The following is a 112524-nucleotide window of genomic DNA, read 5'->3' as shown; positions in this document are numbered from 1 at the left end:
CCCTACCTGCTGTTCGCGATCGGCCCGCCCGTCCTGGTCGCGGCAGCGGTGGTGTTCCTCGCCGGCACAGGATTCGCCGCCACTCTGCCCCTGCAGGAACAGCTGCTCGCGCTGACCCCTGATCCCGTCCGCGGCCAGGTCCAGGGCGTTGAATCCGCCGGGCGGATGACGTGGCAGGGCATCGGTGCGGCGATCGCCGGTGGCGTCGCCCAGCACCTCGCCGCCGGCCCCACGATCGCCGCCATCGCCGCGGTCTCCGTTGTCGTCACCGTTGTCTCCCGGCCGTTCATGGTTGGTGACCGCAGTCGCGGCCGCAAGCACGGCGAGGCGTCGTGCGAGCCGCGTCCCTCGAACGGCTGAGCGGACGCAAGCCGGGCCCTGGGCCCGGTCGGCCCTCCCGGGCTGCGGAGAAGCCTCCGGAGAGGAAGGATGGAGGTCCCGCCGCCAGGAGACGTCATGGGACGCACCACCATCCGACGATCCGGCCTCCGTGCGCCCGGGCCACCTCCCCCGCCCGAACCGGGGCTCGCGGGCCCGGTTCCCCGGGGGCCGGGAGCGCCATGAGTTCTCCCCGGAGCGGCGTGGACGTCGTCACCGAGGCCCTGGCGGAGCTGCACGGCCGCTACGGGTCCCTGTCCGACGGCCGGGTCGCCGACTACATCCCGCAGCTGGCCTTCGCGGACCGTGACTGTTTCGGGCTGGCGCTGATGAGCATGGAAGGCCACGGCTACCGCGCCGGACGGTGCGGCGTGTCGTTCACGCTCCAGTCCTTGACGAAGCCCTTCGTCCTCGCCCTCGCGCTGGCAGAGCTGGGTCCCGACGATGTGGGGCGCAGTGTCGGAGCCGAGCCCAGTGGTGAGGCGTTCAACGCCATCAGCCTCGACGCGGTGACGGGCCGGCCCGCGAACCCGATGATCAATGCCGGTGCCATCGCGGTCACGGCCCTGGTCCCGGCCACCGGCCCCGCCGAGCGGTTCTCGCGGATCCTGGAGTGTCTCGGACGGTTCGCCGGCCGCACCCTGTACGTGGACGAGGACGTCTACCGTTCCGAGGTCGAGACGGGTCACCGCAATCGGGCGCTGGCGTATCTGATGCGCGGTACCGGCGTGCTGCGGGGTGATCCGGTCCAGGCGGTCGACACCTACTTCCGGCAGTGCTCGGTCCGGGCCACGGTGACCGACCTGGCGGTGATGGGAGCCACGCTGGCCAACGGGGGCACGAACCCGGTGACGGGAGAGCGTGTCGTTCCTGAGCCGGTGGCCCTTCAGGTGTTGTCGGTGATGGCCATGTGCGGGATGTACGACGCCGCCGGGAGCTGGATGCTGCACGTGGGACTACCGGCCAAGAGCGGAGTCTCCGGAGGGCTGGTCGCCGTCAGTCCGGCCCGCTTCGGGATCGCCCTCCACAGCCCGCCGCTGGACGCTTCCGGCAATCCCGTCCGGGGCGTCGCGGCGCTCCGGGAGCTGTCCGAGCGCTTCGGGCTCCACCTGATGCACAACGCCGCGCCGGGCGCCCCGACCGTGATGCTCTCGACGACCACGAGCGGCGGGCGGATCGCCCTGATCGCGGCTCAGGGCAAGCTGGACTTCACCGCGGCCGAGCGGGTGCTGTTCGCCCTGGAGCAGCGGAGGGTGGGCGCGCCGGGCGGGGTCGTCCTCGACCTCGAACGCGTCACCGGCATGGACACCACGGCCAAGGCGATGCTGGAGCGCGCGCTGACACTGCTCATCGAGGGTGGGCACGATGTGACCGTGGTCGGGGACCTACCCTTCAGGGCCCGGGGTACCTGGAGGCGGTCGACGGACCGCGCACAGGCCCTCGCGGACGCCGAGCACGCACTGACCGCTGCCCACGACCCGAACCCGGACCCCGGCCGGCACACCGGCTAGAACGCCGGCACATGCACGGACACCCGTCCCGGGCTCTGCCGCCCACGGACACCCAGCAAGGAAGAGGCCGATGACGACAACGGCTCACGCGACCGTGCAGCACGAGGACCAGCGGGTACGCGTCACCCGCTGGGACTTCGAGCCGGGCACCCGCACCGGGCACCACGTCCACGCGTACGACTACGTCGTCGTCCCGGTGGTCGACGGCCGGATCAGCGCGCTGTCACCCGACGGATCGGCGATCGAGTCACAGCTGCGGGCGGGAGAGTCGTACGCCCGCCCCGCCGGCACCGAGCACGATGTCGTCAACACCGGCGGCGCATGGCTGGCCTTCGTCGAGATCGAACTCAAGGACCCCGCCCGGCCCACTCCGCCGCCGGCGCCCTGACTTCTGCCGAGCGGCGTGCCTCGGTCGTCCGGCGGGGGTGTGAGGGGGTGAGGAACTGACGGTCAGCGCAATGGGGCGAGAGAGCGTGCGAGGTCCAGCCAGCGCTCCAATGTCCCGGCGGCCGCGCCGGAGTCGATCGCCTGGCGGGCCTCCTGCAAACCGGCGGCGAACGCGTCGTGCAGGCCGAGTTCTGTCATGTTCCGGTGGGCGGCCAGAGCGGTCGGGGTCGGTCACGGGGCTCCCCTTGATACGGGCGCGGCCGGGAGCGTCGGTCCGCGCGTTGTCCCCCGGCACACTGGCTCTGACGTCCTCGGTGTGTTCATTCGGCCCGTCGTGGCCATGGCCTGCCGTGGCCCGCGATCTCAGACCACCTCACAGGCTCGGTCGAAGTCGGCCGACACGGTCGTAGCGTGGTCGGACGTAGCGGGCCACGCCTGGGACGAGCAGTCGACGACCCGGTCGGGGCGGGTCACGGTGTGCCCCAGGCGCGCCACGAGTTCGCTGCCCACCTTCGGCCGCGGGACGTCCTGCGGCACGAAGAGGACGGAGACCTGCAGGTGCGGCGGCTCCGCGAACCAGCGCCGCCTGCCCGCCCAGACGAAGGGCGAGAGGTGGTGATTGGCGGTGGCCAGACCGAGGCGGGCCACGTTCTTGGCCCGGGGCACCACACCGTGCAGGTCCTTCGGGGCTTCCAGGCCCACCCCGTGCGAGGTACCGCCCGTGACGACCACCAGACAGCCGTCGGAGGGCACCTTGCCCTGCAGGAAACCGAAGCGCTCTCCCTTCACGACCGGCCTGACCTCCAGGACCGACGCGCGGAATTGAGTGGCCTCCTGGTCGCCCAGCCACAGCTGGGTCCCGATGCGGGCGCGGATGCGCGTGTGGGGGAACTGCCTCTGCACCTGGTCGAGTTCCCCGGCCTCCAGATGGCTGACGAACATGGTGTGCAAGGGCAGGCCCGCGGCGCGGAGTTGCTCCATGCACGCCATGACCTCCCCGGCGGCGTCCGGGCCGCCGATCCGGTTCAGCGGCAGGTGGATGGCGAACCCCTCCAGAATGACGTCCTCGAGAGCGGACCGCAGCAGGTGCAGGTCGTGCACACTGACGCCCGGCGACTTCATGCTGCTCACCACCTCGACGACGACACGGGCTCCCCTCAGACCGCGCAGGCTCTCGACGCAGGACACCGACCTGATCACCCGCCCCGGCAGCGCGGGAGCCTGCTCACCGCGCCAGTACGGCGACAGGACCAGAACCCGTCCGCTGTAGACGTCCTTCATCCGGGTTGCCTCGTAGGTCGTACCGACGGCGATGACGTCCGCTTTCAGGCGCATGGCCTCCTCGGCCAGCGCCTCGTGGCCGAAGCCGAATCCGTTGCCCCTGACGACCGGGACCATCCCGGGGAACTGCCGGGTCACCACATCCTGATGCGCCCTCCAGCGCACGGGGTCGACGTAGAGCGTGAGCGCCATGACCGGTGACCTCCCTCTCCCGACTGCGCGACGCGCAGCAGTGAAACTGTCGGCAAGTACGGGCACCGTCCGACGTCCGTTCAGAACCGGCCGGAATGCAGCGAGAAACGGCCCGCCGTGCCTGCGGTGGACTCCCCTGCCGCTACGAGGCGATGGGACGATCGGAGAGGTGGGCGAGCTCGGTGAAGAAGGCGCGGTAGAGGGGCTCGTCGGTGGTGGGGAGCTCGACGGTGATCAGCAGACGCCGGGAACTCGTCGTGCTGGCGTAGATCGGTTCGTCGAGCTGCTCGACATTGCCGAAATGCAGCCGGGTCACGCCGCCCTTGCGCGCCTCGGCACGCACCTTCACCCAGCTCAGCGGGGACCGGTACGACCCGATGATGTGATTGCGCCGGAACACCTCGAAGATGCCGTGGTCGACCCGCAGATGCACGTCACCGTGCTCGAAGACCCTTGATTCCATGTCAGCCCATCCGTCGGTCGGCGAGCGTGGCCACGTCGGTGAAGTACGTGCGGAACAACATCTCGTCGGCGGGCGGCACCTGGACCGCCGGCGAACTGGCGAACCTGAAGGCGAGCCGGTCGGTGCCGTAGAGCGCAGCGCTCGGATCGCGGACGACACCGAAGAACAACTGACCGGGTTTGTCCGGCTTCTTGTAGTGGACCAGGGCCCCGAGCCAGCGCAGCGGAACCCGGAACGTGTGCTCGGCGGAGGCCAGGTTGAAGAGCTCGAACACCCCCCGGTCCACGCGCAGGTGCAAATCCCCGTAGTCGAACGTGAGCGGATCCATGCCGGAGAAGGTATCGCGGGGCCCTGCGGTTGCGCGCAGCGGACCGAACGGGCGTCTCCTGCCGGTGTGGCACGGCACTGCGCGGCACGGCGCGGAGGCGGCCGCCGCGGCCTGGGCGCCGCTCCGGGTGCACCGGCCCTCTGGCCGGACGCCCACACGGGCTCGAATCTGCTGGACGCTGCCCACCGTCCCGGCCCTGCCACCAGAAGCTCTCTTCGGGCGGCAGGGCCGAGACCGGTGGGAATCCGGTCGTCCGGTCAGTACTGCTCGGTCTCCTGGAACCCGGTGTTCCCGTCCTCGTCGGCGCTGAAAGCGTCGGCGGCGGCGGTCGGGTCGAACCCGGGCGGGCTGTCCCTCAGGGTCAGACCCATACCGGCCAGCTTCATCTTGACCTCGACGATCGACTTCCCGCCGAAGTTGCGGATGTCGAGCAGGTCCGCCTCGGAACGCGCCGTGAGCTCGCCCACCGAGTGGACGCCCTCACGCTTGAGACAGTTGTACGAGCGGACGGTGAGATCCAGCTCCTCGATCGGCAGCGCCAGATCGGCGGCCAGGGCCGCAACCGTCGGGGACGGGCCCATGTCGATGCCCTCGGCATCGGCATTGAGCTCGCTGGCCAGGCCGAACAGCTCGACCAGGGTCTTGCCGGCCGACGCCAGGGCGTCACGCGGCAGCACCGCCTGCTTGGTCTCGATGTCGACGATCAGCTTGTCGAAGTCGGTGCGCTGCTCGACACGGGTCGCCTCCACCGTGCAGGTGGCCTTGAGCACCGGGCTGTAGATGGAGTCGACCGGGATACGGCCGATCTCCTGGCCCTGCTGCTTGTTCTGGACGGCGGAGACGTAGCCGCGACCACGCTCGACGGTCAGCTCCACCTCCAGCTTGCCCTGGGCGTTCAGGGTGGCCAGCACCAGGTCGGGATTGTGCACCGTGACACCGGCCGGAGGCGTGATGTCGGCGGCGGTCACGACACCCGGGCCCTGCTTGCGCAGGTACATCACCACCGGCTCGTCCTCCTCCGAGGACACCACGAGCTGCTTGATGTTCAGGACGATGTCGGTCACGTCCTCCTTGACGCCCGGCACGGTGGTGAACTCATGGAGAACGCCATCGATGCGGATACTGGTGACAGCGGCACCGGGGATCGACGACAACAGCGCCCGGCGCAGCGAGTTCCCCAGGGTGTAGCCGAATCCCGGCTCCAGCGGTTCGATGACGAACCGTGAACGCCACACCTCGACGACCTCTTCGGTCAACGACGGACGCTGAGCGATCAGCACAGGAAAAATCCTCCATACTCCGGCGCCCCGACGCGGCGCCACCACCCGTGACTTTACTGGCGTCAGCGCTCCGCCGAGCCGCGCCGTGCTGGCGTCGGCGGCTCCGGAAGGTTTATCCCTCTTCTTCCGGCTTCTTCCGGCCAGGCGCTCGGGACGGCCGCCAGGCTCCGGACCGGCCATGTAAGGGCCGCCAGGGCTCGAATGTCGGTGCGATACGGCAGGGTGGTCGCCATGGGAACACGACGTGGGACGGTGGCGATCACCGGTGCTGCCGGTCGGATCGGTTCGGCAGTGCGCGCCGGACTGCGCGACGAGGTGACGCGGCTGGTGCTCATCGATCGCGTCGAGCTCACCGCGTCGTCGACGACGGAGGACGTCCACCAGCTCGACCTGCGCGACGCCGAAGCGGTGACAGCAGTTCTCGAAGGCGTGGATGCGGTGGTCCACCTGGGCGGGATCCCGGACGAAGCGCCGTTGCCGGACCTGCTGGACGCGAACGTCCTCGGAACCCACAACGTGCTGGAGGGGGCGCGCCGGCAGGGAGTGCGGCGGGTGGTACTCGCCAGCAGCAACCGTCTCGGCGGCTTCCATCCGGTCGCGGAAACCGTGACACCCGACCTTCCCGCACGTCCGGACGGCCTCTACGGGGTGAGCAAGGTCGCCATGGAGGCGCTCGGGCGCCTGTACGCGGACAAGTTCGGCCTGTCGGTGGTGTGTCTGCGCATCGGAAGCTACGAGGACACCCCGACCGAACGACGCCACCTGTCCACCTGGTTGAGCCCCCGCGACTGCCTCGGCTTCGTCCACGCGGCCCTCACCGCACCCGACGTGCACTTCACGACCGCGTACGCGGTCTCCGCCAACACCGCCCGCTTCTGGGACATCGCAGCCGGCGCCGAGCTGGGATACATACCCGTGGACGATGCCGAGGCCTTCGCCTCGGACCTTCCGACGGCCGGAGACTCGACCGGGAGCGAGCTGCAGGGCGGGGCCTACACCAGCGAGGAGTACACGCTCCGTCACATCTGAGAACAGCTCGAGCACGGGGGTGGCCGCGGGTGACGCGACCGTCGTGGTCCCCTTCGAGGCTCATTGGAACCCGTCCGAACCCGGGCTCGGTCCGGCAGGGCCGGCGCGAAAGACCGTTCCGACGACAAGATCGCCCGCTTCCTGGAGGTCGGCATGGGGGGCCTCTAGGATGGCGGTATGGCGGATCCTCGACCCACTTCGGCGTTTCATGTGACCAACATCGGCGTCACGCCCACGGATCGACTGATCGGTGCGCTGGATGCGCAGGCCGACAGCGACGGTGTCCGCAGACTGCGGCAGTGGGCTCATGCCGCCGTGGCCGCACGGCCCGGGGAGCGGGCCGTGGATGTCGGGGCGGGGACCGGGTCGGAGACGCAGGTGCTGGCGGCCGCTGTCGGGCCGGGCGGTGAGGCGGTCGGGGTCGAACCGCATGACGGGCTGAGGGAGGCCGCGGAACTCCGCGCGGCCGCGGCCGGCTACGCCGCCCGGTTCGTCGCGGGTGACGCGGTGGCGCTGCCGCTCGACGATGCCGGCACCGATGTGGTGTGGTGCGAGCGCGTCTTCCAGCACCTCACCGAGCCCGCGAAGGCGGTCGGGGAGATCGTCCGCGTCCTGCGGCCGGGCGGGCGCGTCGTCCTGCTCGACACGGACTGGGCGACCGCGCTCCTGCACCCCGGCGACCCCGAGGTCGTCGCCGCGCTGATGCGCCGCGCGCTGACGGCCTCCGCGAATCCGCACGCCGGACGGCAACTCGTCGGCCAACTGGCCACGGCGGGGCTGGAGATCACCGACGTCGGCTCCCAGGCACTGATCCAGAGCAACAGCAAGGTCAACTGGCAGCTCATCCGCATGCTCGGCGAGTCCGCGCTGCGCGAGGAGCTGATCTCCGAGCAGCAGCGGGACGCGCTGTACGCCGATCTCACCGCAGCTGCCGATGAGGGCGCGCTGCACATGTCCGTGACCATGTTCGGAGTGGCCGCGCGGCTTCCGTCCTCGTGATCCGAACCCGGCGGGCCGACGGGCCCGCCGGTGATCCCGCCGGCCGCTCTCCGGATCAACGGCGCCATCAACCGTCGCTCCTGTCGGCCACCCCGCTCCTACCGCGGCCCTTGCGAAGCCGCGCCATTTTCTTGACCTTCAGCATTGCCAGCCCGGCCGCGCCGATGATCAGCGCGGTCGGCAACTGCGTAAGGATTCCCTGCACCACGTAGTTCATTTTCCGGCCGCGTGCAGGCAACCCTGTTGAGCCTCTCGGACGAGTCCAGCCAGGTGAATGAACGGCGCGCGGACTGCGGCAACGAGTGGGCCCGTACGGAGGAGTACCGGGCCATCGTCCTCGGCCGCCAACTCAGCGGTGAACGGGCGCACCGAGAAGCATTGGAGCGCCGGCTGCGGCAGTACGAAGGCGGCCGGTAACCACCTGGCGCCCAATACGCCCGCCAGGCCCGCGTCCTCGTCAGGCGGCCGCCGGCCGGGCGTCGAGGACGTGCTCGGCGAGCCGGCGGGCGGAGGCCGCGGGATGCGTTGCGGGGCGGGTGGCCCCCGCCGCCAGTGCGCCGTCGATGAGCAGCAGAAGCTCGCCGGCCGCGGCCACGGGCCGCGGGTGTCCGAGCGCGAGGAGCTCGTGCTCCAGGAGCTGCTGCACCCGCATGCGGTACGCACGGGTGATGGCGTGTCCCGGGTGGTCGGGGTCGGTCAGGGCGAGATCGGCGGCGAGATAGCGGCAGCCGCGGAAGTCGGGCCGGTCAATGGCGGCGGCGATGCCGTCGAAGACGCCCAGCAGACGGGTACGAGGGTCATCGCCCGCCGCCTCGATGGCCTGGTGGTAGGCGGCCTCGTCCTCGGCGGTGCTCCGCCGCAGGACCTCGGCGATCAGTCCGTCCTTGCCGCCGAAGTGCTCGTAGAGGGAGCGCCGGGCCACGTTTGCCTCCTTCAGCAGTGCGTCGACGCCCACGCCCATGCCTTGGCTGTAGGTCAGCCGCTGGGCGGCTTCCAGGAGGCGTTCGCGAGGTCCCGGTGCGGTGCGAGTCGTCATAAGTGCCAGCCTGCCACCCATTGACGAGTAGATCAACCGGTCTATATGGTCCGGGTAGATCAATCGTTCTACTTCTGAGGGGTTACGGCATGTCGTTCCGCACCACCGCCGAAGTCATCGACCGCTTCAACCACTCCTTCATCCACCACGACGGGTCCGTACTCGCCGACCTGATCGACGACCACTGCGTGATGGAGGCCAACCAGCCGGCCCCCGACGGCGCCCGCTACGAAGGCCGCGCCGCATGCCTGGAGTTCTGGCAGACCGTCGCCGAGGACCGCACCACCCAGTTCGAGCCCGAAGACGTCGTCATCGCCGGTGAACGGGCGACGATCCGCTGGCGCTACCGCTTCGGCGACGGACCGGCCGACTCCGTCCGCGGCGTCAACCTCATGCACGTACGGAACGGCCTGATCGTCGAGGCTCTCGGCTACAGCAAGACCACCGGCGACGTACCACTCGCCGTCGACGGGCTCGACGGGCCCGCCGCACTCGAGCGGCTCGCCGGCTGAGCCCCACCTGCCGACGATCGGGACCGACAGACCGAGACCGACAGCTGAGCTCCGCAAGCCACAGAACGAATGGATGGATGGAGAACACCATGCGCAGTTACCACGTGAACAGCGGGGCCGGCATAGAAGGCCTGTCGATCAAGGAGCACGCGGACCCGGTCCCCGGCACCGGACAGGTCCTGGTGGCCGTCAAAGCCGTCTCGCTGAGCAACCGCGAGCTGATGGTGTTGCGAGGCAACTACGTCCTACCGGTGAAACCGGACGTGATCCCGGTGTCGGACGGTGCCGGCGAAGTCGTGGCGCTCGGTCCGGGAGTACACGGAGTGAAGATCGGCGACCGCGTCGCAGCGACGCTCTTCCCGAGCTGGCAGGACGGCCCGTTCGGCCTTCAGCATCTGCCACAGCGCGGCGGCTCCCTCGACGGCATGCTCACCGAGCTCGCGCTGATCAGTGAGGAATCACTCGTCCCGGTCCCCGATCACCTCTCCTACCAGGAAGCGGCGGCACTCCCCTGTGTCGGGGTCACCGCCTGGAACGCGCTGACAGGTGACGGCATCGGCCTGCGGGCGGGCGAGACCCTGGTGACCCAGGGGTCGGGCGGCGTGTCGCTGTTCGCGCTCCAGTTCGCCAAGGCACTCGGAGCCCGCGTGATCGCGACGACGAGCAGCCCGGACAAGGCGCGGCGCCTCATCGAACTCGGCGCGGACGAGGTCATCGACTACCGGTCCACGCCCGACTGGGCCTCCAAGGTCGTGGAGCTGACCGGCGGCCGGGGCGCCGACCGCGTGGTCGACGTGGCGGGCCTGTTGGAGCAGTCGCTCAAGGCGGTGGCGGTGGCGGGTCACGTCGCCTGCGTGGGCTTCGTCTCCGGCACGGCACAACCCCTGGACCCCGGCGTACTGTTCGCCTCCGGCGCCGTCCTGCGGACCGTGGCCGTCGGCAGCCGCAACCAGTTCCTCGCGATGAACCGCGCACTGCAGGTCAACCGGATCCATCCGGTCATCGACCGGGAGTTCACCTTCGAGGAAGCCCCCGACGCCTACCGGTTCTACGCCTCGGGCAAGGCCTTCGGCAAGGTCGTCATCACTCTTTGAGACAACCCGCGACAACCTGACGCAACCGCACTCACCTCCCTGGCAACGGGAGGTGAGTGCGGTGCGTCCGCGTGTGCGTCCGGGTGCTCGAAATTCTTCTCATGAGGAGGTAGAACAAGGCCTCTTGGGGCAGGCGACGCACACAACACCGATCGAGGAGGCCCCCGTGCCCATCACCTTCCGCAAGTCGTTCCGGATCTTCCCCGGCGTCCGCCTCAACGTGAACCGCAAGTCGCTCTCCCTGACCCTCGGTTCGAAGGGCGGCCATCGCACCTGGTCGACCACCGGCAGAAGGACCACGTCCACGGACCTCCCGGGTCCCTTCGGCTACCGCCACACCGACACGCGCGACTGAACCAAGCGGCGCGGCGGCGTTCGCCGGCGCGGTGACCACGCAGGGTCAGAGCTCGTGAGCTCGTTCGTGCCGGGGTTCGTACAGCCCGACCTCGCCACCTCCGGGCAGTTGCAGAATGCTCATCAGACCCCAGCCCTGGTCGGTCACCGGCTGGATGAACGTGACGCCCTTCGCCGTCAGTTCCTCCACGCTGGCGGTGACGTCGTCGCACATCAGGAAGAGCTCGTGGCGCTCCGGGCCGTCGGTGGGGTGCACGGCGATTTCGGCGGGCGGCAGCTTGAAGATGAGCCATCCGCCGCCCGCATCCACGTGCGGATAACCCAGCACATCGCGGAAGAACACGCGATCGGCTTCTGCATCCCGGCTGTAGATCACCACATGAACACCATTGATCATGATCAGATCCTCACTTGGCGGCCTTGGCTGCCGCCTTCATTTCCTGCTTGTGTGCCCGTACTTTCGCCAGTGACTCCGGTCCGGTGATGTCGGCGGCGGACCGGTAGACCCCGGCGGGCCCGTACTGGCCCGCCGCCTCCCGCCACCCCTTCGGCCGTACGCCCAGCCGCTTGCCCAGCAGTGCCAGGAAGATCTGCGCTTTCTGCTCCCCGAAGCCGGGCAGCGCCTTCAGCCGCCCCACCAGCTCCGCGCCCGTATCCGCGCCCGTCCACACGGACGAGGCGTCCCCGTCGTAGTGCTCGACCAGGTACGCGCACAGCTGCTGGACCCGCTTCGCCATCGATCCCGGATAACGGTGCACGGCCGGCTTCTCCGACAGCAGCGCCGCGAAGGCGTCCGGGTCGTACGCGGCAATCGCGTGCGCGTCCAGGTCATCGGCCCCCAGCCGCTGGGCGATGGTGTACGGCCCCGAGAAGGCCCACTCCATCGGCACCTGCTGGTCCAGCAGCATGCCGACCAGCGCCGCCAGCGGACTGCGGCCGAGCAGCTCGTCGGCCTCCGGCTGCTGGGCCAGCCGCATCGTGATCTCCATATCTCCAGCTTCGCCCCCACCCGGGCATTCCGCACGGTCGGCGCACCGGGCAAGCCCAGGGGCGGCGGCAGGCGGGGACTGTTTTCCCCCGGGGCCGGCCGGTGTCAGGGCCGGCCGGCCCCGGAGTACGTGCGCCGGACACCGTCGGGCGCGCCGGGTCCGGTGGTCGGTGTCAGTTCTTCGACAGCCGCAGGAAGCGGATTCCCGGCATCCGGAGCATGACGGTGACCGTGCCGGTCCCGTACTCGGATGCGGTCAGTCCGGCCAGTTTCTCGGTGGTCAGCTCGTCCGCGGCGCGCAGCGTCCGCCACTGGGCCTCGTCCGGCCATTCACCGCCGCCGGGGCCGTCCCAGACCTTGCGGATGTTCGCGTGGTTCTCGTCCAGTCGGCGGGAATCGGCGGTGTAGCGGGCGCCCGGCGTCAGTCCGGCAGACCCGCAGCATCCCTGCCCGCAGAACCGGCGGGATAAGGTTCCGGGCATGAGAAACACACGTTCAACAGGGCCGGCGGGCTTCAAGTAGCCCGCCAGGAGATACCTGGCGGTTGCTGCGAACGGAGCCCCGTGGCACGCACCGCCCACCACCACGTTCCCCTGCACCACAGCGGGAAGTCACCCGACTACCGGCCTGAACACCCGTGGCGTTCCGTGGTTCTCCATGACCTCAGGTACAGCGCCCGCACCTTCAGCGATGCGACGCATGAGTCCAGAAGGCCCCACCCGCGCATGGTCCGGCGCACGGTGGAGGTCTACTCGTGGGCTCGAAGCTGTCGGGACCCTTCCGTCGCTCGGTGGTCCGCGGAGGAGGAACGCCGGGCACGACAGCGGCTGCGAGCCCAAGTAGGGACTCTCCTGGGACTGGTGAACTCCACCACCGGCGAACTCGCACTCGACGCCGCGGATGCGGTGGACATACCGCCGGCGCGTCACCGGCGCAGCTCTCTCTGGCTCGCGTAGCCGGCAGTCCATGTGCCCTTTTCGGCCCGACCAGTTGGGTGCTCTCCCAGGAACACGCCTGGGAGAGGCCGGCGACGACCGGTTCGGGCCGGCCTCGGCCGAGTGGGCCGAGGGGGCTGGTGATCTGGTGGAGCTGGGTGAGCTGGGTTGATCAGTACGCGGAGTTCACGTTGTCGATCGAACCGTAGCGGTGCGCCGCGTAGTTGGCGGCGGCGGTGATGTTGGCGACCGGGTCGGTGAGGCGATTGGCGGTGCCGGCGACGTGGTAGGTGTCGAAGGTCGGCTGGATCACCTGGAGCAGGCCCTTGGACGGGATGCCGTTGATCGCGTTGATGTCCCAGTCGTTGACCGCGTTCGGGTTGCCGCTGGACTCGCGCATGATGTTGCGGTGCAGGCCGGAGTAGCTACCCGGGATGCCCTTGGACTTCATGATGGCCAGCGACTCGCGGATCCAACCGTCCAGGTTGTTCGAGTACTTCGGGGCAGACACGGCAACCGGCTTGCGCACGGTCGACCGGTTCGCGGCCGGCTTGGCCTTGTGCTGGGCGGCGGCGACCGGCTTGGCCTTCGCGGGTCCCTTGGTGAGGTCGCGCGAGGCGTCCTTCGCAGCGGCGGGCTTGCCGACGTAGGCCGGGTAGGAGCTGACAGCCGCTCCCTTGGTGAGCGCCTGGACCTTGGTGCCGGCCTGGCCGTCGGCGGAGACCTTCGCGACGTTGATGGCGGGGAGCGCGGAGGTGCTCTGGGTGGCGGTGCCGGCGAGGGCGAGGGCCGTGGTGCAGCCGGCGGCGGTGAGCGCGACAGCGGAGATCTTGAAGCGCTTGGACGGGCGGAAGGTGCGCAGGGAGGAGAGCTGAGTGGGTGCGGGCATGCGGTATGAACCTCTTCCAGACGGGATCAGGGGACGGCCGGCCGTAGCGGCGGCGTGCGGAGCAGGTGGCGGGCCCGGTCTCGCTGATGTGTCGAGAGGGCGCTGCGCTCATGTTCGTGCTGCTCGAACCATGGTTAACGCGGCCCGCCGGCGATGGCAAAGACCTCGCTTACTACCCGTCTTAGTAAGCAGAGCCGAAAGGCACCCGTCGGGGCTGTGCGCGGCCCGAAAGGGAAGGGAAATACGTCCACTAAGCGGCTTCGGACGTGACGTAGGTCCTGTGCCCGGGCTCACTCGATGCGGGGTTTCCAGGCCACCGAAACAGCCTCTATTCGGCGATGGCCTGCCCTCGCCCGCCCATCCCGATCCCCTTTGATCCCGGCATTGCGTACGCCGGGCGCGAAAGATCCGGCCGGCTCAAGGCCGGCCCCTTCTGTTTTCCGGGACCGGACAGCCGGCCAGCCGGTCGGACCGAACAAAGACGAGTAATAAGAGGAGCGATAACGGGACGGCGTGACTTTCGGTGCCCACTGGCTCACTCATGCGGACGGGCTGTCCCCGGCGCGGTGGGCGCACTCCGGGAAACAGCCCGCGATCAGGGAAGGTCTCTCACCAGGGAAGAGTCCCCTCGGCGTCGAAATACCCGCCGGTCGGGCCGTCAGGGCTCAGCTGGGCCATGCGCACGATGATCTCGGCGCCCTGTTCAACGCTCTGCATGCCGCTGTGCGCATTCAGGTCGGTCTTGGTGAAGCCCGGCTCCACTGCATTGATCCGCATGTCCGGGAACGCCTTCGCGTACTGCACCGTGATCATGTTGACCGTGGCTTTCGACGCCGGATAGGCCACGCCCGGGTAGGCGTGCGTCGGGGTTCCCGGGGTGGTGACCAGGGAAAGCGAGGCCAGGCCGCTGCTGACGTTGACCATGACCGGGGCGGCGGAACGCTGCAGCAGCGGGAGAAAAGCGTGGATGACGCGCACCGTGCCGAAGACGTTCGTTTCGAATGTCTTCCGCATCACGTCCGCGGTCAGACCCAATGCATCGATCACGACGGTGCCGTCCCGCATTTCCTCCTGGATACCGGCGTTGTTGATCAGTACGTCCAGTCCTCCGTCGGCCTCGACGGCCTTCACCGCGGCCTGCACGGACGCGTCGTCGGTGACGTCGAGCTGCATCGCGCGCGCACCGAGCTGCTCGGCGGCCCGGCGGCCACGTTCGGCGTCCCGGCTGCCGAGGTAGACGGTGTGTCCCGCGGCGATGAGCCGACGGGCGGCCTCGAAGCCGAGACCCTTGTTCGCTCCGGTGATCAGTGTTGTTGTCATGCCTCCACGCTGCGGCAGAGCCGCACGGGTCAGCCAGGAGTCCCGTTTTCCTGGGACTCCCAGTACCAGGACGATCCGGGCCGGGCGGTGCACAGTGGTGTCATGGCGACCACGGAGTTCGGGCACACGTTGCGGCGCTGGCGCGACCGGGTCTCCCCGGAGGCGGCAGGGCTGGCGGCCGGCGGCCATCGGCGCGCGGCCGGGCTGCGCCGGGAGGAGCTCGCCCTGCTGGCCGGGATCTCGGTCGACTACGTCACCCGCCTCGAACAGGGCCGGGCGGCCAACCCTTCGGAACAGGTCGTCGAGGCCCTGGGCCGGGCGCTGCGCCTGTCCGTGGCCGAGCGCGAGCATCTGTTCCACGCCGCCGGGCTGGTGCCACCGGGCCAGGGCACGGTGCCCGCCTACATCACACCCAGCGTCCAGCGGATGCTGGACCGGCTGACCGGGACGCCCGTCGCGGTCTCGGACGCGGCGTGGACCCTGCTGCTCGCCAACCCTCTGTACGTGGCCTTGATGGGCGAGCTGCACGGCAACGGGCGCAACGCGGTGTGGCGCACCTTCCTCGGCCCGCCCGGCCGCGTCCGCCACACACCGCAGTCCCAGCGCGCACTCGAAATCGCGCAGGTCACGGCATTGCGGGCGACCGCGGGCCGGTATCCGGCGGACCTGCGGGTACGGCGGCTGGTCGCGGACCTGCGCGCGAAGAGTGACCGGTTCGCCGAGCTGTGGGACGGCGGAGCCGTCGGCCGGCACGAGGCCGCGCGCAAGACCATCGATCACCCGCAGGTGGGTGCCCTGACGCTCGACTGCGACATCCTCAGCGTCGCGGGAAGCGATCTGCGCATCATGATCTACACCGCCGAGCCCGGCACCCCGGACGCCGAACGCCTTGCCCTCCTCGCCGTGCTCGGTACCCAGACACTCACCGGATAGCGGCTCCGCACCGGTCCTCACCCGCCCCCACCGGGCCTTTCGGCGGACGCGGCCTCAGAAACGTATGTCCGGCGCCTGGAGGACGATACGCAGGAGCTCGTCGGCACGCTCGGCGTCGACTTCGTGGCGTAGCCAGACGTTCTGCTTGGGGTCGGCGGCCGGATCCTCGCTGACCGTCACCCAGAGCAGCAGGCCCCACAGCACCGTGAGGGAATGCCCGGCCATTTGAGCGCCGAAGCCCACCGGGACGGCGACGCCGATGCGCGGCGGCGGGGTGCCGTCGAAGTCGGGCGGGGCGAAGTCCGAGACGTCGTGGCCGGCGAGGACCAGCGGTGTCCCGGTGACCTGGAGCCAGTGCACCTCGATGCCCTCGCCGATCCGGTCGACCGCGACCGACAGCCAGCCGCGCACCGTCGCCTCCGGGTCGGGGAGCCAGCTCAGCGGGCCGTCGGGGTCGGTCGCGCGGCGCAGGTCGTTCTGCGGGGGCCCGAAGTTCTCGTTCTCCACGGGCCCTTCGAGCTCGTTACCGTCACGGTCCACCCGCCACCAGCGGCGGATCGACTCCCGTGGCGCCCAGGTCTCCGACGAGTACTCCCCCGCGACCTCGTAGATCCAGCGGGACCCGTCGTCGTCATCACCGCCGGGCATGGGTGCGTCCTGCGGCCCGACCGGCCGCAGCGCCCCCTGGGGCCGGGTGTCCTGCGACATCGGCTGAGGGCGTGCGTCCTGGGGCCCGTCCTGCGGTGTGTCCCGTGGTGCCTCCTGCGGTGCGTCCAGCGGCCGTGTGTCCGCAGGCCGTCCCTTGCGCCCGAAGATCCCCATTCTCCGTCCTCCCCCTCGACCCGTGCGGTTGTGCGACATCCTTCCCCGGGCGGGGGGCGGTCAGGCGGGAAACGAGACTTTCCGCCTGGCGCCGTCGAGATCAACTCCGGCTACGCGTACCCCGGTTGCCGACGTATCAGCGACGGTAGGCGTCGATCAGCGCGAAGGTGGCCGCCGGCTGCTCCAGCTGCGGCAGGTGACCTGCTTCGGGGATGATCTGGAGCCGGCCGTTGCCGAAGGCTTCGGCGTACGCCTCGCCGTAGGCAGGGGTGACGACGCGGTCGCTCTCTCCCCAGAGCAGTAGCGTGGGGACGTCGACGCGCCGCAGGCGGCGGAGCAGTTTGGGGTCGTGCATGTAGGGGTCGCCCGCGAGTTCGCGCATGGTGGCCATGTTGGCCTGCTGAAGCGCGAGTCGCTCGGCTGGGACGTCGGCGGGGTCGACGTAGAAGCGGTCCGAGTCGTGCCAGGCGTATTCGGCGACGCCGGCGGCGTCGAGCGCGAAGAAGTCGACTATCGGCTCGGCTTCGACGTGCACTCCGGCGGCGTCGATCAGGACCAGTCCGGTGATGAGTCCCGCGGTGTCGCGCACGGCCATTTCGGCGGCGGTCCAGCCGCCGAGCGAGGAGCCGATGACGAGCACGTCGCGGAGCTTGAGGTCCTGGAGGCAGTGCAGGTAGGCGAGGGCGAGATCGTCGATACCGGTCAGCCACGCGGGGCGAGGGGCACCGTTCCAGCCGGGGTGGGTGGGCGTGATGGTGTGCATGGTCGGTGCGAGGTGGTCCGCGAGTCCGGCGACCGTGGCCGGCCCCCCGCCGCCGTGCAGGATCAGGCAGGGGCGGCCGGAGCCGGCCTCGGCGAGGGTGATGGACAGGTCGGGGTACACGGCAACCGTGTGGTTCGTTGGCATGCCCTCACTCTAACTAAGGATGTTTATATAAACAAGCTTGGTCATGCTCTAGACTGAGTCCATGCCCGATGAACTGCAGGTCCTTGGAAGAGCGGTGAAGCAGGCCCAGTACAAGCAGCACCGGGCACTCGAGAGCCGGCTCGCCGCCGCCGGTACGACGCTGGCCCAGTGGGACGCCCTCCGCGCGATCAGCCGCACGCCCGGAGCCGCGGCCCGGCCACTGGCCGCGGCGACGTTCCAGAGCGAGCAGGCGTTCGGGACGCTCGCCGGCCGGCTGGCGGCCCTCGGCCTGATCGAGCGCAGGCCGGGCCACGGCCGGCGCATCGAGCACTACCTCACCCCCGCCGGCGAAGAGACCCTGGCGGCAGGGCATCGGATCGCCGACGAAGTCCTCGCCACCTGCTTCGCCGCCCTGTCCCCCACCGACCGCACCACCCTGCTCGACCTGCTGGGGCGCATCGACAGCGATCCGGGCGCGTAGCCCCAGCCGCTCCACGGACGCCGGACGGCCGACGCCTCGAACCGACGCCTCGACCGGTCACTGCCGATCAGCCGTCCTGGTCCGGCAGTTCGAGGTTGGCGACGGCTCCGTGCGGGTCGGCGTTGGCCAGGGTGAGGCGGGCACCGATGACGCGCGCCTGGCCGAGGGCGATGGTGAGGCCGAGCCCGTGGCCGTGCCCGCGCTCCGCGGCTCCTGTACGGAAGCGCTGTGGTCCGTGGGCGATGAGCTCCGGGGGGAAGCCGGGACCCTGGTCGCGTACGACGATCGTCGTGCCGTCGACCGTGACCTCGACCGGCGGTCCACCGTGCCGGTGCGCGTCGAGGATCAGGTTGGTGACGATCCGGTCGAGGCGGCGCGGATCGGTCGCGGTGACCGGATCACCCGTCACCGAGACCCGCGTCTCCAAACCCGTACGTCGCACGGAATCGGTCACCAGCTCGCCGAGCGGCACCGGTTGGGCGTCCGCCCGCTCCGCTCCCGCGTCCAGCCGGGAGATCTCCAGGAGGTCGTCCACCAGGGCGCGGAGCACCTGGACGCGGTCGCGCACCAGGTCGGTGGGCTCGCTCTCCGGGAGGAGGGAGGCGGAGGTGACGAGGCCGGTGAGCGGGGTGCGCAGTTCATGGGCGACGTCCGCGGTGAAGCGCTGTTCGCCACGCAGCCGTTCCTGCAGGGCATCCGCCATGAGGTCGACGGCCGAGGAGATCTCGCTGATCTCGTCATGACCGCGGCCCGCGGTCCGCGCGTCGAGGTCGCCGCGCTTGATGCGGCGGGCGGTGCCGGCGATGCGGCGCAGCCGGCGCAGCAGCAGTTCGGCGGCGAGGAGTGTGAGGGGCACGACGACGGCGAGCATGGCCAGGGCCGCGTACCGCATGTGCCGGTCGAGTGCCTCCAGGCTGCGCTGCTCGGCGCCCATGTCCACGCTGACGGCCAGCAGCGTGCCGTTGACGCGGCTTCCGGCCCACATCGCGTACCCCCGGAGCGGGTGCCGGGTGTCGTACCAGGTGACCGGGCCTGCACCGGAACCGATCCGGTCCCGCAGCTCGTCCGGTACTTCGTCACCCATCCGGTAGTAGGCGCCCGTCGCCGGATGGCTCTGTGGGGGCTGCCCGGCCCGGAACGCGGTCTCGGCCTTGCCCAGGTCCTCCACGGCGCCGGCGCGCGCGATGCTCAGGGAGCGGTTCTGGGTTGTCTGGTGCACCAGGATCCCGATGCCCAGCGCCATCGCGCAGGCCGCCGCGGTGACCCCCGCGGCGACCTTCCAGCGCAGGGATCGCGGATCGGCGAAGCGTCGCAGCGCACTGCGAACGGGGGCGGGGTCGGAAAGTGTGTCGGGGGCGGCGGGGTCCGTCGTCTGTCTCATGTCAGCGCCGGAACTTGTAGCCGAAGCCGCGGACGGTCTCGATGTGATCGGCGCCGATCTTCTTGCGCAGCCGCTGTACCGCGAGGTCGACCACCCGGATGTCGCCGTCCCAGCCGTAGTCCCACACCTCGCGCAGCAGGGTCTGCCGTTGCAGAGCGACGCCCGGCGCGGCCACGAACTCCAGGAGCAGCCGCAGTTCGGTCGGCGTGAGGGCGAGCGGACGGCCGTCGACGTGCACGTCCAGGCCGCGGGTGTTCACGGTGAGATTCCGGAAGGTGAGGACGCTGTCGTCGACGGACCGGTCGTCGCTCGTGGGGTGACCGGTGAACGTGGCCCGGCGCAGCAGAGTGCGGATCCGCGCCACCAGGACGGTGGTGTCGACGGGTTTGACGATGTAGTCGTCGGCGCCCGCCTCCAGTCCCGCCACCACGTCCATCGAGTCGCCGCGGGCGGACATCATCAGGATGGGCGCCTGGCTCGTCTCGCGGATCCTGCGGCACAGTCCGATGCCGTCGAGGTGCGGCAGCATGATGTCGAGGAGCAACAGGTCGTGCTCCCCGTCCCGGAACATCTCCAGGCCCGTCAGGCCGTCAGGAGCCGCCGACACCTCGTATCCGTAGCGGTCCAGCGCCATACCGACGGACCTGCGGATCGATTCGTCGTCCTCCACCAGCAGAACACGCACCGTGGCAGGGGAGCCGCCGTGGTGTCCCGCCGGTGTGCTGTCGCGCTGTCGCATCACGTCACCTGAAGATCGATTCGTGCCGGGCGGCCTGCCCGCGCGCTCATCCAGCCGGTCAAGGCTTTGCGTCCGGCACCGCGCGGATTTGTGTCAGCCACGTATCAGAGGTGGTTCCGCCCCCCTGGCCGCTCCGCTCGTCGCCCCGGAGGAGCCGGCTGCCCGCACTTCCGGCGGCCGGCACGGCGTCGTGTCACATCAGCGTTATTCGAAAGGTCGTTCCCTTACCCGGTCTGTCCGGGTTACTGTGCTTCTCTCACCATGATCACCAGCGAGGGAGGGCGCGCGGACCATGGACAACCGCAAGACAGCAGGGCGCCCCGGCCGACCGCCGGGCGCCCCGGGCAACTACGACGGACTCACCACCCGGCAGGCCGACATCGTCGCCACCATCCGCGACTTCATCGACAGCACCGGCTACCCGCCGTCGATGCGGGAGATCGGCCAGGCCGTGGGCCTGTCGAGTACCTCTTCGGTCGCCCATCAGCTGATGGTGCTGGAGCGCAAAGGCGCCCTGCGCAGAGACCCCCACACACCACGCGCCTACGTGCTCCCGGAGGACTCCCGCAGCACGCGGCCGGCCGGCCGCACGGCGACCGCACGCGTGCCGCTCATCGGCAGGATCGCGGCCGGGATTCCGATCACCGCGCAGGAGGACATCCAGGACGTGCTCGATCTGCCCCGGCTCCTGGTGGGCGAGGGGGAGCTGTTCGCCCTGGAAGTCGTCGGCGACTCCATGATCGACGCGGCCATCGTCACCGGGGACTGGGTCACCGTCCGCCGTCAGAGCTCGGCCGCCAGCGGCGACATCGTCGCCGCGATGATCGACGGCGAAGCCACCGTCAAGCGGTTCAAGCGCGACGAGGCCGGGCATGCGTGGCTCCATCCCCACAACGACGCCTACTCCCCCATCGCGGGCGACGACGCGACGATCCTCGGCCGCGTGGTGGCCGTGATGCGCCGTATGTAGTGCCGCAGTTGCGCCTGCACCCGCGCCGCGTCGATCGTCCGCCGAGCTGGACGCGGTCTGTCCGGTCTCCGGCTGTCGGTGCCCTCCCCTAGGGTCGTCCCCGTGACCGAATCCTCCTACCTCGCCGCGGTCCGGGAGTCGTACGACACCGTCGCCGCCGACTACGCGGAGATCGTCAAGACCCCGGCGGAGCTCGATCCGTTGTCCCGCGCCATGCTGACCGCGTTCGCCGAAGTCGCGCGGGCGGCCGGCCTCGGGCCGGTCGCGGACCTCGGATGCGGCCCGGGCAAGGTCACGGCGCATCTGGCGGAGCTGGGAGTGCCCGCCTTCGGTCTCGACCTCTCCCCGAAGATGATCGAGCTCGCCCGGCAGGCATACCCGAGGCTGCAGTTCACGGTGGGGTCGATGACCGCGCTGCCCGTCCGGGATCACGAGCTCGGCGGCATCCTGGCCTACTACTCCACCCATCACACACCACCGGCGTTGCTGCCCGTCGTGTTCGCCGAGTTCCGGCGCACACTCGCGCCCGGCGGCCGGCTGATGGTGGCCGGCTATGCGGGAGAGGACGAGGAGCTACGGCCGACGCGGGCGTACGGAGGCCATCCGGTGTCCTACGCCTCCCACTTGCTGCCGCCGGATCGGATCGCCGCGCTGCTGGGCCGGGCCGGACTCGACGTCACCGCACGCCTGGTGCAGGAGCCTGATGCAGGGGCGAAGCGGACGATCGCGACCTTCATGGCCAAAAGACCCGAATGATCGAGGGCGGCGCCTTCGGTCTCCGACCTGCGGACGCCGCCCACCGTTGGCGCAAACCCCGCGGGAGGCGGCCCGTGTCACGTGCCGTTGGTGCGGGCCTCGTACGCGGTGATCATGTCCTGAACGGCAGCGGGGCCGGGGGCGATGCCGACCCAGGCTCCGGCGTCGGTCCACATCTGGACCGGGTCGGCGCCGGTGCTGTGAGTGCTGCCGCTGACGATGACGTACGGGCCGTAACGGTCGACCGTGTCGGGCTCGATCTCGCGTATCGGGGCGGGCGACAGCACCTCAAGAGCTTCCACCCGCAGCCGCAGCACGCCGTCGGGACTCACGCCGGGCAGCATCAGCACGCCCTCGACCCGCAGCAGGTCGCCCTCTTCCAGATCCTCCAGGGCGGTCCTGACCAGGGCGGGATCCGTCACCAGGCACGGGAGCACCATCTCGTCCGCCGCGTGGTCGGTGGGCGAGTGGATCAGCCGGAACGCCGCCGTCGCCCCGTACTCGTCACCGGGCGCCGGGACGGGGGCGTCTTCGATATAGCCGTCGAGCACCAGGGCGACGGGTTCCAGCGCGCCCATCAGCGGCCGGTGGTGGTAGCGGCGACCGGGGTCGGGGTCGTCATGGTCTCTCCGATGGATCAGTGGCCCGGTGCTGGGTCGACGGTCAGGCAGCGCGCGAGTACGAGGCTGTCAGCCCCCATTATCCCAGCGCCACCGGTGTACCTCTGCCAGCCCTGCCCCACGCAGCTGTTGGCGGCGATCTTCAACGGGCGCGGATGGTGCCGCGAGGTCGGCGAGGGAGGCCGGATACGACGGGATAGTCGCTGGTGGCAGCCGTGCCGATGGGTCGGCGTGGGCCGGTCGCCGTCCATGACATCGGCGGCGGAATCCGGCGACCCGGCCTGCGCTCCCGGCCGTCAGGGGCTCGGCGGGGCGGCGTTGATGGTGCGGAGGTAATGGATGACGTGACGGCGGCGGGCTGCGACGAGGCGCTCCCGCAGCTCGGCGTCCAGGCGCTGCCGGGCGGCCGGGTCCGCCGACCACCACAGGTCAGCGGGGTCCGGGCGGGCACCCAGCCGGGCGCGAACGCACCGGCACGGGTTGATGAACTCACGGAAGGCGTCCTGTGGATCAGGGAGCCAGCGCGCCACCCAGTCACCGACCGCGGCATCGTGGTGTTCTTCGGCCAATTCTCTCACGCGTTCGGCCTGTTCGAGCAGGCGCAGTTCCCAGAGCATCGCGCAGTGCGAGCAGCCCGGCACCGGTTCCGCATCGGCTTGTACGAGATCGTCGACGGCCTCCCGCAACGGCGCGGGCAGGGTGCGGCCGTCGCCAGGACCGGCGAGCGGGCTGGCACCGGCGGGAGCGGGATCCGTCCAGGTGACCGCGATCCGCCCGTGCTCCAGGACCTGGGTGTCGCCCTGGCGGTCCTCGGCGAGGAGGCGGACGAGGAAGAGCACCCGTTCCTCCGGCGCGTCTCCGACCACCGGTCCCGCCGGATCCTGTGCCCAGGTGAGGTGGTACTCCAGCGCACCCGCGGTGGGCCACGGGGGCAGCAGGTAGCGGTGCTCGCGCGGTTCGTCCGGCAGCGCCACGGCTTGAACGTCTTCGAGGGGATGTTCCACCGAGGACGTGCGGAGCCGCATCGAGGTGAGAGGGCAGGCGTAGCGGCGCACCTGCAGGATGTAGGCCGGTGCGGGGGCGGAGAGGAGATCGGCCGGAGGGGTCACGGCGATCACAGCGTGCCCTTCACGGACCCCTGCGGTCAGCTCGGCCTCGTAGTGCAGCGTGAGTTGGCCGGTGGAGTTGAACACGATCACTGCTGGCACGCCCCCTCGAACGACGCGGTCCGCGAACTGCCTCTGCCCGCACCCCTGCCGACACACCGCAGATCGATTCTGCCCTCTACAGAGCCCTCGTGGGGCCGGGTGGACGCGCACGCCGGCTGTCGTCGCCGACGAGGGTCCGGGCCGGCGCGTGACGGTCGGACGCGCCGGCCCGGCGGGGTGGGCTCAGACGCGCCGGGTCCGCGGTGCGCCCGTCACCGACATCACCAGCGAGTACAACGTCGTGGTCGCGGTGATGAACAGCCGGTTGTTCTTGGGGCCGCCGAAGGCGATGTTGGAGACCGCCTCGGGGACCGCGATCCTGCCGATCAGCGTCCCGTCCGGGTCGTAGCAGTGCACTCCGCCGTCCATGGCCGCGGCCCACAGACGGCCCTCGTCGTCGAAGCGGATGTTGTCGAAGCGGCTGATGCCGTCGGTCGCCTCGGCGAAGACCTTGCCGTCCGAGAGGGTGCCGTTCTCGCGGACGTCGAACACGCGGATCTGGCCCGCGCGGGTGTCGGAGACGTACAGCTGCCGTTCGTCGAGCGAGAAGACGAGACCGTTCGGGCCGCCGAAGCCGTCGGCGACCAGGCGGACCTCCCCGGTCACCGGGTCCACCCGGTAGACGTTGCACGCACCGATCTCGCTGTCCGCCCGGTGGCCCTCGTAGTCGCTGGTGATGCCGAAGTCGGGGTCGGAGAACCATATCGAGTCGTCGGATTTCACGGTCGCGTCGTTCGGGCTGTTCAGCCGCTTGCCCTCGAAGCGCTCCGCGAGGACGGTCAGCGTCCCGTCCGGCTCGGTCCGGCTGACACGGCGGTTGCCTTGCTCACAGCTGATCAGGCGGCCCTGGCGGTCGAGCGTGTTGCCGTTGCTGTGGCCGGCCGGCGAGCGGAAGAGGCCGATCGCGCCCGTCGCCTCGTCCCAGCGCAGCATGCGGTCGTTGGGGATGTCGCTCCAGATCAGCTGCCGCCAGGCGGGCAGATAGAGCGGGCCCTCGGCCCAACGGCAGTCCTCGTACAGCTTCTCGAGCCGTTCGTCGCCGTTCGCACAGCGTCCGGTGCGGAAGCAATCATCCAGAATCTCGTATATCGACGGGCGGGCGATAGAAGACATGATCACACCTTTGAGACTTGAGACTGAACTACATCCTGTCTCGTATGAATATCGCAGAATGAGGTATGGTGGCAAGCGTGGATGACATTGATCGTGAACTCGTCGCACTGCTCCAGCAGGACGCCACGCAGGCCTATGCCGCCCTCGGCAAGGCCGTCGGCCTGTCGGCCGGCGCCGCGCACGAGCGGGTGCGGAAACTGCGCGAGCGCGGCATCATCCGGCGGACGACGGTGGACGTGGACCCGGCGGCCCTCGGGCAGGGTGTGCTCGCCTTCGTCATGGTCGAGTCGTCGGCCTGGATGGGCGAGTCGGGCGCGGCGTTCGCCGCCATCGCCGAGATCCAGGAGGCGCACATCATCGCGGGCAGCGCCTCGGTGCTGGTGAAGGTGCGCACCGCCACCACGGTGCACCTCCAGGACGTGCTCCGACGGCTCTACGCCATCGAAGGCGTCAGCGGCACCCAGGCCACGGTCTCACTGGAGACCTTCTTCGAGCGGCCGGTCTCACCGCTGGTGAACTGACAGCCGCCGAAGGGCCTCAGACGTGTTCGGGAACGATCTCAGGCGTGTTCGGGAACGATGCGGTGCAGGCCCTTGCGGTCGTAGTAGCCGGTCATGGCGAACCCGAAGGCCAGGGCCGCGATCGAGCCGACCGCGATCATGATCCACGCACGCGTGAGTCCGGCGTCGGCCTGGGCGCCGAAATACATGATCGCCCTTACACCGTCGGCGAGTTGCCGCATGGGTTCGAACTCGGACAGCACGCGGTAGAAGCTGGGGAGCGCCTGCAGTGGAATGGTCGCGCCCGAGGACGGCAGGGCCAGCGCGATGAACACGAACATGCTGACCAGCTGTCCGATCCCACCGAAGGCGGCAAGCAGGGCCTGGACCCCGAGCCCCACCGCGGCGGTCGCGCAGAACGAGAAGACCCACAGCAGCGGCAGATGGGACGCGTCCATACCCAGGATCACCACCGTCGCCAGCATGATCAGACTCGACGTCAGCGCGGAGAGCCCCAGCGACATCACACACGTGACGATGAACGTCCGGGTCCGGGTGATCGGCACGGTGGGCCGCTGGGTGCGCACCGGCCCGAGCTCGCTGGCCGCGTAACCGAGGGCGACGTCGACACTGTTGCTGATCACGCTCGCCCCGAGGAACCCGGACAGGACCAGGAGCAGGGTGTAGTAGAAGGCGGTCAGGCCCAGCCCGCTGTGCGAGCCGATGGCATGCCCGACCGAGACCTTGACCGTCACGGGGTCCTGCAGGAGAAGCCGTTCGGCGTTGGTCATCGCGCCGCCCCCGGGGCGCGGCCGCTCGATGAGCGACGCGCCGAGCTGCGCCGATGCCGCGTGCGCCGTCTGCTGGGAGATGGAACTCGCCAGTGAGGAGGCCAGACTGCCTGCCCCTGGGTTGGTCAGCACCGACATCGTCGGCCGGGCCGGCTGCTGCCCGGTCGGTGCCCCCAGCGCGCCGACGGCCGCGGTGAAGCCGTCCGGCACTTCGAGGACGCCGTAGAGCTTCCCGGAGGCGAGTCCGTCCCGGGCGCCCGCCGCGTCGAGCTGCCGCCACGACGCCTGCTGCTGCGACTTGGCCGCTTCGGCGATCCCGTCGGTGACCTGCCGGCCCAGGTTCATCGGCTGCCCCGCCACCACGGCGCCCCGGTCGGCGTTGACCAGGCCGATGGGCATGTGGTGCAGATTGCCGCTGGGGTCGAGGATGCCGCCCATGTAGACCAGGGAGAGCAGCAGGGCGACGAGCCCGATGATGGTCGCCGGGAAGGCCCAGATCTTGGGATTCCCCACGACCTGCCGCACGGTCGCGCCGGTGGTGCGCTGGTTCGCTGGCATCGCTCTCCATCGGTAGCAGTCCTGGTGCCATCCGAGGGGAGAGTATCCCTTTATAGGGTGCTTTGGTCCGCTTCTGACGTCCCGTCGATCAAGTTCCGTGACACGACGTCGGAGGAGCACCCCGCCCGGGTGAGGCGGGGTCCGTCACAACCTGATCGTCACAAGCTGGTCGTCACCGCCTCGAGACCGCCCTCCTGAAGCAGTTGCCACATATGACGGCGGCGCAGCTTGCCGCTGGTGGTGCGCTTGAGCAGCCCGCGGCGGCCGGCGACGAGGGTGAGGGCGGGCTCGGGACCGAGTTCGGCCCGCAGCATCTCGGCCACCTTCTCCGTCCAGGGGCCGGGGGCGGCTTCCACGAAGACCGCGACCCCGGCCCGGCCGCGATCGTTGAGGGCCACCACCGCCGCGCGGTCCCGGCCCAGCCCGGCGGCCGCCGCGACCTTCGCGTCGAGGTCGTCGACGTAGACGCTGCGCCCGCGGAGTTTCAGGCTGTCGCCCATCCGGCCCAGGACGAAGAGCTGGCCGTCGTGCAGGAAACCGGCGTCCGCGGTGCGGAGTTCCCCCTCGACGAAGCGGGTGGAATCCGGACCGCCCTCCCGTCCCGCGTGATAACCCGGCGCCACCGAGGCGCCGGACACGGCGATCTCCCCGAGATGGCCTGCCGGGACCGGGGCGCCGTCCTCGTCGAGGATCCGGACGGCGACGCCGTCCCCGTCCTGAGGGAAGCCGTGGCCGACCAGCCAGCCGGAGCCCGGCTCGACCTCCCCGTCACCCAAGCGGGCGGTGTCCTCGACGGTCACCGCCCGGCCCATCCGCAGCGCGGCCCAGTCGGGACGCACGATCAGGAGCGGTGCCGCGGCGCCCGTCACCGCGAGCGTGTTCTCGGCCAGGCCGTAGGACGGCACATACGCGTCCGGGGAGAACCCGGCCGGTGCGGCGAACCGGGCGAAGGCGGAGAGCGCCGCCGGGTCGACCGCCTCGGCGCCGACGCAGACGCTGCGCCAGCCGGACAGGTCCAGTTCGTCCAGCCGCCGCGGCCGGACGCGCCGGGCCGCGTAGGCGAACGCGAACGACGGCGCCGCCGAGTGCGCCGCCCGGCCGGGCGCGAAGCAGTCCAGCCAGCGGGCCGGGTCGCGGATGAACTGGTCCGGGCGCATCAGCCACAGGTCGCTCTGCGAGGCGACCGGGAAGAGGCAGCAGCCGATCAGGCCCATGTCGTGGTGGAGCGGCAGCCAGGAGGCGAATCCGTCGCCGTCCTTCCATCCGATCAGACGGCTCTGCAGGGCACGGTTCGCCGTGAGGTTCCGCCAGGAGACCCGCACCCCGCGTGGCCGGCCGGTGGAGCCCGAGGTGAACTGGAGCAGGGCGATGGACTCGGCGGGCGGAGCCACCGGCCGGTGCGCCTCGGATCCGGGCCCTTCGGGTGCGACCCCATCGGGTACGGCCTCGGCTGTGATCTCCTGCGGCGTCCACGGCCGGCCGGGAAGCCCCGCCCGGGTCATCGCGCGGGCGGCCAGATCACCGAACTCCCCGCTCGCGATCACCAGGGCGGGTGCGGCCTGTTCCAGGACGGCGACGATGTGCTCGACGTACGCGTCATCGGTCTGGAACGAGGGCGGTGGCAGCGGGGAGATCGTCGCGCCGACCGCCCAGACGCCGAAGAGCGCCGCCAGGCAGGGCAGGCCGGTGGGCATCAGCAGGCACACGACGTCACCGGGGCGGACGCCGGCCGACCGCATCCCGGCGGCGGCCCGGCGGGCGGCGGCCGCGAGCTCCGGATAGGGGACGTAGGTCCAGCCGCCCGAGTCGTCGGCCAAGCGCACACCCCGCCCGGCGTGAGGATCGGTCAGCCAGGCGGTGAGCGGCGGGAGGACGGCCACGGCTAGCCCCCGACCCGGCCGGTCTCCGCCGGCGCGGACCTGCCCGGACGAGGCACGAAGCGCCCCGTCATCGCGACGTACCTCCGGTACTCCGGCCCGAACTCCGACCCGCTGAGCCGTTGTTCCTCCTGAGCGGCCGTCGCATTGAGCGCGGCGAACCCGTAGCAGAACAGCGCCAGAGTGATCACGTGCGGGAAGAGCACGGCCCCGCTGAGGAACGCCAGGAGGAACGCGGCGTAGAACGGGTGCCGGATCATGCCGTAGGCACCGTGGGTGACGATGTGGCGCGGGTCGTCGTTCTCCTGGTGCCACAGCGCGACGGGGATCCGGTGGGTGCCCAGGGTCAGGAAGATCAGGGCGATCGAGACGGCGTTCAGCGCCACCGCCACAAGAGTCAGCCCCGTGCGCCAGGAGTCCGGGGTGATCGGTTCCCAGCCGAGAGCCGTGGACCCGGCGACGAACAACGGGCTGAGGCCGAAGGGCAGCGCTGTCAGCCACCACTTCAGGTTGAAGCGGCCGTCGGACCGGAAGAAGACTCTGGGGAGCGCTCCGATGACGGCGAAGTTCAGCAGGAGGAGGAAGAGGGCGGGTTGGTCCACGGGTTAGGTGTCCTTTCGAAGAACAGCACAGGGGCACAAGGGCAGATAGGGATCGGGTTCACGCGCGGCCCGACGGCTCCGAGGCGTCCGAGGGTTCGGGCGCTCTTGCGGATGCGGATGCGGATGCGGTGGCCCGGGTCGGGCGCCGGCCCGGCAGCCACCAGTTCCACCGGCCCATCAGCCGCATGGCGGCGGGCACGACGATGAGCCGGATGACGGTGGCGTCCAGGGCGATCGCCAGTGCGAGACCGAGGCCGAGCTGCTGGATCGGCATGATGCCGGTCAGCGCGAAGGCCCCGAACACCGCGACCATCAGCAGTGCGGCCCCGGAGATCAGAGGCGCGGTGCGGGCCATTCCGGTGGCCACGGCAGTCGTGTTGTCCGCGCCCGCGTCGTGCTCCTCGCGGATGCGGCGGAGCAGGAAGACCTCGTAGTCGGTACTGAGACTGAACAGGATCGCCAGCAGCAGGATCGGGACGAAGTTCTGGAGATGGTCCGACTGGTCGAAGCCGAAGAGGGCGGCGCCCAGGCCACGTTGGAAGACCAGGACCAGCACACCGTAGGTTGCGCCGAGCGACAGCATGTTGATCGCGATGGCCTTCACCGGGAGCAGCAGGGACCGGAAGGTGACCAGCAGCATCAGGTAGAGGACCGCCAGCATCACCGCGACGACCTCGGGCAGGGCGTCCCCGATCGCCGTGTTGGCGTCGGCGCCTTCGGCGGTCTCGCCGCCGACCACCGCATGCAGGCCGGGGGCATTGGTCCCGGCCGCGGCCGAGCGGACGGCAGCCAGCAGCGCGCGGGACCGGTCGGCGGAGGCGTAGTCGTCCCCGACGACCTCCAGCACGATCGTCCGGCGGTCGGCGGAGACGTAGTGGTCGACGGTGCCGCGGGCGTCGCCGGGCAGCCGCGAGAACACCGCCGGGTTCAGCCCCGCCAGCGGGCGCTGGGGACTGACGGTGCGCAGGACGTCCAGCGGGGAGCTGACCGCGGTGACGTGGGGCAGCCGGAGAAGCTGCTCCTGGAGCGCGGTGACCCTCCCGGCGTCGGGTGACGCGGACAGCGCGGTCCGCGAGGTGATGACGATCTGGTGGGGTGAGGCCGTGCCCGGCCCGAACTGCTCCCGCACGGTGTCGAACCCCTGGCGGACGGGGGACGAGGCGGGCGCGATCCGCGCGTCGGGGGTGAAGGTGTGCAGGTCCATCGAGGGGACGGCCAGTGCCAGCAGGGCGGCGCTCGCCAGCGTCAGGAACAGCACGGGGCGGCGCATGATCTGGCGCGCCACACTCCCCCAGCGGTACCCCCGTTCCCCCGCCGTCCGGCGATGCTCCCCCGTCGACCGGCCCTTCTCCCCTGATGTGCGCCGCTGCATGGGCAGCCGCCCCCACAGGATGCGGTCGCCGATCAGGTGCAGGACGACGGGCAGGACCACGACGCTCGCCAGGGTGGCGAAGGCGACCACGACGACGATGCCCAGCGCGATGGACCGTATGACGTTGAGGTCCACCAGGAAGAGGCTGGACATGGCGAGAACGACGATCAGCCCCGAGAAGAGGACGGTTCGTCCGCTGGTGCGCAGGGCTGTCGCCAGCGCTGTGGTGCGATCGCGTCCCGCGGTCAGCTCGTCGACGTACCGGGAGATGATGAAGAGCGAGTAGTCGACACTGACCCCGAGGCCAATCATGGTCGCCGCGTTCTGGACGAAGATCGACAGTTCGATGTGCGCGGCGAGTACGGACATCACCCCGAAGGTCAGGACGATGGCGGTCACCGAGACCACGAACGAGACCACGGCCGCGACGACACCGCGATAGAGCAGCAGCAGGATGAGCAGCACCAGCGGGAAGGTGATGAGCTCGGCCTTCTGCAGACCTTCCGCGCTCAGCTTGTTGATCTCGCCCCAGAACGTTCCGGCGCTGACCATCGACACCCGCAGCCCTTGGGGCGCGTAGCGGTGGTCGATCTCCTGCTGCACATCCGGCAGGACGCGACGGGCCGTCCCGTCGTCCAGCGCCAGCCCGACCATGGTGACGGCGGTCCGGCGGTCCTTGCCCACGAACTCCTGCCGGGAGTGTCCGGACAGGGTGAGCCAGCCGTAACCGCCCGTCGTCTCCAGCCGCTTGTCAGCGGTGACCTCGCGCATGACCTGGCTCATCCGACGGTCGAACTCCGGGCTGCCGGCGACGTTCCGTTCGTCCGTCACGACCAGCGTGAGGTTGCTGGCGCCGCGGTCGGCGAATCCCGACCGCATCGACTGCACCGCCTTCGACGAGTCCGATCCGGGTACGTACCACCCGCCGCCGCTCAGCCGGTCGGCCAGCGGCAGCGCCGCGATGGCGGCGGCGACGAGCGCCACCAGCCAGAGGGCCAGCAGGGGTCCGCGGAACCGGTGGAGGGCTTGGCTCAGACGCTGCGACATGGCGCACTCCGGTGGGTCGGTGGTCAGGAGGGTTCGGGCGGGTGGGACGGGCGAGCGGGGGCCGCCTGCGTGCCGGCCGGAGAAGTACGCGGTTGCTCCGGGTCAGGGCTGCGCGCCCACGAGCCCCGCCAGTTGCCCCAGGGTGGTCACCTCCCGCAGGTCGGCCTGGGTGAACAGCGCGTCGAACTCCTCCTGCAGGTCGACGGCCATCTCGACGAGCAGGAAGCTGTCGGCGGCGAGGTCCCGCAGGTTCGTCTCGGGCGTCAGGGTGTCGACGGGAACGGAAAGCGTCGCGCTGATGCGGTGGGCGACGTCGTCGAAGGTGACGGAGGGCACGGTTGAGGTCCTTACGGAGGTGATCGGGGGACGGTGGAAGGCCGCGGCCACGGACAGCCGGGCATCACCGAACCGGGCGGCGGTGTAGCCGAAGACGGTGTCGTGCGGCGGACGCCGCCGGGCACGGCCGGAGCCGGCCGCGGGGTCGTCGGTGGTGTAGTCGAGAAGGACGGTGTGCCGGTTGGCCGGATCTGCCTTGTACAGCGCCTCCTTGACCGTCCACAGCCGTACGTGTTCTGCGGCGCGGGCGCTCTCGGGAACGGTGTCGAGCCAGGAGCGTTCGCGTTCGTCGAGAAAGAAGCGCGCGGTCTCCCGGCGCGCATCGCGGGCTGTTTCGAGATCGACCCCGACCCCCACCACACCCCCGGCCGGAACCGCCAGACCCGCGGCCACGGCTGCTCCCCCGATGTGGGAGAGCGACAGACGGCGGTGCGGAAAGGCGTAGGCGGTCGTGTCGGCCGGCAGCCCCAGTACCCCGAGCAGGGTGCGCAGGGCATGCCGGGAGATCAGCCACTGCTCCCGCTGCACCCGGCCGGTGAGTGCGGCGAACCGCGCGCTCTCCGGCCCGGTCAGCGCGGCGGGAGCCAGCGGTCGCCGGGTCCATACGGCAAGCACCGTCGTTCCGCCTCGGACCGGGGTCGCCGCGGGGCTGGTCACGGCGTGCCCTCGGCGAAGGGCGGATCTTCGAAGGGCAGCTCGGGGCCGCCCAGGAACGAGATGCGTTCGCCGTACTCCGCGAGGGTCTTCGCGTAGACCTCCTCGTCGGCCGCGGTGAAGCGAGCCAGGGTGGAGTCGATGTACTCCTGGCCGTACCGGCCCGCCATCTCCTCCAGGGCGTCCCTGACGTACTTCACGTGCCAGCGCTCGTCCTCCATGATCGTCTCGATGGTCCGCCGGACCCGCGGATGGGTGTCCCCGGCCCGCAGATGGCGGCGGTACTGGGCGATCACCCGCTTCTCGAAGACCTGGGTGACCGCCATGACCTCCATGAGGTTGGCGGGCAGGCCGACGGCCTCCAGATACTGGTCCTGGTAACTGCCGGACAACTTCGTCGCCGGGTGACCGAGGTCCTCGATGCAACGGGTCCAGTACTTCGCGTGGTTGGCCTCGTCGGCGAAGTGGTGGGTCACGTTCGCCTGGAGCGGGCCGCCGCGCAGGGTGCGGGCGACCCGGCCGAAGAACAGGGCACCGTTGATCTCGGACGAGCGGTAGTAGCTCAGCAGCCACAGGTCGTTCTCGGAAAGGGTCACGATGTCTCCTCGGGCCGGCGGCCCCACTTCGAGGTGACCAGCCGGGTGCAGGTGGCCTCGGTCAGCGCGTACGGATCGGGGGCCGCGTACGCGGGCCAGGCCGCGCGCAGCGCTTCGTTGCGGAACGTCTTCGGCAGATAGAGCTGGGCGGCGAAGGGTGAGACCGACGCGAGTGACTGGTGGAGCGGCCCGGCGCGCAGCCCGGTGGCGGCGTGCAGCAGGTCGTCGAAGCTCTCCCGGTCGCAGGGGACGGGCCGGATCAGGCCCCGCCGCCGGAATCCCGGGTCTCGTTCGAAGACGCTGAAGGCGAGGTCGACGAGCTCCCCGAGGGTCGGCGTCCGCGCCGGGTCGGGGCAGACGTGGTAGACACCGTCGGCGACCGCGGGATCGAGCAGGCGGGTGACCGCGGAGACGGTGAAGGCGGCCGTCGCGAGGGAGAGCGGGGTCTTCTCGTCCCCCGGCAGCAGCGACAGCAGCCCGTAGTGGAAGAGCTTGAGCGTGTTGTGGAAGACGTTGTACTGCGTGACGTGCCCGCTGTCGTCGTCGGCGATGACCGTGGGCAGCCGCAGTACGGAGACCGGCATCTCCCCGGCCGCGCCCAGGAGTTGTTCCTCGGCCGCCCACTTCGACCACTCGTAGTGGTTGACGAAGCCGGCGTCCGGAAGCCGCTCCTCCGCGATGTCGCCCTCATGGCTGCCTGCGGCGTACAGCGTGGACAGCAGGGCGAACCGCTGCAGGTTCTCGCACCGTCCCGCGAAGGCCCGCAGCCGAACGGCGCCCGCCACGTTGACGTCGGCGGCGATATCGCGCTCGACGTTGAAGCGGGTGACGGCTGCCCCGTGGACGATGCGGGTGACCACACCCGGATCGACGTCGGACAGCAGGCTGTCGTGGCGGACGTCCGCCGCCACACACCGGGTACGCCCTGCGGCGTCCGGTCCCAGTTCCTCCGCCAGCCGCTCCCACTTGCTGTCGAGTTCGATTGCGGAGGCGGCACGGACGGCCAGGATCAGGTCGTCGTCCCCGTCGTCGAGCAGTGCGGCGGCAAGCCGGCGGCCCAGGTAGCCGTCCGCGCCGGTGATGACCGTGGTTCCCCTCACTCCGCCCCTCCCCGCAGCTTCGCCAGGACCGTCGTCGCCGCGTCCTCCAGGGCGGGCCAGGAAGCGGGGTCGAGGCCGTGGCGGTCGGTGAGGGCGAACAGCCAGCGTTCGAGGCCGAAGGCGAGGCAGCTGCTGTCGGCGGCCCGGCCGTCGCGGGTGATGCCGAAGCCGGACCCGAAGTGGTCGTGGTGCCGGTTGACCGAGGCGATGGCCAGGTCACCGCCGTACGTCGCCTCGTACTTCACCGGCTGGACGCGCTGCAGCAGATGGCGCGGGTTGTCCTCGGGCCGGAAGAACGGGTCGGTCGCCGTGAGCCACTCCAGGTCCAGGTCGATCAGCCCGAAGAACAGGTCGAGGGCGGTCCTGGCCCGGTCGAGGAAGGCGACCGTCTCGGCGGCGGTGCCGACGCAGACGATCTCCCGCATCGTGAAGCTGCTCAGCCGCCGCAGCGGCACGTAGTGCGTCTCCTGCCGGAAACAGATGTTACGTGTCGTCAGGTACAGCGCCTGGTCGAGCACTTCGCCCTGATGGCCGCTGTAGAGGTGGTAGCAGGCCGCCGGGGTCAGGACCTCGGTGACCGGTGAGAGCCCGGACAGTTCGACCCGCCCGTCCTCGTCCATGACGGGGCCGGTGAGGAAGGCGTCGATGTTCGGCTCCTCGGGGCTCAGCCGGGCCACGAAGGTCGCCTGGTGCGGGAAGGAGCGGAGGTAGCCGACCTGTTGCAGCCGTTCGGCGGGCAGTGACGCGGGGTGCCGCTCCTCCTCCGCGTCCCAGAGGGAGGCGAGCCGCACGAAGGCGCGGTCGCACTCCTCGGCGAGCCGCAACAGCGGGCCGCGCAGGGCCGCCTGCCCGGACGGCTGCCAGGAAAGGCCGATACCGTGCAGAGCGGCGAGCCGTTCGGAGCCGGCCGCGCTCGCTGCCGCGCGCTTCACGGTGTCACCCCGGCTCCGCCGAACCGGTCCACCATCGTGTGGATGTCACGGAAGTCCCCGGGCCGCAGGTCCTCCACTTCGATCGGTGCGGCGCGCAGCCGTTCCAGGAGCAGCAGGAGTTCCGGCAGGTGCACGGACCTCAGATGCCGCTCCTCGAACAGCGGCGTCCGGTCCGTCAGGCCGTCGGCGGACAACTCGGGGGCCTTGGTGAGGACCCAGGACCTGAGCAGGTCCCGGATCTCCTGGTCAGAACGCATCGGCCGGCTCCTTTTCGAGAATCCCCGCCTCGGTGAGGAAGGACAGCACCTTCGTCGACACCGCACGCCGGTGGGCGCCCTGCGCCGGTGCGGACCAGGCCTGCTCGGCGACCTCCCAGGGATCGTCGAGCCCGGCGTCGGCGTAGACGTCGGGGTTGTAGTACTCGCGCCAGCTGACGACGAAGAACTGCTCCAGCTGACGGCGCAGGTCGGCCACCGTGTCGTCGCCCCATGAGGGGACGCAGGCTCCCCACAGCGCGGTGACCAGCTGACGGCCGAAGACCAGGTGCCGTGATTCCTCGACGTGATGGTTGTCGTTGATGAACCGCGCCACGGGGTGCAGCCGGGCGTCCCGGGCCTGGACCCAGTTGTAGCGGTCCACGATCTCCTCGAAGATCATGGTCTTGGCGAAGAAGAGGAAGTCCTCGACGCTCTGCGAACGGGTCTCCTCCAGTGCGAACTGACGGCTCCGGTACACCTTCGCGTACCGGGTGCAGAAGCCGCCGAAGTAGATGCTGTGCTTGTTCTCCTCGTCGAGGAAGTGGTGCAGATACTCCGAGACGTCCACCAGGTCCTTGCGGTACAGCCGCTGCGCCAGGCCCTGCATCAGGCCCTTCTCGCCGTGGATGTTGAGGCTGTAGAAGTTGACGGCCTCGTGAAAGGCCAGCCGCCGCCTGGCGGGCTCGTCGAGCGTGTCCCACAACGGGGTGCCGTACAGGCTCACGTACTCCGGTGAGCTGAACCAGTCATCCTCGGGCCGGACCTCCGCCGGCCACTGCCGCAGCGTGATGTAGGGGTTCTGGTAGGAGCGCTTCGAGAGGTGGCTGAGCCTGCTCACGGTGTCACCGAGCGAGGCGATGGCCTCGGCGAGCCGGGGCTTCGGAGCATTCGCTGTACTACTCACACTGTCCTCATCTGACGTGTCGTGTCGGTTCGCGTACCGGTGGCAGGCGGTCCGGGCGGATCCGCCCGGACGCTGCGGCCGCGGGCGTTGCGGCCGCGGACGCTCCTCCGGCTCACGCTGCGAAGGACTCAGTGGCCTGCAGGATCACGCACTGCCAGTTCAGACCGAATCCGGCCATGACGAGCGCGACGTACTGACCGGGCCGCAGCCGGCCGGAAGCGATCAGTTCCGCGAGGTTGATGATGTTGTCGGCGGAGATGACGTGCCCCACGTCCCGCATGGAGGAGAAGAAGACCTTCCCGGCGTCCACCCCGAGCAGCCGGGCCAGGATCTGCCAGGCCTTGTCGTTGGTGTTCTGGGTGACGACCCAGTCGAGGTCCGCGGCCGACAGCCCGGCGCGGGTCAGGGTCTCGCGCACCAGCCGGTGGGTGTACGCGAAGTACATGCCGACCGTCTCGTCGTCATCCGCCTGTCCGAGGCCGCCGTTGGTGATCTGGTGTGCTGTCACCAGGCGGAACGCGGCGGGTTCCCGGCTGACGACGCACGCTGCGGCGCCGTCGGAGATGAGGTTGTAGGCCTGCTCGTACCGGGCTCCCTCCGGGAAGCGGTCGGCCGTCACGCACAGCACCCGCTCCCAGTCCTCCTCGGCCCGGAGCATCGCCCCGGCCAGCCGCAGGGAGCCCAGCATCGCCGTGCACGCCTGCTGGTTGAGCCCGATGACGACGGCCTTCCCGAGCCCGAAGTCGGCCTGCAGCCGGCCGGCGGGAAAGTCCATGAGGTGCTTCACGTCCCGGCTGCGCTCCCACGCGGCCGGGTCTCCGGCGTTGCCGTTGCCGGGCAGGCACGTCGCGTAGACGATCGCGTCCACGTCGCCCAGCCGGCCGGAGTCGGCGAGTTGCGCGGTGACGTTCCTCGCCAGGTCGTAGGCGCCGGTCGTCGGTTCACAGACGTGGTGCCAGCGGAAACCGGCCGACTCCAGGTCCTGCGCCGAGGACATCAGGTGCCCCGCGGCGCCGGTCTCGCTGACATGGGCTTTGCGTTCGCCCAGTGCGTGGACGAACGAGTCGACGAATACGTCGGTCACAGCATCTCTCCCAGCAGGCACTCGGGGACCATGGGCCGTGCCGGGGTCCTTGCCGTCTGCCGCGTTGCGGACGGGACCGTCGGCCCGAGAGGGTCGGCCGCTCATCTGGAAGCCGGGCCATGAACCGGCGGTGAAGCCGGCCACGTGTGCGTGTTCCCCCGCCTCCAGGGTCGCGTGCGCCGATGCCGGAGTCGATGGCCGCCTGCTGCGGATTTCCGCGACCCAGCTGTGCGCCGAGCACAACGCACCAGGTCAGGAGCGGTTCACCAGATCGGAAAGGTCAGGACCGGCGCATCGCGTCCGCGCGCTCAGGGGCAGCGCACGGCCACCAGTGCCATCCGGCAGGCGAGTTGGTGCCGGTCGTCGTCGAGCATGCTGCCGGTGAGCGTCTCGATGCGGCGCAGCCGGTTGAGCACGGTGTTGCGATGGCAGTGCAGCTCGTCGGCGGCCCTGGCTGCCGAGCAGCCGCCGCGGAACCAGGCGTCCAGGGTCGCGAGCAGCAGGTCGCGTTCCTCCTGAGGGCAGTCGAGCAGCCTTCCGAAGGTGTGGCGGGCCAGCCGCTGGGCGACGTGCGGACTGGTCACCACGAGGGCTTCCAGCAGGTGGTCGTCGAAGGCAGCGACGCCATCGGTGGCCGCGGGCAGGGTCTGCAGTGCGGTCTCGGCGCAGTGGTAGGCGGTGGCGATGTCGGAGAGACTGTCGACCTCGCAGGAGATTCCCACCCGCCGGCCCACGCCGGACGAGAGCGCTTCGACCAGCCGCCCCAGCGAGGTGCTGCCCAGTTCCAGCAGTCCGATGTGCCGGTCGGTGCGCCTGCGCCAGACGGCCAGGACCGTATGGGAGGGCAGGGCGTGACGCAGCGCGCGCGGCGTCCCGCTCCCGAAGCCGTCGGCGTCGTGTTGCCCGTTCGGCGCCGTCTCGTCGGCCATGGTGATCACGACGAACCGGCCGCGCGCGGGAAGGCCGAGAGTCACCTGCGCCTCGGCCGCGACCACCGGCTCGACGCCGCGGCCCTCGATCAGCGCGTCGATCACCGTCTCACGGCGTGCGCTGCTGCGGCGCTGGGCGTCGGCCTCCGCCACGCGGTGCCCCTCGACGAAGGCCTGCGAGTAGCTGTCGAGCGCGTCCCACACGGGGCCGCTCTCGTCGAGGAGCCGCTGCAGCACTTCCGGGGACAGCGCCCGGGCCTCGTCGAACAGCTTCTCCCAGAGCAGTTGGGTGGCCAGCCGGTGGACGCGGAGCAGGGACTCGACCGACACGCCTTCCTGGGCGCGGTAGTGTCCCCACGCCATCGGGACGGCCAGCGGATTGCTGTCGGCGGGCGGCTTCCCCGCGAGGATCCGCAGGAACCCGAGGACGTTCTCGTGGAGGGAACGGCGTATTTCGGACCCTGGTACGAGCTCCAGATGCCGTACTCCCCTGCCCACGGTCAGTTCCATGAGCTCTTCGACCAGGTGCGGGAGCTGTCGCAGCAGACCCTCGGCGAGGCCGCGCACCACCGGGGTGGGGCCGCTCCTGTCCCCCTGCGGAGAAGGGAGCCGCAGTATCTCCCCCTGACCTCCGGCCGGGGTGGCGCCGTGGACGGCGCTCTGCACGGCGCTCCGGGCGGATGCGAAATCCGCGTCGACGGCCGGATGCGCGCGGCCCGGTAACTCCTCCAGCCGGCCGTCCCGGGTCCTGCCCGGCGGTCCCGCCGGGATCCGGACTTCCGGGGAGCCGGACGCCTCCGGCGCGGTCGTGTCCCGCGAGCCGGGATACGACCTGTGCCCCAAGTGCTGCTTCCCCACGGACGCGGTACCCCTGGTGGACATCGACATGGCCCTTCCGGTCGTTCAGCGGACGGCGACGGCGCCTTCGCGCACGCGCCTCGGACGACTGCCGGCCGGCGGGCCCGGTCGCGCGATGCTCGGCGCGGCGCCCACCAGGGCTGCACCGCCGTGCCCACCAGCGGCGGCCGGGATCACCGGGCCGCTGACCGCTTTGTCGGGAAACGCAACGGGGGCACAAGGCTGTACGGCGTCCGGCCGGGCGGTTCCCACCCCCGGACGCCCGAGCAGTCTCGCAGCATGTTTATCACCCTCTGGAACAACCAAGTTACCGAACGGTATCGAACCAGCCGCATCCTGCGACGCGATGCGCTACGTTCAACTGACGCCCGGTGCGCGTGGGGTGACGTTCCCTCCGCCGATCGCACCCACGCCACTCCGCGGTCGCGGTTTCGGCGGAGCATAAGGATTCCTAAAGCCGACCTCATGTTCCTGTGAAGGTTCCGCCGCCGAAGTGTCGCCGGGATTCGGTTTCCAGAGGTCTAGACCTCCAGTGCAATGTCACTGCAATACCGAGGCGCAGCAGAGACTCCTCGTCCATGACCGTGCGTCAGTTCGGCCACCCGGCGCCCCATCGGCACCTTTCGCCCCTCCTATAGCAACGAAATCCGTGTGGATGAACGGGCGTTCGATGTGGCAGTGTCCCGCCGCAACGCAGTCCAGACCCAAGGATGGGATGAACTTGTTGCAGCTCAATGATCGAGGCGAGCACCGGCGCCGCTCGGCGGCCAAGAGACGGACGCTCCTCGCCATCGCGCTGGCCTCCGCCACGCTCGTCGCCGGTGGCGTCACCGCACTCGCCACCACGGGCGGCATCGGCGGCACGACCCAGCAGGTGGACTCCGCATCCCCCCAGGCGCTGGACGACGTTCCGCCCGACGAGCCGCGCAAGGGCATGGTGTACAAGGGCCTGGAAGCCGCCCCCGAGGACAGTGCGTGTGTCGGCGGCTTCGAGGTCGAGGGCGTCAAGCAGTGCACGCACGGCCCCGACTCACCGCCCAAGGGCGTGGACATCACCAAGGACACGCCTCCCGCCGTCAAGGCGGCCGTGGTGTCCTCCATACCCAAGGCCGGTGGCGGCAAGGCCCCGGGCGGCGCCGAGTTGCTCTCGGACGTGCCCGCGACGCTGGACGCCGCCCACCCCGGCAAGGCCATCGCCTCGGCGCCGCCCGCCTCGACGGGCACCACGGGAACCGCCGCCAAGAGCGCCGCGGCGCAGGACGCGGCGTCGGCCGTGATCTGTGACGGCGACGGGTCGACCGGCAACCGCGTCCAGGTCGTCTACGCGCACGGCCCCGGCGCGAACCGGTTCGCCGAGTACCTGCCCTCATTCAAGAAATGGGCGCACGACTCCGACGTCATCTACAACGCGAGCGCGACGGAGACCGGCGGTGTGCGGCACATCCGCTACGTCACCGAGTCCGACTGCACCGTCGCGGTACTCAACCTCGAAGTGCCGGCTTCCGCGATGCAGGACTTCAGCGCCACCAACCAGGCGCTGGCGGCCCAGGGCCTGAACCGCCGCGACCGCAAGTACATGATCTTCGCGGACTCCAACGTCTACTGCGGCATCGGCAGCTTCGCGGGCGACGAGCGTCCCGGCCCGGAGAACTCCAGCAACTTCGGCCCCTCCTACGGCCGGACGGACTCCGGCTGCTGGGGAGGTTCGACGCCCGCCCACGAACTCGGCCACAACCTCGGCGCGGTCAACAACAGCGCCCCGCACACCAGCCGTGGCGGCCACTGCGTGGACGAGTGGGACATCATGTGCTACTCGGACACGCCGTACTACCCGCAGATGCAGATCCACTGCCCGAACCGCAGCAGCGATGACCGGCTCGACTGCAATCACGACGACTACTTCAACACCAACCCGCAGCCGGGCAGCTATCTGACGACGCACTGGAACATCGCCAACAACCAGTTCCTGCTCAGCAACGGCGGCAGCAACCCCAATCCCAACCCGACGCCGAGCCCGACGCCTTCCCCCACCAGGACGACCGGGCCGACGCCGAACCCGACCACCACGACGCCCGACCCGAACCCGACGACCGGTCCTGATGTCGTCGTGAGCCAGGTGACGCAGAACTCCGCGGTGCTCACCTGGAAGCCGGCCTCCGGCGCCACCGGGTACGACCTGCTGCTGGACCAGAAGGCCATCGGCAACGTCAAGGCCACCACCGTGCGCGTGGTCAGCCTGAAGCCCGGCACGCAGTACAAGGTCGCCGTAGCCGTGCACGGCGCGGACGGCAAGGTCTCCGCGCCCGGTCGCCAGGCGGCGTTCCGTACCCAGCCGGCCGGCGGAACCACGGCCGGCCCGGTCGAGCCCGGCAAGCGCTACCTGATGCTGAACAGCTTCACCGGACAGGCCGCCGACATGTACGGCGCCTCCCGTGCCAACGGTGCGGTGCTCATCGGCTACCAGCGCCACGGCTACACCAACCAGCAGTGGCTGTTCGAGAACGTCGGCGGCGGTTACGTCCGGGTCAAGTCCGCGGTCTCCGGCAAGTGCCTGCAGATCGGCGGGAAGCCGGTCGCGGGTCAGTGGATCGCCCAGCAGCCGTGCGGCACCGCCGCGTCGCAAGCGTGGAAGATCACTGCCAACGCCACCGGCTACACGCTCGGTGTCAAGGGCTCCCCGCTCGTCCTCGGCGTGAGCAACCGCGACTACTACGGCGGGGCGTTGCTGGAACTGCAGCAGCCCGGCAACCAGGCCTGGCAGCGCTGGACGTTCCAGCAGTCCACGTCCTGACGACGGCCGGAACCACATGAACTGACGGGCCCGCCCCACCGGGCGGGCCCGTCGGCACTCCTGTGGGCCCTCCCGCCGCCCGTCCCGCCGTGTCTCCCGATCCTCCCGAAAGCCGGTCCCCGATGCCCCTCCCGTCCCTCCGCCTGCTCCGGCCGCTCACGGCCGCACTGCTGATCACCCTCACCACCCTGCTGTCGCTGCTGCCCACGGGCCCGGCGTCCGCCCACGGGGACACCATCCACCTGGAGATCACCGGCAATGCGGAGGGCCGCCTGACGGTCACGGCCACCTGGGACGAGGACCACCACCCCGTGGACGAGAAGGTCGCCGCGACGCTGCAGGCGACGGCGGCGGACGGCCGGCAGGTCGGGCCGTGGGCTCTCACCCCGCTGGACATGGCGCAGGGCACCTACACCGTCGCCGTACCGCTGCCGCCCGGCACCTGGCAGATCGCGGCGGAGTCCGCGTTCCCGGCCATCGGCGCCGGTAGGACCACCCTCAAGGTCACAGCCGTTCCGGGCCGCCCGGCGCCCAGCACGTCCGCCACCACGCCTGCTCCGCCGGTCTCCGCCGCTCCGGCCACCAGCCACCCCGCCCAGCCGACCGCGGCCGCCGACACCGGCGGTTCCGGTTCGTCGTCCACCCTGCTGCTGGGTGCCGCCGCAGGAGTCGTCGTGGCGGCCGCCGCCGCGCTCCTGATCGTCCGCCGGCGCCGGTCCGGCAGCCAGGGGTAGTACCGCAAGCGCGGGCGGCCCGGTCCCCTGCCCTGTCGGCCGGCGGTTACGCGTCGACGGCGCCGGAGGCCGAGGCCGCCTCCGGGGCGTCGACGTCCTGCATGAAGTCCAGCAACCGGGCGTTGACCAGGTCCGCGTGGTCGATCTGCGGACCGTGGCCCGTCCCGGCGACGATCTCCGCTCGGGCCCCGGGGATCAGTCGTGGCACCCGTTCCCGTTGCCGCTGCGGGTGCACCAGCAGGCTTCGCTTGCCGAGGACGAGATAGAGCGGGGTGCCGATGGTGCGCAGCTCGTCCTCGGTCAGCGGAAGCGGCGCGGGGCGGCGGATCCGGAAGGCCCGGACGCCCGCCAGGACCATCGCGCGCAGTTCCGGGACGACGAGTACCGGCTGTTCCAGCCAGGACGCGAGCCGCGGGCGCAGCGCCTTGGGTGCGAAGGTGGCGAAGAGGCTGACGAAGACCCAGGCGAAGAAGCGCAGGCCCACCTTCTCCAGACCGCCCGGGTCGAGCAGGGTGACGGAGGCGAGTCGTCCGGGCCGGCGGTGCGCCTGGTTCAGCACCAGCCAGCCGCCGTAGGAGGACCCGACGAGGTGCACCCGGTCCAGGCCGAGTTCGTTCAGCGCCTCATCGAGCCACTGGGCCGCGCGCTCGGGCTGCCACATGGCCTCGCGGTGGACGCTGCGGCCCGGGTCGCCAGGGGTGTCGAGGGCGTACACGGGGCGTTCGGCGCTGAGCGCGGGAGTGTTGGGGTACCACTGCGCGGAACAGCCACCCGCCCCATGGATCAGGACGACCGGCGTGCGGGTCTCGGCCGCGGGGTCGGCGGGGCCGTAGCGGTAGACGTGTGTGGTGCCGAAGCTGGTCTCGACGTCCGTTGCGGAGCGAGCGGGCGCTCCCATCGCGTAAACGGCGTCGCAGGCGGCGAAGTAGCGGTCGCGCAAGGTGTCGTTCACATAGCGGCCGATGTCGCCTCGTCCGCGGGTGCGGGCTCGGGTCGGGTTCTCGGGCACGGCGGCACCTCCGGGAAAGATCCGTTCTTCGTGATACGACCGTACCATAATGTTGATACGGCAGTACCATGAAGGGGTTCGGGGAGCCGGACGGCGAACCCACACCACCGACAGGCGGGGACACGACATGCCCAAGCGCGTGGACCACGAGGAACGGCGCACCCAGATCGCCGAGGCGCTCGTCCGGGTCGCCGGACGGCGCGGGCTGCACGCGGTCGGCATGCGCGACGTGGCAGCCGAGGCCGGAGTGTCGCTGCGGCTGGTGCAGTACTACTTCGAGACCAAGGAGAAGCTGCTCCTCTACGGTCTGCAGCATCTGACCGACCGCTTCACCGCGCGGGTGGGCGCCCGCCTGCGCGCCGCCGGTACGGATCCGGGTCCGCGCGCGACGGTCGAGGCGCTGCTCCTCGCCTCCCTGCCGACCGACGAGGAAAGCCGCACCTTCCACTTGCTCTACACCTCGTACGCGGTCCTGTCCGTGACCGACGAGGCGCTGGCGGCCCAGCCCTTCATCGACAACCCCAACGCCGCGGAGGACGCCCTGACCGGTCTGATCCACCAGGCACAGGAAGCCGGACTGGCCGACCCCGGAACGGACGCGCGTACGGAGGCGATCGCACTGCTCGCCATGGCGGCGGGAATGGGCAGCAGCATCCTCGTCGGACAGCGGGGGCCGGAACAGGCCACCGCTGTACTGCGCCACCAACTGGACCGTCTCTTCACGACCGGCGGACGGGAGCCGACCGCTGTGCGGCCCCCGTCGCGGGCGGTCGTCAGACCTCCAGATCGCCCTCGATCTTCTTGAGTTGATGCCGCGCCATCGCCAGGTTGGCCCGTGCCTTGTCCAGTGCCAGGTAGAGGAAGAGGCCGTTCTTGCCACGCCCCTTGATCAGCCGGATCAGGTGGTACTGGCTGCCGAGGGTGATGAGGATGTCCTCGATGTCGTCCTTGAGGCCGAGCATCTCCATGGTGCGCACCTTGGCTCGCACCACGTCGGTGTTGCCTGCGGCGGCGACCGTCAGGTCGAGGTCCTTGCCACCGCCGAGCGTGCCCAGTGCCATGCCACTGGTGTAGTCGACGAGCGCGACACCCAGCGTGCCCTCGATCGATGTCGTCGCTTCCTTGAGGCAGATCTCGATGTTCGCCATGAGCGGGTACTTCCTTCCGGTCTTTTCGGTGGTGTGCGGTGGTTGATACGTCGTAACGGTGGTGCGGTCAGGTGGTCTCGGTCCGGATCAGCGTGCCGTCGGTCAGTTCGGCGATGCGGGCGCTGCACCGGCGGGCCTCCAGATGGAGTCGGCCCACGTTGGCGTCCGTCCCTGCCCATGCGGTCAGAACGACGGAGACGCCCGCCGCATAGGTGGCGACATAGCCCTGCTCGCCCCGGACCAGCAGTTCCCGGAACGCGCCCCGGTCGGTCCCGTCCGCCAGGCGGAGGGCGACCGAGAGCACGGCCGCGCTGAGCGCCGCGACGGTCTCGGACTCCGGGGTAGCAAGGTCCTGGGCCAGTACCAGACCGTCGGTACTCGCCGCGAGTACGCCGGTGAGATGCGGAACGCGGGCCCGTAACCTTCGGAGCTCTTCCAGGACATCGGCTTCCGTCGCCATCAGCTGTCTCCTCTCGGCGCGCTGTCTCATTGCGCGTCTCATGACGGCGTTGCCGGTGCCTCATGGGCGGGCCGGAAGATCACAGGGTTGCCTCCAATGCGTCACGCAGTCGGCGCAGCAGGGATATGTCGGGGTCCGCGGACAGGTCCGCGACCCAGGCCGGGATGGGGGAAGGCTCGGCCGCCGCCGCTCTGCGGGGGGTCCGCAGGTGCCCGGCGGCGGCCAGCCGGCGCACGTCGACGAGGGTGTGGAAGGCGGGACGGCCCAGCAGCCGGGCCATCGTGAACGGGGTCCGTACGCCGTCCGCCAGATCGAGGACGGCCCGCTGCCGCCGGGTGACCGCGGGGTTGTCGGCCGCCCGGTCGCGGACGACGGGCGCGCTGTCGACCTCGGGGTGCGGCCAGATCCGGTCCAGCAGCTCCTGCCGCCGCCGGGTCTCACGCTCGACGACTTCGGCGCGCAGCGGGCGCACGGGCCCGAACCAGTGGGTGGCTCCGTAGCGGAAGCGGGTCGGGCCGGTTCTGGGGGCGAGCGCGAAGAACGCGGCGTCGAAGACCGCACCGAGATGGCAGATCTCCAACTCCCCGCTGGTGAGCAGATTGCTCTCGACGAGGCTGCGCCCGACCCGGCACCGTGCCCCTGCCCGGTCGATCGTCTCCTGCCACTCCGCCGAGGAGAGCCGGCGGCGGGCGAGCAGCAGAACGTCGACGCCGGGTGCCGCGGGACTCTCGGCGTGGACGACCTCTCCGTCGAGCAGATAGACCGTGCCCGTCTCCCGCAGCAGGGCACCGGTGGCCCGGTCTCCGGCCATACGGACCAGCATCGAGGGGTTCTGCGCTCTCATCCGAGCACCAGACGCTCGGCCAGTCCCTGGAGCCGGATCCGGGCAAGGGCGAGATTTCCCTCGTCGCGATCGAGCCAGAGGTGGAAGAACACGCTGCTGTCGAAGGTGGTGTCGACGAAGCGCAGCAGGTGATAGCTGGTGGGGGTGGTGACGATGACGTCCTCGACGGGCGATCCCTTGGCAACCTCGGTGTCCCCGTGGTTCGCGGGCGGCGCGAAGGCGGTGTGCTCGGCGGCCATCCGGGCCAGTTCGGCCGTCTCGACCGCCGTGGTCTCGTAGTCGTTCGTGGGGGATACGCCGAGAGTGCCGAGCGCCAGTCCCGTGGTCCACTCGACGACGGCGGCTCCCCGTGCACCGGGCAGACCCATCGCCTCGAGTAAACACTCATCGATTCCGGGCACGCGGATTCCCTCTCGGTTCGCGGCAGTTGAGGACCTCAGCTGCACTGCGGTGACCGTGAGACTACGCACGGCGATGGCCTGGATGCGGACGTAAGATGATTTCCCGCGAAAACACGCAGCGTTGGACTATGCTCCGCCCTTGCCAGGTGCATAGTCGAGTGCCCGGCGGGAGAACGACGCCCCCGGACGATCAGCCCGCGTAGGGCTCGGGCACTTCGCCGGGCCTGGCCAGGAAACGGAAGTCGCAGCCGGTGTCGGCCTGGGTGATCTGTTCCTGGTAGAGGGCGCCGTAGCCGCGTGAGAAGCGGGGCGGTGGCGGCTGCCACTCTGCGCGGCGGCGCTCCAACTCGGCCTCGTCCAGCTCCAGGTGGAGCCGTCGGGCCTCCACGTCGAGGGTGATCAGATCACCGGTGCGGACGAGCGCGAGCGGGCCGCCGACGTACGACTCGGGTGCGATGTGCAGCACGCAGGCCCCGTAACTGGTGCCGCTCATCCGGGCGTCGGAGATCCGGACCATGTCCCGCACGCCCTCCTTGAGAAGGTGATCGGGAATCGGCAGCATCCCGTACTCGGGCATCCCCGGGCCGCCGAGCGGACCGGAACCGCGCAGGACCAGGACGCTGTCGGCGGTGATGCCCAGTTCCGGGTCGTTGATGGTGGCCTGCATCGCCCGGTAGTCGTCGAAGACCACGGCCGGGCCGGTGTGCTTGAGCAGCTGGGGATCGGCGGCGATGTGCTTGATGACGGCGCCGTCCGGGCAGAGGTTGCCGCGCAGCACCGCGAGGCCGCCCTCGTCCGCCAGCGGGTTGCCACGGGGACGGATCACGTCCGGGTTGTGGACGAGCGCGCCCGCGAGCTGCTCGCGCAGCGTGGGGTGCGCGACCGTCGGGCGCTCCAGATGCAGTACGTCCGTCAGCTGTGCGAGGAAGCCGGGCAGGCCGCCGGCGAAATGGAAGTCCTCCATCAGATACCGGCCGCCCGGGCGCACGTTCGCCAGCACCGGTACCGTGCGGGCGATGCGGTCGAAGTCGTCCAGGGTCAGTTCGACACCGGAGCGGCCGGCCATCGCGATCAGATGGATCACGGCATTGGTGGAGCCGCCCAGGGCGAGGACGGTGGCGACCGCGTCCTCGTAGGCGTCACGGGTGAGAATCCGCGACAGCCTCAGGTCCTGCCACACCAGCTCGACGACGCGCGCTCCCGAGGCGGCCGCCATCCGCTCGTGACCCGAGTCGACCGCGGGGATCGAGGACGCGCCGGGCATCGTGACACCCAGCGCCTCGGCGGCCGCCGTCAGCGTCGAGGCGGTGCCCATCGTCATGCAGTGGCCGGGGGAACGCGCGAGCCCGTTCTCCAGTTCTGCCAGTTCGCCGTCGCCGATCAGCCCGGCGCGCCGGTCGTCCCAGTACTTCCACATGTCCGTGCCGGAGCCCAGCACTTCATTGCGCCAGTGTCCCGGCAGCATGGGTCCGGCCGGGACGAAGACGGCCGGCAGGTCCATGCTGGCCGCGCCCATCAGCAGCGCCGGGGTGGACTTGTCGCAGCCGCCCATCAGCACTGCGCCGTCCACCGGGTACGAGCGCAGCAGTTCCTCGGTCTCCATGGCGAGGAGGTTGCGGTAGAGCATCGGCGTCGGCTTCTGGAAGGTCTCCGAGAGTGTGGACACCGGGAACTCCAGCGGGAAGCCGCCCGCCTGCCACACCCCGCGTTTCACCGCCTGAGCACGCTCCCGCAGGTGGGAGTGGCAGGGGTTGATGTCGGACCAGGTGTTGAGGATCGCGATCACCGGCTTGCCGAGGTGCTCCTCGGGGAGATAGCCGAGCTGCCGGGTGCGGGCCCGGTGGCTGAACGAGCGCAGCCCGTCCGTGCCGTACCACCGGTGGCTGCGCATTTCCTCGGGAGCCTTCCTCATAGCGCCCAGTCCTTGATGAGTGCCGCGACCTCGGCGCGCTGCGCGTCGGGCAGCTGACGGCTCGGCGGCCGCACCTCGCGACGGCACAGGCCGAGGACGGCGAGCGCCTCCTTGACGACGGTCACATTGTTGGCGGACTGCTGCGCGGCGCGCAGGTCCTCGAAGGGGCGGATCTGTTCCCAGACCTTCATCGCTCCCGGATGGTCCCCGGCGCGAAGTGCCGTCAGCATGCCCAGCGAGACGGACGGGGCGACGTTGACCAGGCCGGAGGTGAAACCGGTGGCGCCCATCGCCCAGTAGGAGGGCGCGTACAGCTCCGCCAGCCCGGCCACCCAGACGAAGCGGTCGAGCCCGGCGTCGCGCGCGAAGGCCGCGAAGCGGGCGGCGTCCGGCACCGCGTACTTCGCGCCGATCACGTTGGGGCACAGGTCGCCGAGCAGTGCCATCCGGTCACCGCCGAGGAGCGGGTTGCGGATGTAGGGCACTACACCCAGTTCGGGGACGGACTCGGCGATGGCCCGGTGGTAGTCCACCCACCCGTCGGGCGAGACATAGGGATGGACGGGCTGGTGCACCATCACCATCTGCGCGCCGTGGTCGCGCGCGTGCCGGGCGACGGCGACGGCGGTCGGCACGTCGTGGCCGACACCCACCAGGACGACGGCCGGTCGCTGCGCGGTCTCGGCGAGCGTGTCCTCGACGACCGTGAGGCGTTCCTCGGGGGCCAGCGCGTAGAACTCGCCGGTGTTCCCGTTGGGCGTGAGCGTCCGGACGCCGCCGTCCAGCAGCCTGCGCAGCAGAAGCCGGTACGCGGTCCGGTCGATCGCACCGTCGGCGTCGAACGGGGTCACCGGAATCGCGACGACATCGGCGAGCGCGGCCCGCAGCGCGGCACGGTCCATCGGTTCGGCGCGGGGCGTCGGTTCGGAGCTGGGCGTCGGTTCGGAGCGGTCCATCAGGCGCCCGTCTCTTCGTGGTCGGGGAACGCGCGGCGGACGAAGTCCGAGATGTGGGCGTGCAGCAGCCCGGCCGCGCCGTCCGCGTCGCCGGCGAGCGCCGTCCGGAGGATCCCCTGGTGCTCGCGGGCCTCCTGTTCCCAGGAGGGCGAGGCCGCCCAGGCGACGGCCGACACCAGGGCCGCCTGGTCACGCACCTCGTCGAGCATCCGCGTCAGGAGCGGGTTGCCGCAGGGCAGATAGAGCGCCCGGTGGAAGTCACGGTTGGCGAGGCTCCGGTCGGCCCGGTCCTCCGCGCCCTCGGCCCGTACGAGCGCGTCCCGCGCCGCCGCGAGCGACTCCTTCCTGACGATGCTGCGGCGCAGCGCCTCGGGCTCCAGCAGCAGCCGCACGTCGTAGATCTCCCGCGCCATGGCCGCATCCACGGTCCGCACCGTGACGCCCTTGTACTGGCTCATCACGACGAGCCCGGTACCGGCCAGCGTCTTGAGCGCCTCGCGCACGGGGGTCTTCGAGACACCGAACTGCGCCGCCAGATCGGCCTCGACGAGTGGCTGTCCAGGACTCAACTGCCCGGTGAGGATGCCGTGCTTGATCGCCTCCAGCACGTACTGCGTCCGGGAGGGGATCGGGGCGGGAGCAAAGGTCATGTGCGCTCTCAGATCTCAGGTATCGCGTCTCATATATGACGTACGAAGTACGACGCGATGAAAGGTAGAGCCGCACCGGAGGTCCGTCAATGCTTTGAACAGAACTGATCCCGCACCCGGACGTCGGCCGGCCAGGGAAGGCCGGCCGACGCCGCACGGGACGTGTGTCCGCTCAGCCGATGGTGAGTTGGGTGACCGAGTTGGCCGGGAAGGTGCGGGTGAAGGTGGCTCCCAGACCCGTCACCGCGGTCGTGACCGGGACGACGTGGCGGGGGTCGGTGATGGTGTTGGTGTCGGACGGATGGGCGGAGGTCAGAGTGACGGCGGTGCCGGTGGTCGGGACGGCCGCGCCGGCGCCCGTCAGGCGGACGGTGATCGACTGCGGATTGCCGCCCGGGTTCACGACCGTGACGTAGTACTTCCCGGTGCTGGACGAGCGGCTGACCACCTGGTTGACGGTGCTGGTGCCGCTGTACGAGGCGGCCAGGATCTGGTCGCCGTGGGCGGCGGCCATCATCTGCTGGACGTAGGCGCTGGGAGAGCTGTAGCTGGTCGAGGCGTCGAAGGCGATCAGGTTGGTGTTCCACTGCACGCTGTTCACATTGGCCAGCAGCGGGGCGTACGCCTCCATCGCCACCACATCGGAATTGCGCTGCAGATTGGTGAGCCAGGAGGCGTCACCGATCGCGCCCGCCAGTGTCGGGGTCGGCCGGCCGACCTGGGAGGCCCACTCCCCCTCGAACACCTTCGGGCCGCTCCGCGAGTAGGTGTCGTAGGCGTTGGCGTTCGCGTTGAACCAGCCGGGCGAGCGGTAGTTGTGCAGGTCCAGGACATCGGGAGTGCGCGCGGAGACGGCGGTGGTGGCGATCAGCTTGAGCGCCGGGTAGGCGGCCCTGATGGCATCGTGGAACTGTGCGTAGCGGCCGTTGGCGCCGTCGTAACTGCCGGTGGTGTCGAACCAGTCCTCGTTGCCGATCTCGACGTACTTGAGGGGGAACGGCGCGGGGTGCCCGTCGGCGGCGCGCTTGGCCCCCCAGGGGGTCGTGACGGCGCCGGTGACGTACTGGATCTCGTCCAGGGCGTCCTGGACGTACGGTCCGAGCTGGTCCAGCGGGACGACGTCGTGCTGCAGGGAGTACCCGGCGTAGACCCCCAGGAGGGGCTGGGCGCCGAGGTCCTCGCACCACTCGAGGTATTCCAGCAGGCCGAGGCCGTCCGTGGACCAGTAGCCCCAAGGGTCCTGGTGGCCGGGCCGGCTCTCGGTCGCGCCGAGGGTCTTCTTCCAGTCGAAGCGTTCGGCGACCGTGTTGCCCTCGAGGTAGTTGCCACCCGGCAGCCGGATGAAGGAGGGCTTGAGGGCCTTCATCCTCTCCATCAGATCGACCCGCAGGCCGTTGGGGCGGTTGTTGTAGGTGGGCGGGAAGAGCGAGACGTTGCTCAGCCACAAGGTGGCTCCCGTCGCGCTCTCCGAGGAGAGCACGAAGCGGTTGGTGGAGCTGGTGGGAGCACCGGCCGCGGTCTTCAGGGTGACGGTGTACTTCTTCCAGCCGCTCGTCAGGGCGGGGATGGTGGCCGTCGCGTACGGCGTGCCCGCGGTGCTCTCCAAGGAGAGCTTGAGCGGTCCCGTGAAGCCCGGAGCGGCCTTGGCGTACAGCGAGGCGGTGTAGGTGGTGGACGGCTTGACCGGGATGCCCCAGAAGCCGCTGTTCGCGACACCCGCCCTGTTACCCGCCGAGGCACTCGTCAGGGAGACCTTGAGCGACCGGGTCAGCGCGCTGTTGAGGGGATTCGCCGTGTCCAGCGCGATGCTCGCCGAGCCGCCGGTGGAGCTGACGGCGGACCACGAGTCCGGGTTGCTACTGGCCATCAGGGAGCGGTTCTGCAGCAGTTCGCCGTACAGGCCGCCCTCGCCCGAGTGGTTGATGTCCTCGGTCATCAGGCCGAAGAAGTCACTGGGCAGTGCGTGCGCGGCGGTGCCCGCGTCGACGGAGAGGGTGCCGTTGCCCTGGCCGAGGATCGTCTCCAGCTCGGGAGCGGTGACCGGATGGTCGTGGATCACCACGTCGTCGATGGTGGCGTCGGCGAAGTCGGCCGGGTTGCCGTTGAACCTGCCGCGGCCGACCGCTGTGCCCGCGGACGCCTTCCACGGAGTGGCGTAGGCGACCGTGGACTGCAGGATGCCGTTGACGTACAGCCTCAGTTGACCGGACGCGTTGTCGCTGACGCCGGTGAGGTGGTACCAGGTGCCGGTGCTGGGCGCGGCCGTCGAGTCGGCGTGGCGCGCGGTGGCCGTGGAGCTGTCCGACGCCAACCGGGTGAAGGCGAACTTTCCGGTGTCGCCCCGCAGTTGTAGATAGAAGCCGGAGACGACGGTCCCGTCCGCGCTCACGAAGGTCTGATACCCGGTGAGGGTGTTGAGCTTGACCCAGGCCGAGACCGAGAACGGCTGCGAGGTGTCCGTCGCGGCGGTGGCGGCGGTCGCGGACGAGGCGGCGGTCCCGTTGGACCGCAGCGCATGGCCACCGGTCCTGCCGGTGGTCCACGCGGCCGTCGCGCCCAGGGTGAGGGGGTGGCCGTGGCCGGAGTCGTCCGCGGCGGTGGTTCCGGTGCCCGCTTCGAACGCCCAGTGCGCGCGCTGGTCCAGTGCGGTCACCGCGGACGCGGCGAGCGCCCCCGTGTAGAACCGCAGGTCGTCCACGCCTCCGTTGAGGAAGTCCACCGGAGTGCCGGCGTATTTGCCGCGGCCGACCACCGCGTGCCCGGCGGCCTTCCACGGGGCGGTGTACGCGACGGTCGTCTGCAACGCGCCGTTGACGTAGAGCGCGAGCGTGCCGGCCGCGGCGTCCTGGACCCCGGTGAGGTGGTACCAGGTACCGACGGCCGGAGTGTCGACGGCGGCTGCGACGGCGGCCGCCCCGGGGGTGTCGGAGGGCAGCCGGGCGAAGGCGAACGTCCCGGTGTCGCCACGCAGTCCGAGGTAGAAGCCGCTGACCTCACTGCCGTCGATGCTGACGGCGGTCTGGTAACCGTCGGTGTTGTTGAGCTTCACCCAGGCGGAGACACTGAACGAGGCGGAGGTGTCGACGATCGGGGCACCGAGGTCGATGTTGCCGGTGCCGGTGCCGTTCGTCGCGACGCTCCCGGCTCCCACCTGTCCAGCCACGTGGGTGGCTCCGGCCCCGAGGCTGCCCGGGTGGGCGCCACTCGAGTCGTCGGCCGCCGTGCTGCCGGTGGCCTCGTCCAGGGCCCAGTGTCCGGCGAGGGCGGTGTCGGCTGCCGCGGGGGTGGCCGCGAGGGGGACGAACGCGACGGTGAGGAGCGCCGCGCTCGTGGCGAGGACGGCAGCGGTACGCAGCCGTTGCCGGTGATGGCGGCGTGGCAGAAGGGATCTGGTGAAGTGCATGGGTCTCCCTTGAACGGTGGGGAAGGGTGGATTCCATGGCGCGGGACGTGCTCGTGGGGTCTGGGCCCGACGGGGTGGCGGGCGGATGTTCGTCCCCGTGCCGCACGACCGCGCGGGTCAGGACCGCGCGGCCGTGCGGCCACTCGTCGTCCGGCCGCTCGAGCGCGCTGACGAAATGTCAGGCGCGTCGGCGGGACGTCATCAGGCGCTGCAGCAGGACGAAGGCGAACAGCAGCGTGCCGACCGCGATCTTCGTCCACCAGGAGCTGAGCGTGCCTTCGAAGGTGATGATGGTCTTGATGACGCCGAGGACGAGGACGCCCAGCAGGGTGCCCAGGACGTAGCCGGAGCCGCCGGCCAGGATCGTCCCGCCGATCACCACGGCGGCGATCGCGTCGAGCTCCGTCCCGACCAGGTGCAGGCTGTACCCGGACAGCGTGTAGAGCGTGAACAGCACTCCGCCCAGGGCCGAGCACAGCCCGCTGACGGTGTAGGCGCGGATCACCGTCCGGCCGACCGGGACCCCCATCAGCAGCGCCGACTGGGCGTTGCCGCCGACCGCGTACACCGCGCGGCCGAACCCCGTGTAGTGCAGCGTCAGGAACGCGACGGCGACGACGGCCAGCGCGATGACCACCGACCAGGAGATGAACACGCCGCCGGGGAAGGTGACATGGGACTGCGCCAGGGTGGTGAAGACCGGGTCGTCGATCGGGATCGCGTTGGTGCTGATCAGGTAGCACAGGCCCCGGGCGAAGAACATCCCGGCCAGTGTCGCGATGAAGGGCTGCACCTCGAAGTGGTGGATGGCGTAGCCCATGGCGCCACCGATCAGGCCGCCGGCCGCCAGGACCAGCGGGATGACCAGGGCCGGCGGCCATCCGTGCTGCTCGACGAGCGTGGCGCACAGCATCGTGGAGAGCGCGGCGACGGCTCCGACCGAGAGATCGATGCCGCCGGTGAGGATCACGAACGTCATGCCGACGGCGATGACCAGCAGGAACGCGTTGTCCACGAAGAGGTTGGCGATGGTCTGGCCGGCCAGGAAGTCCAGGTAGCGGTAGTTGCCCGCTTCGAGGGTCAGCGCGAACAGGACTGCGGTGGCCATGACCGGGACGTAGTCGCGGTGCTGGGCCAGAAAGGTGCGGACGCCGCGGCCGGCGGCGGCGCGGGGCTGGGTCGTACTCATAGGGTGGTCGCCTCCTTCGGGCTCTGGGCGGCGCTAGCCGGTGTGCTGCTCCGGGAGCTGCCGGTGCTCGTCGCGGTGCCGGCCGCGGGTGCGCCGACGCCCGTGTCCGAGCGGCGGGGCAGTTTGCGCGACAGCACCTTGGCGCGGAACGCCGGGGACTGCAGCAGACAGACCGCCATGACGACCAGCGCCTTGAACACCAGCGTCGACTCGGGCGGCACGCCGACGGTGTAGACCGTGGTGGAGAGCGTCTGGATGACGAGGGCGCCGATGGCGGTCCCGCCGAGGTGGAAACGGCCCCCGGTGAGTGAGGTCCCGCCGATGACCACGGCGAGGATCGCGTCGAGCTCGATCCACAGGCCCGCGTTGTTCCCGTCGGCGGCGGCCACGTTGGAGCTGACCATCAGTCCGGCGCCGGCCGCGCACAGCGCACAGAACGCGTAGACCGCGATCGTGAGGCCGCGGGCCCGGATGCCGACCAGCCGGCTGGCCTCCCGGTTTCCGCCGACCGATTCGAGCAGCAGCCCGAGTGCGGTGCGCCGGACGACGAGGCCGGTCAGTACGAGCACCGCCGCGGCGATCACCACGGAGAGCGGGAGGCCGAGTTCGTACCCGCCCCCGATCAGGTGGTAGGGCTCGCTGTTGACGGTGACGATCCGGCCGCTGGTGATCATCTGTGCGACGCCGCGCCCCGCCACCATCAGGATCAGGGTGGCGATGATCGGCTGCATGCCGATCCCGGCGACCAGCACGCCGTTCCACACCCCCAGAGCGACGCACACGCCGAGCGCCAGCAGTACCGCGACGACGACACCACCCACACTCTGCTGGTCGGTGAGTTCGCTGATGTTCAGGCAGGCGACGGCTCCGGAGATGGCGACCACGGCGCCGACCGACAGGTCGATCCCGCCGATGGCGATGACCAGGGTCATACCGAGGGCGACCAGCAGCAGCGGGGAGCCGAGCCGCAGGATGTCGACGAGACTGCCGAAGAGATGGCCGTCACGGATCTGGATCGAGAAGAAGTCGGGGGTATAGGCGACGTTGGTCACCAGCAGGGCGGCCAGCAGCGCGAGAGGCCAGAACAGCCGGTGGCCGGCCAGCCTGGCGACGGTGGGCGGCATCAGTGGGTCCCTCCGGTCGCGATGGTCTCCATCAGCCGGTCCAGGGTGAGTTCGGCGGTGTTGGGCAGGGTCGCCACGAGCTCGCGGTCGCGCAGAACCGCGACGGTGTCGGACAGGCTCAGCACCTCTTCGAGTTCGGCGGAGACATAGACGACCGCCATGCCGTCCGCCGCGAGTGAGGCCACCAGGCGCTGGATCTCGGCCTTGGCACCGATGTCGATGCCCCGGGTCGGTTCGTCGAGGATCAGCAGTTTCGGTTCGGTGATCAGCCAGCGGGCGAGCAGCACCTTCTGCTGATTGCCGCCGCTCAGATTGCGGACGACCGCCTCGGGGTCGGCCGGGTGGATGTGCAGCGCCGATATCCAGTGCGTTACCAGCTCCTCCGTCCGGCGGGCGGGGAGCGCTCTGACCCAGCCGCGGGCGGCCTGCAGGGCCAGGACGATGTTCTCCCGGACCGTCAGATCGGGGATGATGCCCTCGCGCCTGCGGTTCTCCGAACAGAACGCGATGCCCCGCCGGCTGGCGGCGCGCGGGCTGCGCAGGGTGGCGGTCCGGCCGTCGACGGTGAGCCTCCCGGTGTCGGCGCGGTCCGCGCCGGCCAGCAGCCGGGCGGTCTCCGAGCGCCCCGCGCCGAGCAGCCCGGCCAGGCCCAGTACCTCCCCCGGGCGCACAGCGAGGTCGAACGGAGCGATGGCGCCCTTACGTCCGAGTCCGTGCGCCTCGGCGAACGGGGTCCCGGCCGGGCGCTCGCGGTCGCCCCGTCCCCGGTCGGTGAGTTCACCGAGTTCCTGCCCGAGCATCGCCGACACCAGCTCGATCTGCGGCAGGCGCGCGGTGCGGTACTCACCGACGAGACGGCCGTCACGCAGCACGGTGATCCGGTCGGAGACGTCGTAGACCTGGTCCAGGAAGTGCGTCACGAACAGGATCGCCACGCCCTCGCCGCGCAGCCGGCGGATCACCGTGAACAGCTGGGCCACCTCCTCGCGGTCCAGGCTGGAGGTGGGTTCGTCGAGGATCAGCACCTTCGCCCGGATGTCCACGGCGCGGGCGATGGCGACCATCTGCTGCAGGGCGAGCGGGAGGGTGTCCAGCGGTGCGCGGACGTCGATCTCCAGGTCGAGCCCGGACAGCAGGTCACGGGCCCGCCGGCGCAGTTCCGACCACATGATGCGGCCGAGCCTGCGGGGCTCGCGGCCGAGGAAGATGTTCTCCGCGACCGACAGGTTGGGGCAGAGGTTGACCTCCTGGTACACGGTGCTGATCCCGGCCTGCTGCGCCTGTAGCGGCCCGGCGAACCGGACCGGGACACCGTCCAGCGTGACGGTCCCGGCTTCGGCCTCGTGCACTCCGGTCAGCACCTTGATGAGGGTGGACTTCCCGGCGCCGTTCTCGCCCATCAGGGCGTGCACCTCACCGGGATACAGGTCGAGGCCGACTCCGGAAAGGGCCCGGACGCCGGCGAACTCCTTGGTGATGCCGGTCATCCGGAGGACGGGTTGAGCGGGGTTGAGCTGCGGCGTCGACATGGGAGCTCCTCTCCTCGGGCCGCTGGTCGGCTCCGGCCGGGTCCGGGGCGCCCGCCTGGGGCGCCCCCGTCCCGGATCGCCGGAGCAGTACTGGCCGATCAGTACTGGCGGTTGGGGAGTTCGGCAGCTGCCTTGTCCTTGGTGAAGACGCCTTCCTTGGACTCGACCCGGGCCGGCACCTCGGCCTTGTCCTTGAGCTTCCGCACGAGATCCATGACCTGCGGGCCGATCAGCGGATTGCACTCGACGACGACCTCGATCTTGCCGTCGACCATCGCCTGGAAGGCGTCCTTGACCCCGTCGATCGAGACGATGCGGATGTCCTTGCCGGGCTTGAGCCCCGCCTCCTCGATCGCCTGGATGGCGCCCATCGCCATGTCGTCGTTGTGCGCGAAGAGGATGTTGATGTCCTTGTGCGCCTTCAGGAAGGCCGTCATGACCTCCTTGCCCTTGGCGCGGGTGAAGTCACCGGTCTGGTCCGCGACCAGCTTGAACCGGGGGTCCTTCAGGACCAGGTCCTCGAACCCCTTCTTGCGGTCGATCGCCGGGGCGGAGCCGGTGGTGCCTTCGAGCTCCGCTATGTTCACCGTGCCGGTCCCACTCTTCTCCGCGTCGACCAGCCACTGGCCGGCGGCGGTCCCCTCCTTGACGAAATCCGACCCGATGAAGGTCTTGTAGAGGGTCTTGTCCTGGGTGTCGATCGCCCGGTCGGTGAGTATCACCGGGATGCCGGCGGCCTTGGCTTCCTTCAGTACGGTGTCCCAGCCCGTGACGACCACCGGTGAGAAGCCGATGACGTCCACCTTCTGCTGGATGAAGGTGCGGATCGCGGCGATCTGGTTCTCCTGCTTCTGCTGCGCGTCGGAGAACTTGAGCTCGAAGCCGGCGGCCTTCGCCGCGTCCTGGATGGACTTGGTGTTGGCGGCACGCCAGCCGCTCTCGGATCCGACCTGGGAGAATCCGAAGACCAGCTTCTTGGCGCCGTTCGCGTCCGTGCCGCTGCCGGCGGGTGCCTTCTTGCCCGCCCCGCCGCAGGCGGCGAGGGACATGCACAGCGCGACGGCCAGAAGGGTCGCGGCGGTCTTGCGCGTACGGGGTCTTGCTGGGGTGGTGGCAGTGAGGGACATCGTGCACTCTCCTTTGAGGCGGGAAAAACCCTGCGATGTATGACCTGGGTGGTACGCCTGCGATGTCGGCCGAAGCCGCTCAGAAACCTCGCGCCAGACGGTGGTACGCCTGGTTCCAGCGGATCTCCTTGGTGAACTGGCGGATCGTGGTCTCCGCGTCGATGACCAGGAGTTCCGCTCCGGCCATCTCCGAAAAGTCCTCGAGCTCCTCCGTGCCGACGGCGCTGGAGAGCACGGTGTGGTGCGGGCCGCCGGCCGTGAGCCACGCCTCGGTCGAGGTCCGCAGGTCGGGCTGCGGCTTCCACACCGCGTGCGCCACGGGGAGATTCGGCAGCGGCTCGGCGGCGGTGACCACGTCGATCTCGTTGGCGACCAGCCGGAACCGGTCCCCCATGTCGGCGAGGCCGACGACCACCGCCGGGCCCGGGGCGGCTTCGAAGACCAGCCGGACCGGGTCCTCCCGGCCGCCGATGCCCAAGGGATGGATCTCGCACGAGGGGACCTCGGCGGCGATCGACGGACAGACCTCGAGCATGTGCGCGCCGAGGATGACCTCCTGCCCCGCCTCCAGGTGGTACGTGTAATCCTCCATGAACGAGGTCCCTCCGGGCAGACCGGCGGACATCGCCTTCAGGGTGCGCAGCAGCGCCGCGGTCTTCCAGTCCCCCTCACCGCCGAAACCGTAGCCGTCGAGCATCAGGCGCTGGACGGCCAGACCGGGCAGCTGGCGCAGTCCTCCGAGGTCCTCGAAGTTGGTGGTGAACGCCTGGAAACCGCCGTCGGTGAGGAACTCCCGCATACCGAGTTCGATCCGCGCCGCGTACCGCAGCGCGTCGTGCCGCTCCGCTCCGGAGCGCAGCTCCGGCGCGACCCGGTAGGTCTCCTGGTACTCCTTGGTCAGCTCGGTGACATCAGCGTCGGTCACCGCGTCGACCACGTTGACCAGGTCGTTGACGCCGTAGGTGTTGACCGAGACGCCGAACCGCAGCTGCGCCTCGACCTTGTCGCCCTCGGTGACCGCGACGTCCCGCATGTTGTCGCCGAACCGTGCCACCCGCAGGCTGCGCAGCGCGGCATGACCGACCGCGGCACGGGCCCAGGACCCGATCCGCAGGGCCACCGACGGGTCGCTGACGTGCCCGGCGACCGTCTTGCGGGCCACCCCGAGACGGGACTGGATGTACCCGAACTCACGGTCCCCGTGCGCCGCTTGGTTGAGGTTCATGAAGTCCATGTCGATGGAGCCCCACGGCAGCGCCCTGTTGGCCTGGGTGTGCAGGTGCAGCATCGGCTTGCGGAGGGCGTCGAGGCCGGCGATCCACATCTTGGCCGGGGAGAACGTGTGCATCCAGGCGACCACCCCGACGCAGTCGTCGGCGGCGTTGGCGTCGAGGCAGACCCGCCGGATCGCTTCCGCGTCGGTGAGTACGGGCAGCCACACCACCCGGACCGCTATGTCCGGGCCGTCGTTGAGTGCCTCGGCGATCTGCTGGGACTGTTCGGCGACCTGCCGGAGGGTGTCCTGCCCGTAGAGTCCCTGGCTTCCGGTGAGGAACCAGACTTCGCGGCCTTCGAGCGACTTCATTCCTGGACTCCTTCGCGGCCGGCGGGCTGCTGGCCGTATACGTTCTGATAGCGGTCGTAGAGCGAGTCGATGTCCGGTGCGGCGATGCCCACCGGTTCCCCGAGCTGCCGGGAGATGTGGACGGTGCGGGCGACGTCCTCGCACATCACGGCGGCTTTGACGGCGGCCTTCGCGTCCTTGCCGATGGTGAACACACCGTGGCTCTGCATCAGCACGGCGGGCGAACGGTGGCCCTTGAGAGTGGCGACGATGCCCTGGCCGATCGAGTCGTCGCCGATCAGCGCGAACGGGCCGACGGGTATCTCCGCGCCGAACTCGTCCGCCATCGCGGTGACGACGCAGGGCACCGCCTCACCGCGGGCCGCCCAGCCGGTGGCGTACGTGGAGTGCGTGTGCACCACGCCCCCCACCTCTGGCATGTTGCGGTAGACGTAGGCGTGGGCGGCGGTGTCCGAGGACGGGTTGTGCGTACCTTCGACGACCTGGCCGTACAGATCGCAGACGATCATGTTCTCGGGCGTCAGGTCGTCGTAGGAGACACCGCTGGGCTTGATGACCATCAGGTCGTGGCCCGGTACGCGGGCCGAGACGTTGCCCGCCGTCCACACCACGAGCTGGTAGCGGACGAGTTCCTGGTGCAGATCACTGACCTGCTGCCGAATCAGCTGGATCGCGGGGTCGATCGTGGGGTCGGTCATGATGGCGGCCTTCCGTACGGGTCAGTTGGCGACAGAGGTGCTGGTCTCGTTGCGCAACTCGCGCAGTCGGTGCAGCACGCCCCTGTGCTCGCCGCCGAGCAGGTCGTGCAGGGCGAGGTACTCGGCGAACAGCCGGTCGTACGCGTCGGCGCGGGCCGCGTCCGGGAGGTACTGGTCCCGGTGCACGCGCCCCATCTGCTCGGCCGCGGCCTGCACGTTCTCGTACGCCCCGGCCGCCACCGCCGCGTGGATGGCGGAGCCCAGCGCCGGGGCCTGCTCGGAGGCGGCGACGCTCAGCGGGCGGCGCAGCACATCCGCGTAGATCTGCATCAGCAGCGGGTTCCTGGTGAGGCCTCCGGCCGCCGTGAAGCGGGTGACCGGGACGCCGGACTTCTCGAAGGCCTCGACGATGACCCGGGTGCCGAAGGCGGTCGACTCGAGCAGCGCCCGGTAGATCTCCGGCGGTCGGGTGGCCAGCGTGGCACCGACCAGCACTCCGGAGAGCCGGTGGTCGACCAGCACCGAGCGGTTGCCGTTCCACCAGTCGAGCGCCACCAGGCCGTGCCCGCCGACCGGTTGGCCGGCGGCCAGCCGGGTCAGGTGCTCGTGCAGGCTGATGCCTTCGGCGGCGGCCTGCGCGTGGTAGATCGGCGGGACGCCGTGCTCGACGAACCAGCCGAAGATGTCGCCGACGCCGCTCTGCCCGGCCTCGAATCCCCACAGGCCCTCGACCACTCCCCCGTCGACCACCCCGCACATGCCGGGGACCTCGGCCACCTGCTCGCCGTTGAGGATGTGGCAGGTGGAAGTGCCCATGACGGCGAGCAGCTCGCCGGGTCCGGCCGACCGCGCCGCCGGGGCGGTGACATGGGCGTCCACGTTGCCGACCGCGACGGCGATGCCTTCGGGCAGTCCCGTCCAGGCGGCGGCCCGGGCCGTCAGGCCGCCGGCCCGGCCGCCCAGCGGGGAGAGCGGGTGCTCCAGCCTGGTCCGCGCGAAGTCCGCGAAGCCGGGGTTGAGAGCGGCCAGGTACCCGGTCGACGGGTAGCCACCGTTCTGGTGGATCCCCTTGTATCCGGCCGTACAGGTGTTGCGGGTCTCGACGCCGGTGAGCTGCCAGACGATCCAGTCCGCCGCCTCGATCCAGCGGTCGGTGCGCCCGTAGGTGTCCGGGTCCTCCTCCAGTACCTGCAGCGCCTTGGCGTACTGCCACTCGGAGGAGATCAGACCGCCATAGCGGGCGATCCAGTCCTCACCGCGCTCATGGGCGAGCGCGGTGATCCGGTCGGCCTGAGGCTGGGCGGCATGGTGCTTCCACAGCTTCGGCCAGGCGTGCGGCCGGGCGGCGAGCTCCGGACGGAGACAGAGCGGGGTGCCGTCGGCGCTGGTGGGAAGGCAGGTGGAGGCCGTGAAGTCGGTGCCGACGCCGATCACCGCGGCGGAGTCGATCCCGGCGGCGGCGATGGCCTCGGGGACGGCTCGCCGGATCACGTCCAGCCAGTCCTCGGGATGCTGGAGCGCCCAGTCCGGTGGAAGCGGGGCGTCGGTACCGGGCAACCGGTCGTCGATCACCGCGTGTGCGTACGCATGGACGGCGCTGCCGACTTCGGCACCGTCCGAGACGCGGACGACGACGGCGCGGCCGGAGAGCGTGCCGTAGTCGATCCCCAGGACGTAGCCGGGCCGAGAGGAATTGTTAGCGTTAACACTCATGGGTCGCGCTTTCCGTTCAAGATGGTGGAGCCGTGGGGACAACGGGTGGGGCTGGTCTCCGACGCGCAGCCGACCACCCCGGAATGTTGCACCGAGGTTACCGACCCCCAGAGTGTGAGCGTTAACAAGAGGTGGCGTCAATGCTCCGCGCTGGTCACAAATCGACAACGGCCGGGGTTCCGCGACGGCTCCGGTTCAGCCATCGGGCATCTCCGGCGAAGAAATCTCCTGATCGGCGGCAACCTTCCGGGCAGCCTTGGCAACTGAAGAGCCGAACCCTCACTTCGCACCGGAGGAACGACTTCACGTGTCTGCCCCCTCGCACCGTCGCAAGCCGTCCCGACGCCTGATGGCACTGATCGGCGTCGCCTCCCTGGCGGCCGCCGGCCTCGCCGTCGTGCCCCTGACCACGGGCGCCGGCGCCGCCGCCGTCGACCTCGCGCATGCGGCCCTGCCCGCCGACGACGGCTGGGCCGCCACCGGCTCGGGCACCACCGGCGGCCAGACCGCCGACACCGCGCACACCTTCACCGTCTCCACCAGGGCCCAGCTGGCCAAGGCTCTCAAGGCCGGCCCCATCGGCGCGCCACGGATCATCCAGGTCAAGGGCGTCGTCGACGCCAACACCGACGACTCGGGCAAGACCCTCGGCTGCGCGGACTACGCCGCCGGCACCGGCTACTCGCTCAGCGCCTACCTCAAGGCCTACGACCCGGCGACCTGGGCCGCGGCAAACTGCCCACCGGCAAGCAGGAGTCGGCACGCGACGCGGCGCAGGACCGGCAGGCCGCGCGCGTGGTCCTGACCGTCCCCTCCCGCACCACGATCGTCGGCGTGCCCGGCTCGGGTGCGGCGATCGTCGGCGGCAGCCTCCAGGTGAAGAACGCGGACAACGTCATCATCCGCAACCTCAACCTCACCGACACGCGTGACTGCTTCCCCCAGTGGGACCCGACCGACGGCTCGACCGGGAACTGGAACTCCCAGTACGACGCGGTCACGGTGCGCGGCTCCACGCACGTGTGGGCCGACCACAACACCTTCGGCGACGGCCCGCACTACGACAGGGCGAACCCGTCCTACTTCGGGCGCGAGTACCAGGTCCACGACGGCGCCCTGGACATCACCAACGCCTCCGACCTCGTCACCGTCGAGTACAACCGGTTCGCCAACCACGACAAGACCATGCTCATCGGCAGCAGCGACAAGGACACCAGGCTGCGGGTGACGCTCCACCACAACGTCTTCCAGGGCATCGTCCAGCGCGCCCCGCTCGCCCGGGTCGGCCAGATACACCTGTACGACAACTACTACGACACGGCGACGCTCAACAACTACACCCACGGCTACAGCGTCAACGCACGCGCCAAGGCCCAGGTCGTCGCCCAGAACAACTACTGGGCCCTGTCCGGCGACCGGAAGGCCTCACAACTGCTCAGCGGGGACGGCACCGGCTCGGTGGCGGGCAGCGGCAACCTGGTCAACGGCACCGTGACCGACCTCGTCGCCGCATACAACGCCGAGCACTCCGCCAAGAAGATCAAGACGTCCGTGAACTGGACACCCAAGCTGACGGCGGGCCTGGAGCCCGCCGCCGGGCTGCCCGCCGCACTCGCCAAGAAGGCGGGCGCGGGCGTCCTCACCGCCGCAGGCGGCACCTCCTGACTCCGCACCGGACGTCCCGTACCCCTGGGGCCCGTCGTCGACCAGCGGTTGCTAAGCTGCCGCCTCCCTGTATGTGAACGCTCACATTCCTGGAGAGGTCGCAACGGACATGCTTCTCGAGGACGCATCTGCCGAGTTCCACGACTTCTTCGAGCGCCACTACGCCGAGCTCGCCCGCCTCGCCCATCTCCTGACGGGCGAGGCGGACGCGGCGGACGACCTCGCCGCGGACGCGCTGACCGCGCTCTGGCACCGCTGGGACCGCGTGCGACAGGCCGACCACCCCGTCGCCTACGCCCGGGGTGTGGTGTCGAACATGGCGCGCAACCGCATCCGCGGCGCGGTCCGTGAGCGCCGCCGCGTCGCGTTGTTCTGGAGCCGGCACGGCGACGGTGCGGAGAACCCGGACGTCGCGGCCGTCCTGGACGTCCGCACGGCGCTCGGCCGGCTCCCCTTCCGCAAACGCGCGTGCGTGGTGCTGCGGCACGCCTTCGACCTCTCGGAGAAGGACACCGCGCTCGCCCTGGGGATATCGGTCGGTACGGTGAAGAGCCAGACCTCCAAGGGCCTGGCGGAGCTGGAACGCACCCTCAGCGGACAGGCCGCCGAGGAACTCGCGGGGAGGAGGAACTGATGGACGACATAGGCAACCAGCTGCGGCGGGCCGCCGCTGCCCATCAACCGGATCGCGCGCGCATGCTCGCCCGCGTTCAGCGTGGCATGCTCTCCTCGTCCGCCACCGATACCGCCGACTTCGACTCTCCCGGTGCCCGCACCGCACGGCACCGCAACCGGATCGCCCTGTCCTGGCCGAAGGTCGTGCTCACCACACTCGCGACCGCCGCGACCCTGGCCGTCGGAGGGTTCGCCGTCGGTGCCGTCGTCCGCGGTCGTGAACCGCGGCAGGAGTCCGCCGCAGGCCCCGGGACAACGCTGGCACCCGGTTCCCCGTCCCCGCACGCCGCCGGCCCCGGTCAGCAGGACCCCACCACACCGCCGCCCGCCGGGACCGGCCGCCCATCGGCGCCGCCCACCACACCCGGACCCGGCCACACGTCCGCAACGCCGCCGAGCCGTCCGCACACCGAGGACGGACCCCTGTGGGCGGACGGATCCGTCGATCCCCACAGCAACAGCTTCTGGGCCCAGAGCAACGTCACCCTCAAGGCGCGGAAGCCCCTCACCGCGCTGAGCGTGGAGCTCCGCATCGCCCAGACCGGCGGTGTCCACAGCGCCGGCAGCTGGCAGACGCTGCCCGCCGCCGACTTCACCCTCTCCGTACGGGAGGAGGGCGACGCGCTCATCTACCGCTGGACCCTCAGAGCGGGCAGAACCGTCCCCGCGGGACAGCACGTCTTCGCCGGCCAGTACGACCACACCGCGGGGGGTCGGAACGCCAGGGCCGACAGCTACCGGGTGAACGCCGGCACGTCGGACGCGAAACCCGCGGTCTGGGGCGACTTCGCCCGCAGCACCTGAGCGGCAGCGGGAGGCAAGAGAGCCCGTCGGCGGGACGCCCGCCCTCGGGGCGGCATCCGCGCCTTAGAAGGCGCGGCAACCTTTTCGCCTGCGGTGGTGACTGGTGAGTGCGACAACCACCAACCGCCCCCAGGTAGATGAGGTCACGAAAACCACTCAGCACACAACACGCCACCGCCGGCGCCGGGGCGCCGTACAGGCGGCGGCCGCCCCCGCGGCGCCCTGCGATGCGAAACGGTGACCCTCGGGCCCTTGACGCCCATTCTGTTAGCGTTAACACTCTTGTAACGCCAGGCCAGCGACATGGTCGGGCCGGGCACCGGCGGGCTTGTCAGCAGCCACCGGGCCCCTGTCGGCCGAGCCCGATCCGTGCGCGACCCCCGCGCCGTCATCGCACCCCGCCATCCACGGGGACTCGACCGGTCCGAGGACACCGGGGTCACGCGGAGGCCGTACGCGAATCTCGCTGACCGCGGCACATCACTGGAGGAAGTGTGCGGAAAATATCGACAGGCCTCGCCCTGGCTGCGCTAACAATGGTGTTGGCCGCCTGCGGACAAGCCGCCAACGGCGTCGGCCCCCACGCAAAACACGCTGATGCCAAGGGCGGCCTGGTGGGTATCGCGATGCCCACCAAATCCTCGGAACGCTGGATCGACGACGGCGCCAACATGGTGAAGCAGTTCCAGGCCAAGGGGTACAAGACCGATCTCCAGTACGGCGACAACGTCGTGGAGAACCAGGTGTCCCAGATCGAGAACATGATCACCAAGGGCGCCCGGCTGCTGGTCATCGCCGCGGTCGACGGCTCGTCGCTCACCGATGTGCTGCAGAAGGCCGCCGACGCCGACATCCCGGTGATCTCCTACGACCGGCTCATCCTCGGCACCAAGAACGTCGACTACTACGCGACCTTCGACAACTACAAGGTCGGTGTCCTCCAGGGCACCTACATCGCCGACAAGCTCGGCCTCAAGGACGGCAAGGGGCCGTTCAACGTCGAGCTGTTCGGCGGCTCACCGGACGACAACAACTCCCCGTTCTTCTTCCAGGGCGCGATGAGTGTGCTCAAGCCGTACATGGCCGACAAGAAGCTCGTCGTCCGCAGCGGCCAGACCAACTTCAACCAGGTCGCCACCCTGCGCTGGGACGGCGGACTCGCGCAGTCCCGGATGGACAACCTGCTCAGCAAGTCCTACACGACGGCCCGGGTCGACGCTGTGCTCTCCCCCTACGACGGCATCTCGATCGGTATCCTCTCCTCGCTCAAGGGCGTCGGTTACGGCGAGCCGGGTAAGGAACTGCCCATCGTCACCGGGCAGGACGCCGAGCTGGCGTCGGTGAAGTCCATCCTGGCCGGCGAGCAGACCCAGACCGTGTCCAAGGACACCCGCGCCCTCGCCAAGGTGGCCGTGCAGATGGGCGACGCGCTGCTCAGCGGCGGCAAGCCCCAGGTCAACGACACCAAGCAGTACAACAACGGCGCCAAGGTCGTGCCGGCCTTCCTGCTGCAGCCGGTCAGTGTCGACAAGGACAACTACCGCAAGGTGCTGGTCGACAGCGGGCAGCTTTCCGCCGCTCAGCTCAAGTAGGGCGCCCTGGGCCGCTGTTTCCCACCGGCCGCCGAACTTCCCCGACCCGACCCGCCCCCGACCCGAACGGATGCCCATCATGGCCGGACCCGTCCTGGAGATGCGTTCGATCAGCAAGTCCTTCCCCGGCGTCAAAGCGCTCTCCGACGTCAATCTGAGCGTCGCACCCGGCGAAGTCCACGCCGTCTGCGGCGAGAACGGCGCCGGCAAGTCCACTCTGATGAAGGTGCTCAGCGGGGTGTACCCGCACGGCACGTACGAGGGCGACATCCTCTTCGAGGGTGAGCCGTGCGCGTTCAAGGACATCCGGGCGAGCGAGCAGCACGGCATCGTGATCATCCACCAGGAACTCGCCCTGGTGCCCTACCTCTCCATCGCGGAGAACATCTTCCTCGGCAACGAGCACGCCTCGCGCGGCATCATCAGCTGGCACCGCACCCTCACCCACGCGAAGAAGCTGCTCCAGCGGGTCGGTCTGCACGAGAACCCGCAGACCCGGATCGCGGACATCGGGGTGGGCAAACAGCAGTTGGTCGAGATCGCCAAGGCCCTCGCCAAGGAGGTCAAGCTCCTGATCCTGGACGAGCCGACAGCCGCGCTGAACGACGAGGACAGCCGCAAGCTGCTCGACCTCATCCTCGAACTCAAGGCGCAGGGAATCTCCTGCATCATCATCTCGCACAAGCTCAACGAGATCGCCCGCGTCGCCGACTCCGTCACCATCCTGCGGGACGGCCGGACCATCGAGACCGTCGCCGTCGGCACCGAGGGCATCTCCGAGGACCGCATCATCCGGGGTATGGTCGGCCGCGACCTCGACCACCGCTACCCCGAGCGCACTCCCGACATCGGCGACGTCGCCTTCGCCATCGAGGACTGGACCGTCCTCCATCCGATCGACCACCAGCGCAAGGTGGTCGACGACGTCTCGGTTCATGTGCGGCGCGGCGAGATCGTGGGCGTCGCCGGCCTGATGGGCGCAGGCCGCACCGAGCTCGCGATGAGCGTCTTCGGCCGCTCCTACGGCCGCTACACCGGCGGCCGGGTGCTGTTGAACGGGGTGGAGATCAGGACGCGTACGGTTCCGGAGGCTATCGGGCACGGCCTCGCGTACGTCACCGAGGACCGCAAGCAGCTCGGGCTCAACCTGACCGAGGACATCAGCCGCAACATCTCGCTGAGCGCGCTCGGCAAGGTCTCCCGGCACGGCTGGGTCAACGAGCACGAGGAGATGCGGGTCGCGGAGAAGTTCCGCGCGTCGATGAACATCAAGGCGCCCTCGGTCTTCGCGGAGACCGGCAAGCTCAGCGGCGGCAACCAGCAGAAGGTCGTCCTCAGCAAGTGGATCTTCTCCGAGCCCGACGTGCTGATCCTCGACGAGCCCACCCGAGGCATCGACGTCGGCGCGAAGGCCGAGATCTACTCGGTGATCGCCGAGCTGGCCGCTCAGGGCAAGGCGGTGCTGGTCATCTCCTCGGAACTGCCCGAGCTGCTCGGCCTGTGCGACCGCATCTACACGATGGCCGAGGGCCGGCTCACCGGCGAGGTGGACCGCACCGACGCCACCCAGGAATCACTCATGCGCCTCATGACCGTGAGCGCGGCAACCCAGAACGAGCAGGTGTGACGCATGGCCCAGACACAGACCTCCGGTATCGAGGCGAGCACACCCACCGACGGTAAGCCGAGCGGCCCCACGGGCTCCGGCGGCGGGGTGGGACAGCAGCTGGTCCAGGCTCTACGCGGCAACATCCGCCAGTACGGCATGCTGGTCGCGCTGGCGCTGATCATCCTGCTCTTCCAGATCTGGACCGACGGCACGCTCCTCAAGCCGCTCAACGTCACCAACCTGATCCAGCAGAACAGCTACATCCTGATCCTGGCCATCGGCATGATGATCGTCATCATCGCGGGCCACATCGACCTGTCGGTCGGCTCGCTCGCCGCCTTCGTCGGCGCGGCGGCCGCGGTGATGATGGTCAAACACCAGGTGCCCTGGCCGGTGGCGCTCGTCGCCGCACTGCTGATCGGCGCGGTCGCCGGCGCCTGGCAGGGGTTCTGGATCGCCTACGTGGGCATCCCGTCCTTCATCGTCACGCTGGCAGGCATGCTGCTGTTCCGCGGCGGCACGCAGATCCTGCTCCAGGGCCAGTCGGTGGCCCCGTTCCCGCGCGGTTTCCAGAAGATCAGCAGCGGTTTCATGCCGGAGGTCGGCCCGTACACCGACTACCACAACCTGACGCTGCTGCTCGGGATCGGAGTGCTCGCGATCGCGGTGCTCCAGGAGGTCCGCGGCCGACGGCAGGCCGCCGCCTTCGGGCTCGAACTGCTACCGCTGGGCTTCTTCCTCGCCAAGCTGGTCGCCATCACCGCCGCGGTGACCGTGTTCACCCTGCTCCTCGCCAGCTACCACGGCTTCCCGGTCGTCCTGCTCATCCTGGGCGTCCTGCTGGTCGGCTTCGGCTATCTGATGCGCAACTCGATACTCGGCCGGCACACCTACGCGATCGGCGGGAACGAGCCGGCCGCCCGGCTGTCAGGAGTGAAGAGCAAGCGCGTCGTCTTCCTGGCCTTCGTGAACATGGGCGTCCTGGCCGCGCTGGCCGGTCTGGTCTTCGCGGCCCGGCTCAACGCCGGTACGCCGCAGGCCGGTATCAACTTCGAACTGGAGGCGATCGCGGCGGCCTTCATCGGCGGCGCCTCGGCCGCCGGCGGCGTCGGCACCGTCCTCGGCGCGATCATCGGCGGGCTGGTGCTCGGCGTGCTCAACAACGGCATGTCGCTGGTGGGCATAGGCACCGACTACCAGCAGGTCATCAAGGGCCTGGTGCTGTTGGCGGCCGTCGGCTTCGACGTCTACAACAAGCGCAAGGTCGGCTCCTGACCCGACCCCTTCGCCCCGCGGTACGCTGCCGGCCCCCGGAGCTGATCCCGGGGGCCGGCGGCGTATCGGGGTCGGCCGGGTGGCCGGGCCGTTCAGACCACCGGGGTCGTCGTGCTGCCGCGCACGATGAGCTGCGGTTCGATCACATGGTGCGGGATGGCCGTACGGTCGCGGTCGCCGCCCTCGATCCGGTCCAGGAGCAGCCGGATGCTGGCCCGGCCGACCGCGGCGAAGTCCTGCCGGACGGTGGTCAGCGGAGGTGCGAAGAACTCCGCCTCGGGGATGTCGTCGAATCCGGCGATCGCCACGTCCACGGGGATCCGCACTCCGGCCTCCCGGAAGGCGCGCATGATGCCCAGTGCCATCTGGTCGTTGGCGGCGAACACCGCCGTCAGGTCGGAGCCGCCGGCTCCCCGGCGTCCGACGCGGCCGGCGAGTTCCTGGCCGGCACGGTAGCCGGAGAGCGGGCTCCAGTCGCCGATCAGCGGCGGTGGCACGTCGGCGCCCGCCTCGTGCAGGGCCGCACGCCAGCCCGCCATGCGGGCCGCCGCCTCCAGCCAGTCCTGCGGTCCGGCCACGTGCCAGACGGTGCGATGGCCGCACCCCAGCAGATGGTCGGTGACCAGCCGGGCACCGAGGTTCTGGTCCACCGACACACTGGGAATCTCCAGGTCGTGGCCGCCCTCGACGGTCACCACCGGGAACGGGTGCCGCAGCTCGAAGAGCGCGGCCGCCGCCTCGCGCTGCGGGGTGATGACCACGGCCCCCTCGACGCCCCATTCACCGAGGTGCTTCAGCGCCTCGGTGAGGCTGAGCCGGCTGAGCGCCCGCCCGCTCACCGTCGAGACCATGTACCCCTCGGCCCGGGCCGACTCCGCCAGCCCCGCGACCGTGCTGGCCGGGCCGAACAGCGTGGTGTCCGCCGCGACCACGCCGAGCGTGCGGGTGCGACGGGTGGCCAGGGCCCGCGCGGTGGAGTTACGGCGGTACCCCAGCTCGTCGATCGCCTTCTGCACCCCCGCCCGCGTCACCTCGCGCACGTTCGGATGGCCGCTGAGCACCCGGGACACGGTCTGGTGCGAGACCCCCGCCAGTTGGGCGACGTCCGCCATGGTGGGGAGACGGGTCTCTTCGGCAGGCCGCGGCACAGACCCTCCTGGAGCTGACACGATACGAGCGGGTGTAATTGTTAACGATAACAAAGTTGGCGGATCAGGAAGACAAGCGATGACGACGAGCACGCCGACCAACTGGGCCGGCAATGTCACTTTCACGGCCCGCCAGGTGCACAGCCCGACCTCGGTCGAGGAGCTGCGGCACCTCGTGGCCTCGGCGGAGAGCATCCGCGCGCTCGGGACCGGACACTCCTTCAACCTCGTCGCGGACACCGACGGTGATCTCGTGCGCCTGGACGGCCTGCCGCCACGGATCGACATCGACCGCCGCGCGTCGACCGTGACCGTCGCGGGCGGACTACGGTACGCGCAGGTCGCCCAGCGGCTGCACCAGGAGGGCTTCGCCCTGGCGAACATGGCGTCGCTGCCGCAGATCTCGGTCGCGGGCGCCGTCGCCACCGGCACGCACGGCTCGGGCAACGGCCTGCGCGGCCTGGCCTCGGCGGTGGCAGGGCTGCGCCTGGTCGGTCCCGGCGGCCGGCTGACCGAGCTGCGCCGGGAGAATCCGCGGGACCGGCTGCCCGGCGCCGTGATCGGGCTGGGCGCCCTCGGCATCGTCACCGATGTCACCCTGGACATCGAGCCGACCTACGACGTCGCGCAGTGGGTCTACGACGGGCTCTCGCTGGACCGGCTGTCGGACGGTTTCGACGAGGTCTCCGGCGCCGGCCACAGCGTCAGCGTGTTCACCGACTGGCACGCGGACACCGCCCAGGTCTGGCTCAAAACGCGGACGGACCAGCCGGGCGCCGGGCACCCCGGCGAGCGGTGGCTGGGAGCCCGGCACGCCGACGGCCCGCGCCACCCGATCCCCACCATGCCGGGCACCTGGTGCACCGTGCAGTCGGGCGTCCCCGGACCTTGGCATGAACGGCTCCCCCACTTCCGTCCCGACTTCACGCCGAGCAGCGGCGCGGAGCTGCAGTCCGAGCTGATCCTCCCCCGCGCGGCGGCCCGCGAAGCCTTCGCGGCGCTGCGCGACCTCGGCAACCGCATACGGCCCTGCCTGCAGATCGCGGAGGTCCGCACCGTCGCGGCGGACGATCTCTGGCTCAGCCCCGCCTATCGGCAGGACTCGGTCGCCCTGCACTTCACCTGGCACGAGGAGACAGCGGCGATCCTGCCGGTCCTGGCCGCCGTCGAGAACCGGCTCGTACCGCTCGGTGCCCGGCCCCACTGGGGGAAACTGACCACCCTCGCACCGGAGGACGTCATCGCCCGCTACGAACGGGCCGCTGATTTCGAACGGTTGATGGCCCTGCACGATCCCGCCGGGGTCTTCCGCAACACCTTCGTGGACGACCTGTTCCCCCGCCGGTCGTAGCCCGCTCCGCCCTCCCCCGGGCGAGCCGTGGCGCCCGGCGGGAAGGGGCGGGTCCGATTCAGCGGGACGGAGCCGGGCCCGTGCTCCGGCGCAGCACCATTTCCGGCGGTACCAGGATGTGGTGCCGGGAGTGGCCGGCGCCGTTGAGCTCCTCCACCAGGAGCTCCAGCGCGCGGCGCCCCAGCTCGCCGAAGTCCTGGCGCACGGTGGTCAGAGGCGGAGAGAAGTAGGCGGCCTCGGAGATGTCGTCGAACCCGACGACGCTGATGTCGCCGGGGATCGCGCGGCCCGACTCGTGGAGCGCCCGCAGCAGCCCCAGCGCCATGTGATCGTTGGCGCAGAACACCGCCGTGACCGCGGAGTCCGCCGCGAGCCCCAGCCCGGCCTCGTATCCCGAGCGGGCACTCCAGTCCCCGCTCCGCACCGGAGGCACCGGCGCTCCCGCCGCCTTGAGCGCCTTGCGCCAGCCGTTCTGGCGGGCTGTGGTCTCCAACCAGCCGGGCGGGCCCGCGACATGGTGCACCGTGGTGTGCCCGAGGTCGAGCAGGTGCCGGGTGGCGGCCAGCGCGCCGGACTCGTTGTCGATCGCCACCACCGGCACGCGGGACTCGCTACCGGAACCGACCGCGACCACCGGCACGACGGTCGAGAGTTTGCCGATCGCGCTCACCGCCGACGTCTGCGGCGCGATCACCGCGATGCCCTCCACGCCCTGGTCACGAAGCCGGTCCACCGCTTCCTGCACCGAGCGGCTGTCCAGGGACCGCAGACTCGCCACACTGACGAAGTAGCCCGCGCTGCGCGCCGCCTGCTCGATCCCGTCCAGCATCGAGGCGGGCCCGTAGAGCACACTGCCGAAACTCACGACGCCGAGTGTCTGGGAGCGCCGGGTGACCAGGGCCCGGGCCGCCGAATTGGGCCGGTAGTCCAACTGCCGGATCGCGGCGAGCACCCGGTCCCGGGTCTCCTCGCGTACGTGCGAGGCCCCATTGAGGACCCGCGACACGGTCTGATGGGACACGCCCGCGACCCGCGCCACATCCGCCATCACCGGCGGACGCGCATCAGGATCCATCCGTCCGCTTCCCACGTGTCGGCCCTCTCATCGGCGAGTACCTGCGGCTGCACGCCCTGGGGCGACCTTCGCACGGGCATGGGGAAGAGTCTATTTGTTCACGATCACAGAACAAGACACGGCCCGTCGGCGGCCCCAGAGTGACGGCCTGCTTCGTCGGCCGCTGCGGGACGGCCTAGGTCAGGACCATCCAGCGGCGGCCGTCCAGCAGTTCTCGGGCCGCGTCGAGGTGGCCGGCGTGGCAGGCGGTTTCTGTGATGACGTGCAGCAGGACGTCCCGGAGGGTGTGCAGGTGGGGTTCGCCGAAGAGGTGGTGGGGCCACCAGGCCAGGGGCGCGTCCGCGGCCGTGACGGTGATGACCGCGTTCGCGAGGTCCGTCTCCTCGCGGTACCGCTGGAGCACGTCAGCGGCGGGGACATCGGGTCCCACCACCCACGCGTTGTCGATCTCGTCCAGGCTGCGGATGACGTCCTTGTCCCCGGTGAGGACGGCACGGAACCAGAATCGCTCGACGTCCAGGGCGAGGTGCTGGACGAGGCCCAGGCAGTTCCAGCCCGACGGCAGCACGACTCGGCGCAGCGCGTCCGCGTCCAGTCCGTCGAGGATTCCCAGGACGTGGCGTCGCTGTCCGTCCAGGGACGCCAGGAGCGCCCTGATCTCGGCATCCGGTGTCGGTTCCTGATTCACTGCGCTCTCTCCCGGATATGGCCGCCGGCGACGGTGGCCGCCGGTCCCGGCAGCTTCTGTCGGTTACAGCTCCAGAGGATCTCCGAAGCGGCGGTGCCGTGTACAGGGGGTGGCGGCAGACGTGACGAAGCTGCCGCGCCCGGACTCCGCCGTGCTCCGCTCGCGCGGCCTCAGGGCGGCAGCCCGATGGGCGATCGCCCGGCTGGGGCGCGCGGCACCTCGCGACACCTCCCCCGCATAGAGACACGAGAGCAGACACGGAGCCGGCAGGCCAGCAGATTCGGTGGCTGCGGCGGCCGGCCGCTCTCCTACCGGCGGACTCAGTGGTGCGAGCGGCTGACCGCCCAGCCCGCGAGGCCGGCAGCCAGGCTCAGCGCGGCGCCGACCGTCAGCCTCCGGGGCCAGCGGACAGTGCCACCCGGCGACTCACCCGACTCCCCCGGCTCCGCCTCGCGCTCGCCGCCCCCGCCTTCCCCTTCGAAAGGTGAGTCGGTCGACGTCAGCCGGGCCACCACGTACTCCGGGAGCGCTTCCCAGCGCACCGCACCGCCCTGCGTCCGCGCGGCGGCGAACGCCGCCGACGGGTGGGGTGCCCGCGAGCCGTCGCCGCTCTCCCAGAACTCCCGGAACCGCTGCCGGCAGCGGCGGCGGCCCTCGTCCAGCACGCCGGCACCCGTCGTCGGATCGAAGCGCCGGACGCGCTCCACCACCCCGTCGATCACGGGAATCCGCCGGCCGTGCTCGTCCCGTAGCGGTGCTCCAGGCTGTCCCGCGCTGCCCTCCAACTCGCCCAGCTGAACCCGGAACATCAGCACGAAGTCACCGGCGGCCGTGCCGCGCACGACCCGGTATCTGCCATGGCCCGGTGGTGTGGGTTCACCCCCCGCCAGGTCGTACAACAGGCCCGCCAGATCGGCCTCGCAGAGGAACTGCGGGGCCACGACCACCCGGTAGGTCGTCACGTGGCCGCGGCTGATCAGGAACGGCCAGAACTCCTCAGCTGAGGACCGTGCCGTCATTCTCCGGACTCCTCTCGAAGGCCTGCAGCTCCTCGACGAGCCGGTGCAGCACGAACTGCGCCGCGGCGGCGTCATCGGTGACCGCGTTGACGCTCCGCTTGCGGAAGGACCTCTGCAGACGGCGGGCCTTGCGCAGTTCACTGGGCGGAATGTTCACGGCGTTCGCGACCGCGCCCGTGCCGGAGGACAGGAAAGCGGCGATCAGGTGCACGGGCACCTGGATGCCACGGGTCGCCAGCACCGTCGACACGGGGGCCGCCACCGTCGAGGCGACGACCCGGGTGAAGTCGGCGAACCAACCCCGCCGCTGACCCCGCGCCTCCCGCCGCGCCCGCTCCTGATCCGCTTTCGCGGCATCGTAGGCGCGCGCGACGAGGTCGGGAAGCACCGCCGCGAAGGCCACGTCCACGTTGAGCGGCCTCGGCCGGGCGTTGGCCCGCTTGTGCATCCCGCCGTCGGCGCCGAGGACCGCGAACTCACGGCCCACGGAGCTGACGGGTATCAGCCGCATCCGGCCCGGCGGGACCGGCATCCCCCTGATGTGCCAGTCGCTCCTGCTCGTGGCCAGCACCGCGAAGTCCGGGTGCTCCATGAGGCGTTCGCGGATCTGTCGCAGCGAGTAGTGACCCGCCAGCAGATCCCACTTGGTGATGACGAAGTGGATCGGGCCGTCGCAGTCCTGCATGAGCGAGAACACCTGCGTCATGTCCCGGTCCAGGAACTCCCCGTTGCCGCGCATGAGCTTCAGGACCTTGCGCCCGTCCAGCAGGCCCAGCAGGGCATCGGCGTTCCGCAGCGTCTCCTCCAGCCGGTCCTGCTCGGTGCTCCCCGACTGGGGATCGGTGAGCCGGTCGCCGGCGTAGTCGATGTAGCGGACCTTCAACGCGGTGTACGTGCCGTGCTGGCTCTTCACCTTGCACGAGAACGTCCACTCGGGAAAGACGTTGCCGTCGGTGGGAAGCGGCCACTCCCCCGGGCCCGCGACCTCGTTGTAGATCTGGCCGAGCTTGTACTCCTGCTGTCGGCTCTCCGGCTTCAAATAGCATTTGAGCCGCGGATGTTCGAGCTTCAGCATGTGCCACAGCGCCGCGAGATAGACCGTCTTGCCCGCCCCTGACGGCCCCAGCGTGACAATCGTGTACATCGTCGGCTCTTCCATCGCATCCCCCGAAAGCCTTGTGCCGGGCGCCGCCTTCCCCGACCGCGTCCCCGGACCGCGTCCTCAGCCTTCCCTCGGGACCCTGCTGTGACACCGGTTGCACCGATTGCACCGCTCCGCGCGACAGCGGGCCCAGTGCCGCTACCATGATCATCTCGGATCAACCGAGCTCAATCTCTGGGGGAATCTTGCGTTTCCAGCACACCATCGTGGCGGGCGCCGCGGCTCTCGCCGCCCTGATCGTCCCGCTCGCCGCGACGCCCGCCGCAGCCGCCACGCCGACCACCTCGGACACCGTGGGCGACAACTCGTTCTCCGGGCGCATGGACATCGGGTGGCGCGTCCAGCCGTACCGGCTGGACCCCATTCAGATCACCTTGAAGGACACGGCGACGGACGGCTACGCCATCGGCACCCGGCTGATCACGTACGGTGAGAACGGCAAGATCACCTGGAAGATGCGGACCATCCCGTCGGGCCAGGACACCGCCTCCTGGACGACGTACGCCGCTCCGGGCGGTTACATCAACTACGCCTACTTCGAGGTCTGCAAGATCAAGGTGAGCACGGGTGTCATCTCGTCCTGCTGGTCCTCGAAGGTGATGAACGCCCCCTTCGACGACTCCTCGATGAGTCACTTCCAGGGCTGAGCAGCGCGACTGCCATCACGGCGGAGGGGGCACCCGATCATCCGGGCGCCCCCTCCGCCGCCCCTGCGGGCGTCAGTTCACCGCACAGGAGACGCCGTCCCTCCGCCCGCGAACCCGGGTGACGGCGGCCGTCCGCCCCGGCCTGCTACGGACGCTTCCTCATGACGGCGCGCTGTCGGTGAGCCTGCGCAGGGAGGCCACCAGTTGGTCCACCTCCTCGGATGTGTTGTAGAGCGCGAGTGAAGCGCGCGCCGCGGTTGCGAGGCCGTAGTGGGCCAGCGCCGGCTGGGCGCAGTGGTGGCCCGCGCGGATGGCGATACCGTCGCGGTCCAACCAGTCGGCCACCGTGGCCGGGTCCTGGCCCGCGAGCGTGAAGGTCAGGACGGCGATCCTGTCGGGTGCGGCGCCCACCGTCTCGAGGCCGGGGACCATGGACAGAGCCTGTTGCGCGTAGGACATCAGCCCTTGCTCGTAGGCGGCGACCGCGCCCCGGTCGAAGGAGGTCAGCCAGTTCAGCGCGGCCAACAGCCCGACCACCCCGGAGATGTGGCCGGTGCCGGCCTCCAGCCGTTGCGGAACGGGCGCGTAGGTGGTGTGGGCGAAGCTGACCGAGTCGATCATGTTGCCGCCGCCCTGCCACGGCGGCATGCTCTCCAGCACTTCCGGCTTCCCGTACAGCACCCCGATGCCCGTGGGAGCGAAGATCTTGTGGCCTGAGAACACATAGAAGTCGGCATCCATCTCCTGGACGTCGACCGGGAAATGGGCGACCGCCTGTGCCCCGTCCACCAGCACCTTGGCGCCGTAGCGGTGTGCCAGCGCCGTCATCTCCCGCACCGGCGGAACGGTACCCAGTACGTTCGACGCATGGCTGATCGCCACGAGCTGGGTCCGCGACGAGAGCAGGTCGGCATAGGCGGTCCGGTCGATCTGCCCGTCAGGTCCGAGGGGGACCGGCACCACTCGGGCCCGGGTCTCCTTGGCGATGAGCTGCCAGGGCACGATGTCCGAGTGGTGCTCCAGGACCGGCACCAGGATGTCGTCCCCCGGCCCGAGGTTGGCTCGCCCCCAGCTCTGCGCGACGAGGTTGATCGCCTCAGTGGTGCCGCGGACGAACACGATGTTCTCCGGAGAGGCCGCACCCAGGAACTCGGCGACCGCGGCCCGGCCCGCCTCGTACGCCTCGGTGGCCTCGCGCGCCAGGGTGTGCGCACCGCGGTGGATGTTGGAGTTGGTCGCGCTGTAGTAGGCGGCGAGGGCTTCGATCACCTGGCGCGGTTTCTGCGTGGTGGCGGCGTTGTCGAGCCAGACCAGCGGATGGCCGTTGACGAGACGCTGCAGTATCGGGAAGTCCTTCCGAGCCGTCTCGGGAGAGAAACCACCGCTCTGCCGGCCCATTGACGACCCCGGAGCCGCTCCCGGAACCAGAGCCGGAGCGGTAGATGCGCCAGGGACCACGCTCGGGGTTGAGCCCGGGGCCATGTTCGGGACCGCGTTCGGGGTGAGGCCACCCGGGGTGAGGCCGCCCGGGGCCGCACGCTCCGTAACGTCAGGAGTAGTCATGGTAGTTGTGCGCCTCGACGTTCCGGAGGACGGCGGTGGCGTCCTCCACCAGCACCGCGGTGTTGAAGTAGGCCGTCATCAGATACGAGGTGATGCCCTTCTGGTCGACGCCCATGTTCCGCATGGACAGGGCCGGTTCGACCTCGTCCTGCACCTTCGTCGGCCGCAGCCCCACCACGCCCTGCTCGGCCTCGCCCACCCGCATCAGCAGGATCGAGGTGGTGCTGGCGCCGTTGTGACCCGTGAACCCCACCTTGTCGGAGGGGAGCAGCGGTACTCCCCGCCACGTCAGCAGGGGGCTGCCGAATCTGCTGTCCGTCACCGGGGGCACACCCCGCCGCGTACATTCCCGTCCGAAGGCGGCTATCGCCCTGGGGTGCGCGACGAAGAAGCCGGGCTGCTTCCAGACCTTCGCCAGCAGCTCGTCCAGGTCATCGGGTGTCGGCGATCCGGTCCGCGACTGCACCCGCTGCCCCGGTGCGACCGTGTTGAGCAGCCCGAACTCCGGGTGGTTCAGCATCGACGACTCCTGGCGCTCCCGCAGCGCCTGGATGGTCAGATTGGCCTGGGCGCGGGTCTGGTCGATGGGCCCGTTGTAGAGATCGGCGACGCGGGTGTGCACCCGCAGCACCGTCTGCGCGAGGCTCATGTGGTACTCCCGCGGAGTGTCCTCGTAGTCGACGAACGTGCCCGGGAGTTCCGGTTCTCCGACGTGGCCGGAGGTGAGATCCACCGGCACCTCGGAGCCCGGCACCGGCATGTCCCCGGCGAGGTACGCGTCGAGTGCCGTCTGCAGGTCTTCGCTGCGGGTGGTCAGTCCGGCCAGCGCGCTGCGGTCGGCGCAGAGCGCGACCCCGGGGGTGAGGGCCTTGACCCGGTAGGGCATCGGCTCGGCACGGGTCCAGGCGTCGAGGTCGAAGAACTGGCCGTCCCCGATCACTTCGAGCAGGGCGTCCTCGCCGTATCGGCCCGTCACGCGCTTCTCGGCCCGGCCCTCGACGAGCACCCATATCTGATCGGAGGCGTCGCCCTCCGAGGCCAGTAACTGTCCGGACTCGAAGCTGACCTCGGTGAAGGCGGCGGCCAGTTCGGTGAGGAGCGCTTCGTCGGTGTCGCGCAGGTACGGCACCTCCCGCAGGTCCTCCGGGACGATGTGGTGGGTGCCGTCCTCGCTGTAGCTGCTGATCAGGTCGTCGCCCAGGACGAAGGTCCGACGGCGGTTGACCCGGTAGACACCCGATTCGACGTCCACCCAGGGCAGTGCGCGCAGCAGATAGCGCGGGGTGATGCCGCGCATCTGCGGGCTGGTCTTGGTGGCGGTGGCCAGCTGCCGTGCCGCGTCCGGACCGAGACTGAGTCGATCGTTCACAGGAACCTCCTCGAAGGCGGGCGTCATATCCGGGCGGTGGCCAGGGATGACGCCGGAACGAGGTGATCGTGGTCTCCGGCATCCGCTGAGAACAAGGCGGCATTATTCGTATCAGGCCAGAAATATGCGACTCAGGAAACGTGCACCCTCGCGGCCTCGGAAATCCCAGCTGAGCGCACGGTTCCGGCGCTCATACATGACGTAATTTGTTCCCTTATTGAAGCTTTGTGATACCCAAAGAACCACTTGGGGGGAATTCCGCTCACTTGGGTGCCTAGGGGGCCCTGGCGATGGCTCTACGGGGCCTCCGGCGGACACCCTGTCTCCCGCTCGCCGGGATCCGCCGGAAGTGTGACAGTGGAGAGATGAGCTGGGCGTCATGGACAACCACAGGTGTCTTCGCCGGGCGTGGCGGGGTGCGCACCGACGAGGTCGGAATCCTGACGGGCGACCTCACCGTGCACACCACCTGGACCGGTGGTGAGGCACGTGTCGCCGTGCAGTACAGCGGCTCATCGGACTGGTTCACGATGACCGGCAGCCCCATCCCCTGCCCGTCGGAGGCAGAGAGCCGGACCCTGCACGAGGAAGTGGTCCACGCGGTGCGTGCGGGCACGGCCGCCACCGTTCCACCCCACTGAACGCGGGTCTCCGCAACACGGACGCGCGCCTCTCCGGAAGCGGACGGGAGACGGGGCGGGACGGGCCGTCGGCCAGACCCCGGCGCGCCGAGGGCCGGCGCCGCGATCCGGACCGGGGGGCGTGTCCACGTCGCGGTCGGACGGTTGCTCAGGCCCGGCCGGCGTACGGTCCCGCACCCGGCCCTGTGCCATGACGGTGCGGTCGGTGACCACGATGAGCAGCCGCAGGGCGCTGACGATGACCATGATCAGGGCGATCACGTGCAGACCGTGATCGTCGACGTTGGTGTGGCTTCCCGCCCACCGGCTGGGCGATCGCGCTGGCGAGGTACAGCACGGAGACCAGGACCGCGGTCCGCCCCACCGAAACGTGGACGGCGGCCGCGATCGGCACCAGCGCGGTCGCGATGAGCGAGCTGTTGATCGCGTTGATCGCCGATCCCGTGTACAGCGGCGTCACGAACCGCCAGGAGAACGCGTTCGCGGTGCGGAAAGCGTCCCCCGGCGAACGCCTTGAACCCGGCGCGTCCTCCGATCCCGGCGCACTCTGCGCGGGAATCACAGACTCTCGCCCAACCGCTCGATCAGCGGCGCCGCCGCCATCAGGGTCTTCAACTCCGCCCGGGTGAACCCGCCGGCGACGAGTGCCTTCGCCAGTTGCTCGGACCGGGCGCTGCGCCTGTCCCGGAGCGACCGCTGCCCGGCCTTGGTCATCGACATGACCACGCGGCGCCCGTCGGAGGGATCGGGGCGCCGCTCCACCAGGTCGCGCTCCTCGAGCCCGGCGAGCGTGACTCCCATCGCCTGCGGAGTGATCTGCTCGACCCTGGCCAGGTCGCTCGTCGTGGCCGATCCGGCCCGCTCCAGGCGCGACAGGGCCGACACTTCGGGAAGGGTGAGTTCGCCCTGGACGGGCTGGCGTAGCCGTCGCACTAACAGACCGAGGCTCATCTGCAACGCCGAACCGACCGCACTCACATCAAGATCATCCACCATAGTAGGAAGTCTAACTTTCACAGTTGAGACTTTCAATCCAGCTTTCATAAATAGCCGGAACCCGGACAGACGACCTCCTCGCGAAGCGGCGTTTCGCCGCGTACGGCGGTACATCGGGCAACCAGCGCGCATCGCCGCTATTCGATTCGGAAACGCTGTACTCCCCGCTGTCCCACGCGTCACAAATGGATAACTGATCGTACGTCAATACCCATACGAACTACGGGCCTTGGCCAGGTCGCCTATTCTCCTGTCAATGCTGCTGCGCACCATTGAGGCGGGCGACCGGGGGGATCATGTCGAGGCTGTACGGGGGGACGGTCTTGCTGGAAACCGTGGTGCCCTCGCTGGTCGGGCTCAAGCCGAGCGGCACGGGGCGCATCGACCCACCACGCCGGGGTCATCCGCTGCTGATCAGATGCGTCGGCGGGCGGGGCTCGGGCAAGAGCGCCACTCTTGCGGCCCTCGCGGAACAGTACGCACAGCGCATACCCCAGGCACACGCGGATCTCGCGGCGATCGATTTCGGCCAACCGGGACTCGCCGCATTGGCCGAGGACACCACGGCGAATGCCTCCCGTACGTCTGATCTGCTCTTCTATCTCAATTTCCGGCTGAGCCGGAAACCCGCGGAATTCGGCAAGAAGATGTCTTTCCCCCGGCTGACGCAGGGACTCCTCGCGGTGAGCGGGTGGCAGGCGGAGAGCGCCGACAACCCCGGGCACGCGGTACGGCCGGAGGAACTGGCCGCAGCGAAGCGGCGGCTCGCGGAACTGCTCAGAGCGAGCCAGCCCGACCAGCAAAGGCGCAGGGACAAGGCCGCGGCCTGGGTCGACGAGGTCATCCAGGCGGTCGGCCCGCTGCCGCTGCCCGCGGGGATGGACGCGATGGTGCGGGCCCTGCTGCGGATCGTCGCCGCCGAGCTGTTCAGCCCGCGCGCGCACCGGGGCGGTCTGACGTGGTGGGCGAGCCGACAGGTGGCGCAGCAGGGCGATGCCCACGACCAGCTGACGGAACTGGCGATGAAGTTCCGCGGTGACGCGGAGGACCGGCAGCTGGCCGAACGGTTCCTGATCGCCGCGCTGCTCGCGGACATCGCGGACCACTACGGCTTCCTGCAGGTGGCCAACGGCGTGCCGCGTCCGCTGCTGCTCCTGGACAACGTCCACAGCCCGCTGGGCCGGGTGTTCCTGGACGAGCTGGTGCGGGTGTGGCACGAGGAGGCGGCCGGGTCCCGCAGGGTGATGCGGCCGGTCGTCGTCGCCACGGCGTTGCAGGAGGTCGCGCCGGTGCGGGACGACGACACAGCGCCGTCGACACGGCGCGTGATCCGGTCCTTCTGGCAGGAGGACCGGCCGAACGCGGCGGCCGACTGGATCGTGCCGGTGCGGCTGGCGCAACTGGATCTCGACGAGGTCAAGGACATGTTCGAGGAGGACCACCTGCCACCGGGTGCCGCCCGGCTCATCCTGCGCCTCAGCGGCGGGCGGGCGGGCGTCGCCCACCGTCTGGTCCAGGCCGTCGCGCGACGTGTCCGGCTGCGCGAGGACATCAGCCTCGTGGGGCTCCTCGACATTCCGGCCGCCGCCGACCCGGGACCGTCCGTGAACGGCAGGCTGCTGGAGGGGTTGATCCCGGACGAGGTGGCCCGCGAGCGGCTCACCTACTACGCGCCGGCGCTGGACGACACGGCCGCGTACCGGCTCAGCACGGTCTACCCGCCGCAGGACCCGGGCGGTGTCCCGGTCCAGGAGGCGCTGGCCCATCTGCGCGACAACCAGTGGTCCCACGTGCCCTGGGCCGGTGTCGAGGGACCGTTCGTCGGCGACGCCCCCCTGCGGCTTCTGCTGCTGCACGAACTGAGTGCCCGCACCGGCCGGGTCCCCGGCGCCGAGCCGTGGAAGACCATCCACCGGCGCTGCCGGTCCCTGTACGACCCGTACGACCAGGGCGGTGCCGCCCATCGCCCCGACACGCGCTATCTGCACCACTCGCTCGCGCTGGGCGAGACGGACCTCGTCGTGCGCTGTCTGCACCGGCGGTTCACCGAGCAGGACGCCACGGGGTGGCTGTCCGCCCTGAACCTCGTCTGCGCGGCACCCGCTCCCCCGGACACCCTGCCCGCCCCCGCCGACGACACCGTGCCGTGTCCGGGCTGCGCGGCCGAAGCCGATCATCCCGTCCACCAGGCCGTCCGGCTCCTCGTGAACCAGCTGTGGCACCTGTCCCAGCCGCTGTCGATCCCCACGGCTGCCGCGATCAACAGCATCGGGCTGCAACTGCTCACCCTCGCCCAGAACAGCGGGCCGGAGGCTCAGAAGATCTTCTTCCGTGCCCATGAGGAGTGGCCGAAAGAACTGCACCACTGGACCCAGGCGCCCAACCTGCAGACCTACGGAGTGTCCGGCACATGAAGCTACTGCCCGACGGAAGGCTCTACCGCGCCCTGGTACTCGGTGCCGCGGCCGTCGTACTCGGCCTGGGCGGCTACTTCCTCGTGGCCTGGCTGGTGACGGATGACACGGGTTGCGCGCACGGCGTCGAGAAGCGCGGCACGAAGAGCGAATGCACCGGGGTCACCGACGGAGGCTTCCACTTCACCGAAGCGCTGGCTCCGGTCTTCGGGCGCATCAAGGCCGAGAACGACAGCATCGCCGACAAGTCGCCGGCCACCGTCGCCCTGATGATCCCGATGATCTCCGACAACCCGGCCGAGCAGCACGAGTTCACCGAGCAGGTCCAGGGCGCCTATCTCGCCCAGTACCGCGCCAACCACCAGGCCAACGGGCAGCGGCCGCCCATCCGGCTGCTGCTCGCGAACCCGGGCCGCAACTACGAGTTCTGGGAGCCGGTGGCCCAGCAGCTCGCCGACGCCGCCACCTCACCGACCGAGAACCTCCGCGCCGTCACGGGCATCAACATCAGCCTCAAGGAGACCGAGAAGGCCATCGCCTTCCTCACCGCGGGCAAGGGCATTCCGGTGGTCGCCGGGCCCATGACCGCGGACGACATCATGAACAGCGCCGCCCGCCCGCACGCCTACCCCGGCCTGGCCCGCGTGGCGCCCAGCAACTCCGACCAGGCAGCCGCCCTGGGCTCCTTCGGATCGGACATCAAACCCGCCGAGACCATGGTGGTGGAGGACGTCCGGCAGGACGACAACTACCTCACGACCCTGCGCCAGGCCTTCGAGAAGCTCGCCAAAGGCGCACCGCACGCTCCGGAGACCTTCCGGTCACCCGCCGACTTCAACGACGAGGGCAACCTCTCCAACGACTTCCACCAGATGGTCCCGGACATCTGCTCCTCCGACGCCAAGACCATCTACTTCGCCGGGCGTCCGGTGCAGCTGCGGCAGTTCCTCATCGAGCTCGGACGCCGCAACTGCGCCAAGCACTACACGGTCATCAGCGGTTCGCACGCCTCCACCCTGACCGTGGACACCAAGTTCCAGGACCAGTGGGGCTCGCTCACCGCGGGCTCCGGAATCACCGTCCGCTATGCCGCCCTCGCGCACCCCGACTCCTGGAGCGGCGACGGTCCCGAGACGCCGGGCGGCTCCAGGAGGGCGTACAAGGAACTCGCCGATCTCGCCACGCTGTTCGGCAACACCTCGGCCACCGGCATCGGCCGGACCTCGCTTTCGGACTCGCGCACCATCATCACGTACGACTCCGTCACCACGGCCATCAGCGGCATCCGCAACGACACCGTGGGCAAGGTGGAGATGCCCACCCTGGACGAGGTGGCCAACAGCTGGCTCCGGCTGCACGGCGGCAACCGCGTCAACGGCGCCGGCGGCTGGATCTGCCTGGACCAGTACGGCAACCCCTACAACAAGGCGGTCGCCATCGTGCATCTGGACCCGGTGACCAAGTCCGCCGCCTTCGACCGGCTGGCCTGGCCCGCCGGTCGCGCCCCGGACGCCAACTGCTCGATCCGCACCGGCGGCTGAGCGGTCCTGCCGAGCAGTCCACGGCTCCGGGCGGGGGCCGTGAGCGCCATGCGGGATCAGAGCGCGCGGCTGAACTCCAGCCGGCCTGCGAAGTTCTCGTACCCGGCGCTCCGGAACGCCTTGGCCATGGCCACATTGGCCCGGTCGCAGTCGCCACGGATCTCGGTCGCGCCGTTCGCCGCGAGAATGCGGGTGCTCCGGTTGACGACCGAGGCCGCGTACCCCTTGCCCCGGTGGGCCGGTGTGACGCCGACGAATCCGATCACCGGCACGCTGGGGTTCTCGGCCGGCAGGCTGACCACGGCAGGAGTGCCGTCCGCGGCGTAGCCGACCTCCCACCACTCCGGTTCGTGCCGCAGTCCGGAGGTCTCCTCGAAGAGCAGCTCGGCCGCGGGCCGCAGCCCGTGTTTCGCCACGTCGGCTGCCAGGCGCGCATCAGCGGTGTCCGCGAGGAGCTCCTCCAGTGCGTCGATGAACGGCTCCCGGCCGATGACGGCGAGCGAACGGAAGTCCAGCCGGTCGTCATCCGCGGGCAGCTCCCCGGAGAGCGTGCGGCGAAAGCGCAGCCCGTCACGGATGAGCTCGAACCCCGCGCCCCGCAGGAGCTCCTCCCGGCGCTGGGGGTCGCGCTGGAACTGCGGGGCCTGGGCGGGCGAGTCCAGGACGTGTTCCAGTTCGGTCGCTCCGAGCTCCCTGGCCTGCGCGGCCACCGCGTCGAGCAGTGCCGTGCCTGTCTCGGGTGAGCCCTCAGGCGCTTCGAACAGCACCATCGCGAGGGGGACTTCGTGGCCCGGTATGGTCCACAGCACCGCGCTGCCGGCCGGCTGCCCGTCGCCGCCCTCGGCGACCAGGCACCACTGCGGCCGCGTGCACCCGCTGTCGAGGAGCCCGCCGAGATACTCGCGGGTCGCGGCGTTACGCTCGGCATCACCGGGATGCTCGACCAGGGCGGGGAGTTCATCGGCGCGGGCGATGCGAATGAGCGTCACAGGGAGCCTTGTCCGTTCGGGGGCGCGGTGGGCGGCGCGGTGATCGATGCCGCCCGGCGAACCTATAGCGCGCAACCGGTCCCGGACCACCTTCTTTCGCGCGATGTTGGGGCTGCGGCCACTCCCGCGTTCACCCGCGCTGTCACGCTACGCCCGTGGACGTCACGACATTGGCTCGCGCGCTGCTGGAACCGATACCGGCCCACCGGGCGGCGGGGCTCGAAGTCCTGCGCGCCGCCGACGGCGCCGCCGAGGTCGCCATGGTGACGCTGCCGGAGATGACGAACGTCATCGGTTCCCTGCACTCCAGCGGGCTCATCACGCTCGTCGACGCCGCGGGGCTGGCGGCGATCATCGCCGCGTGCGAGGCCGCGGACGATTTCCAGCACGTCGTTCCGCTCGGGGCGACCGCGTCACTCGACTTCCGGGCGCCGGCCCGCGGCAAGCTCCTGGCGTCCTGCCGGCTCGACGCCGAGGCCCGCCGTGTGCTGCGACCGGTGCTGTCGGGCAAGGCGACCCGGGCCCGCATCACCACCGTCGCCGACGTCACCGATGCGGCGGGAACCCTGGTGTGCCGGGGCACGTTCAGCTGGAGCATCCGCCGCAGTCCCACAACGGGCTGACAGGGACCGGTGACTCCGACCCGGGCCGCCCGGCCCGGCAGCGCTCCGCCACCCGCCGCCGCGCACGGCTTCGCCTACGACATCCGCACCAGGGTCTGGACCGACCTCGGCGACCACTTGATCGCCCACCTCCAGGTCAGCGGACACACCGCCGCCGGCACGGACGGCCACACCGCCTACACCGTCGATCTCAGCACCGGCGTCCGAACGCAGCTCGGCGTGAGTCAGGGCTCCACCGGCGTCAACGGGATCACCGGGCGGGTCGTCGTCGGCGAGACCGACCCCGGCCTTCTCGCCTACGCGTACCGCACCGACACCCACGCGTCCACCCTGCTGCCCGCGCCCGGCGGCCTCTACTCCACGGCGACGAGCGCCGACGAGCAGGGAGCCACCGCCGGGACCACCTTCCCCGACGGCGACTTCCGCAGCCACTGCTTCCGCGGCGACCGTCCCGCCGAGGTCGAGCGGCACGTCGACGCGATCGTCGACGATCTGGGCATCGCCCCCGGCGAGATCGCGGAAACGGCGCTGCGGTACGTGCTCAGCGCACCGGCGGTGTCCACCGTCATCCCCGGCATGCGCAGCGTCCGGAACGTGGAGCCCAACACGGCTGTGAGCGACGGACGCCCGCTCACCGCCGACCAGCTCGCCGTGCTCGCCAAGCACCGCTGGCAGCGCAGCTTCTACGCCTGACGACCGGTGACCGACAGCTCCTGTCGGGCGATGCTCCCGGTGGTGGTGGCGCCCGGCCCTATTCGCTGAGCCCCACGACGCCCCAGCCCCGCCGGGCGGCCTCGGCGAGGACGCGGCCCCAGTCCTCCAACAGGTCGGTGAACGCGTCGAAGTCGCCGACCCAGGCCTCGGGAGCGGCGGCATGCTCGGAGAAGGCCGCGCGCAACCCGCCGAGCCGGGGCCGTACCTGCTCCCAGGTCACGGCCAGCTCCCGCACGCTCTCCGGTGACCGGGCGAGCAGCAGGCCATAGGTGATGCCCGGGTCGTCGGGGAAGAACCCCGGATCCGTGTGCTGCGCCGCACCGTCCGGCCCCTCCCAGATCAAGCCGAGCAGCAGGGCGTCCAACCCGGTCCGCAGCAGTGGATCGGCATGGTCACGCACGGACTCCCACCGCTGCCCCGCCCAGAAGTGCGCCTTGAACGAGCCGCAGGTGCGCCGGAACTCATGGACGGCGAAGAAGGCAGCGTCGGGCCCGCCCGGCCGCACCCAGTCGCCCTCGACCGCCGGCGCCCCGTGGTCCCACAGCCCTGTCTCGTCGGCGTACCAGGCATCCCTCAACCGCGACAACCGCTCCTGGGGTGGCGCCTCCCCCAGCCATGACCAGTCGGCGATCATCACGTTGATGTCCAGTCCCATACCGGGCGAGACTACCGATCGCACGTACCCGAGCCGCCCTGCCGGCACTCAGCAACGCGCCTGAAGCTCTCAGGTGACGTCCCCGTAGAGCCGGAAGATCCGCGGCCCGGCCTCGCCGCGGTCCCGTTCACGGAGCAACGACCAGCAGCGGGCGACGAGTTCTCGGGCCTGGCTGCCGGCCCAAGGCTGCGGCAGCAGTTCCGGTGGGAGCAGCGGGTCGGGTTCCATGGCGCGGGTGAACTCCGCGGCGATCTCCACCGCGATGGTGAGCAGTTCGGGTGCGGTGAGTTCCACCGGGTCGTTGAGACGCTCCAGCCGGGGCCTGGCCACCGCGCCGAGGCGGTGGTAGCGGTCGGCGATGGTCTGCTGGGGCCAGAGTTCACGGGCGAGTGCGACGGGTTCCCGCAGGTCGCCCCTGCGCAGGTCGTTCGAGGTGAGAAAGGTGACGCGGTCGAGCACGCCGAGGCGGCGGGCTTCGTCCTCGACGTAGGGCTCCCACGCGTTCGCGCTGACGTACAGGCCGCCCTGCAGGACCGCTCCGCCCAGGCGCAGGAGCGCTTCCCGCAGTGCGTCCCTGGCCGTACGGGACGCTTCCGGTACCGCGAAGGCGGCCAGGTGCCAGGTGCCGTCCCAGGGCGCGAGCCCGGCGTCCTGTTGGAAGGCGTAGCGGACGAACTCGATGTCGGGTGCGATCGCGCGGACGGTGTCGGCGGTGGCCCGCAGCAGTGCCTTGCGGCCACGGCCTTCGTGGGTGAAGGCGCCCTCGGCGACGAGCCGCTTGATGCACAGCCGTACCTGTTGGTCGCTCATGGCGAGTGCGCCGGCGACGTCGTACAGTTCGCCGGCGTCCACGGTGCCGTCCTCGCGGAGCAACGCGTCGACGAGCATGCGGGTCGGGACCTCGACGGGTCCGGCCGCCCCGGCATCGGGCGGGGGCCCGGTGCGGTGCGACGGGGACGGCGGCGGCTGATGATCGGTCACGGTGTCCCATCCTGACAGGCCGGGACGGCGCGCAGCATGGTGGCCACGGAGCCGAAGCCGAGGAGCGAGCGCAAGTAGGGTGTGTGTTCGGTCCGGACGACCGAGAAGCTCCGCCGCTCGTACAGTTCCCTGGCGCGCGGATTGGTGTCGATCACGTCCAGCCTGATCTCGTGGCAGCCGCGCTCCGCCGCCACTGCGGCCACCTCCTCGATGAGGAGGCTGCCGATGCCCCGGCTTCTGACCTGGGAGTCCACGGCGATGCCGTCCATGACGAGCTGACCGGAGTCCGTGGGTCGGCGTTCGAACAGGGCGAGGATCAGCACCCCCCTGAGGCCCTTGAGGACGCCGTATGCGCGCAGGACGTCCCAGGCCGTTCCCCCGGTGAGCGCCCGGCCGCCGTGCTGATAGCCGGCGAGACCCACGAGCCGCCCGTCGAGGTACGCGCACACGGCACGGTCGGCGTTCAGGTGGTCCGCGATGAACCGCACCGCCCGGTCCTGCGGGTTCAGGGCGGGGCCGAGCTTGCGGCCGAACGCTTCCCAGTACAGCTCGGCCGCCCGCCGCTCCGAGCCGGCGGCAACCCCCCGCCGAACCACGATTCCTGTCCGCGCATCAGCTCCCATGTCGTCCCCGCACCCCTGTCGTCATCGTCATCGCCGACCCGCTGTATCTATCATCCTTCTCACGATCGTATCTTATGCGATAGTTATGATCTCGTTCGATACCCAGGAGGCAATTCATGCGGTCAGGGAACACGCCCCCACGTCGACGGCTGCGCGCAGCCGTCTGGTCGCTCGTCGCGGTGCTGCTGGTGGCCGCGGGTCTCGGCGGCGTGGTGCTGTGGCAGAACTCCTACGACATGGACGAGCACCGTGTCGTCGTCCGCCAGGGCGGCCATACGCTCAGCGGCGTCCTCAGCACGCCCCGGGACGGCCGCACCCGGCACGGGCTGGTCGTGTTCGTCCACGGCGACGGTCCCGTCGATGCCACCCACGAAGGCGGGTACGAACCCCTGTGGGAGGCGTACGCGCGCAGCGGCTACGCTTCCCTGTCCTGGGACAAGCCCGGCGTCGGCGGCACGCCCGGGGACTGGCTCGGCCAGTCGATGGACGACCGGGCGGACGAGGCCGCGGCCGCCATCGCCTGGGCCCGCTCCCGTCCGGACATCGACACCGGGCGGATCGGGCTGTGGGGTGCCAGCCAGGCCGGCTGGGTGCTCCCGAAGATCGCCGCGCGGACAGCCGTGGCCTTCGTCATCGCCCTCTCCCCCGCGATCAACTGGCTGCGGCAGGGCCGCTTCAACCTCCTCGCCGAACTGCGCGCGGAAGGCGCCACCCCCGCGCGCATCCAGCGGGAGACCGTCAGGAGCGACACCACACGCCGTCTGCTGGAACGGCGGGCGACCTTCGAGGAGTACGTGCGGACCATGGGCGGCCCGGACGCGATGACCGCCGGCCGCTGGGGGTTCATCACCAGGAACTACACCTCGGACGCGACAGCCGATCTGCTCGCACTGCGCGGCATACCGGTGCTGCTCGCCCTCGCGGGCCAGGACGTCAATGTGGACACCGCCGACACGGAGTCCGTCTACCGCGCCGTGCTGGCGCCCGCCGGCCGGCTCACCGTCCAGCACTACGCCGACGCGAATCACTCGCTGGTCAAGCACTCCGTCGAGGAGTCGGACCTCAGGATCACCCTCACCGCCCTCTTCGCCCCGCGATCCCTCTTCGCGGACGGCTTCCTCGACGACCAACGGCAGTTCCTGCGGGAGCTCCGCGCCCCCGGCGGGACGGCCCGGTGATCCGCGCCTCCCGGCCGTCGCGGCCGTGTCTCACGCGGGATGTTCCGAGCAGAGGCAGCTGACGCCCTTCTCGATCCACTCCTGACCGGCCCAGTCCGGGTGCCGATCGATCATCAGCGCCGAAATCTCGTCGATGATCGTCTGCTCGCCGACCGCGGAATCACGGCGGATCCACGTCTCATCACGCAGGAGCCGCAGGTAGTCGCGGACGTCCGCCAGCAGTTGCGGACCGCCGACGTCACCGTGACCGGGCACCACGACCCCCGCGCCCTCGGCGGCCAGCCGCTGCATCACGGCAAGCCAGCGGGTGCCCGAGACGTCGGCGTCGTACGGCGGGAACCACGGGAAGATGGCGAACTGGCCGGCCTCCACGAGGTCGCCCGTGAACAGGACATCGGCGTCCGGCACTCTCACCACCTGATCCCCCTTGCTGTGCGCCCGCCCGGTGGCCCGCAGCTGGACCACCCGGCCTCCCAGGTCCAGGTCGTACGCCTCGTCGTAGACGACATCGGGTTCCACCGGTTCGACTCCCCGCAGCCGGCGCGCGACCGGCTCCCCGAGCCCCTTGAACATCTCCAGATAGCCGGCGCCCTTCACCTTCAGGTCCTCGGCCTGGGCCCGGTTGACCAGGAACGTCGCCTCGCCGGCGAAGACCTGTGCCCCGAAGGAGTGCTCGGGGTGGAAGTGCGTCGTGGTCAGGAACAGCCGGCGGCCCCTGGCGTAGTCCGCCGCGAACTCCAGCACCTTCGCGGCGTTGGCGGGGCCCAGGCCCGTCTCGACGACCAGAACGGATTCCTGACCGCCGATGATGCCGATGTTCGGGACGAGCTGGACCCGCCGATCCGGGATGACCACCAGGTCACGGGCGAGTTCCCGCACCTCCGTGACCTGTACGACGGGGTCCTGCAGGACGTGTTCGGCCATCGTGGCTCCTGGGTCTTGTCGGCGATCGAACCGAGCCGGCAGTGCCGTGACGACACCCGGCGGTCCGTCCGGTGCCTGTCGTGGCAGGCCCCGTGGTCCCAGTCAGCCGCGGGAAGCGCCAGGTGTCCAAGACCGATTCCTGCCCGCCGATACTGAGCGGGTATCGTTGCTGTTCATGGACTTGCGGACGCTGCGCTACTTCGTGGCGGTCGCCGAAGAGCTCCACTTCGGCCGGGCCGCCGCACGACTGCACATGACCCAGCCACCCCTGAGCCGGGCCGTCCAGCAACTGGAGTCCGACCTCGGCTGCGCACTGCTGCACCGCACCCCCACCGGTGTCTCGCTCACCGACGCCGGGGCCGTGCTCTACGACGAGACACGCACCCTGCTGTCCCAGGTCGAACAGCTCCGTAACCGGGTAGCGGCCGCGGGCGGCACCGCCACCCTCACCATCGGGACCCTCGCCGACAGCGCCGAACAGGTCGACACCCGGCTGGCCGCCGCCTACCGGAAACGCCACCCCAGCGCCCGGGTCCGCATCCGCGAGGCCGACTTCACCGACCCGACCGCCGGACTGCGGGCCGGCCTGGTGGACGTGGCCCTGACCCGGGCACCCTTCGACGACACCGGCATCACGGTCCGCGTGCTGCGCTCCGACCCTGTCGGCGTGGTCCTGCGAACCGACGACCCGCTCGCCGACCGTGAGAGCCTGCGACCGGACGATCTCGCGGACCGGCGATGGTTCCAGCTGCCCGAAGGGACCGATCCCGCGTGGCGGGCCTTCTGGAACGGCCCGCCGGCCACCGCCCACCGACGGGACGGCCCGGTCGTGCGCACCGTGCACGAGTGCCTGCAGTCCGTCCTGTGGGACGGCGCCGTGGGACTGGCGCCACTCGCCCACGCCCTCCCCGAGGGCCTGACCTCCGTGCCCTTGATCGACATGGCGTCCAGCGATCTCGTCATCGCCTGGAACAGCAGCGACACCAACCCATTGATCCGCTCCTTCGTCCACCTCGCCGCAACCGTCTACCGACCGGCCTGAACCGCAAACTGCCGTCGGCAGGCAACCCCTCCCGGCTGCTCCCGGCCGCTCCCTTGATCGATCGCGAACGCGATGATCATGCAGCGGGCCTTCGCCTGCGTCCGTCATGGAACGTGCTGGTCTTCCGGCAACGGCGGGGGTCGCGTGCTCCGTTGCGGTGAGATGCCGTTCTCGTCCGTGCAAAGTCGGCGTGTTGGGGCGGTTTTCGTGGTGAATGTGTGGTGTTGATCGTGGGGTATGTGCCGCAACCCGTGCGGCACTTCCTCCACAAGGAGTTGTTGATGTCGCGTTTCACCAAGGCCACTACGGTCATCGCCGTCATGGGATCCGCCCTGTTCGCCGGTGCGGGCATGGCCTCCGCCGACGCGGGTGCGCACGGGGCGGCCGTCGGTTCGCCCGGTGTCCTGTCCGGCAATCTGATCCAGGTGCCCGTGCACATCCCGGTCAACCTCTGTGGCAACACGGTCAACGTGATCGGTCTGCTGAACCCCGCGTTCGGCAACACCTGTGAGAACTCCTCGGATCACCACATGACCGGCGACGACGGCCGCGGCGGCGACACCCACGGCCGCCCGCAGGGCACCCACCACGAGAGCGGACAGCAGGGCAGCAAGGGTCACGGCGGCAAGGACGACTGCGACCACTGATTCGCGGCCTGCTCGACGGTGTGCCGGACATCCCCCCGAGGAAGGTTCGGCTCGCCACAGAGCACACGCTGATCAGAAGATGCCGATGGGCCCGCCGGACGACGGCCGGACCCATCGGCATCGGCATTCCCGCGCATCCTCTGCATGAGGCGCTGGCCGCCGCGGCTCCCCAAAAAAAGCGACGTCGGCACGGAAATCAGGCGTCCGCCAACGCCGCCACCACCGACGCACGCGCGGCACGGCTGCCCGGCAGGAGGGCCGCACACAGGCTCGCCCCCGTGGCGATCAGCGCATACGCGACCAGCTTCGCGATCGGGACGCTGAGTACGGCGCCGCCCTGGCTGTGGCCGATGAGTTGCTCGAACGCCCCGGCGAACGACACCCCGAGCAGCAGCCCGATGAGGGTGCCCAGCAGGGCCGTCAGCACGGCCTCCACCCAGAGCATCTTCATCATCCCGCCGCGCGAGAGCCCCAGGGCGCGCAGCAGTGCGGACTCCCGGGAGCGTTCCACGGCTGACAGGGAAAGGGTGTTGGCGATGCCGAGGACGGCTATCACGATCGCCATGGCCAGCATCACGGTGAACAGGGTCAGGGTCGACTGCGCACTGCCGGACAGGTCCGATTTCTTCTCCGCGAGACTGCCGATGTGGAGCAGGTGGAGCGCGGAGACGACGTCCTGGACGGCCGTGCGCGATTCGACGATGTTCACGCCTTCCCTGGCCAGGATCCGCACTTGGCGGTCACCGGCGGGTGCGAAGCCGCGGAGGAAGTCGTCGCGGGGCAGGAGGACGTCGAACCAGTCGATTCCGTGCCCGGTGTAGACCTGGTAGATCAGGGTGAGCCGGGCCGTGACCGTGCCGGCCCGTGGGGTCGCGACCTTCACCGTGTCACCGAGCTTCAGGTGCAGCGTGGCGGCGAGCTCGTTGGAGACGGCGGCCGTGCCGGCGGTGAAGTCGGCGAGGGAGCCGTTGCGCACGTTCGGCCGGAAGAGCGAGCCGTAGGCGCTCGATTCGACGGCACCCACATCCGACGGCCGCCCGTTCACATCGGTCTTCGTACCGTCGACTGCGGCGACATGGGCCAGTTGAGGTTTCTTGCGCAGCTCCGCCGCCACGGCGAACGGCACACTCTGGTCGGAGTCGGCGAGCGGGTCGACCGAGTAGTCGTAGGGATTGTGGGACTCGATCCACTGCGACTGGGTGACCATGGCCGAATCCTGGATCACGGTGAACAGACTCATCAGCATGACGCCGACGGAGAGCGCCGCCATCGTCGTCGCGGTCCGCCGCGGGTTGCGCCGCGCATTGGCGGCCGCCAGTTTCGCCGGGGTGCCGAGCAATTTGGCCGGCAGCCAGCCCAGGATCCGGGTCAGTGGTCCCACGACGACCGGCCCGATCGCCAGGACCGCGAGGAACACCAACGCGCACCCCGTACCGATCACCTTGATGCCGGCGTAGAGATCCGTCGAGCGGGTGCCGATCGCGATGACGGCCATCCCTGTGAAGCCCAGCACGGTCGCCGTCCAGAGCCGCAACGCGCCGACCCGGCCGTGGGAAGCAGTCGTGTCCGGCTGTTGGCGTACGGCGGATATCGGCGCCACCGTCGTCGCGGCGCGCGCCGGTACCGCCGCGGCGACCACCGTCACGACGATCCCGGCTGTCAGGGCGGCGACAACCGTGGTGCTGTGCACCACGACACCGCCCGCGGGCACCGTGGCGGTGGACAGAGCACTGACCACGGACCGCAGCCCCGCCGCTATGCCGATCCCCGCGAAGAGTCCCGCCACCGAGGCGAGCAACCCGACCACCGCCGCCTCCAGCAGGGTGCTGACGAACACCTGATTCCGGGTCGCGCCCACACAGCGCAGCAACGCCAGTTGCCGCATCCGCTGGGTGACCAGGATCGTGAACGTGTTGTAGATGACGAACGCCGCGACGAGCAGGGCCGTGACGCTGAAGACCAGGAGGATCTGCGGGAGGTTTCCGGCGATCTTCGCGCGGTGCAGCAGCGTGGCCCGGGTGAACTGCTGCCCGGTCAGGACCGAGAGGTCGGCGGACGGACCGAGCACCGCACGGATGCGCTCCGCCAGTTGGGACTGCGAGACCCCGGCGGCGGCACGTACATCGATCTGGTCGTAGCCGGTATGCCCGGTCACGGACAATGCCACGCCGGGCTGCAGGCCCACGACCGTGAAGCCGTTGGCCCGGTTGTCCACCCCGAACTCCATGACCCCGACCAGCCGGAACCGCCGCACCTGCTGATCGTGCGCGACGACCTGAACATCCTGACCAATCGTCAGATGGCGTTCCGCGACGGTGTCCTTGTCGACCACCGCCTCATCGGGCCGGTGGGGCGGTGTTCCCTCGACGACCGTGCCGCCGCTGAGTGCGACGTCGTCCGGGATCGCCAGCGCGCTGCCGGCGATCCCGTCGGTCGTCATCACCTGCCCGTCGACGTCCCGCATCGGCGCCGGCGCCTTGAGCCGCCCGGCCACCGCGGCCACCCCGTCGACACGGCGCACGGCGTTCAGCACTTCCGGGGTGAGGACCGTGACACCGGGCTGTGCCGCGAGCCGCTGCTTCGCGGCGTCCGACGGTTGCACGGCCGCGTCCACGTTCTCCGCGGCACGGGCGTAGCTGTGGTCGAAAACCTGATGGATCGAGTCGGTCATCATGAACGTGCCCGCGATGAACGCGACCCCGAGCACTATCGACACCGATGACAGCAACAGCCGTACTTTGTACGCCCTGAGTCCGGCCAATGTCACACGCAGCACAGCTGCCCACCCCCGTGGTTCGGGAGCGTCGGCCGCTCCCGTCCCACCAGGGTAACCGGGCCCCACTCACCCCAGAGCGTCGAGCAGTTCCCGCTCCCGCTCGCTGCTCAACCCAGCCCGGCGCGGCCGGTCCAGACCCTCCTGGCGCTCCCAGCGCAAGGTGTCCGCCAGCAGCTCGGCCCGGGGCCGGTGTCGCAGGCCGGCCGCGCTCGCCGCGTCGCCGTTGCGAGAGCTGAAGCCGAGCCAGTCCTGGTCGGTCATCCACATCGCGAGTGACTCCGGACCCATGAACTCGCCGACCTCCTGCGCGAGCAGCCAGCCGGGATCGGCTTTCACCACCCGGCCGGTGTGCCCGCCGATCTCCCGTGACAGCGCGACCCACTCCCCGAAGGGCACGATCGGTCCGACCGCGTTGTACGTCCCGGTCGTCCTCTTCTCCGCGCAGTCGAGCAGCCATGCCGCGAGGTCCCGGGCGTCGACCGCCTGCGTCGGGATCCCGGGGGAATCGGGTACGAGCATCGGAGCCAACGGTTCGCGGGCCGCCCGCCCGACCCAGTACCCGGTGCGGCCGCTGTGGTCGCCGGGGCCGCCGATCAGTCCTGCCCGGGCGATGAGGAGCCGGTCCCCCACCGCGGCCGTCGAGGCCTGCTCGCACGCCACCTTGGCTTCCCCGTACTCCTCACGCCCGACCTCGTCCCCCTCGGCAGCCGGGAGCAACTCGGCCGACTCGTCCGCGTCCGGCTGCGCATGCGACGCGTACGCGCTGACCGACGACACATACGACCAGTGCCCCGCCCGCTCGCCGAGTGCCGTCAGCGCCCCACGGACGAAGCCCGGCTGCCAGGACACCTCGACCACGGCGTCCCAGTCCTGGCCCGCCAGAATCTCGTAGGCCGACGCGTCGCGCCGGTCCGCGGCCACCAGGGTCGCGCCCTCGGCGACTTGGCCGCTCTCCCCGCGGGCCAGGCACGTCACCCGGTGCCCACGCTCCAGCGCCTGTCGCGAGACCTCGCGCCCCAGCCATGCCGTTCCACCCAATACCAGGATCTCCATCCGCCCACTCAAACACCGACGGCGACCCCGCGCGCCCCCACTTCGCCGACAGCTGAGAGGTTCGCCGAGAGCGGAGCGGCCCTCGTAGCGAGGTCCCGGGCGGGGCGGAGTCCGCTGTGGCTCGAGCGGGTGACACGCGGCGCAATCACCGCACAACAAGCTCCCGATAGGAGAGGCTTATCCTGTTCGTCCCCTGTTGCGGGGGTCATCACTGTGGGATTCGGGCTGTGCCGGCCTGATCCGACAACCTGTCGAGAGGACCGCGGATGTCAGTGTTCAAGCGCCGGATCGCCGCCGGAATCGGTGCCATCGCCCTCATCGGGGGCGGGTTGCTCACCCTGGCCCCCGCCGCCGACGCGGCATCGAGCGCACCGGTGGTGTGCGACACGAGCAGCGCGGTGAGCAAGAAGACCGCACACAACGGAAACATGATCATCGAGCTGCGCTACAACGCGTCCACCCGCTGCGCGTGGGGTCGGATCAGCCGGTCGAAGCTGGGCAACCAGGTGTGGGTAGACCGGTCGTCCAACGGCGGAGCGACATGGACGGGCCCGATGGGGATGACGTACCTGCGGTCCGGCACAGGCACGTTCACACCCGCCTTCAACGACGCCGGTTACGTCATGAGGGCCTGCGGCTACAACGGCACGGTCATCTGCACCGGCTGGTACTAGGGCGCCGGACTGGAGTCCCCCGGGCCCCTCAGTGACCTGCGGGGTGTTCCGTGGCCGCCCCGTCGAGGATCTCCCGGTCCCGGCCGGCCCGGGAGCGGTCCTCGTCCGAGGCGTGGGTGATGTCGAGGAAGACGTGGTCGGCCGTCGGCCACTTCTCCCGCATCTCGCTCTTGATCCGCCCGGAGATCTCCTCGACCTCCTCGCTGTCCAGCCCGCCCACCAGGTCCACCCGCGCGGCGACCAGTGTGGAGTCCATGCCCAGCCGCATGGTCAGCAGCGAGGTGACGGCGTCGATCTCGGGCTGTTCTGCCAGGAAGGACCGTATCCGCAGTTGCAGCCCGGGATCGACGGCCTCACCGATCAGCTGCCCTCGGGCGTCCTTGCCGAGCCGGTAGGCGACGTAGATGAGCAGAACGCCGATGGCCAGGGACGCGCCGGCCTCCCACTGCACCTGCCCGGTGGCCATGTGCAGCGCCATTCCGGCGATGGCCAGCAACACACCGATCACGGCGGTGCCGTCCTCGGCCATGACTGTCCGCAGCGCCGGATCGTCGGCCACCCGGATCTGCTGCAGCAGGCCCCGGCCCGCCTCGCGGGCCTGCCCGCGCACCTGCAGCAGCGCCTTCGCCAGCGACGCCCCCTCGGCGAGCAGCGCGACGACCAGGACGCCGAGTCCCACCAGATAGCCGGAACGGCTCTCCTCACCGCTCGAATGCAGCGCTTCGACACCCTGGAAGACCGAGAAGCAGCCACCCATCGTGAAGATTCCGACCGCGGCGAGCAGCGACCAGAAGAACCGGTCCTTGCCGTAGCCGAACGGGTGCTCGTTGTCCGGGGCACGCTTGCTGCGCTTGAGCGAGGCCAGCAGGAAGACCTCGTTCATGCTGTCCGCCACCGAGTGGGCGGCCTCGGACAGCAGGGCGGGAGATCCCGCGAAGAGCCCTCCGACGGCCTTGGCGACGGCGATGACCAGATTGGCACCGAGCGCCATGATGATCGTGACCTTGGTCCTGCTGTCCTCTTCCGACCGGGACCCGGCCGCTTTCTCGGACTGCTGTGTCATCAGCGGACTGCCCTCCCGATCGCTACTGTCGGCTTCGCCTACCCGTACCGACCGATGGAACACCCGCACACCCGGCTCCGTCCGGTGACGCGCCGTCACCGGTCGGAGACCCACGGGAGCCGGGTCAGGGCGGTCCGAGCCAGGTCCGCAGCGCCCACCACCAGTGCAGGGTGTCCATGACGGCCGCCCGGCTCTCCACGGTGACGGCCTCCAGCGACGTCCCGACGGTTTCCTCGAAGCGGGTGAGCCGGTAGCGGATGGTGTTCGGGTGGACGTGCAGGGCCGTCGCGGTGCGGTCGAAGCGCTGCCCGTGATCGAGGTAGGCGAGCACGGTCGCCGCGAGTTGCCGGTGGAAGGAATCCGCCGGGTCGAGGGCTCCGAGGAGGGTCCGGCTCAGTAGGTCCGCCATGGCCGGCTGGGTGGACAGCGCGCTCTGCCCGGCGAGGTCGGTGACGTGGTGCAGGCCGCGCAGGCCGAGCTCTTCCGCGGCTCCAAGAGCGTTCAGGCACAGTGCGTACAGGGGGCGGATCCGGTCCAGCGGGGCCTGCGGTGCGACCACCACCAGCGCCTGGGCGTCGGGCGGTCCGGACGCGGGGAGCCGGCCGGCGATTCCGGTCAGCTTGCCGTCGACCAGGCCGAACAGGCCGGGGTTGGTCGCGAGCTGCCGCTCCATAGCGCGGGCGCGCAGCGGGTCGGTCACATCCGACACGACACAGTGGTACTGCCCGTGCGGTTGCAGCCCGGTCTCGGCCAGCTCGTCGGCGGTCAGCGTGCGGGCGTCGTCGAGCAGCAGCCGGCGCAACACCTGGGTGCGGGCGTCGCGCGCCGTACGGGCCAGCTCCAACTCGGCATCGTGGTAGCCGGTGATGACGTGAATCTCCAGCGCGCCGGTGTAGCGGTCCGACTCCAGCAGAACCTCCAGCATGAGCTCCGCGGGCACGCCTGCCCCCCGGGCCCGTTCCATGGCGATCTGCACCGCGCGGCTGCGGCCCGCCTGGACGCCGCGCAGCAGGGCGGTGATCGGCACGCCCTGCGCGGCCCGGTCGGCACCCAGCAGGGCGGCCGCCTCGAAGTCCGGATCGACATCCGGCCGGACCTGGGGGTGGATCTCGGGGCCGGAGTCGGGTCCGAGCTCCGGTCCGCGTTCCGGTCCGCGTTCCGGTCCGCGTTCCGGATCGCCGGGTTGCCCGGGTCGTACGAATGCGGCCAGCCCGGCAGCCAGCATCACCTCGACGTGCCGCCGGTTCTCCGCGGGCGGAAGCCTGGCCACCTCAGCGGATTCGGCACGCGCCGCCGCGACGACCTCGTCGACGACGGCCGGGTCGTTTGCCATGGCCCGGAACACCGCGGTGAGAGCGCTACGACCCGGTTCAGCCACCACGTCTTACCGCCTCCGCCCGGTATCCAGGGACGCTTGGTGCCGATTCACAACCGAAGGCCAGGTCATTGGGGACCGCTGCCTATCGGTGGTGGGAGCCGCCTTGGTTTCCTTTGGACTACCGAAAAGTAACACCGGTGTGCCGTGCTGGAGACCCCGCCGTCCGGCACGGCGCCGCGCCGTCTCCGCCCGGGCCGCTGTGAACTCCCGGTCATCCAGCCCCCGTTCGATGCATCCGTCCCCCGGAGTTTCCATGACCACAGTCAAACGCCCGAGGACTTCCCTCGTGCTGCTCGCCGCAACCCTGGCCCTCGCCGCCCTGTGCACTGCTCCGGCCGGCGCCGAGCCCAGAGCCGCCGACCCCCTCAAGGAGGTGCTGTTCGTCGGCAACAACTGGGACGGCACCGCCGATGTGGTCCGCTCCACCGGCACGTTCGCGAAGGTCGGGCACATCAACGTGATCCCCGACAAGGTCCAGCGGCTCACCGAGATCTACCTCAACCCGGTAAGGCTCGCCATCTACCTCGCCATCCAGCAAGGCCCCGGCGAGGGCCACGACCAGTACGTCGACGACATGTACACAACGCCGGACGGAAAGTCCGTGGTCGTCTCCCGACCCAGCTTCGGGGACGTGGTCTCGCTCGACCTCGCCACGGGGAAGGTCAACTGGCGCTACGGGGTCGCTGGTTACCGATCCGACCACATGGCGCTTTCCCCCGACGGCCGCCGCCTCGTCGTCTCCGCCTCCCTGGCGAACGCAGCCTTTGTGATCGACATCCAGACCGGCCGGCAGCTCGGCTCGTTCCCGACCGGCGACAAGCCGCACGAGAACGTCTTCACCGAGGACGGAAAGTATCTGTGGAACATGTCGATCGGTGAGGTCCAGACGAACCTCGACGCCCCACTGTGGGACTGGACCAAGGGCGACCGGCACATCACCGTCGTCGACGGCGCCACCTACCGGCCGATCCGGACCATCGACATGCGGGCCCGCCTCAACGCGTTCGGCCGCTCGGACCTCTCCAATGCCGTCCGCCCGGTGGCGTTCTCCCCGGACTGGTCGAAGCTGTACTTCCAGGTGTCCTTCTTCAACGGCTTCGTCGAGTACTCGGTCGCCACGGACACGATCACCCGGGTCAAGACCCTGCCGGAGAACCCGGCCACCGATCCGGACCGGACCACCTGGCCCAACGACTCCCGCGACCACGGCCTGTCGATGAGTCCGGACGGTGCCAAGCTCTGCGTCGCCGGCACCGTGGACGACTACGCGACGGTCGTCGACCGGACGACACTGCAGGAGGGCCCGCTCATTCCGGCGTCGAAACCGTACTGGGCCACGCTGAGCGGGGACGGCAAGTCCTGCATCATCTCCGAGAGCGGAGCGAACCAGATCACCGCGATCGACTTCGCCACCGGACAGAAGATCCTCTCCGTCCCCGTCGGCTACCACCCGCAGCGCGTCCGCCTCGGCCACGTGGCCGCCGACTGGACCGGACCGGCCACCGGCTGACGGTACGGGACGACGATGCGGCGGAGGTGGCTGCCGCGGGTCGGTCACTCCGGGGCGAGGTTGGCGGCGAGGGTGAGGAAGAGGTGGAGGTTCGCGACGTCGCCGACCGGGTCACTGGACCAGGGGGTCGCTGCTCCCGTCCTCATGACATGAACCCTGCCTGCGGTGACGCGGCATTCCTGGACATGGGACCAGGGCAGCTGGCCCTTGGCACGGGCGCCCAGACCCGTGCGGGAGAGCGTGAACGAACCGAAGTTCACGGTCCCGCCCTCGAGGACCGCTTCGAGAGCTGCCTGGCCCTGGGCGCGGACCACGGCGTTCTGCATCCACGGCCCCCAGGTCTGGGGGCCGTCGTAGAACTCGGTGATCGTCGCGCTCGTCCTGCCCGGGCCGACCGCGGAGTACGTGTAGGTGGTGGGGCCGGGAACACCGTTGATGAACGTCTGGGTGATGTTCTGGTAGAGCCGGAGGGACTCCCAGCGGAGGGCGACGATGCCGTCGCCGAACTGCGGGTGGACGATGAGTCCGTGCTCGAACAAGTGCAGACGCTTCGCCGCCTGTCTGCGGCTGAAGTTCGGCAGCCGGCGCAACCACCAGTAGTACAGCAGGCCCGGGATCACGAACATCGCCAGGAGGTTGACGGTCGCGAAGAGGTGGAGCGCAACGAGCCCCTTGCCGATCGGCTTGGGGGTGAACGAGCCCTGCAGCGCGCCGAGATGATGCTGCGCTGCCAGTTCGCGGGCCTCGGGCGGCAGAGTGTTCGCTGCTGTCATGGACGTCTTCTTCGATCGCTCAGGGATCATCGCTGTGTCCGCGCGATCAGTTGGGCCAGCAGCCGGGTGCGGGGAATGATCCGGTCGACCACCACGTGTTCGGAGTCCGCGTGGGCGCCGCTGCCGACACCGCCGAGGCCGTCCAGCGTGGGGCAGCCCACGCCCGCGGTGTAGTTGCCGTCCGACGCACCGCCGACGGCGATCCCCCGCAGTGGCTCCTGACCCAGTTCCGTGGTGATTCTCGCGGCGAGGGCGAACAGCTCGGCTGACGACTCCGGTTCCATGGGTGGTCGTCTCCTGCCGCCCAGCACCTCCAGCCGCGCCCCGTCCGTTCTGGCGGTCAGCCCCCGCATCAGAGCGTCCGTCCGGTCCTGCGCCTCCGGACTCGGCACCCGGACGTCCACCGATATCTTCGCGAGTGCGGGCACCGTGTTCAGGGTGCTGCCGGCCGAGAGGAGCGTGGGCGTGATGGTCGCGGCTCCCAGGGCGGAGCCGGCATGACTCACGCCGGACCCGTTGACGGAGGCCGCCAAGTCAGCGATGGCCAGGACCTGGTGGGCCGCCTCGACCGCGGCGTTGACTCCCTTGTGCGGCTCCAGACCGGCGTGCGCGGCCTTGCCGTGCACCACCACCTCGTAGCGTGACGTGCCCTTGCGGGCCGTCTTCAGCGCACCCTGTTCATTCGCGGAAGCCTCCAGGACGAACGCGGCCGCGCACCCACGCGCGGACTGCTCGATCAGCTCCCGCGAGGTCGGCGATCCCACTTCCTCGTCGCCGTTGACCAGCACGCACACACCCTCCAGGGACGGCAGCGACGCCAATGCGTGGAACATCTGCACCAGCCCTGCCTTCATGTCCAGGACCCCCGGGCCCCTGGCCACCCCGTCCACCACCGACCAGGGGTGGCTTCGCAGCGACCCCGTCGGCCACACCGTGTCGTGATGTCCCACCAGCAGCACCCGCGGCGTGCCGAACACCCATCGCAGGTGCGTCACGCCCTCGATCACGATCCGCTCCGGCTCGACGCCCAGCAGCCGTGCGCCCAGCGCGCCGACCACTTCGGCGCTGCGGGCCAGAGCCGCGTGGTCGGCGGAGAAGGACTCACAGACGACGAGTTCCTCCAGGTCGGCCAGCATCGCCGTCAGCTCGGTCACCGCTCCCGCGGTCACCGGCCCGGCTCCATCTCGACCCGCAGTAACAACAGCACGCTGCCTCCTCGGATGTGATCTCAGGAGTGGCGGTATCGCTGCGTTCCGGTCCGACGGACGCGACCACGGCCACGGATGTGACGTTAGGACGAGGCAAGGCATTCCACCAGCGACTAGAATGCATCGCAGCCATGCATGGGGGGAATGTGTTTGAGATCGACGCACTGCGTCTGCTCGTCACCGTCGCCGACACGGGGTCGTTCACCCAGGCCGCGGTCCGGCTCAGCTACACACAATCCGCGGTGTCCCGCCGGATCGCCACGCTCGAACAGCGGGCGGGCGGGCCGCTGTTCGAGCGGCTCCCCCGTGGTGTACGGCTGAACCCCGCAGGCCACGCGCTGCATCGCCACGCAGTGGACGTGCTCGATCGCCTGGCGCGGGCGGAACGGGAGGTCGCCGCCATCCACGCGGGGCACGGCGGGACGCTGCGTGTCGGCGCGTTCGCGACCGCGAACATCTCCCTGGTGCCCGCCGCCCTGCGGGCGTTCCAGCAGGCACGGCCCGACATCGAAGTCATCGCCGTGGAAGGCCGCAGCAACGCGTTGGTGCAGCGCCTCGCGGACGGAGCTCTCGACCTTGCCGTGGTCAGCGACTACCCGTCCGGCCTCCCGACGGCCGAGGGCGTCACGACGACCCAACTGCTGCAGGACGAGCTGCTCGTCGTTCTCCCCCGCGAGCACCGGCTGGCCGCGACCGCGACGATCGACCTGCGCGACCTGCGCGACGAGGCGTGGCTCCAGGACCCACCCGCCGGCCGACCCACCCTCCTCGACGACGCCTGTGCCCGGGCGGGTTTCACTCCCCGGAAGCTCATCAGAATCGCCGAGTGGACCGGGAAGTTCGGCTACGCCGCCGCCGGCCTGGGCGTCGCGCTGGTCCCTGCGCTGGCCGCGTGGGCAGTCCCGGCCGAACTCGTCCTGCGCCCGCTCGACGGCCCTCTCCCCCGCCGGACCATCCACACCGCGCTACCCGCTGCCCCGCTGCCCGCGGCGCTCACCCTGCGGGATCAGCTGCACGCGATCGCGGGCGGAGCCGCCACCCGCTGAGAGCCGCCCGACCGGACGTCGGAGGCTCCGCATCGGAGGCCCCGCATCGGAGGCCCCGCGTCAGAGCCCCTGGTCAGCGACCGCCGCGCTGGGTGACCCGGCCCAGCGCGTCCGCGAGCAGGAAGGCCGACCGGTGAGCGTCCGTTACCGTCACACGGATGAGCAAGGCCTTGGTCTTCGGGTCGTGGTCGACATCGATGTGCCAGGTGCCGGCGTCGCTGATCCCGAGCGTGGTGCGCGCCTCGTGGACCAGGCCGGGGAGCCGTTCGTACGGCAGGGTCCGCAGGTCGATGGGTGGGTGAGCAGCGGTCGCCTCAGCCGGGCCGACGCCGCGGGCCGACATCCGGTGGTCCTCGATGGTGAATTCGACGGCCATCGGCGAGTGGGCCGCGATCATCGCGTCGGCGGTACGGCGCATCCGTCCGTCCTGCAGCATCGACTCCGAGGTCTGTGCGGTCGTCGTGCTCGACGAGGAGGTGGTCGTGGAGGACGAAGAGCTGCCCGTTCCAGCGGACTTCACCCCGTCCCCGCCCTCATCGCGGAACAGTTCCGCGCGGAACAGCAGAACGACGATCGCCGCACCGATGAGAATCCCCGCGACGCCGATCAGGCAGCACGAACCCCACTTGGTCGGATCCTGCACCAGACTGGACTCGGGCGCGGAGTCGAGCAACGCCTCCGCCGCCCTGGCCGCCCACTCCTGGTCCGGTTCGGTGATGATCCTGACAGCCCATGGTTCGTCGGCGGGGTATTCGACCACCACGATGCCGCGCGGCCGGTAGTCGGGAACGTCGACCAGGTTGATCGGCTGGGAGAACTCGACCCGGTAGGCGGCCCGGTCGTCCGGCGCCACCGTCAGGACGAACCTGATCGGAACGTCCGCCGACTCACCGCTGGTGGCGCGCCGGCTCTCGATCATGGCCAGCGCCCGGCGCTTCTCCTGAGGTGGCGTCCGCGCACGCTTCAACCGCCCCGCGACGGTCATGGCCACGACCGTCAGAACGAGGAGCCCGCCGCCGACACACCACAGGGCCACGTTCCCGATCACGATCCCGACGACGACGCACGCCACGGCGGCACCGGCCACCCCGGCGGCCAGGAATCCGCGGACCAGGGCGACCGGTCCTGCGCGATGGGGACCGGGGGTTTCAGTGATCGTCACGGAGCGATTGTGCCGTGAACCGGCATACACCGAAAGATCTTTCCGCAGACCGCCGGCAGAACAGTCGATTTCCTCCCGGCAACCGCATCGACCGCATCGAACGAATCGGCCGCATCGACGGTACCGACCGCACGGCAACGCAGCGAACGGAAAGGCTAGGCAAGCGTGAGGACATGGCGCGTGGAGAATTCCGCACAGACTCCCTCACCGTCCGGGCCGTACACGAACTCGGCCAGAAAGGGATTGCGGTTGGCGGCGGCCAGCGGCAGCCACGCCAACAGGTTGCCATAGCCCCCGCAGACCGCCTCCCCGCCGTCACCACCGTGAACGGCGGTCACATCACTGCTCAGTTCCGTGCGGTAGACGTCGTAGGCGATGCGCAGCCCGAAGGCGCTCAGCTCATGCTGGGGTCCGGTGCCGTCCTCGTACGGCGTCCGGTCGAGGGAGCACTCGTCGCCCCACCGGAACAGCGTGGCCGCCCCGGCTCCGCAGGCGTACTCCCACTCGTCGGCGCTCGGCATCCGCGCACCGCTCTCCGCGAGCAGGGCCGGCATGTCGGCAGGCAGCTCGGTGAGATCCACGTCCTCGACGCTCATGAGCACCGTGGCCAACGAGACGGTCCGCCGCGGACCGACCAGCTCGGCGAGATGCGCCTTCAGGTCCGATCCGTAGCCGAAGCCCTCTTCCAAGCTCTCCGCGTAGTCGGCGAGTTGCCCCGCAGTCGGCTGCCAGGCGTCGACGTCGAATCCGAGCGTCACTTCGCCGCCGGGTATCAGGGCGAACTCCCGCCCGTCCTTCTCGATGCGGGCGCGGTGCCACGGCGCGCCAAGGTGCTCGACGGCGCCGACCAGGGACACGCGGCCGCCGACCCGGTCGGCGGCCAGCTGCGCGAAACGTCGGGCGGCCGGCAGGTCGAGCGACCGCCACTGGTCAAGAGTGAGATCGGCGAGAGACATGTGACGCAGTCTCACACGGACCACTGACACAGCCCCCGCCAGGCCGGCCGGACCCCCGTTGCGCTGCAGATTCCGCATCGTTCAGTAGGTTCGCAATTCATGTCCGGGACACCGGACCTTTCGTCCGGAGACTTCTGCGGCCGACGTCACCGTCGTAGAGTTGCCCAATTCCCAGCCAGGAATCCGGGCGAGGATTTCTCACCCCATATGTATTGCTATGGAGTTGATGTGCGCAGCATGCTGTCGTCGACGACAATCCCCGGGAAAGCGGCGATCCGCCGTCCGACGCGTCCGGGAAGGTTCCGCCGGTCCGCGCTCGCAAGTGTCCTCAGCGCGGCGGCTCTGGTGATGATGGTCCCCACCGACGCGAGCGCCTCCATCCTCCAGTCGCTGCCGCAGAACGCCGACGGTCTCGAGCAGTCCTTCTCCCCGGCCTTCGACTACGACGGGGACGGCTGCTACGCGACCGCCGCCATCGGCACCGACGGCACCCTCAACCCCGGCCTGAAACCGGGCGGGGATGTGAACGGCCACTGCCACGACTACCCCCAGCTGGCGAACTCCAACACGTACTCGCGCGAGAAGTGCAACAACGGCTGGTGCGCGGTCGTGTACGCCGGCTACTTCGAGAAGGACCAGGCCACCCTCGGACCCGCGGCCATCGGACACCGGCACGACTGGGAACACGTCGTGGTGTGGATCAACGACAACCAGGTCCAGTACGTCTCGACGTCGCAGCACAGCGGCTGGAAGTGGTATCCGCGCTCGTCGGTGCGCTTCGACGGCACCCACCCGAAGGTCGTCTACAACAAGGACGGCGCCTCGACCCACTTCTACCGCCTCGCGAACAACAACGACGAGCCGCCGGAGAACGTCACCGGTGGCTGGTTCTATCCGCGCCTCGTCGGCTGGAACGGCTACCCGACGGGTCTGCGCGACAAGCTCATGAACGCGAACTTCGGCGCTGCCACGATCAAGATTTCGGACAGCACCTTCAACGACGCCCTCAACAACTCCAAGCCTGCCGGCATCCCGTTCGACCCCTACGCCTGACATCGATCGGCCGTCCGGTGGCGTAGGTCCGACGGCTGCGCGCGCTGCGCAGGTGTTCGACTCTTTTCGGTTGATTCTCGGCCACATTCCCCCGGCACGGTAGCCGTGCGTAGAGCGCTCGCGTACGTTCAGTTCTCGTTGCACATGGCCAGCAGCGACAGCGGGGGTCCGGCCGTCGTCCCGTGGGGGGAACGACGGCTGGACCTCCGGTTCTCTCTTCGCGCCCACCCGCCTCTCCGGCGACGGTCCCACGCCACGCTTGCGGCGCGGACGACCAGGCGCTTTAATAAATGAACGTGCATTTACTAACTGGAGGGGGTCATGGTGACAGGACGCCCTCGCGGAGTGGATGACGCGGTGATCCTTCGTACGACGGCCGAGGTGGTCGGACGGGTGGGTCCCGCGGGGCTCACTCTGGCGGTCGTGGCCCGGGAGGTGGGGATGGTCCCCGCCACGCTCGTGCAGCGGTTCGGTTCCAAGCGCGGTCTGCTGCTGGCGCTCGCCGAGCAGTCCGCGAAGGACGCCGGAGCACTCTTCGGACGCACGCGATCCGAGCACGAGCCGGCCCTCGAGGCCCTCGTGACGCTGACGGTGGAGTCGATGGCCCCCATGGCCTCGCCCGAGATGTACGCCAACCACCTGGCCTTTCTGTGCATCGACCTGACCGATCCGCAGTTCCACCAGCACGCCCTGGCCGTTCACCAGGCCCAGGGGCAGGCGGTGGAGAGTCTGCTGGCGGAAGCGGTGTCCACCGGCGCGCTGCGCGCGGGAACGGACACCGTCGCCCTGGCCCGGTCCGTACAGGCAGCCACCGCCGGCACGGGCCTGATGTGGGCGCTCGACCGCCAGGGCACCCTCGCCCAGCGGCTCCGGCAAGGGATCGACACCGCGCTCTCGCCCCACCTCCAGCCGCCCGACCGGTCAATCCTGGAGAAGCAGTGAACAACGATGAGATCCGGCCACTGACCGGCAAAGTGGCCCTGGTCGCCGGAGGTACCCGGGGCGGTGGGCGGGGTGTCGCCGTCGCCCTCGGCGCCGCGGGCGCGACGGTGTACGTCACCGGCCGCAGCAGCGCGGCCGGACCCTCCGACCTGGACCGGCCGGAGACCATCGAGGCCACCGCGCAGGCGGTCACCGCCACCGGAGGCCTCGGCATCCCGGTGCGCACCGACCACAGCCGGCCGGCGGAGGTCCGCGCCCTGGTCGACCGGATCGCGGCCGAACAGAGCGGGCAGTTGGACATCCTGGTCAACTCCGTGTGGGGCGGCGATCCGCTCACCGACTGGGAACACCCGCTGTGGGAGCAGGACCTGGACACCGGGATCCGGCTGCTGCGGCAGGCGGTCGAGACGCACGTGATCACCAGCCGTTTCGCCCTGCCGCTGATGGTCGCCCGCAAGAGCGGCCTGGTGGTGGAAGTCACCGACGGCAACACCGCCCGCTATCGCGGATCGTTCTTCTACGATCTGGCGAAGTCCTCCGTGATCCGCCTCGCCGTCGCGCAGGCGGCCGAACTGAAACCGCACGGCGTCGCCGCGGTCGCGATCACGCCCGGCTTCCTGCGCTCGGAGGCCATGCTGGAGACCTTCGGCGTCACCGAGGACAACTGGCGCGACGGGGTGGCCAAGGACCCGAACTTCGCACACTCCGAGACCCCGGCCTATCTGGGACGGGCGATCGCCGCACTGGCCGCCGACCCCGGCATCATGACCAAGAGCGGTCGGGCACTGGCCACCTGGGGCCTGTACGAGGAGTACGGATTCACCGACGCGGACGGCACACAGCCGGACTTCGCCGCCCACTGGGACGCGTCCCTGGAGAAGGAGTACGGGCCACTCGGAGAGCCGCTCTGACAGCACCGGGTGGGCCATAACGGCGTCCGCCGAGCAGTTCTCCGTCCATGGATATGAACTCCGTTCGATACGCGGCGAGTTCATACGGCCGCGAAGCAGTCCGGCCGAAACCAGGGGAAGCACAGCTCCCGGCACGCTTCTCTTCTCCAATGATGAAGCCCTGAACTGCAGCGATGAACTCTACGCGCGGAGACTGTCGTTGACGGCGCAACGAGGCCGTGCTATTCAGATCTGGCGCCACGTTGGACTAGACCTAGTTCACGTTCTTGAACAAGCGCTGGAAGGCCCCCCACATGAAACTTCGTTCCAAAGTCCTCGCTCTGGCGACCGCAGCGGGCATAGCCGGCACGCTCGGCCTGCTGGGCGCCAACGCCGACGCGGCGTCCCCCTCCGTCGCGCCCGGTGGCAACTTCAACCTGTCCGTATGGCAGTTGCAGGAGCCGGTCGGCTCCCCCGGCTCGCCGACCACCATCTCGTCGTCCCGGCTCCAGGGCCCGAACGGGTTCCAGGACTCGTACTTCTACACCGACACCCGCGACGGGGCCATGACCTTCTGGGCGCCGGAGAAGGGCGTCACCACCCCCAACTCCAACTACGCCCGCTCCGAACTCCGTGAGATGAACGCCAACGGCAGCTCCGCGAACTGGTCGCTCAGCGGCGCCCACAAGCTCAACGCGACGCTGCGCGTGGTGTCCGTGACGTCGAACGTCTGCGTCGGACAGATCCACCTCGGCACCGGCGGATCCTCCACGAAGCCGCTGATCGAGCTCTACTACCACTCCAACGGCGACATCGTCGCGGGCCTCGAGAACTCGCCCTCCGGCGGCCAGACGCCGCACACCGTCGGCCACGTGGCGGTCGGCAAGACGTGGAGCTACACGATCGCCGTCTCCGGCGGTCACACGATCGACCTGACGGTCAACGGCAGCACGACGCACTACGCGATCCCGTCGTCCTTCAACCCGTACAAGCAGTACTTCAAGGCCGGCTCGTACAACCAGTCGTCCTCCGACAGCACCACCAAGGGCGCGCGAGTCGCCTTCTACGGGCTGACCGTCTCCCACAGCTGAGCGGTCCCCGCAGAGCACACGGAAGGCCCGGTGCCCAGGCGCATTCCCCTGGGTCGTTGCCCCACGCAACGCGGCACCGGGCCTTTCGCGGGTGCACGGAGGCGGGCCTGACCGGATCACGCCGCTCGGCCCGCGGCACCGTGGACGGGCAATCCCGCGCTCACCTACGGTAGCGACGACACCGGGGAGGGCGACGTGACGGTCAGGATCATCCGCGGCGCGGGCAGGTACGCCTGTCCGGAGGACTACTGGGCGCTGTACGACGACGCCGACTTCAACGAGGGGAACAGATCCGGCGAGATCCTGATCTCCGACCAGAGCATCGCCGATCTCCAGGACCACGGCTTCAACGACCGCGCCTCGTCGATCGTGAACCACACGCGGTACTACGTCGGCTGCTTCGACCATGCGGACTACGGGGGCCGGGAGATCGGCCTGGACCCGGGGCAGGGCCTGACCGGTGTCCGGAGAAGCGGGTCAAGGGGTGCGGGCCTCCTCGACGACTGTCCGATCGAGGACCTGAACGACGCGGTCTCCTCGGTGCGGCTCGAGGAACCCGCCCCGCAGCTCGCCTCGCTCACCGCCGGGATCTACACCCTGGCCAACGTCAACAGCGGCAAGGCACTCGACGTGGTGAACGCCGCCTCGGCCTCCGGCGCCAACGTCCAGCAGTACCAACCCAACGGTTCCAAGGCCCAGTTGTGGCGGATCAACCCGCTCGGCGATGGCGTCCACATCGTGATCAGCGCCAACAGCGGCAAGG

General features: G+C 70.1%; 107 protein-coding genes and 2 pseudogenes (2 of these 109 cut by a window edge). 41 read left to right on the top strand and 68 right to left on the bottom strand.

The genetic code is table 11. The features are described from left to right. From G3I60_RS01910 to G3I60_RS01900, 3 genes are all read left to right on the top strand, one after another. Positions 1–360, top strand: partial view of an MFS transporter gene (locus tag G3I60_RS01910; protein WP_164292496.1) — the 3' portion only. It extends 891 nt beyond the left edge of the window; only the last 360 of its 1251 coding nucleotides appear in the window; its start codon lies beyond the left edge, outside the window; its stop codon occupies positions 358–360. Positions 361–560: 200 nt separating this feature from the next. Further along, entirely contained in the window at positions 561–1889 is a 1329-nt protein-coding gene (gene glsA, locus G3I60_RS01905; protein WP_164292497.1) for a glutaminase A, read from the top strand. 70 nt (positions 1890–1959) lie between these two features. Beyond that, positions 1960–2277 carry a cupin domain-containing protein gene (locus G3I60_RS01900; RefSeq protein ID WP_164292498.1) on the top strand — a complete coding sequence of 106 codons (318 nt, stop codon included), beginning with the start codon at positions 1960–1962 and terminating at the stop codon, positions 2275–2277. Between the two features lie 62 nt (positions 2278–2339). Here the strand turns inward: G3I60_RS01900 and G3I60_RS46230 are convergent, their stop codons facing one another. From G3I60_RS46230 to G3I60_RS01880, 5 genes are all read right to left on the bottom strand, one after another. Beyond that, positions 2340–2474, bottom strand: coding sequence for a hypothetical protein (locus G3I60_RS46230; protein ID WP_275405852.1), 135 nt, complete (start codon positions 2472–2474; stop codon positions 2340–2342). Positions 2475–2639: 165 nt separating this feature from the next. Further along, positions 2640–3749, bottom strand: coding sequence for an alanine racemase (locus G3I60_RS01895; RefSeq protein ID WP_164292499.1), 1110 nt, complete (start codon positions 3747–3749; stop codon positions 2640–2642). A gap of 142 nt (positions 3750–3891) precedes the next feature. Next, positions 3892–4212 (bottom strand): hypothetical protein, encoded by a 321-nt coding sequence (locus tag G3I60_RS01890; RefSeq protein WP_164292500.1) that lies wholly within the window; start codon positions 4210–4212, stop codon positions 3892–3894. A 1-nt stretch (position 4213) separates the two neighbouring features. After that, positions 4214–4540 (bottom strand): hypothetical protein, encoded by a 327-nt coding sequence (locus G3I60_RS01885; protein WP_164292501.1) that lies wholly within the window; start codon positions 4538–4540, stop codon positions 4214–4216. A gap of 257 nt (positions 4541–4797) precedes the next feature. Next, positions 4798–5820: a DNA-directed RNA polymerase subunit alpha gene (locus tag G3I60_RS01880; protein WP_138354608.1), complete on the bottom strand. Its 1023-nt coding sequence runs from the start codon at positions 5818–5820 to the stop codon at positions 4798–4800. 231 nt (positions 5821–6051) lie between these two features. Here G3I60_RS01880 and G3I60_RS01875 point away from each other — a divergent pair, with 231 nt between their 5' ends. Together G3I60_RS01875 and G3I60_RS01870 are read left to right on the top strand one after the other, a co-directional pair. Further along, entirely contained in the window at positions 6052–6849 is a 798-nt protein-coding gene (locus tag G3I60_RS01875) for an NAD(P)-dependent oxidoreductase (RefSeq protein ID WP_203671866.1), read from the top strand. A gap of 177 nt (positions 6850–7026) precedes the next feature. Continuing rightward, positions 7027–7848 carry a methyltransferase domain-containing protein gene (locus tag G3I60_RS01870; RefSeq protein ID WP_164292502.1) on the top strand — a complete coding sequence of 274 codons (822 nt, stop codon included), beginning with the start codon at positions 7027–7029 and terminating at the stop codon, positions 7846–7848. Positions 7849–7915: 67 nt separating this feature from the next. Here G3I60_RS01870 and G3I60_RS01865 read toward each other — a convergent pair whose 3' ends face one another. After that, positions 7916–8065 (bottom strand): hypothetical protein, encoded by a 150-nt coding sequence (locus tag G3I60_RS01865; protein ID WP_164292503.1) that lies wholly within the window; start codon positions 8063–8065, stop codon positions 7916–7918. A gap of 11 nt (positions 8066–8076) precedes the next feature. Between G3I60_RS01865 and G3I60_RS01860 the strand changes: the two genes are divergently transcribed. After that, positions 8077–8265 carry a hypothetical protein gene (locus tag G3I60_RS01860; RefSeq protein WP_138354606.1) on the top strand — a complete coding sequence of 63 codons (189 nt, stop codon included), beginning with the start codon at positions 8077–8079 and terminating at the stop codon, positions 8263–8265. A gap of 40 nt (positions 8266–8305) precedes the next feature. Here G3I60_RS01860 and G3I60_RS01855 read toward each other — a convergent pair whose 3' ends face one another. Continuing rightward, entirely contained in the window at positions 8306–8884 is a 579-nt protein-coding gene (locus tag G3I60_RS01855) for a TetR/AcrR family transcriptional regulator (protein ID WP_164292504.1), read from the bottom strand. Positions 8885–8973: 89 nt separating this feature from the next. Between G3I60_RS01855 and G3I60_RS01850 the strand changes: the two genes are divergently transcribed. The 3 genes from G3I60_RS01850 to G3I60_RS01840 all read left to right on the top strand — a co-directional run bounded on the left by G3I60_RS01850 (position 8974) and on the right by G3I60_RS01840 (position 10845). Continuing rightward, entirely contained in the window at positions 8974–9396 is a 423-nt protein-coding gene (locus G3I60_RS01850) for a nuclear transport factor 2 family protein (RefSeq protein WP_164292505.1), read from the top strand. Between the two features lie 89 nt (positions 9397–9485). Next, positions 9486–10490 carry an NAD(P)-dependent alcohol dehydrogenase gene (locus tag G3I60_RS01845; RefSeq protein ID WP_164292506.1) on the top strand — a complete coding sequence of 335 codons (1005 nt, stop codon included), beginning with the start codon at positions 9486–9488 and terminating at the stop codon, positions 10488–10490. A gap of 166 nt (positions 10491–10656) precedes the next feature. Beyond that, positions 10657–10845, top strand: coding sequence for a DUF4236 domain-containing protein (locus G3I60_RS01840; RefSeq protein ID WP_138354602.1), 189 nt, complete (start codon positions 10657–10659; stop codon positions 10843–10845). A 45-nt stretch (positions 10846–10890) separates the two neighbouring features. Here the strand turns inward: G3I60_RS01840 and G3I60_RS01835 are convergent, their stop codons facing one another. From G3I60_RS01835 to G3I60_RS01815, 5 genes are all read right to left on the bottom strand, one after another. Further along, complete coding sequence (locus tag G3I60_RS01835; protein ID WP_244808958.1) at positions 10891–11223, bottom strand: VOC family protein; 333 nt, start codon at positions 11221–11223, stop codon at positions 10891–10893. A 28-nt stretch (positions 11224–11251) separates the two neighbouring features. After that, entirely contained in the window at positions 11252–11833 is a 582-nt protein-coding gene (locus tag G3I60_RS01830; protein ID WP_164292507.1) for an HhH-GPD-type base excision DNA repair protein, read from the bottom strand. 172 nt (positions 11834–12005) lie between these two features. Further along, a complete protein-coding gene (locus G3I60_RS01825) occupies positions 12006–12314 on the bottom strand; it encodes a hypothetical protein (protein WP_164606432.1) in 309 nt (102 codons plus the stop codon). 625 nt (positions 12315–12939) lie between these two features. Continuing rightward, positions 12940–13656, bottom strand: coding sequence for a transglycosylase SLT domain-containing protein (locus tag G3I60_RS01820; protein WP_138354598.1), 717 nt, complete (start codon positions 13654–13656; stop codon positions 12940–12942). A gap of 609 nt (positions 13657–14265) precedes the next feature. Then, on the bottom strand, positions 14266–14976 hold the full coding sequence (locus G3I60_RS01815; protein WP_164292509.1) for an SDR family NAD(P)-dependent oxidoreductase: 711 nt from the start codon (positions 14974–14976) through the stop codon (positions 14266–14268). 102 nt (positions 14977–15078) lie between these two features. Here G3I60_RS01815 and G3I60_RS01810 point away from each other — a divergent pair, with 102 nt between their 5' ends. After that, positions 15079–15909: a helix-turn-helix transcriptional regulator gene (locus G3I60_RS01810; protein WP_164292510.1), complete on the top strand. Its 831-nt coding sequence runs from the start codon at positions 15079–15081 to the stop codon at positions 15907–15909. A gap of 54 nt (positions 15910–15963) precedes the next feature. Here the strand turns inward: G3I60_RS01810 and G3I60_RS01805 are convergent, their stop codons facing one another. Both G3I60_RS01805 and G3I60_RS01800 read right to left on the bottom strand, forming a co-directional pair. After that, on the bottom strand, positions 15964–16617 hold the full coding sequence (locus G3I60_RS01805; RefSeq protein ID WP_164292511.1) for a hypothetical protein: 654 nt from the start codon (positions 16615–16617) through the stop codon (positions 15964–15966). A 250-nt stretch (positions 16618–16867) separates the two neighbouring features. Beyond that, the gene (locus G3I60_RS01800; RefSeq protein WP_138354594.1) at positions 16868–17638 is read right to left on the bottom strand and encodes an alpha/beta fold hydrolase; all 771 of its coding nucleotides are present in this window, start codon (positions 17636–17638) and stop codon (positions 16868–16870) included. Between the two features lie 61 nt (positions 17639–17699). Between G3I60_RS01800 and G3I60_RS01795 the strand changes: the two genes are divergently transcribed. After that, positions 17700–18119 carry a MarR family winged helix-turn-helix transcriptional regulator gene (locus G3I60_RS01795; protein ID WP_138354593.1) on the top strand — a complete coding sequence of 140 codons (420 nt, stop codon included), beginning with the start codon at positions 17700–17702 and terminating at the stop codon, positions 18117–18119. 67 nt (positions 18120–18186) lie between these two features. Here the strand turns inward: G3I60_RS01795 and G3I60_RS01790 are convergent, their stop codons facing one another. After that, positions 18187–19500, bottom strand: coding sequence for a HAMP domain-containing sensor histidine kinase (locus tag G3I60_RS01790; protein WP_164292512.1), 1314 nt, complete (start codon positions 19498–19500; stop codon positions 18187–18189). Position 19501: 1 nt separating this feature from the next. Further along, a complete protein-coding gene (gene cseB, locus G3I60_RS01785) occupies positions 19502–20239 on the bottom strand; it encodes a two-component system response regulator CseB (RefSeq protein WP_138354591.1) in 738 nt (245 codons plus the stop codon). Between the two features lie 292 nt (positions 20240–20531). Here cseB and lexA point away from each other — a divergent pair, with 292 nt between their 5' ends. After that, entirely contained in the window at positions 20532–21209 is a 678-nt protein-coding gene (lexA, locus tag G3I60_RS01780) for a transcriptional repressor LexA (RefSeq protein ID WP_164292513.1), read from the top strand. Positions 21210–21311: 102 nt separating this feature from the next. Further along, positions 21312–21965, top strand: a complete 654-nt coding sequence (locus G3I60_RS01775; protein ID WP_164292514.1) for a class I SAM-dependent methyltransferase — start codon at positions 21312–21314, stop codon at positions 21963–21965. A 77-nt stretch (positions 21966–22042) separates the two neighbouring features. Here the strand turns inward: G3I60_RS01775 and G3I60_RS01770 are convergent, their stop codons facing one another. The 3 genes from G3I60_RS01770 to G3I60_RS01760 all read right to left on the bottom strand — a co-directional run bounded on the left by G3I60_RS01770 (position 22043) and on the right by G3I60_RS01760 (position 24906). Beyond that, complete coding sequence (locus G3I60_RS01770; RefSeq protein ID WP_239069449.1) at positions 22043–22543, bottom strand: hypothetical protein; 501 nt, start codon at positions 22541–22543, stop codon at positions 22043–22045. Positions 22544–22881: 338 nt separating this feature from the next. Further along, positions 22882–23793 carry a hypothetical protein gene (locus G3I60_RS01765; protein ID WP_164292515.1) on the bottom strand — a complete coding sequence of 304 codons (912 nt, stop codon included), beginning with the start codon at positions 23791–23793 and terminating at the stop codon, positions 22882–22884. Between the two features lie 183 nt (positions 23794–23976). After that, positions 23977–24906 carry an SMP-30/gluconolactonase/LRE family protein gene (locus G3I60_RS01760; protein ID WP_164292516.1) on the bottom strand — a complete coding sequence of 310 codons (930 nt, stop codon included), beginning with the start codon at positions 24904–24906 and terminating at the stop codon, positions 23977–23979. Between the two features lie 77 nt (positions 24907–24983). On the opposite strand from G3I60_RS01760, the gene G3I60_RS01755 reads away from it, so the two are divergent. Next, a complete protein-coding gene (locus G3I60_RS01755) occupies positions 24984–25427 on the top strand; it encodes an Lrp/AsnC family transcriptional regulator (RefSeq protein ID WP_138354586.1) in 444 nt (147 codons plus the stop codon). Positions 25428–25465: 38 nt separating this feature from the next. Here the strand turns inward: G3I60_RS01755 and G3I60_RS01750 are convergent, their stop codons facing one another. The 12 genes from G3I60_RS01750 to G3I60_RS01695 form a co-directional block, all read right to left on the bottom strand. Then, the gene (locus G3I60_RS01750; RefSeq protein ID WP_138354585.1) at positions 25466–26755 is read right to left on the bottom strand and encodes a YhgE/Pip domain-containing protein; all 1290 of its coding nucleotides are present in this window, start codon (positions 26753–26755) and stop codon (positions 25466–25468) included. 158 nt (positions 26756–26913) lie between these two features. After that, entirely contained in the window at positions 26914–28572 is a 1659-nt protein-coding gene (locus G3I60_RS01745; protein WP_203671861.1) for an AMP-binding protein, read from the bottom strand. 65 nt (positions 28573–28637) lie between these two features. Further along, on the bottom strand, positions 28638–29234 hold the full coding sequence (locus G3I60_RS01740; protein ID WP_164292518.1) for an isoprenylcysteine carboxylmethyltransferase family protein: 597 nt from the start codon (positions 29232–29234) through the stop codon (positions 28638–28640). 58 nt (positions 29235–29292) lie between these two features. Further along, positions 29293–31653: an MMPL family transporter gene (locus G3I60_RS01735; protein ID WP_164292519.1), complete on the bottom strand. Its 2361-nt coding sequence runs from the start codon at positions 31651–31653 to the stop codon at positions 29293–29295. A gap of 102 nt (positions 31654–31755) precedes the next feature. After that, on the bottom strand, positions 31756–32646 hold the full coding sequence (locus G3I60_RS01730) for a 4'-phosphopantetheinyl transferase superfamily protein (protein WP_164292520.1): 891 nt from the start codon (positions 32644–32646) through the stop codon (positions 31756–31758). Further along, positions 32643–33239 (bottom strand): ferritin-like domain-containing protein, encoded by a 597-nt coding sequence (locus tag G3I60_RS46670; protein ID WP_138354581.1) that lies wholly within the window; start codon positions 33237–33239, stop codon positions 32643–32645. Before G3I60_RS46670 ends, G3I60_RS01730 begins: the two co-directional genes overlap by 4 nt. Beyond that, a complete protein-coding gene (locus G3I60_RS01720) occupies positions 33236–34339 on the bottom strand; it encodes an SDR family oxidoreductase (RefSeq protein ID WP_164292521.1) in 1104 nt (367 codons plus the stop codon). The genes G3I60_RS46670 and G3I60_RS01720 overlap by 4 nt, the downstream gene beginning before the upstream one ends. After that, complete coding sequence (locus tag G3I60_RS01715) at positions 34336–35271, bottom strand: hypothetical protein (RefSeq protein ID WP_164292522.1); 936 nt, start codon at positions 35269–35271, stop codon at positions 34336–34338. The genes G3I60_RS01720 and G3I60_RS01715 overlap by 4 nt, the downstream gene beginning before the upstream one ends. Continuing rightward, positions 35268–35528 carry a hypothetical protein gene (locus tag G3I60_RS01710; RefSeq protein ID WP_138354578.1) on the bottom strand — a complete coding sequence of 87 codons (261 nt, stop codon included), beginning with the start codon at positions 35526–35528 and terminating at the stop codon, positions 35268–35270. The genes G3I60_RS01715 and G3I60_RS01710 overlap by 4 nt, the downstream gene beginning before the upstream one ends. Beyond that, the gene (locus G3I60_RS01705) at positions 35518–36432 is read right to left on the bottom strand and encodes a diiron oxygenase (protein ID WP_164292523.1); all 915 of its coding nucleotides are present in this window, start codon (positions 36430–36432) and stop codon (positions 35518–35520) included. Before G3I60_RS01705 ends, G3I60_RS01710 begins: the two co-directional genes overlap by 11 nt. A gap of 112 nt (positions 36433–36544) precedes the next feature. After that, a complete protein-coding gene (locus tag G3I60_RS44990) occupies positions 36545–37516 on the bottom strand; it encodes a 3-oxoacyl-[acyl-carrier-protein] synthase III C-terminal domain-containing protein (protein WP_164292524.1) in 972 nt (323 codons plus the stop codon). Between the two features lie 308 nt (positions 37517–37824). Continuing rightward, on the bottom strand, positions 37825–39327 hold the full coding sequence (locus tag G3I60_RS01695) for a CdaR family transcriptional regulator (RefSeq protein ID WP_164292525.1): 1503 nt from the start codon (positions 39325–39327) through the stop codon (positions 37825–37827). 691 nt (positions 39328–40018) lie between these two features. Here G3I60_RS01695 and G3I60_RS01690 point away from each other — a divergent pair. Together G3I60_RS01690 and G3I60_RS01685 are read left to right on the top strand one after the other, a co-directional pair. After that, the gene (locus G3I60_RS01690; protein ID WP_232485350.1) at positions 40019–42094 is read left to right on the top strand and encodes an RICIN domain-containing protein; all 2076 of its coding nucleotides are present in this window, start codon (positions 40019–40021) and stop codon (positions 42092–42094) included. Positions 42095–42216: 122 nt separating this feature from the next. Beyond that, complete coding sequence (locus tag G3I60_RS01685; protein ID WP_164292526.1) at positions 42217–42828, top strand: LPXTG cell wall anchor domain-containing protein; 612 nt, start codon at positions 42217–42219, stop codon at positions 42826–42828. Between the two features lie 46 nt (positions 42829–42874). Here G3I60_RS01685 and G3I60_RS01680 read toward each other — a convergent pair whose 3' ends face one another. After that, entirely contained in the window at positions 42875–43837 is a 963-nt protein-coding gene (locus G3I60_RS01680) for an alpha/beta fold hydrolase (RefSeq protein ID WP_343240773.1), read from the bottom strand. 127 nt (positions 43838–43964) lie between these two features. Between G3I60_RS01680 and G3I60_RS01675 the strand changes: the two genes are divergently transcribed. Then, entirely contained in the window at positions 43965–44642 is a 678-nt protein-coding gene (locus tag G3I60_RS01675; RefSeq protein ID WP_164292528.1) for a TetR/AcrR family transcriptional regulator, read from the top strand. On the opposite strand, the gene G3I60_RS01670 is transcribed toward G3I60_RS01675, so the two are convergent. From G3I60_RS01670 to araB, 15 genes are all read right to left on the bottom strand, one after another. Beyond that, positions 44611–44985 (bottom strand): hypothetical protein, encoded by a 375-nt coding sequence (locus tag G3I60_RS01670; RefSeq protein ID WP_164292529.1) that lies wholly within the window; start codon positions 44983–44985, stop codon positions 44611–44613. The two genes, G3I60_RS01675 and G3I60_RS01670, sit on opposite strands and share 32 nt — an antisense overlap. Positions 44986–45052: 67 nt before the next feature. After that, positions 45053–45487, bottom strand: a complete 435-nt coding sequence (locus G3I60_RS01665; protein ID WP_164292530.1) for a roadblock/LC7 domain-containing protein — start codon at positions 45485–45487, stop codon at positions 45053–45055. A gap of 37 nt (positions 45488–45524) precedes the next feature. Then, positions 45525–46289 carry a transcriptional regulator gene (locus tag G3I60_RS01660; RefSeq protein WP_164292531.1) on the bottom strand — a complete coding sequence of 255 codons (765 nt, stop codon included), beginning with the start codon at positions 46287–46289 and terminating at the stop codon, positions 45525–45527. After that, positions 46286–46690 (bottom strand): hypothetical protein, encoded by a 405-nt coding sequence (locus G3I60_RS01655; protein ID WP_164292532.1) that lies wholly within the window; start codon positions 46688–46690, stop codon positions 46286–46288. Before G3I60_RS01655 ends, G3I60_RS01660 begins: the two co-directional genes overlap by 4 nt. Before the next feature lie 190 nt (positions 46691–46880). Then, complete coding sequence (araD, locus tag G3I60_RS01650) at positions 46881–48602, bottom strand: L-arabinonate dehydratase (RefSeq protein ID WP_164292533.1); 1722 nt, start codon at positions 48600–48602, stop codon at positions 46881–46883. Then, the gene (locus G3I60_RS01645) at positions 48599–49504 is read right to left on the bottom strand and encodes a dihydrodipicolinate synthase family protein (protein ID WP_164606520.1); all 906 of its coding nucleotides are present in this window, start codon (positions 49502–49504) and stop codon (positions 48599–48601) included. Before G3I60_RS01645 ends, araD begins: the two co-directional genes overlap by 4 nt. A gap of 53 nt (positions 49505–49557) precedes the next feature. Continuing rightward, the gene (locus G3I60_RS01640) at positions 49558–50208 is read right to left on the bottom strand and encodes a GntR family transcriptional regulator (protein ID WP_164292534.1); all 651 of its coding nucleotides are present in this window, start codon (positions 50206–50208) and stop codon (positions 49558–49560) included. Between the two features lie 172 nt (positions 50209–50380). Beyond that, positions 50381–53611: a LamG-like jellyroll fold domain-containing protein gene (locus tag G3I60_RS01635; RefSeq protein ID WP_164606429.1), complete on the bottom strand. Its 3231-nt coding sequence runs from the start codon at positions 53609–53611 to the stop codon at positions 50381–50383. Between the two features lie 178 nt (positions 53612–53789). Beyond that, complete coding sequence (yjfF, locus tag G3I60_RS01630; protein ID WP_164292536.1) at positions 53790–54800, bottom strand: galactofuranose ABC transporter, permease protein YjfF; 1011 nt, start codon at positions 54798–54800, stop codon at positions 53790–53792. After that, the gene (locus G3I60_RS01625; protein ID WP_164292537.1) at positions 54797–55924 is read right to left on the bottom strand and encodes an ABC transporter permease; all 1128 of its coding nucleotides are present in this window, start codon (positions 55922–55924) and stop codon (positions 54797–54799) included. The genes yjfF and G3I60_RS01625 overlap by 4 nt, the downstream gene beginning before the upstream one ends. Further along, positions 55924–57453 carry a sugar ABC transporter ATP-binding protein gene (locus G3I60_RS01620; protein ID WP_138351581.1) on the bottom strand — a complete coding sequence of 510 codons (1530 nt, stop codon included), beginning with the start codon at positions 57451–57453 and terminating at the stop codon, positions 55924–55926. Before G3I60_RS01620 ends, G3I60_RS01625 begins: the two co-directional genes overlap by 1 nt. Positions 57454–57551: 98 nt before the next feature. Then, positions 57552–58502, bottom strand: coding sequence for an ABC transporter substrate-binding protein (locus tag G3I60_RS01615; protein ID WP_138351633.1), 951 nt, complete (start codon positions 58500–58502; stop codon positions 57552–57554). A 157-nt stretch (positions 58503–58659) separates the two neighbouring features. Further along, positions 58660–60165, bottom strand: coding sequence for an L-arabinose isomerase (araA, locus tag G3I60_RS01610; RefSeq protein WP_164292539.1), 1506 nt, complete (start codon positions 60163–60165; stop codon positions 58660–58662). Continuing rightward, complete coding sequence (locus tag G3I60_RS01605; RefSeq protein ID WP_164292540.1) at positions 60162–60863, bottom strand: L-ribulose-5-phosphate 4-epimerase; 702 nt, start codon at positions 60861–60863, stop codon at positions 60162–60164. The genes araA and G3I60_RS01605 overlap by 4 nt, the downstream gene beginning before the upstream one ends. 21 nt (positions 60864–60884) lie before the next feature. Beyond that, entirely contained in the window at positions 60885–62576 is a 1692-nt protein-coding gene (araB, locus tag G3I60_RS01600) for a ribulokinase (RefSeq protein WP_164292541.1), read from the bottom strand. Between the two features lie 349 nt (positions 62577–62925). On the opposite strand from araB, the pseudogene G3I60_RS01595 reads away from it, so the two are divergent. The 6 genes and pseudogenes from G3I60_RS01595 (at position 62926) to mmsB (ending at position 70196) form a co-directional block, all read left to right on the top strand. Then, positions 62926–64241, top strand: a pseudogene (locus G3I60_RS01595) (polysaccharide lyase family 1 protein). A gap of 109 nt (positions 64242–64350) precedes the next feature. Continuing rightward, the gene (locus tag G3I60_RS01590) at positions 64351–64875 is read left to right on the top strand and encodes a SigE family RNA polymerase sigma factor (RefSeq protein ID WP_164292542.1); all 525 of its coding nucleotides are present in this window, start codon (positions 64351–64353) and stop codon (positions 64873–64875) included. Continuing rightward, on the top strand, positions 64875–65720 hold the full coding sequence (locus G3I60_RS01585) for a hypothetical protein (protein WP_239069447.1): 846 nt from the start codon (positions 64875–64877) through the stop codon (positions 65718–65720). Before G3I60_RS01590 ends, G3I60_RS01585 begins: the two co-directional genes overlap by 1 nt. Positions 65721–66256: 536 nt before the next feature. Further along, entirely contained in the window at positions 66257–67312 is a 1056-nt protein-coding gene (chvE, locus tag G3I60_RS01580; RefSeq protein WP_203671857.1) for a multiple monosaccharide ABC transporter substrate-binding protein, read from the top strand. Positions 67313–67391: 79 nt separating this feature from the next. After that, the gene (gene mmsA, locus G3I60_RS01575; RefSeq protein WP_164292544.1) at positions 67392–68939 is read left to right on the top strand and encodes a multiple monosaccharide ABC transporter ATP-binding protein; all 1548 of its coding nucleotides are present in this window, start codon (positions 67392–67394) and stop codon (positions 68937–68939) included. A gap of 3 nt (positions 68940–68942) precedes the next feature. Then, complete coding sequence (gene mmsB, locus G3I60_RS01570; RefSeq protein ID WP_164292545.1) at positions 68943–70196, top strand: multiple monosaccharide ABC transporter permease; 1254 nt, start codon at positions 68943–68945, stop codon at positions 70194–70196. Positions 70197–70288: 92 nt separating this feature from the next. Here the strand turns inward: mmsB and G3I60_RS01565 are convergent, their stop codons facing one another. Continuing rightward, positions 70289–71308 carry a LacI family DNA-binding transcriptional regulator gene (locus G3I60_RS01565; protein ID WP_164292869.1) on the bottom strand — a complete coding sequence of 340 codons (1020 nt, stop codon included), beginning with the start codon at positions 71306–71308 and terminating at the stop codon, positions 70289–70291. 115 nt (positions 71309–71423) lie between these two features. Here G3I60_RS01565 and G3I60_RS01560 point away from each other — a divergent pair, with 115 nt between their 5' ends. Then, positions 71424–72695, top strand: a complete 1272-nt coding sequence (locus G3I60_RS01560) for an FAD-binding protein (protein ID WP_164292546.1) — start codon at positions 71424–71426, stop codon at positions 72693–72695. Between the two features lie 58 nt (positions 72696–72753). On the opposite strand, the gene G3I60_RS01555 is transcribed toward G3I60_RS01560, so the two are convergent. The 4 genes from G3I60_RS01555 to G3I60_RS01540 form a co-directional block, all read right to left on the bottom strand. After that, on the bottom strand, positions 72754–73770 hold the full coding sequence (locus G3I60_RS01555; RefSeq protein WP_239069446.1) for a LacI family DNA-binding transcriptional regulator: 1017 nt from the start codon (positions 73768–73770) through the stop codon (positions 72754–72756). Positions 73771–73945: 175 nt separating this feature from the next. Beyond that, the gene (locus G3I60_RS01550; protein ID WP_164292547.1) at positions 73946–74458 is read right to left on the bottom strand and encodes a DinB family protein; all 513 of its coding nucleotides are present in this window, start codon (positions 74456–74458) and stop codon (positions 73946–73948) included. 320 nt (positions 74459–74778) lie between these two features. Beyond that, positions 74779–75477 (bottom strand): hypothetical protein, encoded by a 699-nt coding sequence (locus tag G3I60_RS01545; RefSeq protein WP_164292548.1) that lies wholly within the window; start codon positions 75475–75477, stop codon positions 74779–74781. Next, positions 75455–76621, bottom strand: coding sequence for a hypothetical protein (locus G3I60_RS01540; protein WP_164292549.1), 1167 nt, complete (start codon positions 76619–76621; stop codon positions 75455–75457). The genes G3I60_RS01545 and G3I60_RS01540 overlap by 23 nt, the downstream gene beginning before the upstream one ends. A gap of 203 nt (positions 76622–76824) precedes the next feature. Between G3I60_RS01540 and G3I60_RS01535 the strand changes: the two genes are divergently transcribed. Continuing rightward, positions 76825–77286 (top strand): hypothetical protein, encoded by a 462-nt coding sequence (locus G3I60_RS01535; RefSeq protein WP_164292550.1) that lies wholly within the window; start codon positions 76825–76827, stop codon positions 77284–77286. A gap of 159 nt (positions 77287–77445) precedes the next feature. Here G3I60_RS01535 and G3I60_RS01530 read toward each other — a convergent pair whose 3' ends face one another. Together G3I60_RS01530 and G3I60_RS01525 are read right to left on the bottom strand one after the other, a co-directional pair. Continuing rightward, the gene (locus G3I60_RS01530; RefSeq protein ID WP_164292551.1) at positions 77446–78849 is read right to left on the bottom strand and encodes a cysteine desulfurase; all 1404 of its coding nucleotides are present in this window, start codon (positions 78847–78849) and stop codon (positions 77446–77448) included. Then, a complete protein-coding gene (locus tag G3I60_RS01525) occupies positions 78836–80218 on the bottom strand; it encodes a family 2B encapsulin nanocompartment shell protein (protein WP_164292552.1) in 1383 nt (460 codons plus the stop codon). Before G3I60_RS01525 ends, G3I60_RS01530 begins: the two co-directional genes overlap by 14 nt. Before the next feature lie 365 nt (positions 80219–80583). On the opposite strand from G3I60_RS01525, the gene G3I60_RS01520 reads away from it, so the two are divergent. After that, complete coding sequence (locus G3I60_RS01520; RefSeq protein WP_138351565.1) at positions 80584–80859, top strand: hypothetical protein; 276 nt, start codon at positions 80584–80586, stop codon at positions 80857–80859. Between the two features lie 558 nt (positions 80860–81417). Here the strand turns inward: G3I60_RS01520 and G3I60_RS01515 are convergent. After that, entirely contained in the window at positions 81418–81855 is a 438-nt protein-coding gene (locus tag G3I60_RS01515; RefSeq protein WP_164292553.1) for a MarR family winged helix-turn-helix transcriptional regulator, read from the bottom strand. A 323-nt stretch (positions 81856–82178) separates the two neighbouring features. On the opposite strand from G3I60_RS01515, the gene G3I60_RS01510 reads away from it, so the two are divergent. Together G3I60_RS01510 and G3I60_RS01505 are read left to right on the top strand one after the other, a co-directional pair. Then, positions 82179–84269: a hypothetical protein gene (locus G3I60_RS01510; RefSeq protein WP_164292554.1), complete on the top strand. Its 2091-nt coding sequence runs from the start codon at positions 82179–82181 to the stop codon at positions 84267–84269. Next, positions 84266–85810 carry a hypothetical protein gene (locus tag G3I60_RS01505; RefSeq protein WP_164292555.1) on the top strand — a complete coding sequence of 515 codons (1545 nt, stop codon included), beginning with the start codon at positions 84266–84268 and terminating at the stop codon, positions 85808–85810. Before G3I60_RS01510 ends, G3I60_RS01505 begins: the two co-directional genes overlap by 4 nt. Positions 85811–85866: 56 nt before the next feature. Here the strand turns inward: G3I60_RS01505 and G3I60_RS01500 are convergent, their stop codons facing one another. Then, the gene (locus G3I60_RS01500) at positions 85867–86799 is read right to left on the bottom strand and encodes a GNAT family N-acetyltransferase (RefSeq protein ID WP_164292556.1); all 933 of its coding nucleotides are present in this window, start codon (positions 86797–86799) and stop codon (positions 85867–85869) included. Positions 86800–86954: 155 nt separating this feature from the next. Here G3I60_RS01500 and G3I60_RS01495 point away from each other — a divergent pair, with 155 nt between their 5' ends. Then, a complete protein-coding gene (locus G3I60_RS01495) occupies positions 86955–87422 on the top strand; it encodes a DUF4442 domain-containing protein (RefSeq protein WP_164292557.1) in 468 nt (155 codons plus the stop codon). A gap of 390 nt (positions 87423–87812) precedes the next feature. Next, positions 87813–88115, top strand: a pseudogene (locus G3I60_RS44980) (aldo/keto reductase); the annotation flags it as partial. 58 nt (positions 88116–88173) lie between these two features. On the opposite strand, the gene G3I60_RS01485 reads toward G3I60_RS44980, so the two are convergent. The 3 genes from G3I60_RS01485 to G3I60_RS01475 all read right to left on the bottom strand — a co-directional run bounded on the left by G3I60_RS01485 (position 88174) and on the right by G3I60_RS01475 (position 90395). Beyond that, positions 88174–88791 (bottom strand): hypothetical protein, encoded by a 618-nt coding sequence (locus G3I60_RS01485; RefSeq protein WP_164292558.1) that lies wholly within the window; start codon positions 88789–88791, stop codon positions 88174–88176. A 69-nt stretch (positions 88792–88860) separates the two neighbouring features. Beyond that, on the bottom strand, positions 88861–89679 hold the full coding sequence (locus tag G3I60_RS01480) for a PaaX family transcriptional regulator C-terminal domain-containing protein (RefSeq protein ID WP_164292872.1): 819 nt from the start codon (positions 89677–89679) through the stop codon (positions 88861–88863). 89 nt (positions 89680–89768) lie between these two features. Next, the gene (locus G3I60_RS01475; protein WP_164292559.1) at positions 89769–90395 is read right to left on the bottom strand and encodes a GNAT family N-acetyltransferase; all 627 of its coding nucleotides are present in this window, start codon (positions 90393–90395) and stop codon (positions 89769–89771) included. Positions 90396–90511: 116 nt separating this feature from the next. On the opposite strand from G3I60_RS01475, the gene G3I60_RS01470 reads away from it, so the two are divergent. Beyond that, positions 90512–91573, top strand: coding sequence for a S9 family peptidase (locus G3I60_RS01470; RefSeq protein WP_164292560.1), 1062 nt, complete (start codon positions 90512–90514; stop codon positions 91571–91573). A gap of 30 nt (positions 91574–91603) precedes the next feature. On the opposite strand, the gene G3I60_RS01465 is transcribed toward G3I60_RS01470, so the two are convergent. Further along, positions 91604–92497, bottom strand: coding sequence for an MBL fold metallo-hydrolase (locus G3I60_RS01465; protein ID WP_164292561.1), 894 nt, complete (start codon positions 92495–92497; stop codon positions 91604–91606). Positions 92498–92672: 175 nt separating this feature from the next. Between G3I60_RS01465 and G3I60_RS01460 the strand changes: the two genes are divergently transcribed. Both G3I60_RS01460 and G3I60_RS01455 read left to right on the top strand, forming a co-directional pair. After that, positions 92673–93539 (top strand): LysR substrate-binding domain-containing protein, encoded by an 867-nt coding sequence (locus G3I60_RS01460; RefSeq protein WP_164292562.1) that lies wholly within the window; start codon positions 92673–92675, stop codon positions 93537–93539. Between the two features lie 281 nt (positions 93540–93820). Next, positions 93821–94186, top strand: coding sequence for a chaplin (locus G3I60_RS01455; RefSeq protein ID WP_138351553.1), 366 nt, complete (start codon positions 93821–93823; stop codon positions 94184–94186). 196 nt (positions 94187–94382) lie between these two features. Here the strand turns inward: G3I60_RS01455 and G3I60_RS01450 are convergent, their stop codons facing one another. Further along, positions 94383–96914, bottom strand: a complete 2532-nt coding sequence (locus G3I60_RS01450; protein WP_203671851.1) for an ABC transporter permease — start codon at positions 96912–96914, stop codon at positions 94383–94385. 114 nt (positions 96915–97028) lie between these two features. After that, positions 97029–98015 carry an NAD-dependent epimerase/dehydratase family protein gene (locus G3I60_RS01445; protein WP_164292564.1) on the bottom strand — a complete coding sequence of 329 codons (987 nt, stop codon included), beginning with the start codon at positions 98013–98015 and terminating at the stop codon, positions 97029–97031. A gap of 266 nt (positions 98016–98281) precedes the next feature. On the opposite strand from G3I60_RS01445, the gene G3I60_RS01440 reads away from it, so the two are divergent. After that, a complete protein-coding gene (locus G3I60_RS01440) occupies positions 98282–98689 on the top strand; it encodes a DUF2690 domain-containing protein (RefSeq protein WP_138351550.1) in 408 nt (135 codons plus the stop codon). Between the two features lie 28 nt (positions 98690–98717). Here G3I60_RS01440 and G3I60_RS01435 read toward each other — a convergent pair whose 3' ends face one another. Together G3I60_RS01435 and G3I60_RS01430 are read right to left on the bottom strand one after the other, a co-directional pair. After that, complete coding sequence (locus G3I60_RS01435; protein WP_164292565.1) at positions 98718–99752, bottom strand: cation diffusion facilitator family transporter; 1035 nt, start codon at positions 99750–99752, stop codon at positions 98718–98720. A gap of 124 nt (positions 99753–99876) precedes the next feature. Continuing rightward, the gene (locus tag G3I60_RS01430) at positions 99877–101085 is read right to left on the bottom strand and encodes a helix-turn-helix domain-containing protein (protein ID WP_164292566.1); all 1209 of its coding nucleotides are present in this window, start codon (positions 101083–101085) and stop codon (positions 99877–99879) included. A gap of 298 nt (positions 101086–101383) precedes the next feature. On the opposite strand from G3I60_RS01430, the gene G3I60_RS01425 reads away from it, so the two are divergent. After that, positions 101384–102640, top strand: a complete 1257-nt coding sequence (locus G3I60_RS01425) for a YncE family protein (protein WP_164292567.1) — start codon at positions 101384–101386, stop codon at positions 102638–102640. Positions 102641–102684: 44 nt separating this feature from the next. Here G3I60_RS01425 and G3I60_RS01420 read toward each other — a convergent pair whose 3' ends face one another. Then, positions 102685–103413 carry a DUF6585 family protein gene (locus tag G3I60_RS01420; protein ID WP_164292568.1) on the bottom strand — a complete coding sequence of 243 codons (729 nt, stop codon included), beginning with the start codon at positions 103411–103413 and terminating at the stop codon, positions 102685–102687. A 26-nt stretch (positions 103414–103439) separates the two neighbouring features. After that, positions 103440–104549, bottom strand: a complete 1110-nt coding sequence (locus tag G3I60_RS01415) for a M20 family metallopeptidase (RefSeq protein ID WP_164292873.1) — start codon at positions 104547–104549, stop codon at positions 103440–103442. Positions 104550–104767: 218 nt separating this feature from the next. Here G3I60_RS01415 and G3I60_RS01410 point away from each other — a divergent pair, with 218 nt between their 5' ends. After that, positions 104768–105667: a LysR family transcriptional regulator gene (locus G3I60_RS01410; RefSeq protein ID WP_164292569.1), complete on the top strand. Its 900-nt coding sequence runs from the start codon at positions 104768–104770 to the stop codon at positions 105665–105667. 73 nt (positions 105668–105740) lie between these two features. Here the strand turns inward: G3I60_RS01410 and G3I60_RS01405 are convergent, their stop codons facing one another. Beyond that, positions 105741–106829, bottom strand: a complete 1089-nt coding sequence (locus tag G3I60_RS01405; RefSeq protein ID WP_343240775.1) for a hypothetical protein — start codon at positions 106827–106829, stop codon at positions 105741–105743. Between the two features lie 155 nt (positions 106830–106984). After that, positions 106985–107785, bottom strand: coding sequence for a hypothetical protein (locus G3I60_RS01400; protein ID WP_164292570.1), 801 nt, complete (start codon positions 107783–107785; stop codon positions 106985–106987). Positions 107786–108133: 348 nt separating this feature from the next. Between G3I60_RS01400 and G3I60_RS01395 the strand changes: the two genes are divergently transcribed. From G3I60_RS01395 to G3I60_RS46665, 5 genes are all read left to right on the top strand, one after another. Further along, the gene (locus G3I60_RS01395; RefSeq protein WP_232485374.1) at positions 108134–108838 is read left to right on the top strand and encodes an NPP1 family protein; all 705 of its coding nucleotides are present in this window, start codon (positions 108134–108136) and stop codon (positions 108836–108838) included. A gap of 357 nt (positions 108839–109195) precedes the next feature. Continuing rightward, positions 109196–109780, top strand: a complete 585-nt coding sequence (locus G3I60_RS01390; protein ID WP_343240776.1) for a helix-turn-helix domain-containing protein — start codon at positions 109196–109198, stop codon at positions 109778–109780. Then, the gene (locus tag G3I60_RS01385; RefSeq protein WP_164292572.1) at positions 109777–110691 is read left to right on the top strand and encodes an SDR family oxidoreductase; all 915 of its coding nucleotides are present in this window, start codon (positions 109777–109779) and stop codon (positions 110689–110691) included. Before G3I60_RS01390 ends, G3I60_RS01385 begins: the two co-directional genes overlap by 4 nt. 293 nt (positions 110692–110984) lie before the next feature. Continuing rightward, positions 110985–111761: a polysaccharide lyase family 7 protein gene (locus G3I60_RS01380; RefSeq protein ID WP_138351541.1), complete on the top strand. Its 777-nt coding sequence runs from the start codon at positions 110985–110987 to the stop codon at positions 111759–111761. Between the two features lie 195 nt (positions 111762–111956). Next, positions 111957–112524 carry the 5' portion of an RICIN domain-containing protein gene (locus G3I60_RS46665; RefSeq protein ID WP_164292573.1) on the top strand. It continues 245 nt past the right edge of the window, so only the first 568 of its 813 coding nucleotides appear in the window; the start codon lies at positions 111957–111959; its stop codon lies off the right edge, out of view.

This window comes from Streptomyces sp. SID13666, from assembly GCF_010548325.1.
In the GTDB taxonomy this organism is placed as follows: Bacteria; Actinomycetota; Actinomycetes; order Streptomycetales; family Streptomycetaceae; genus Actinacidiphila; species Actinacidiphila fildesensis.
The sequence above is the reverse complement of the archived record's forward strand: the minus strand, read 5'-3'. Positions and strand labels throughout refer to the sequence as shown.

Excerpts from the sequence above, each read along its gene's own strand:
- glsA (WP_164292497.1), top strand. The coding sequence starts at position 561 with ATGAGTTCTCCCCGGAGCGGCGTGGACGTCGTCACCGAGGCCCTGGCG.
- G3I60_RS01900 (WP_164292498.1), top strand. The coding sequence starts at position 1,960 with ATGACGACAACGGCTCACGCGACCGTGCAGCACGAGGACCAGCGGGTA.
- G3I60_RS46230 (WP_275405852.1), bottom strand. The coding sequence starts at position 2,474 with ATGACAGAACTCGGCCTGCACGACGCGTTCGCCGCCGGTTTGCAGGAG.
- G3I60_RS01895 (WP_164292499.1), bottom strand. The coding sequence starts at position 3,749 with ATGGCGCTCACGCTCTACGTCGACCCCGTGCGCTGGAGGGCGCATCAG.
- G3I60_RS01890 (WP_164292500.1), bottom strand. The coding sequence starts at position 4,212 with ATGGAATCAAGGGTCTTCGAGCACGGTGACGTGCATCTGCGGGTCGAC.
- G3I60_RS01885 (WP_164292501.1), bottom strand. The coding sequence starts at position 4,540 with ATGGATCCGCTCACGTTCGACTACGGGGATTTGCACCTGCGCGTGGAC.
- G3I60_RS01875 (WP_203671866.1), top strand. The coding sequence starts at position 6,052 with ATGGGAACACGACGTGGGACGGTGGCGATCACCGGTGCTGCCGGTCGG.
- G3I60_RS01870 (WP_164292502.1), top strand. The coding sequence starts at position 7,027 with ATGGCGGATCCTCGACCCACTTCGGCGTTTCATGTGACCAACATCGGC.
- G3I60_RS01865 (WP_164292503.1), bottom strand. The coding sequence starts at position 8,065 with ATGAACTACGTGGTGCAGGGAATCCTTACGCAGTTGCCGACCGCGCTG.
- G3I60_RS01855 (WP_164292504.1), bottom strand. The coding sequence starts at position 8,884 with ATGACGACTCGCACCGCACCGGGACCTCGCGAACGCCTCCTGGAAGCC.
- G3I60_RS01850 (WP_164292505.1), top strand. The coding sequence starts at position 8,974 with ATGTCGTTCCGCACCACCGCCGAAGTCATCGACCGCTTCAACCACTCC.
- G3I60_RS01845 (WP_164292506.1), top strand. The coding sequence starts at position 9,486 with ATGCGCAGTTACCACGTGAACAGCGGGGCCGGCATAGAAGGCCTGTCG.
- G3I60_RS01830 (WP_164292507.1), bottom strand. The coding sequence starts at position 11,833 with ATGGAGATCACGATGCGGCTGGCCCAGCAGCCGGAGGCCGACGAGCTG.
- G3I60_RS01825 (WP_164606432.1), bottom strand. The coding sequence starts at position 12,314 with ATGCCCGGAACCTTATCCCGCCGGTTCTGCGGGCAGGGATGCTGCGGG.
- G3I60_RS01820 (WP_138354598.1), bottom strand. The coding sequence starts at position 13,656 with ATGCCCGCACCCACTCAGCTCTCCTCCCTGCGCACCTTCCGCCCGTCC.
- G3I60_RS01815 (WP_164292509.1), bottom strand. The coding sequence starts at position 14,976 with ATGACAACAACACTGATCACCGGAGCGAACAAGGGTCTCGGCTTCGAG.
- G3I60_RS01810 (WP_164292510.1), top strand. The coding sequence starts at position 15,079 with ATGGCGACCACGGAGTTCGGGCACACGTTGCGGCGCTGGCGCGACCGG.
- G3I60_RS01805 (WP_164292511.1), bottom strand. The coding sequence starts at position 16,617 with ATGTCGCAGGACACCCGGCCCCAGGGGGCGCTGCGGCCGGTCGGGCCG.
- G3I60_RS01800 (WP_138354594.1), bottom strand. The coding sequence starts at position 17,638 with ATGCCAACGAACCACACGGTTGCCGTGTACCCCGACCTGTCCATCACC.
- G3I60_RS01795 (WP_138354593.1), top strand. The coding sequence starts at position 17,700 with ATGCCCGATGAACTGCAGGTCCTTGGAAGAGCGGTGAAGCAGGCCCAG.
- G3I60_RS01790 (WP_164292512.1), bottom strand. The coding sequence starts at position 19,500 with ATGAGACAGACGACGGACCCCGCCGCCCCCGACACACTTTCCGACCCC.
- cseB (WP_138354591.1), bottom strand. The coding sequence starts at position 20,239 with ATGCGACAGCGCGACAGCACACCGGCGGGACACCACGGCGGCTCCCCT.
- lexA (WP_164292513.1), top strand. The coding sequence starts at position 20,532 with ATGGACAACCGCAAGACAGCAGGGCGCCCCGGCCGACCGCCGGGCGCC.
- G3I60_RS01770 (WP_239069449.1), bottom strand. The coding sequence starts at position 22,543 with ATGGGCGCGCTGGAACCCGTCGCCCTGGTGCTCGACGGCTATATCGAA.
- G3I60_RS01760 (WP_164292516.1), bottom strand. The coding sequence starts at position 24,906 with ATGTCTTCTATCGCCCGCCCGTCGATATACGAGATTCTGGATGATTGC.
- G3I60_RS01750 (WP_138354585.1), bottom strand. The coding sequence starts at position 26,755 with ATGCCAGCGAACCAGCGCACCACCGGCGCGACCGTGCGGCAGGTCGTG.
- G3I60_RS01735 (WP_164292519.1), bottom strand. The coding sequence starts at position 31,653 with ATGTCGCAGCGTCTGAGCCAAGCCCTCCACCGGTTCCGCGGACCCCTG.
- G3I60_RS01710 (WP_138354578.1), bottom strand. The coding sequence starts at position 35,528 with ATGCGTTCTGACCAGGAGATCCGGGACCTGCTCAGGTCCTGGGTCCTC.
- G3I60_RS01695 (WP_164292525.1), bottom strand. The coding sequence starts at position 39,327 with ATGTCCACCAGGGGTACCGCGTCCGTGGGGAAGCAGCACTTGGGGCAC.
- G3I60_RS01690 (WP_232485350.1), top strand. The coding sequence starts at position 40,019 with ATGAACTTGTTGCAGCTCAATGATCGAGGCGAGCACCGGCGCCGCTCG.
- G3I60_RS01685 (WP_164292526.1), top strand. The coding sequence starts at position 42,217 with ATGCCCCTCCCGTCCCTCCGCCTGCTCCGGCCGCTCACGGCCGCACTG.
- G3I60_RS01675 (WP_164292528.1), top strand. The coding sequence starts at position 43,965 with ATGCCCAAGCGCGTGGACCACGAGGAACGGCGCACCCAGATCGCCGAG.
- G3I60_RS01670 (WP_164292529.1), bottom strand. The coding sequence starts at position 44,985 with ATGGCGAACATCGAGATCTGCCTCAAGGAAGCGACGACATCGATCGAG.
- G3I60_RS01665 (WP_164292530.1), bottom strand. The coding sequence starts at position 45,487 with ATGAGACGCGCAATGAGACAGCGCGCCGAGAGGAGACAGCTGATGGCG.
- G3I60_RS01660 (WP_164292531.1), bottom strand. The coding sequence starts at position 46,289 with ATGAGAGCGCAGAACCCCTCGATGCTGGTCCGTATGGCCGGAGACCGG.
- araD (WP_164292533.1), bottom strand. The coding sequence starts at position 48,602 with ATGAGGAAGGCTCCCGAGGAAATGCGCAGCCACCGGTGGTACGGCACG.
- G3I60_RS01645 (WP_164606520.1), bottom strand. The coding sequence starts at position 49,504 with ATGGACCGTGCCGCGCTGCGGGCCGCGCTCGCCGATGTCGTCGCGATT.
- G3I60_RS01640 (WP_164292534.1), bottom strand. The coding sequence starts at position 50,208 with ATGACCTTTGCTCCCGCCCCGATCCCCTCCCGGACGCAGTACGTGCTG.
- G3I60_RS01635 (WP_164606429.1), bottom strand. The coding sequence starts at position 53,611 with ATGCACTTCACCAGATCCCTTCTGCCACGCCGCCATCACCGGCAACGG.
- yjfF (WP_164292536.1), bottom strand. The coding sequence starts at position 54,800 with ATGAGTACGACCCAGCCCCGCGCCGCCGCCGGCCGCGGCGTCCGCACC.
- G3I60_RS01625 (WP_164292537.1), bottom strand. The coding sequence starts at position 55,924 with ATGCCGCCCACCGTCGCCAGGCTGGCCGGCCACCGGCTGTTCTGGCCT.
- G3I60_RS01620 (WP_138351581.1), bottom strand. The coding sequence starts at position 57,453 with ATGTCGACGCCGCAGCTCAACCCCGCTCAACCCGTCCTCCGGATGACC.
- G3I60_RS01615 (WP_138351633.1), bottom strand. The coding sequence starts at position 58,502 with ATGTCCCTCGCCGCCTGCGGCGGGGCGGGCAAGAAGGCACCCGCCGGC.
- araA (WP_164292539.1), bottom strand. The coding sequence starts at position 60,165 with ATGAAGTCGCTCGAAGGCCGCGAAGTCTGGTTCCTCACCGGAAGCCAG.
- G3I60_RS01605 (WP_164292540.1), bottom strand. The coding sequence starts at position 60,863 with ATGACCGACCCCACGATCGACCCCGCGATCCAGCTGATTCGGCAGCAG.
- araB (WP_164292541.1), bottom strand. The coding sequence starts at position 62,576 with ATGAGTGTTAACGCTAACAATTCCTCTCGGCCCGGCTACGTCCTGGGG.
- G3I60_RS01590 (WP_164292542.1), top strand. The coding sequence starts at position 64,351 with ATGCTTCTCGAGGACGCATCTGCCGAGTTCCACGACTTCTTCGAGCGC.
- G3I60_RS01585 (WP_239069447.1), top strand. The coding sequence starts at position 64,875 with ATGGACGACATAGGCAACCAGCTGCGGCGGGCCGCCGCTGCCCATCAA.
- chvE (WP_203671857.1), top strand. The coding sequence starts at position 66,257 with ATGGTGTTGGCCGCCTGCGGACAAGCCGCCAACGGCGTCGGCCCCCAC.
- mmsA (WP_164292544.1), top strand. The coding sequence starts at position 67,392 with ATGGCCGGACCCGTCCTGGAGATGCGTTCGATCAGCAAGTCCTTCCCC.
- mmsB (WP_164292545.1), top strand. The coding sequence starts at position 68,943 with ATGGCCCAGACACAGACCTCCGGTATCGAGGCGAGCACACCCACCGAC.
- G3I60_RS01565 (WP_164292869.1), bottom strand. The coding sequence starts at position 71,308 with ATGGCGGACGTCGCCCAACTGGCGGGGGTCTCGCACCAGACCGTGTCC.
- G3I60_RS01560 (WP_164292546.1), top strand. The coding sequence starts at position 71,424 with ATGACGACGAGCACGCCGACCAACTGGGCCGGCAATGTCACTTTCACG.
- G3I60_RS01555 (WP_239069446.1), bottom strand. The coding sequence starts at position 73,770 with ATGGATCCTGATGCGCGTCCGCCGGTGATGGCGGATGTGGCGCGGGTC.
- G3I60_RS01545 (WP_164292548.1), bottom strand. The coding sequence starts at position 75,477 with ATGACGGCACGGTCCTCAGCTGAGGAGTTCTGGCCGTTCCTGATCAGC.
- G3I60_RS01540 (WP_164292549.1), bottom strand. The coding sequence starts at position 76,621 with ATGTACACGATTGTCACGCTGGGGCCGTCAGGGGCGGGCAAGACGGTC.
- G3I60_RS01530 (WP_164292551.1), bottom strand. The coding sequence starts at position 78,849 with ATGACTACTCCTGACGTTACGGAGCGTGCGGCCCCGGGCGGCCTCACC.
- G3I60_RS01520 (WP_138351565.1), top strand. The coding sequence starts at position 80,584 with ATGAGCTGGGCGTCATGGACAACCACAGGTGTCTTCGCCGGGCGTGGC.
- G3I60_RS01515 (WP_164292553.1), bottom strand. The coding sequence starts at position 81,855 with ATGGTGGATGATCTTGATGTGAGTGCGGTCGGTTCGGCGTTGCAGATG.
- G3I60_RS01505 (WP_164292555.1), top strand. The coding sequence starts at position 84,266 with ATGAAGCTACTGCCCGACGGAAGGCTCTACCGCGCCCTGGTACTCGGT.
- G3I60_RS01485 (WP_164292558.1), bottom strand. The coding sequence starts at position 88,791 with ATGGGACTGGACATCAACGTGATGATCGCCGACTGGTCATGGCTGGGG.
- G3I60_RS01480 (WP_164292872.1), bottom strand. The coding sequence starts at position 89,679 with ATGCTCGTCGACGCGTTGCTCCGCGAGGACGGCACCGTGGACGCCGGC.
- G3I60_RS01475 (WP_164292559.1), bottom strand. The coding sequence starts at position 90,395 with ATGGGAGCTGATGCGCGGACAGGAATCGTGGTTCGGCGGGGGGTTGCC.
- G3I60_RS01470 (WP_164292560.1), top strand. The coding sequence starts at position 90,512 with ATGCGGTCAGGGAACACGCCCCCACGTCGACGGCTGCGCGCAGCCGTC.
- G3I60_RS01465 (WP_164292561.1), bottom strand. The coding sequence starts at position 92,497 with ATGGCCGAACACGTCCTGCAGGACCCCGTCGTACAGGTCACGGAGGTG.
- G3I60_RS01460 (WP_164292562.1), top strand. The coding sequence starts at position 92,673 with ATGGACTTGCGGACGCTGCGCTACTTCGTGGCGGTCGCCGAAGAGCTC.
- G3I60_RS01455 (WP_138351553.1), top strand. The coding sequence starts at position 93,821 with ATGTCGCGTTTCACCAAGGCCACTACGGTCATCGCCGTCATGGGATCC.
- G3I60_RS01445 (WP_164292564.1), bottom strand. The coding sequence starts at position 98,015 with ATGGAGATCCTGGTATTGGGTGGAACGGCATGGCTGGGGCGCGAGGTC.
- G3I60_RS01440 (WP_138351550.1), top strand. The coding sequence starts at position 98,282 with ATGTCAGTGTTCAAGCGCCGGATCGCCGCCGGAATCGGTGCCATCGCC.
- G3I60_RS01435 (WP_164292565.1), bottom strand. The coding sequence starts at position 99,752 with ATGACACAGCAGTCCGAGAAAGCGGCCGGGTCCCGGTCGGAAGAGGAC.
- G3I60_RS01430 (WP_164292566.1), bottom strand. The coding sequence starts at position 101,085 with ATGGCAAACGACCCGGCCGTCGTCGACGAGGTCGTCGCGGCGGCGCGT.
- G3I60_RS01425 (WP_164292567.1), top strand. The coding sequence starts at position 101,384 with ATGACCACAGTCAAACGCCCGAGGACTTCCCTCGTGCTGCTCGCCGCA.
- G3I60_RS01420 (WP_164292568.1), bottom strand. The coding sequence starts at position 103,413 with ATGACAGCAGCGAACACTCTGCCGCCCGAGGCCCGCGAACTGGCAGCG.
- G3I60_RS01415 (WP_164292873.1), bottom strand. The coding sequence starts at position 104,549 with ATGCTGGCCGACCTGGAGGAACTCGTCGTCTGTGAGTCCTTCTCCGCC.
- G3I60_RS01400 (WP_164292570.1), bottom strand. The coding sequence starts at position 107,785 with ATGTCTCTCGCCGATCTCACTCTTGACCAGTGGCGGTCGCTCGACCTG.
- G3I60_RS01395 (WP_232485374.1), top strand. The coding sequence starts at position 108,134 with ATGATGGTCCCCACCGACGCGAGCGCCTCCATCCTCCAGTCGCTGCCG.
- G3I60_RS01380 (WP_138351541.1), top strand. The coding sequence starts at position 110,985 with ATGAAACTTCGTTCCAAAGTCCTCGCTCTGGCGACCGCAGCGGGCATA.